The following is a 113,233-nucleotide window of genomic DNA, read 5'->3' as shown; positions in this document are numbered from 1 at the left end:
TGCAACGCTTCGCCGCCAGCCATTTTCGTCCCTGTCCCGAACAAATGCGATTAGAAGGCCGTACCGGTTTGAGACACTACATCTAGTGGCTGCTTGCCGGTGTTCGGCTAGATATATGGGTGCATATCCCTAACCGCAGGTAAAGCTCTTGACGGGAGCTTTTCTGACGAATCGGTGGGCGGCTGATCACACCCTGTGGAAATGACTCAGGAAATGCGGGATCACATTTTTCACCGAACCGTCGTCGATTTCTGCGAGGGCTGACAGGGAACACCGCAACAGCTTGGCCGTTAGCGCCCCATGGCCCCGCATCCCACCGCCTTCCTGACCCGCGCCCTGCGCGTCGCCCGCACGGAGATCGCCGCCGTGGCCGCCATGCTGGTGGTCGCCCTGGGGGTGTTGATCTTCATCGAGGTGGCCGACGACATTCAGGAAGCCGACGGCCAGGCCTTTGACCATGCGGTGTTGGCGGCGGTGCGGCCCTTCGCCGATGATCCGGGGCGCCCCTGGGGGCCGTGGTGGCTGCACGAGGCGGCGGCGGATCTGACCTCGCTCGGCGGCATATCGGTGCTGACCCTGTTCGCCGTCATCGCCATCGGCTTCCTGCTGATCATGGGCAAGCGGCTGTCGGCGCTGATGCTGGTCGTCGGCCTGGCGGGCGGGGTGGCCCTGAGCGAAGGCCTGAAAGCCCTGTTCGAGCGCGAACGGCCGCCCGAAATCTATCAGGCGGTGGAGACGCTGAACGCCAGCTTCCCCTCGGGCCACGCCCTGCTGTCGACCGTCTTCTATCTGACGCTGGGGGTCATGCTGACGCGCGCTTTTCCACGCAAGCGGCTGAAGGCCTATGTTCTGGGCTGCGCGGTGGCGATCGCCCTGCTGATCGGGCTGACGCGCATCTATCTGGGCGCGCACTGGGCGTCGGACGTGTTCGCGGGGTGGAGCGTGGGCGCCGCCTGGTCGATGGCCCTGTGGCTGATCGCCTACGCCGCCGAGCGGCGCCAGCGCCTGCACGACGCGCCCCTGCAGGACGCGCCCTAGGCGTATGGTTTTTTAGACCAAGGTCTAGCGCCGCGAAGGCGCGCGGCTGTCGGATAAAGGCGATCAGAAGCCGTCGCCACGCAAGCGACGGACGCCCTCAAGGACGACGCTTCAGGAGTTTCCCATGACCGATTTCGCCGCCCTCTACGCCGAACGCCTGACGACGCCTCAGGCGGCGGCCGCCCTGATCCCGTCGGGCGCCAAGGTCGCCATGGCCCTGGGCGTCGGCCAGCCGCCCGCCTTGCTGAAGGCCCTGGCCGATCGGGCCGAGGCGCGGCAGGTGTGGGACGTCAACCTCTACTACCTGCTGTCCACCGCCATCGCGGGCGAGACGGTGATGCGCTTCGAGCTGACTGACCGCATCCGCCCGCACAGCCTGTTCCACGGCGCTATCGAGCGGAAGCTGGAAGCGCGCGGGATCGAAGAGGGCCGCCGCGCCGTCTGGTTCGTGCCGACCGGCTTCCAGCAGACGCCGCGCGTGCTGACGCGCGAAATCGGCGTCGACACCCTGCTGGCGACGGTCTCGTCGATGGACGCCGAGGGCTATTTCAGCCTGGGGACCAACACCGACTACGCCCTGGCTGTCTCCAAGAGCGCCGAACGGGTGATCCTGGAGGTCAATCCGCACATGCCGCGCGTGTTCGGCGATTGCCGCGTCCATGTTTCGCAGGTTGCGGCCCTGGTCGAGCATTCGGCCCCCTTGCTGGAGGCGGGCAAGGCGCCGCAGCAGCCGCAGGATCTGGCCATCGGGGCCTTGATCGCCGGCATGGTCGAGGACGGCTCGACGCTGCAGATGGGCATCGGCGCCCTGCCGGACGCGGTGTGCGCGGCGCTTCACGACCATCGCGACCTCGGCATCCACACCGAGATGCTGACGCCCGGCCTGGTCGAACTGATGAAGGCGGGCGTCGTCACCAATGCGCGTAAGACTCTGCACCCCGGCAAGACGGTCTTCACCTTCTCGATGGGGAACCGCTCGACCTATGAGTTCCTGCACGAGAACCCGGCCTTCGAGGCCCGCCCTGTCGACTATGTGAACGACCCGGCGGTCATCGCCCGCAATGCGAAGATGATCTCGGTCAACGCGACCTTGCAGATCGACCTGTTCGGCGCCTGCTGCTCGGAATACCTGAACGGGCGGCAGTACACGGCGTCGGGCGGCCAGCTGGACTTCGTGCGCGGCGCGGCGGCGTCCGAGGGCGGAAAGTCGATCATCGCCTGCCACTCCACGGCGGCCAAAGGGACGGCCTCGCGCATCGTGGCGCGTCTGGACGGCCCGGCGACGACCCCGCGCAACGACATTCACTATGTCGTCACCGAGCATGGGGCGGTCAATCTGAAGGGGCTGACCGACGACGCCCGCGCCCGCGCCCTGATCAGCCTGGCCGCGCCCGAATTCCGCGAGGGGCTGGAGCGTGAGGCGAAGGCGATGGGCCTGCTCTGACGCGCCTCGGGGGAGATTTCCTTAACTTCTTCCGGGAGAAGCTGGCGACGAACCGGGGAGGGTGAAGACGGGAATGCAGGCGCACTGGCGGATGTTTCGTCATGCGGCCGGCCGCGAGGCCGGCCCTCCGGCGGCGGCCTATGTCATTCTATTCGTCCTGTGTCTGCTAATCGGACATTGGAACGCGTCGACCTATAACGCCGTGATCATCTGGCCCGCCAACGGCGTGCTTTTGGCGGCCTATCTGCTGCTTCCTCGGCGCAAGGCGGCGGCGACCTTGCTGGTCTGTTTCGGGTTGAATCTGGTCAGCACGGCATTGAGAGGCGACGCCCAGCCCTTCGTCTGGCTGAACCCCCTGCTGAACTTGGGTCAGGTTTTGATCGCGGGCGTTTTGGCGCGTCGATTTTGCGGTGCGGCGCTCGATCTGCGGCGCCCGCGACGGTTTCTTTGCTTCGCCTTGGGCGCCGTCGCGCCGGCGGTATTCCTGACCACCACCCTGTCCTGTCTGCTGGCGGCGTGGCTGCGCGACTATGCGCCGGAACTGACGGCTTTCCTCTGGACGCACCTGTTCATGATGGAGGCGCTGGGCCTGCTGATCGTCACGCCCAACCTGCTGTTCCTGGCGCGGGCCCCCAGGTTCCGCAATGAGGCGACCGCCCCCTGGCTTGTGCTGGGCATGGCGGGGCTGACGGCGGCGATGGTCTTCTGGGTCTTCAGCCAGCCGAGCTCGCTGCTGTTTCTCATCTTTCCGCCGCTGATGCTGGCGGCCTATCGCCTGTCGCCGCCGTGGATGGCCGCGACGATCCTGGTGTCTGTCGGGATCAGCTGCATTTTGACGCTGGAGGGGTACGGTCCCATCGCCGCCGCGCCGGTGGCGGACGTCGCGGCCTTGGCCCACCTGCCCCTGCGGCTGCGACAGATGCCGCTGTACCATGTCTTCCTGATGGTGTTGGTCTTGACCTCCTTGCCGCTCAGCGCCCTGATGGCGGAACGTCGCGCCAGCGTCGCGCGGTTGGCGCGACGCACCGCCCTGGCCTTGAAGCAGCGGCGCCGGGCAGAGGCCGCCGCCGCCGCCAAGGCGCGGTTCCTGGCCGTTATGAGCCATGAGATGCGCACCCCGCTGAACGGCGTCAGCGGCTACGCCGACCTGTTGTCTCAGCGCGACGACCTGCCGGAGGAGGCACAGACCTACATCGAGGCGGTTCGCCAGGCAGGGGAGGAGATGCTGCGACTGGTCGAGGATGTTCTGGACGCCTCGGCCGGGGATGATGCGGTGCAGGTCGAACCCTTCGATGCGACAGGCCTGATTCGCGACCTTTGCGCCTCGGCGGCGGTCGCCGCCCGCGCCAAGGGGGTGGCGTTCGAGCTGAAGCTGGACGCACCGGACACGGCCCTGCGCATGGGTGATCCGCGTCGGCTGGCTTCGGCCCTAAGGCATCTTCTGACCAATGCGGTCAAGTTCACCGAGAGAGGCCGGATCGAGCTGGAGGCTCGACTGGACGCCGAAAGCCTGACCCTGACGGTGCGGGACACGGGGCCGGGAATCGCACCGGACCTGGAGCCGGCGCTGTTCGACCTGTTCCAACTGGGCGACGATTCCCTGAACCGGCGGCACGGGGGGGCGGGGCTGGGCCTGCCCGCCGCGCGTCGACACGCCCGCGCCATGGGGGGCGACGTGATTCTGGGCGAAACGTCCGATCGGGGTTCGGTTTTCATCCTGACCGTGCGCCTGGGCGAGGGGGCGGTCGAGGGCGTCGGCGCGGCGGAGGTCGCGACGCCTGCGCCTGCGCGATCCGACGGGCAGGTCACTCGCGTTCTGGTGGTGGACGACCATCCGACCAACCGCCTGGTGTTGCGGATCATGATGGAGGCGGCCGGCTGTCGGGTGGTCGATGCGGCGGATGGCCTCCAGGCCGTCGAGCAGGCCTCGGCCGAGGCGTTCGACCTGATCCTCATGGATGTGCGCATGCCGCGCCTGAACGGGCTGGAGGCGACGCAGATCATTCGCAGCGGCGGCTCGGCCTCGTCCTCGGCGGCGGTTCTGGCGGTGACGGCTGACGCCATGCCTGAGGACGCCGTACGTTGCTTCGGGGCGGGCATGGACGGCCATCTGGCCAAGCCGATCACCCATGAACGGCTCTACGCCGCCGTGGACCAGGCGTTCCGTGCGGCGCACGCGCGTCTTGCGGCCTAACCCTCCCAGCCCTCGTCCAACGGGAACCGCTCGGCCCAGAAGGATTGAAGCTCAGGCAGGGCGTCCACGCGGCGAACGATCTCGGCCATGCCGGGCGCTTCGGCGTAAAAGCGGCGACGCCGAGGCGTCCAGCGGCTTGCGACGGCGACATAGAGGTCCAGCACCGTCATCTCTTCGCCGAGCAGGAAGCGGCCGGGCGTGATCTGGGCGTCCATCATCCGCCAGCAGTCGGCGATGCGTTCGATGGTGCGGCGCTGGATTTCAGCCTGGGCTTGCGGATCGTCTCCGGCCAGGCGAGACGGCTCGTCCCGCACCCAGAACATCGAATAGACGGCGGCGGGGATGAAGCTCATCCAGCGCAGGAACTGCGCCCGGCGCGGATCGTCCAGCGCGGGCGACAGCCGGGCCTGCGGGTGGGAATCGGCCAACCAGATCAGGATGGCGGCGCTTTCGGTGATGACCTCGCCGCCCGGCGTGACCAGGGCCGGAATCTGCCGCATCGGATTGACGGACGCCACCTTGCGCCGTTCGGCTTCTCCCTCCCACGTCGGGGCCTCGATGACGCGATAGTCCTGCCCGATCAGCCGCAGCGTCGCCTCGACCGGGACCGAGCCGGACCCGGCGGCGCCGTAGAGCGTGAAAACCATCCCCATCTTCCTCCCCAATTTCCTGTCACGGAAACACCATATCTAGCGGTCGGTTGAAAAGTGATCGCTAGATGTGCGCATCTTCCCTTGTCCCCGCGCGCCGGCGGACGCATGGTGAAACGCACTTCTTCCGGATTCGCCCCAGGTCTTCTTCGATGAACGCTCCCGCCACGATCATTCGTCCCGGCACGCCCGGTCTGCTGACCCCCTCGGCCGCCTACAAGCCCTTCCGCTATCCGTGGGCCTTCGACATGTGGAAGAAGCAGCAGCAGGTCCACTGGATGCCTGAAGAAGTCCCGATGGGCGAGGACGTCAAGGACTGGGCCGCCAATCTGAACGACGGCGAGCGTAACCTGCTGACCCAGATCTTCCGCTTCTTCACCCAGGCGGACATCGAGGTGCAGGACAACTACATGGAGCGCTACGGCCGGGTGTTCAAACCGACCGAAGTGAAGATGATGCTGGCCGCCTTCGCCAATATGGAGACCATCCATATCGCGGCCTACGCCCTGCTGCTCGAGACCATCGGCATGCCCGAGAGCGAGTTCGGCGCCTTCATGGAATACGAGGCCATGAAGGACAAGCACGACTACATGGGCCAGTTCGGGGTCGACAGCGACGCCGACATCTGCCGGACCCTGGCCATGTTCGGAGGCTTCTCGGAAGGGCTGCAGCTGTTCGCTAGCTTCGCCATGCTGATGAACTTCCCGCGCCAGTCCAAGATGAAGGGCATGGGACAGATCGTGTCCTGGTCGGTGCGCGACGAGAGCCTGCACTGCGAAGGCATCATCAAGCTGTACCACGCCTTCAACAAGGAGACGGGCGCCGTCACCAAGGCCGTGGCCGACGACATCGTCGACTGCTGCAAGACGGTGATCGAGATGGAGGACAAGTTCATCGACCTGGCCTTCGAAATGGGCCCGGTGAACGGCATGACGCCGGACGACATCAAGGCCTACATCCGCTTCATCGCCGACTGGCGCCTGCGTCAGCTGCATCTGCCGGAAGTCTACGGCGTGACCGAGAATCCGCTGCCGTGGCTGCAGGCCCTGCTGTCGGGCGTCGAGCACGCCAACTTCTTCGAGGCGCGCGCCACCGAATACTCCAAGGCGGCGACGCAAGGCGCCTGGCACGGCGCCGACGGCGTCTGGGACAGCTTCGACAACATGATGAAGCGCCGCACGGAATCCGTCGGGGCCTGATCCGGCCTGATCTCAAGCGAGAAAAGGGCGCCCCGACGCGAGGTCGGCGGCGCCCTTTCCTTGTCTGAAGCCTCAGTTCGGCGTCTTGCGGCCCGCGTTGCAGCGCGCCGTGTCGCCGCGCTGACAGGCGGCGGCGGTGGCCCGCCAGTCGGCCATGTCGCGCTCATAGCGGGCCTGGGCCTCGTCGGCGGCGCGCAGATCCGCCTCATGCCGTTCGCGATCGGCCCGCGCCTGCGCCTCCGTCTGCTCCACTTCGGCTTGCCAGCGCCGCTGGGCCTCGGCCTGAGCGGCCTGATTGGCGCGGTCTTCATTCTCGGCCAGGTCGTTCTGGGCCACGATCTCGGCGTTCAGGGCCTGGGTTTGGCGCAGCTCGTCGGGATCCTGGGCCGAATCCGGCGCGCGATGATAACGCTCGCCCTTGGACAGCAGCATTTCGGCCACGGGATCTTTCGGCGCCGGTTGCGGGCGGGTCTGGCTCTGGCCCTGAGCGTAGGCGGAGCCGGCCGCCAGCGAGAAGGCCAGGGTCGTGGTCAGCATCAGCGCCGCCAGGGGACGGGCGGGGCGGGTTTGCGAGGACGGGGGGCGGGTCATGGAGCGCTCCTGGCGGGAGGAATACGAAGGACCGCAAGCTTGGCGCTTTCGGCGTTCAAAGGAAACAACGTCCGGGACGGCGTAAGGCTGCCGTCCGGCGCCCTAGAGCGGCAACAGAAGCTCGAAACGCGTGCCCTGCGGTCCGGTGTCCAGCAGCGTCAGGGCGCCGCCGTGGTTGGCCGCCAGCTCGCGTGAAATGGTCAGGCCCAGGCCCGTGCCGTCGGCCCCGCCGCCGCTGACGAAGGGCTCGAACAGGCGATTGGCCAGGCGCGGCGGAATGCCGGGGCCGTCGTCGCGCACGGTGACGGCGGCCATGCCGCCGCGGGTCTCGGCGCTGACGGTGATGGCGCCCTTGCCGCTCTTGTCCTTGCTCTGGGGCGCGGTCTCGATGGCCTGGCGGGCGTTGCGCATCAGATTGACCAAGATGCGGTGAAGCTGGTCCGGGTCGGCGTTGACGGTGAAGCGGGCGGGCAGGTCGCGCACCAGCCGCACGCCATCCGGCTCCAGCCCCGCGTCCTCGGCGGCGGCGGCCACCGCGCGGGCCAGCAGCATCTTCTGAAGCTGGGGCGCCGGCTCCTCGGTCTTGCCGTAGGCCAGGACGTTGCGCGCCAGGGTCGAGGCTCGGTCCAGCGCCCGCTCCAGACGGGGCAGGGCGGTCGCCACCAGGGGGTCGGACGAGGTCGACAGCCGCTCGGACGCCATCTGGGCCGAGGTCAGCATGTTGCGTAGGTCGTGATTGATCTTGGCCACCGCCTCGCCCAGCGCCGCCAGGCGCGCGCGCGAGCGCAGGGACTGGCGCACCTCCTCCTGCATCCGGGCCAGTTCGCGTTCGACCCGGCCGATCTCGTCCTGACGGTCCGAGGGCGTTTCGGCCGGGCTTTCCGGATTGGCGGCGAAGCGTTCAATCGAGCGGGTGACGCGGCGCAGGGGCTGCAGCACCAGCATCGACAGGGAGGCGTAGAGCAGGCCGCCGGCCACCGGCCGCGATCAGCAGCGACATCATCAGGCTGTTGACCAGAAAGCCCTCCAGCTCCTTCTTCAGCGGCTGGGCCGGGGCCAGGATCTCGACCAGATCGCCCGAGCGATAGCGCGGCGCCGCCTGCACCCGCAGCGAACGGTCGGGGTGGCCGAACAGGGTCTTCCACGGGTCCAGCAGCCGCGCCCCTACGTTGCGCTGGCGCAGGTCGATCAGTTCGGGCGCGCGCGGCAGGTTGGGGGCTTGCAGCAGCAGTCGCCGCACCCCCTGTTCGCCGATGACGACCGACTGCACCCCGCCGATGCTCAGCAGCTGTTCGGCGGTGGAGTCCTCGACGGCGGAATAGGGCAGGGCCTCGACCCCGACCGAGGCCAGCTCAGCCGCCTGCAGCCGGTCCATCAGCCACCGCTCCTGGAAGGAGGCGGCGCTGGGCACGATGATCAGGGCGGCGACCGCCAGGGTGAAGGCGACGGTCAGCAGCAGCAAGCGGCTGGACAGGCCGTCGGGCGCGCGGGGCTGCAGCCGTTGGCGCAGGACGCGCCATGGGGCGGGTGATGTCGCAGGCGGTCTGGCCGTCGTCGCCGGGGCCAGGGGCGTTTGAAGCTCCGTCGGAAGGGCCTCGCGTTCCGTCATGACGCCTCCATGCGGGGGCGCGCACGCAGCTTCTGGGCCAGCTTGAGCAGCAGGGGCAGCAGCATGGACAGGAAGGCGACTCCCATCAGAGGCCAGAAGAATTCCGCGAACAGGCTCCGAATGTCAGGATTCGGGTCCGTGATCAGAACGTCGTGCAGGCTGTCGCCGATCCAGCAATAGATGGTGTGGGCGGGCAAAAGGCCGATGAAGGTGGCGATGACATAGGGGCGCAGCGGCGCCGCCATCACGCCCGCCGCCACATTGATCATGTGGAAGGGCACGGTGACCACCAGCCGCGCGACCAGCACATACCAGAAGGTGTTCTTGTCCACCCCGGCGCAGACCTTGTTCAACAGGCCCGTATCGGCGGCGGCGCGGCGGCGCAGGGAATCGCCCAGGGCGGTGCGCCCCACATAATAGACGGCCAGGGCGCCGACGGTGGCGGCGAAGGCGGTGGCGACGCCGCCGACCCACGGCCCGAACAGATAGCCCGCCGTCACGGTGATGAAGACCACGCCGGGCACCACGCTGGCCGTCAGCAGGCTGAAGATCAGCATCAGGGCGCCCAGCATCAGCAGGTAGCGCTGGGCGGTCAGGGCCTCCAGCGCCGTTCCGTGCTCACGCAGGGTGTCCAGCGACAGATAGCGATTCCAGCCCATGCCGAAGATCAGGGCGACAGCGGCCAGCAACACGGCCAGGGGCAGAAATCTTTTGACCCGGTCCAAGCCGCGCTCCGTCTTCTTCGTTCCGGCATCCTTAGCGGATTTCCTTGCGCTGCGCGCCCCTGCCGGAATTGCGGGAAAGCGGCTTCGGCGTTGACTCTCGTCCTGTCGCCGCTTATACGCCCGCCTCTCTCGCGGCTGACGCTTGTGTCTGTCGCCAACCCCAGTAACCCGGAGCCGACCGTGAAGCGGACCTATCAGCCGTCGCGACTCGTGCGCAAGCGCCGTCACGGCTTCCGTTCTCGGATGGCCACCAAGAACGGTCAAAAGATTGTCGCGCGTCGCCGCGCCAAGGGCCGCAAGCGCCTGACGGCCTGACGTCACGCGCCCATTACCCTTCAGGGCGGGCGCATGACCGATCTGATGAAAATCGATCGCCTGTTGAGGCGGCCCCAGTTTCTGGCGGCCGCCAAAGGCGTTTCTCAGGCTCGCGGCGCCGTGGTGGTCCAGCAACTGGATCGCGCCGACGGCGACCCGACGGTGCGCCTGGGATTCACCGCCACCCGCAAGATCGGCGGCGCCGTCGTGCGCAACCGCGCCAAGCGCCGTCTACGCGAAGCTGCGCGCCTGCTGACGCCCCTGCACGGGCGGGCGGGATGTGACTATGTGTTCATCGCCCGCATGGGCACGGCGGACCGCGACTGGGACCGCTTGCTTGACGATGTGAAATCGGCCCTTACAAGGCTCGCAACCCCGCGCACGGCTTCCGATATGGGAGACCGGGCCGTTTCGACCGCCCGCGCCGCCCCCGACCCGCGCCCCGCCGACCAGGACCGCTGATCCCGATGCAGAACGAGAACTCGCGCAACACCATCATCTTCTTCGTGTGCGCGGCCCTGATCATGGGCGTCTACTACTTCATGGTGATGCGCCCGCAGGCCGAGAGCCGCCGCCAGGCGCAGATCGTCGCCGCCGAGCAGCAGAAGGCGCGCGAGGCTTCGGCCGACGCCGGCCTGACGCCGTCGGGCGCCGCGCCGGGCGTCTTCATCAAGGATCGCGCCCAGGCCCTGGGCACGGTCGCGCGCGTGCCGATCCAGACCCCGACCCTGAAGGGTTCGCTGTCGCTGCAGGGCGCGCGCATCGACGACCTGTACCTGACGAACTACAAGGAAACGCTGGACAAGAATTCGCCGCCGGTCGAGCTGTTCCGCCCGCAGGGCATGGAGCACGCCTATTTCGCCCAGTTCGGCTGGAGCGGCCCGAACGTCGCCGGCGGCGTGCCCGGCCCCAACACCGTCTGGCGCCTGACCAAGGGTTCGACCCTGACGCCGACCACTCCGGTCGAACTGACCTGGGACAACGGTTCGGGCCTGCGCTTCACGCGCGTCGTCTCGATCGACGACCAGTACATGTTCACGGTCAAGGATACGGTCGCCAACCTGGGAACCCAGGCCATCGCCATCGCACCCTACGGCCGCGTCGAGCGCCAGGGCGTTCCGGTCGATCTGGGCAAGCAGATGATCCTGCACGAAGGCGCCATCGGCACCTTCGGCGACGGGGACGGCTATTCGACCGAACAGGTCAAGTACAAGGACTGGGCCAAGAAGCCGCGTATCGAGAACCAATCGACCGGCGGCTGGCTGGGCATCACCGACAAATACTGGCTGGCGGCCCTGATCCCCACCCAGGACGAGACCATCGAGGGCCGCTTCTCGGTGCGCGACGCCCAGGGGATGAACATCCACGAAGCCGCCATGCTGGGCGCCACCCACACCATCCAGCCGGGCCGCCAGATCGAGGAGACCCAGCGTCTGTTCGCCGGGGCCAAGCGCGCCGAGGTGCTGAAGGCCTATGAGCAGTCGCTGAACCTGCCGCGTTTCGTCTACGCCATCGACTGGGGCATGTTCTGGTTCCTGACGCGCCCGATTTTCACGGTGGTGGAGTTCTTCTACGGCGTCCTGGGCAACTTCGGCCTGGCCATCCTGGCCCTGACGGTGGTGGTCAAGCTGATCCTCTTCCCGCTGGCCAACAAGTCCTACGAGAGCCTCTCGAAGATGCGGAACCTCCAGCCCAAGATGGAGGAGATCAAGAAGAAGCACGGCTCCGAACCGCAGAAGCAGCAGCAGGAGATGATGGCCCTGTATCAGCGGGAGAAGATCAATCCGCTGGCGGGCTGTCTGCCGATGGTGGTGCAGATCCCGGTCTTCTACGCCCTGTACAAGGTGCTGTTCGTGACCATCGAAATGCGTCACGCGCCCTTCTTCGGCTGGATCCGCGACCTGTCGGCGCGCGACCCTTCGACGATCTGGAACCTGTTCGGCGCCATTCCATGGGATCCGGCGACCCTGCCCATCCTGGGCGGCATCCTGAACGGCCCGCTGCACCTGGGCGTGCTGCCCCTGGTCTATGGCTTCACCATGTGGCTGCAGATGGCGATGAACCCGCCGGCGCAGGATCCGATGCAGCGTCAGATCTTCGCCCTGATGCCGATCGTCTTCACCTTCATCATGGCGCCGTTCGCAGCCGGCCTGCTGATCTACTGGGCGTGGAACAACGTGCTGTCGATCATCCAGCAGTATGTGATCATGCATCGCTTCAAGGCCGAGAACCCGATCGACGCCTTCCTCGCCCGCTTCAAGAAGGCCTGATCGGTTGGACGCGTCTGACGAGCCCAAGGTCGGGGAATATTCCGACGCCGAGATCGAGGCGGCGCGCGTCCTGTTCGCGCGCCAGGCCAGCTTCGTCCTGGGCTGCGCCAAGATCGAGCAGCTGCCGACCCCCGACCTGCCCGAGATCGCCTTCGCCGGCCGCTCCAATGTGGGCAAGTCCAGTCTGATCAACGGCCTGGTCGGCATGCACAAGCTGGCCAGGGCCTCGAACGAGCCGGGCCGCACGCGCGAGGTCAACTTCTTCGATCTGGACGGGCGGATGCGTCTGGTCGATCTGCCCGGCTACGGCTGGGCCAAGGCGTCCAAGACCACGGTCAAGAAGTTCCAGGATCTGGGCCGCGACTATCTGCGCGGCCGGGTGACGCTGAAGCGCGTCTATCTGCTGATCGACAGCCGCCACGGCCTGAAGAAGGTCGACGACGAGGCGTTGGACGCACTGGACCTGTCGGCCGTCTCCTATCAGATCGTCCTGACCAAGGCCGACAAGCTGAAGAAGGGCGAGGCCGAAAAGGTCCAGGCGGCGACGCTGAAGGCCATCTCCAAGCGCCCGGCCGCCTATCCCCACGTCGCCGTCACCTCGTCGGAAAAGGGCTTCGGCCTGCCCGAGCTGCGCGCCGAGATCATGCGCACCACGGGCGTCGTCCTCGACTGAATCTCACATCCGCGTGAACCGTTAAGCCAGACCGGCGTTGTCCCCCTCGGTTCTTAACGAGAGGGGAGCGCTCCATGCGTTCAGCGATCATCGGCGGCGTCGCCGTCGCCTGCCTGCTGGGTCTGTCGGCCTGCGGAAACAACAAGGCCGAAACCCCGGCCGCCGACGGGGCTGAGACCGCTTCGACGGCCGCCGCGCCGGCGATGCTCGATGCGCCCAAGCCGGGCCTGTGGCGCGTGTCCACCGCCATGGAAGGCATGCCGGGCGGCGCCGCCGTCCCGCCGCAGGAAGTCTGCATCAAGGAAGCCAAGCTTGAGGCCCCGGCCAGCGCCCAGCAGCCGGGCGCCGACTGTACGACCAAGCCGTTCGCGCGTGAGGGCGACGCCATGGTCGCCACCTCGTCCTGCACCTTGCCGGGCAATATGAAGGCCGACTCCACCATCCGCGTGACCGGCGACTTCAACAGCCGCTACGTCACCGAGGTCACGACCAAGATGGACCCGGCGCCGACGCCGCAGATGGCCCAGACCAAGGTCACCATGACCGCCGAGCGCATCGGCGACTGCCCCGCCGGTCAGTAAGCGCCCGCCCATAGACGATTGATCGTCACGGCCGGTATGGCGTCGCTGAAAAGCGGCCCCCATATCGGTCGGATGATCCCTCTGTCCATTCTCGACCTCGCCCCCGTGCCGGAAGGCTCCGACGTGGGGCAGGCGCTCGCCAACACCATCGATCTGGCACGCCACGCCGAACGGCTGGGCTACAGCCGTTACTGGCTAGCCGAGCATCACAACATGCCGGGCATCGCCAGCGCCGCGACCTCGGTCGTCATCGGCGCGGTGGCGGCGGCGACGAAGACCATCCGCGTCGGCGCCGGCGGGGTCATGCTGCCCAACCACGCCCCCCTGGTCATCGCCGAGCAGTTCGGCACCCTGAACGCGCTTCACCCCGGTCGGATCGACCTGGGTCTGGGCCGCGCGCCTGGCTCGGATCAGGCGACGGCGCGAGCTTTGCGCCGCACGCTTCAGGGCGACCACGACGCCTTCCCTCAGGACGTGATGGAGCTGATGCAGTGGTTCGCGCCCGCGACGCCGGATCAGCGCATCATCGCCAATCCGGGCGAGGGCCAGGCCGTGCCGATCTGGATCCTCGGCTCCTCGACCTACGGCGCCCAGCTGGCGGCGCACCTGGGGCTGCCCTACGCCTTCGCCAGCCATTTCGCGCCGGGCGAGATGATGCGAGCCCTCGACATCTATCGCCAGACCTTCCGTCCGTCGCCGCATCTGGAAAAGCCGTATGTCATGCTGGGCTACAACGCCTTTGTGGCCGAGACGGACGAGGCGGCGCGCCTGTTGTTCACTTCGGTCCAGCAGGCCTTCGTCAACCTGAGAACCGGCCGCCCCGGCAAGCTGCCGCCGCCGGTCGAGGGCTACTACGAACGGCTGGACGGCGCGGCGCGCGGCATGATCGACGCCGCCCTGGCCTGTTCGGCGGTGGGCGCGCCCGCGACGGCCAAGGCCGCCCTCGACGCCTTCATCGCCCAGACCGACGCGGACGAGCTGATGCTGACCAGCCAGATCTGGGATCCGGCCGCCCGCGTGCGCTCTTTCGAGCTGCTCGCCGCGGCGACCGGAGTAAAGCGCTCAGATTGACGAATAAGGCGCCTGGAAGCGGGCGATCAGGTTGGCTTCCTCGCCGAAGTGCGGATTGGACAGCAGGGCAGGCGGCTGCTGGTGTCCGCCATCTTGCCGACCAAATAGAGTCAGGCAGTCCAGCAGGTGGGCGTCGATCCAAGTGATGACTTCCTGAACGATCACGCCGCCGCCGCTGGCGGTGATGATGTCCGCGACGGCGGCGCCGGAGACGGAGGCCCCGCGGCTGTGATCATGATGCCCTTCGGGGAGCTGGCCTGCGGCGTAGTTGGAGTGGTGAATGAAGGCCGCCCCGCCCGGCTTCAGCTTCCTGAGAAGCTCAGGGATGTAAGAGTGGAAGACGTCGATCTCGGCATGAACCAGGGAATCGAACGAGAAAATGAAGTTATAGGCGCCGTCTTCCGCCGCAGCCAGCGTCATGCCGTCGTTGCTTTCGAAGCGCGCGTGCTGCGTTTTTTCGAACCTGGCTCGGCAGGCGTCGACGCAGGACTGGTTCAGATCGATGCCGAGGTAGTTCTCACACTGCGGAAGCAGGAAGCGCGTCCAGCGACCATGACCCGGGGCGATTTCCAGATTGTTCGCAGCTGGCAGCCGTCGATGCAGTCGGGGATAGAAGCTTCCGAACCATTGCGGCTCGCTGCCGCCCCAAGGAGCGCTCCATTCATCCCCAGCGCCAGGCCAATCATAGTCGGCACCCTACAGTGTAGCGTTCCAGTTCAAGTCGGGCATCAATCGCTCCGGGTTGAGAAAGGCCGTGAATGCAAGCTCTTGGAAGTCTAGGCGGATGAGGCAGTAGCGCCTGCTGCGCTCGCGTGAGTCAAGCTGGCTTGGATTGTCTCGAAGCGGTTGGAAGCGTCTGAGGGGAAGGCGAGGAGATTGGAGCGTCAAGAGCCGCAGGCGCGGTTTCAAACGCCTGCCAGGCGGCGCCGAGGCGGATGGAATCCGCCAGATCCTGGGCGATGGAAGGGTGGCTGCTCATGCGTTGCCGCAACCCGGAGCAGGCGCACAGGATCGCGGAGGCCTGGCGCACCTCCGCGTGTTCGGAGCGTGCTCCGATAGCCTCCAGGGTGGCGTAGCGCCACTCGCCGTCGGCGCTTTCATGGATCATGGCCCAACGTTCAGCGGCGCTGAGCTGCGCACCCAGCGCGACCCATGCATCGTCATGGCCGCGCGAACGATAGTGGCCTGAAACGGTGGGCAGGTCATGCCGCGCGTAAAGCCGCAGGGCGCTCTCTTCGATCGCCTGGAGCAGGGTTTCAAGATCTTCGCCGCCCGCCGCCTGCTCCATCCGCTGCATGTCGTCGCTATGCGAAGGGAGAGGCGAGGCGCGGGGCCGGAACATGACCTAGTTGACGTTCAGGGTGCTGGTGACCGAGACGTCGTAGACCACGCGGGTGATGCTCTGTACGAACTCGAAGAATTTGCGCATTTCAGCTGCGCCCGCACGAGGGGCGTAGATGATGTCGTCCGGCTCGATCTGGAAGTTGCTGGCGATGAAGAAGCCTTCGCCTTCGTTCAGGTTCAGGCGATAGACCACCGGCACGCCGCGTGACGTCGCCGGCTGCTGGATGCCCAGGGCCTGGGCGGTTTCCGGACGCTCAAAGCGGAAGATCAGCACCGACTTGGCGTCGGCCAGGTTGGAATCCAGGCCGCCGACGCCGCTGAGAGCCTCGGCCAGAGTCAGCGGGCCGGGCGGCAGTTCGCTACGCGCCACGGCGTTGAAGGCGCCGAAGGAGCTGAAGCGGCGGGGCTTGTAAACCAGATTCACCTGATCGCCGCGCTGCAGGCGGACGTTCTCATTGAACTCGGTCGTGACGATCGACATGGGGGCCGTATAGGTGCGGCCCTGGCGTTGAATCTGCACATTGACGTCGTAGATCGAACGCGCCGAACCGCCGGCGGCGGCGATGACGTCCAGGATGCGGTCGTGATTGGCCGACAGGGGCTGGCGCCCGGGAGTCCGCACTTCGCCCAGCACAGTCACGGCGTTGGAGGCGTTGCCCGCGACGGTGACGATCACCTGGGGGTTGGCCACCTTGCCGATCAGGGCGCGACGCACGGCGGTCGAGGCCTGGGCCGGGGTCAGACCCTCAACCCGCACGTCGCCAGCGAAGGGCACGGGCACCGCGCCGTTGCGGTTCACCACGAGCGGAGGGAGAGTCTGGTTGCCCGCGGGGGTCGTCGCGTTGGCGCTGATGCTGCCGAACAAACCGCCGCCCGGCTCAAAGATGCTGACGGCCAGGGTGTCGCCCACGCCGATCACATCGGACGGGGCGTCGCTGGAGGCCAGAGCCAGGCTGCTGAACGATGGCGGCGGCGCGGCCTTCATGCGCTCGCTCAGTTCGAAGTCCAGGTTGATCAGGGCGTAGTCGCCCGCCCGCTCAGGCGAGGCGGCGCCTTCCACCACATTGCGGCCAGACGGCCCATCGCGCGGCAAGGTGGAGCAGCCCGCGAGCAGGGCGACGATGATCAGGCTGGCGGCGGTTCTGGTCATGGTGACTCTGTGCAGTTTGGTCAGATGCTTACCCGCACGGCGTCGACACCGCCAGAGGGCGGCAGCACCTGTTGTTCAATCACCTGGAAATGTCGGTCCCAGGTGGGGGCGGAATAGGGGGGGGCGATCGGGGGCGTGCGCGTCCAGTCTTCGAGCGCGGCCAGCCAGCCCAGCCCGTCCAGCGGGTCGATCAGCCGCGCGTGCGGCACCAGTTCGCGGTGCGCGGCGATGTCCGAGGCGATCAGAGGCACGCCCATGGAGCTGGCTTCGACCGCAGGCAGGTCGAAGCCCTCGACGGAAGAGGGGGCGACCACGGCGCGGGCGCCGCGCATCAGGGCGGACAGGGCGCAGTCCGGCAGGTTCTCGGCTTGGTGGACCAGACCCTGCAGGTTGGGCGAACGCTGCAGCAGGTCGAGCACCGCTTCATTCTCCCAACCGTAGCGGCCAACCAGGACCAGGCGGGGGGCTTCGGCGCCCATCCTTTCCTGCAGGCGGCGCCAGACGGTCAGCAGGAAGGCGAGGTTTTTGCGCGCTTCAATGGTGCCGACATGGATGAAATAGGGGTGGGCGGCGCCGACCACGACGCTGCCGTTCAGGGTCCGCTCCAAGCCCAGGTGGGCGACGTCCACCGGCGGCGTCGCCAGGCCCGAACGACCGGCGAAGGCGTGCAGTTCATCGGCGGTGTGCTGCGAGTTGACGATGATGCGCGAGGCGTGGCGCAGTACATTGACCACCCGGCGCTCATGCTTGGCGCGGTCGCCGGGGCGACAGAATTCGGGATGGGTGATGGGGATCAGGTCGTGCACCATGAGCACGCGCTCAATGCCCCCTGCGTTTAGGGAGGTCAGGATGTCTGGCGTGTTCAGGCTGGTGTGGCCGACATTCAGATAGGCGCGTGCGGCTGGCGGCGCCTTGACGCTGCGGGTACGGAAATACTGCTTCCAGGCCCGGTGCTTGATGCGTTTGGGCGGCGTTTCCGTATCGGGAACGTGGCCGATGACGGAGGCGCCGTTGTCACGCGAGCGCAGGGCGGCGAACAGGCGCTGGGCGTCGGGGCTTAGGTCGTGGACGGCGCCGGGCCCGCTCCAGCGCGCCCGCAGTTCGGCGAGCCGGTCGCGGAACCACTCATTGTCGACGCGCGCCAGCTGATCGTGGCGCGCCCGGACGGGCACCATCCGATAGACAGGGTGTTCGATCAGCCATTCGGCGTAGGCCAGGCAAACGCGGTCCACGCCAGTCGGAGCGCTGCGTTCGGTACGGCTGAGCAGCCGGCTGGCGTCGAACAGAATGTCCTCAGGCATCAGGACACATAGCCCGCCTGCATCAGTTCGGCGATATGGATGATGGCGACGGGGCGGCGGTCATCGACCACGAACAGATTGCTGATCTTGTTGGCGCTCAGCAGGTCGACCACGTCGCTCATGCGGGAGTCCGGATCGACCGTGATGGGGCTGCGGCTCATGATGTCTTCCGCCCGGACGGCGCTGACGTCGCGGGTGAGGGCGCGGCGCAGGTCGCCGTCGGTGATCATGCCGGCCAGGGCCCCGTCGGCGGCCAGGACGGCGACCGCCCCCTTGCGCCCTTCGGTGATCGCCGAGACGACGGCGCCGAAGTCGGCGTCCAGGGGCACGCTGGCCGGAGCGGCGGCGTTGTCGCCCATCCACTCGCGTACGGTCTGCAGGCTCATGCCCAGGGCGCCGCCGGGATGGTGCAGGCCGAAATCTTCCCGCGTGAAGCCGCGTCGGTCCATCAGCACCATGGCCAGGGCGTCGCCCATGGCCAGGGACATCAGCGTCGAGGTCGTCGGCGCCAGGCCGTTGGGGCAGGCCTCGGCCACCTTGGGCATGGTCAGGCATACGGCGGAATGACGGCCCAGGAAGCTCTGGGGCCGCTGGGTGACGCCGATCACCGGAATGTCGTTGCGCGCGCAGAAGATCAGCGGATCGCGCAGTTCGCGGCTCTCGCCCGAGTTGGACAGCGCCAGCAGGGTGGTGTCGGGGCGCAGCATGCCCAGGTCGCCATGGCTCATCTCGGCCGGGTGGACGAAGAAGGAGTTGGTGCCCGTCGAGGCCAGGGTGGCGGCGATCTTGCCGCCGATGTGGCCCGACTTGCCCATGCCCGTCACCACGACATAGCCGGGGCGCGACAGGATGATGTCGGCCGCGCGCGCGATCGAGGAATCCAGCGAACGTTCCAGCGCCTCCAGCGCTTCTATGTTCAGGCGCACGACTTCGCGCGCCCGGTCGGACATGGCGGCGAGTTGTTCAGGAGAGGAAGGAACGGAGAAAGCAGTCATGACGGCTCCAGGCGCCGGGGCCGCTTCTGCGGCTCTATCGTAGCGCAGTGGCAAATGCCTCATTCGAGAGTTCGGCACAATGGCGCCGTCGCGGGTGAACGAACGATGAATAGCGACAACCATTCCAGGCGTCATGCGTTGCCGTAGGGTCCACGCATAGAAAGCACTCTGAAACGCATGTCTTCTGCACAGGGGTTTGCGCGCCCCCCACTGCCTGCGCCGCCGAAACGTCTGAGCGGAGCGGCGCTCTTCCTTGATCTGGACGGGGTTCTGGCCCCGCTGGCGCCGACGCCGGACGCCGTGGGACCGGAACCGCGTCGCACCCGGACGGTCGAACAATTGACCCACGCTCTGGGCGGCCGGGTCGCGGTGGTCAGCGGCCGCACCCTGGCCGAGATCGACCGGATCGTCGACGGGGCGGCGCGTGCGGCCTCGGGCGTGCACGGGCTGGAACGTCGCCGGGCAGACGGCGTGCTGAGCGCCCGCGACCCTGCGCCCTCGGTAAAGACGGCGCTGGCCGCCTTTCGCGACTTCGCCGAGGCTCGCCCCGGCGTCCTGGTCGAGGACAAGGGTCTGTCTGCCGGGCTGCATTTCCGTCAGGTGCCGAGCCAGGCCGATGCGGCCCTGACCTTGGCGACCGCCCTGGCCGGCGAAACGGGTCTGGCGCTTCAGCCGGGATCGATGGTGCTGGAGCTCAAGACGCCCGGCTCGGACAAGGGCACGGCCGTCGCGGCCTTCATGGCCGAGGCGCCTTTCGTGGGCGCCACCCCCGTCATGGTCGGCGACGACCTGACCGACGAGGCGGGCTTCCGGGCGGCGGAAGCTCTGGGCGGTTTCGGCGTTCTGGTCGGGCCGGATCGGCCGACGGCGGCCCGCTATCGGCTCGAAAACGTGGAGGCGGTGCTCGACTGGCTCGGCGCCCTGGCCTCGGCCGCCGTAGAGGAGAAGGAGGCGCGCGCATGACCCCCAACCTGGATCTGGCCCCCATCGGCAATTGTTCGGTCAGCGCCCTGGTCGATCGGCAGGGGCGGTTCGTCTGGGCCTGCGCGCCGCGCATCGACGGCGATCCCGTCTTTTCCGCCCTGATGGACGGGGCCTCGCCCGAGCACGGCTTCTGGGCTGTGGAGTTGGAGGGGCAGGTCGCGGTCGAACAGGCCTATGTCCGCAACACCGCCGTCCTGCGCACCGTGCTGACGGCGGCGGACGGCGGGGCGGTCGAGATACTGGATTTCTGTCCGCGGCATCTGAAGCACTCGCGCATCTATCGGCCGATCGCCTTTGCGCGCGTGATCCGGCCTCTGTCGGGCGCGCCGCGCGTCACCATGCGTCTGCGCCCGTCGACCGACTGGGGCGCGCGGGCGGCTGAGCGCACCTCGGGCTCCAACCACATCCGCTATCTGTGCAGGGATGTGACTTTACGCCTGACCACCAACTGCCCGGTCAGCCACGTGTTGAACGAACGCGCCTTCCGCCTGGAGGAGGAGATGGCCTTCTTCCTCGGCCCGGACGAGGGCTATGATCAGTCGGTGCTGGCGGGCGTCACCGCCGCCCTGGACCTGACCATCGCTCACTGGAAGCACTGGACCCGCACCCTCTATCTGCCGCTGGATTGGCAGGAGGCGGTGATCCGCGCCGCCATCACGCTGAAGCTTTGCGTCTATGAAGAGACTGGCGCCATCGTCGCCGCCATGACGACCTCCGTGCCGGAGTTTCCGGAGAGCGGACGCAACTGGGACTATCGCTACTGCTGGATCCGCGACGCCTACTATACGGTGCGGGCGCTGAACCGTCTGGGCGCGGTGGACATCCTCGAGAGCTATCTCGGCTATCTGCGCAACCTGGTCGACGCCTCGGCGGGCGGTCATGTTCAGCCGGTCTATGGCGTGGGTCTGGAGCCCGCCATCGTCGAGCGCATCGTTGACAGCGTCGAAGGCTATCGCGGCATGAAGCCGGTGCGTGTCGGCAATCAGGCGCACGAGCACCTTCAGCATGACGTCTACGGCCAGATCGTCCTGCCGCTGGTGCAGGCCTTCTTCGATCACCGGCTGTTGCGTCCCGGCACGATTGAGGATTTTCGCGCGTTGGAGAAGGTCGGCGATCGCGCCTTCGCCATGCACGACCAGGTTGACGCAGGTCTGTGGGAGTTCCGCACCATCGCGCGGGTGCACACCTATTCCTCGGTCATGTGCTGGGCGGCCTGCGATCGTCTGGCCAAGGCGGCGCATCATCTGGGTCTGGACGATCGCTGCGAGTTGTGGTGCGAGCGTGCGCGCATCATCCGCGAGCGCATCGAGGCCGAGGCCTATCTGCCGGACGAGGGCCGCTTCGCCGCCAGCTTCGGCGGGACGGAGCTGGACGCCTCCCTGCTGCAGATGACGGACCTGGGCTTTCTCGACGCCCATGACCCGCGTCAGGTGAAGACCTTTGAGGCGGTCGAACGCGATCTGAAGCGCGGTCCCTATCTGTTCCGCTACATCCACCCCGACGACTTCGGCGAGCCGGAGACCGCCTTCAACTTCTGCACCTTCTGGTACATTGAGGCGCTGGCCCTGAACGGTCGGGTCGAAGAGGCGCGCGTCATCTTCGAGGAGATGCTCAGCCGCCGCACCCATGCGGGCCTGCTCAGCGAGGACATCGCGATCCAGGACGGCGAACTGTGGGGCAACTACCCCCAGACCTATTCCCTGGTGGGCATCATCAACTGCGCGGTCCTGCTCAGTCGTTCGTGGACGGATGCGCGATGAGCCGCCTGATCGTCGTCTCCAACCGCGTTTCAGCGCCCAAGGATCCGGCGGCGGGCTCGGCCGGCGGTCTGGCCATGGCTCTGTCGGCGGCGCTGCGCAAATATGAAGGTCTATGGTTCGGCTGGTCCGGCGAGACGGTCGAGCATTTCACCGGCGAGTTGAATATCGAGGACCGTGCGGGCGTCGCCGTCGCTACCGTCGATCTGGAGCCGCAGGATGTGGACGAATACTACAACGGCTACGCCAACAAGACGCTGTGGCCGCTGTTCCATCATCGTATCGACCTGACCGCCTATGAGCGGTCCTACGGTGAAGGCTATGAACGCACCAACCGCCGTTTCGCCGAAGTGCTTCAGCCGCTGCTCCAGCCTGACGACGTCATCTGGATCCACGACTACCACATGATTCCCATGGCGCGGGATCTGCGACGGCTGGGGGTGAAGAACCGCATCGGCTTCTTCCTGCACACGCCCTGGCCGGCGCGTCAGCTGCTGGTGACGTTGCCGCATCACCGGCGGCTGGTGGAATCCATGTTCGACTTCGACCTGCTGGGCTTCCAGACGCGCGAGTGGCTGGGCCTGTTCCAGCGTTATGTCGAGGTCGAGGCGGGAGGCAAGGTGCGGGCCGACGGCCGGGTCGAGGCCTTCGGCCGCAGCGTTCAGACGGGGGCTTTCCCCATCGGCATCGATGTGGACGGCTTCCTGGCGGCGCGCGACTCGCCGCTGGGGCGACGGACCTATGATCGGATGTCGGCTTCGGCCGCCTTCCGTTCTATGATCGTCGGCGTAGACCGGCTGGATTACTCCAAGGGGCTGGAGCAGCGCCTGCTCGGCTATGAACAGTTCCTGGAGGACAATCCCCAACTGCGCAGCGAGGTCTTCCTGCTGCAGGTCACGCCGATTTCGCGGGACGAGGTGGATACGTATCAGGATATGCGCGTGCGCCTGGAAGCTCTGGCTGGGCGGGTCAACGGCGCCTACGCCGACATGGACTGGCAGCCGATCCGCTATCTGAACCGCACCTTCCGCCGCGACCAGCTGGCGGGGATCTATCGCGCGGCCAAGGCGGGGCTGGTGACGCCCCTGCGCGACGGCATGAATCTGGTGGCCAAGGAGTATGTGGCGGCGCAGGATCCTGAAGACCCCGGCGTCCTCATCCTGTCGCGCTTCGCAGGCGCCGCCGAACAGATGGGGGAGGCGCTTCTAGTCAATCCCTTCAGCCGCGAGGAGCTGTCCGAGGCGATCCAGAAGGCCCTGACCATGCCGCGGGAGGAACGGATACGGAAATGGAAGGCCCTGATGAAGGTCGTGCGCGACACTGACGTCGCCCGCTGGCGCGACGACTATGTTCAGGCGCTGATGGCTGCGTCGCAGTCGAAAGAAGGGTCGCATTAGGCTCTCTTGCTAGCGGTCGTCGCCATGATCGTCGCTTGGATGAAAGGGCCGGTTCATCGACCATTCATCCTTGCTGACACAGTGAAGCCGTATTGCCCCGGTGCGGGGCGGCAACCCGATTTATGTTGAAATGGCGCCACAGTGGACACATTCAACGCTCAAATGGGGAACCGCTGCACTGCAATATCGTTCGGCTTTCGAGCGCCTTCGCGGTATCGCATGGGCTTTCGGATCAACTAAGAGTGTGAGGACACCATGAAGCTGAAACTTCTGGCCAGTGTCGCTGCTGCGGGGCTGTTCGCAGCCGGCGCTGCATCGGCTGAGCCCGATGGCTGGTACGGCGCGATCGACGCCGGCTACCACATCATCGACGACATCAACACGGAAGCGTCGACGACCGGCCACAACTGGAACTGGGAAGTCAACGACGGCTGGGCGGCTTTCGCTCGCCTTGGCTACCGTTTCAACCCGAACTGGCGTGTTGAGCTCGAAGGCGGCTACCGCTCGGGCGACATCGGCAAGGTGCGCGCTGTCTCGGGCCCGAACGGCCTGTGCAACCTGACCCCGGCCACCGGCCCGTGCCATTCGCCGGAAGGCGACATCGAGTCGACGACTCTGATGGCCAACGTCCTGTACGATTTCGGTTCGCCGGACTGGACCATCCGTCCGTTCGTCGGCCTGGGCGTCGGCGTGAACCGCGTCAACGTCGACACCATTGGCCGTCTGCGTCAGAACCCGGGCGTCACCTTCACGGCTGACGACAGCTCGACCAAGTTCGCCGCTCAGGCGATCGCCGGTCTGGCCTGGGCCGTGGGCGACCGCGCCAACATCGACCTGACGTACCGCTACCTGACGGGCGACATGGAGTTCGACACCACGCAGTCGGCCGCTCCGGCCTTCGGCACCCTGTCGGGCGACTACGACCAGTCGCACACCGTGACGCTGGGCCTGCGCTATGCGTTCGGCGCCGAGCCGGCGGCTCCCCCGCCGCCGCCGCCTCCGCCGCCGCCCCCGCCGCCGCCTCCCCCGCCGCCCCCGCCGCCGCCTCCGCCGCCTCCGGCCAAGCCGGCTGCGCGTCAGTTCGTGGTCTACTTCGACTTCGACCGTTCGGACCTGACGGCGGAAGCCCGCTCGGTGGTGACGCAAGCCGCCAACTACGCCAAGTCGGGCGCTCCGACCCGCGTGCTGGTCGTCGGCCACACCGACACCCAGGGCGCTGCGGCCTACAACCAAGGCCTGTCGAACCGCCGTGCGCGCACCGTGGCTGACGCCCTGGTCGCTCAAGGCGTCAACGGCGGCGTGATCTCCCTGGACGGCAAGGGCGAGACCCAGCCGGCCAAGGCCACCGGCGACGGCGTGCGTGAGCCGCTGAACCGCCGCGCCACCGTCGACATCAACTTCTAAGGCTCAAGGGGGCCGGTCGTGATCGGCCCCCGAAACCTTGGTCGATTGATTGATCAGGCCGCCGAACTCGACCTGAGTTCGGCGGCTTTGATTCAAGAGCTTATGTTACAGACCGGCTCTCGTTTCGCCTTGCCAAGAATCCGGCTCGGCTATTAATAGGGTCTGCTTTCGAAAGATATCAGCGTTTGCTCGCGCCCTTTGATCCTGACCAGACAGACGCAGGTCTTCACACTGCAGTTGATCTGACCGGCCGTCGCTTCCTTATCGTGTCCGCGCCTTTCGGCCGTTTCGGGCGCGTGTTGGCGCATGCCATTGAGGCGCGTGGCGGCGAGGTGCAGCGCATGTTGTTCAACGCCGGAGATGTCTCGAACTGGGGCCGTTCGGGCGGTCTGCCTTTCCGCGAGGGAGCGGAGCTGTGGCCAGAAAGATTGGCGGTTCTCGAGGCCGAGTTCACTGATATCATCGTGTTCGGGGAGGGCGGTCCCTATAATCAGGGCGTCCTGAATCAGGCGAGCCGGTTGAAGGCGCGCGTCTGGGTTCTCGAGAACGGTTACTTCCGCCCTGACTGGATCACTCTGGAGCGCAATGGGGTGAACGGCTCCAGCGCCTTGCCGCGTTCGGCGTCAGGTTATCCGCCGCCGCCGCCGGAACTGCCGGTCTCGCGCCCTGTCGGCAAAATTCTGCCGCACCACGTCATCAACATCAGTCTCTACCATGCGGTGCAGCCGCTGGGGTGGTTGCTGTTTCCGCGCTACCGCCATCATTACTCTGCCTCGCCATGGCGGCAATGCCTGGGTCACGTTCGCCGCTATCTGGGGCTAGGCGTTGGGCGGCAAGGCGCCAGCAACGCTGACCGCCTTCGGAGCAAGGGGCCTTTCTTTATCGCCTGCTTGCAGCGTGACGGCGACGCCCAGTTGCTGCGCTATTCCGACATCCACGACAATCTGTCCTTCCTGGCGCGGGTCATGGACAGTTTCGCCGCCGGCGCGCCGGCGCACAGCCGCTTGGTCGTCAAGAACCATCCTCTTGACCCGGGCATCGTCAATCTCGCTCGTGAGACCCGCCGGATGGCCGAGGCGCGCGGGCTGAGGGGGCGCGTCGACTTCATCGACGGCGGCAATCTGGCCCAGCTGTGTCGAGCGTCGGAAGGCATGGTGGTCAACAACTCCAGCGCCGCCTTGTCGGCTCTGGGGTTCGGTACGCCGGTCAAGGTGTTGGGTCAGGCCTTCTTCGACTTCGAGGGACTGACGGATCAGCAGCCCTTGGATGCCTTCTGGCAGGCGCCGCGTCCCGCGGAACGCCAGCTGTTCGCCGCCTTCCGCGCCTATGTGATCAATCGCACCCAGATCAACGGCAATTATCATGAGCCGCGCGTCATGGCGGCGACGGCCGGGCGGGTGGCGGACGCTCTGGCGACCCGGCTTATTTAGGTCGCTGAAGAGCCCTTTTTTCGGTGTGGCGCCCAAGCCACCCCGAAGCGCTGTCATCATTCTGTCATCTAGCTGTCGCCCGAGCGTCGGACGGGGGGCCTAAAGCCGCCTCATCAATGACCGCGCGGATCGTCGTTCTGGCATCTGGCGTCGTAAAGGGATCACAGCACCAATGTTGAACCGCAACCTCGCCTATGGGGTTTCCGCCGCAGCCATCCTGTTGGCGACCTCCAGCGCCGCCTTCGCCCAGGAAACCACGGGCGGTATCCGGGGCGTGATTACGGATGCTTCGGGCGCCCCGGTCGCCAACACGGCCATCGTCGTCACGCACGTGCCGTCGGGCACCAGCACCACGACCGTGACCAATGAAGAGGGCCTGTACACGGCGCGCAACCTGCGCGTTGGCGGTCCTTACACTGTGGCTGTGGTCATCGACGGCCAGACCGAGACGGCGACGCTGGGTAGCGTCGGCATCGGCGCCCCGACGGTGTTCGACGTTACGGTGTCGGCTGAAGTCGATGCCGGGGCTACGGAAGTCGCCGAAGTGGTCGTGCGCGGCGTGCGCGCCGTCCGCACGTCGCCGACGGCTCGTCTGAACCTAGAAGACATCGAGACGCTGCCGTCCATCAGCCGCGACATTAAGGACATCGTGCGCACGACCCCGTTCGCCACGGTGGACCCGACGAACAACGACGCCCTGTCGATCGGCGGTCAGAACACCCGCTACAACGCCATGCTGATCGACGGCATCAAGCAGAGCGATGACTTCGGCCTGAACGGCAACGGCTATCCGACCCTGCGTTCGCCGATCTCGCGTTCGGTGCTGCAAGCGGTCAGCGTCGACGTGGCTCCCTACGGCGTGCAATACGGCAGCTTCACCGGCGGCGTGATCAACTCGGTCACCAAGTCGGGTGGCAATGAGTTCCACGGTGAAGCCTTCTGGGAAGTCACCAACGACGATCTGCGCGGCGACAGCTTCAGCTACAAGGACTTCATCTCGGGCGAGCGCCAGAACCGCACCCTGACCGGCGCCTTCGAAGAGAAGACGTGGGGCGCCACCCTGAGCGGCCCGATCATCAAGGATCGCCTGTTCTTCCTGGTGAACTACGAGAAGTATGAATCGACCCAGCCGGTTCTGTCGGGTCCGGAAGGCTCCAGCGCTGTCAACCAGGCTCCGGGCATCACCCAGGCTCACGTCGATCAGGTTCGTGATATCGCCAAGCGTGTCTATGGCTATGACCCGCTCGACTGGTCGGCCGACGCCCTGACGGTTCAGGACGAGAAGTATTTCGCCAAGCTGGACTGGAACATCAATGACCAGCACCGCGCGGTGTTCTCGTACCAGCAGACCGAAGGCAGCGATCTGCGCCTGAACAACACGACGACCAGCGGTCCCTACGTCAGCGTCGGTCTGCTGTCGTCGGCCTATCAGATCGACCAGAACTTGAAGGCCTATAAGGCCCAACTATTCTCGGACTGGACCGATACCTTCTCGACCGAGTTCTCGGTCAGCCGCAAGGAAGTCGAGAACCTGTCGACGGGCCTCGCCGGAAACGACTTCGCCGCCATGCAGGTCTATCTGGACGCACCTTACGGTACGAATACTGGTGTCCGCCGTTCGGTCCGCTTCGGCCCCGAGCGCTCGCGCCACGCTAACATGCTGACGGTCGACACCACCCAGTATCGCCTCGTCGGGAACTGGGAAGCTGGTTTCGGTCACCGCATCACGGCCGGCTATGAGCGTGAAGAACAGGATATCTTCAACCTGTTCGTCCAAGTGGCCAATGCTGAGTATGAGTTCGCGTCGCTGGCTGACTTCGAGGCGCGTAAGGCTGCTTCGGTCGGCTACACCAACGCCGCCAGCAACAACAAGAACGATGGCGGCGCCAGCTTCGGCTACGCGCTGAACACCCTGTTCTTCCAGGACGAATGGTCGGTCAGCCCCGAGCTGACCCTGACGGCTGGTCTGCGCTACGATTGGTACACCTCGGATGACAAGCCGCAGTTCAACCAAGCCTTCTACGACCGCTTTGGCTTCCGCAACGACACCAACCTGGACGGCATCAGCATCCTACAGCCGCGCTTCGGCTTCAACTGGCGTCCGGACCCGACCCTGACCGTTTACGGCGGCTTCGGCCGCTTCCAGGGCGGTTCGCCGAACGTTTGGATCTCGAACTCCTATTCGAACCCGGGCAACTTGACCGGCTCCTACCAGTGCAAGCGCGATCGTAACTATCAGTCGCAGTTCGCTGGCAGCTTCGGCCTGTGCGAGAGCGGCGTCTATCTCGACAACATCGACGGCCTGAATCCGAATAACCAGTTCAAGGACAAGGTCACTGAGAGCGCCGAGAAGGGCACCGGCAACATCAACCTGATCAGCCCGTCCTTTAAGACGCCGTCGATCTGGAAGACTTCGCTGGGCGTCAACAAGATCTTCGACCTGAGCCGCTTCCATATGGGCGCCGGCTGGAGCGTGACGGCTGAGTACGTCCACTCGGAGCTGGAAAACGCCATCGGTTGGGTCGACCTGAGCATGGCTGACACCCAGAACGGCACGGCGCCGGACGGTCGTCCGATCTTCGGGCCGAACCCGGTGCGTCGCGGCCAGCAGGTGCTGATGCTGACCAACCTGAACGGCGGCAAGACCGACCAGTTCGCCATCGGCCTGGACAAGGCCTGGTATGAAGGCTGGCTGAACGGCGCGGGCTTCAACCTGTCCTACACCTATCTCGACAGCACGGATCGCTCGCCGGCTACGTCGTCGACGGCCAGCTCCAACTTCGGCAATATCGCCCTCTCGGATCCGAATGACCCGGAGCTGGCGACCTCGAACTATGAGATCGAGCATGCGCTGAAGCTGAACCTGACCTACTCGCGCGCCTTCTTCGGCGACTACCGCACGCGCTTCAACCTGTACGCCCAGCGTCGTTCGGGCCTGCCGTTCAGCTATACCTTCGGCACCAGCCCGGCGAATCTGTACGGCGAGTATGTCACGACCCAGCGCCAGCTGCTGTACGTGCCGACGGCTGACTCGGCGGGCAATGTCACGGCCACTAGCGACCCGCGGGTCACCTATGGCCCGAACTTCAACGTTGGTGCCTTCAACGATTTCCTGCACCAGTCGGGCTTGATCAAGTACGCCGGTGAAATCTCGCCGCGTAACGCCTTCAACTCGCCGTATGTCACGACGGTCGACCTGCACATCTCGCAAGAGCTGCCGGCCTTCTTCCCGGGCGGCGCCAAGCTGGAAGGCTACCTCGACGTCAAGAACCTGGGCAACCTGATCAACGACGAGTGGGGCACGATCCAACAGATCGGTTTCCCTTACACCTCGAACAACGTCGCGGCGTCGATTGTTGACGGCAAGTATAACTTCACGGGCTTCACGCCTCGCAGCCCGGCCACCTTCGGCACCGAGTCGGTGTGGCAAGTGAAGGTCGGCGTCCGCTACCGCTTCTAAGAAGCAGCGCTGATTGAACGAGACGGAAAGGGCGGTCCGGCGACGGGCCGCCCTTTCTCTTTGTTCGCTCTACAGGGCCGTCGCGCTGCCTGAGGCGTCAGGCGCTTCCCGTCGCCATTGAACCGCGCGCCGTCAGGGCCTATCTCGCCCCCTTCGTGCTTCATCCTTTTGTGTGGACGTTTTCGCCCCATGACCCTGCCTGTTCCCGCTGAATGGACTCCGCATCGCGCGATGTGGGTCGGCTGGCCCAGCCACGCCGATCTGTGGGAGGAGAACCTCGAGCCGGCTCAGGCCGAGGTCGAGGCCCTGGTGCGCGCCCTGGCCGGGCCGGGCCGCGAGCAGGTCAAGCTCATGGTCGGCCATGACGAGGCCCTGGCCGACGCCCGGGCGCGCTTCGCCGATGTGGCGGGCGTGACGGTTGTGGCCGGGCGGTTCGGCGACATCTGGCTGCGCGACACCGGGCCGATCTTCGGCGCCGGCTCGGCCTCGGCTCAGGCCTTCGTCTTCAACGGCTGGGGCGGCAAGTACGACCTGCCCCACGATGACGAGGTCGCTGATCAGATCGGCGAACAGACGGGCGTCGCCCTGACCCGCCATGACTTTATCCTGGAAGGCGGCGCTGTCGATCACGACGGCGAGGGCACGGTGCTGACCACGCGCCAGTGCGTCCTGAACCGTAACCGCAACACCGGCTGGACGCAGGAGACGGCCGAAGCCGCCTTCGCGCAGGCCCTGGGCGCCAAGAAGGTGCTGTGGCTGGGCGACGGCCTGCTGAACGACCACACCGACGGCCACGTCGACAATCTGGCCCGCTTCGTCGCGCCGGGCGTGGCGGCCTGCCCGGTCGGCTTCGGCCCCAAGGATCCCAACGCCGAGGTCTATGACCAGACGGCCCAGGCTCTGGCCGCCATGACCGACGCCGCCGGTCGTTCGATCAAGGTGCTGCGCATCCCTTCGCCCGGTCTGATCCTGGACGAGGACGAGCGCCCGGTCCCGGCCAGCCACATGAACTTCCTGATCGCCGACGGCGCCGTCGTTGTGCCGACCTATGGCAATGACATGGCCGCGCGCTTGGCCTGCGAAGCCCTGGCGACCGTCTTCCCCGATCGCGAGATCATCCCCCTGCCGTCGACCGCCATCCTGTCGGGCGGCGGTTCGTTCCACTGCATCAGCCAGCAGGAGCCCGCCTGATGACCCGTCAGATCACCGTCGCCGCCATCCAGACCGCCTACGGCGAGGATATGCAGGCGAACATCGACAAGACCATCGGCTTCATCCGCGAGGCGGCGGGCAAGGGCGCTCAGGTCATCTTGGCGCCGGAGCTGTTCCAAGGGCCGTACTTCTGCGTCTCGCAGGAAGAGAAGTGGTTCGGCGCCGCCTATCCGTGGCGCGAACACCCGGCCGTGACCCAGCTTCAGCCGGTGGCCAGGGAACTGGGCGTGGTCCTGCCGGTCTCGATCTTCGAGCGCGAAGGGCCGCACTACTTCAACAGCCTGGTGATGATCGACGCCGACGGCGAGCTGATGGGCGTCTATCGCAAGAGCCACATCCCCGACGGCCCCGGTTATCAGGAGAAGTATTACTTCCGCCCCGGCGATACCGGCTTCAAGGTCTGGGATACGCGCTTCGGCCGTATCGGCGTCGGCATCTGCTGGGACCAGTGGTACCCGGAAACGGCGCGCGCCATGATGCTGCAGGGCGCCGAGGTGCTGCTGTATCCGACGGCTATCGGCACCGAACCGCATGACGACACCCTGGACACCGCCGCCCCGTGGCGCCGGGCCATGCAGGGGCACGCCGTGTCCAACGTCGTGCCGGTCGTCGGCGCCAACCGTATCGGCCATGAGCAGGTGACGGAAGCGGGCCAGACCTACTACGGCCACTCCTTCATCGCGGATCATCGCGGCGATCTGGTCGAGAGCCTGGACCGGGAGGAGGGCGTCCTCGTCCACACCTTCGACCTGGACTTCCTAGATCGCCACCGCGCGGCCTGGGGCTTCTTCCGCGATCGTCGCACCGACCTCTACGGCGCCTTGGCGACAGGGCGCCCGGCCTGATCCGGCTCTAGCGGAATACCTGATCCAAACGAAAAAAGAGGCGGAAGACCGGGGTCTTCCGCCTCTCTCATTTTACGCGTTGAACGCTATCAGAACCTCAGCGTGGCGCCGAAGGTGAAGTAGCGGCCGATCGCGTCGTAGGTCTGCGGGAAGGTGTTCCCGTTGTTCGCGGCCGTGGTGCCGATCTGCGAACCGACGATCGGCGGCGACTTGTCGAACAGGTTGTTGATCGTCGCCGTCAGACGCACCGACTCGGTGATGTCCCAGCGGCCGCTCAGGTCGAAGTAGTCGTAGCTGTCGATCTGGGCGTAGTCCGGGAACCACTTGGTGTTGCTCGGCTCGACTTCGACGTCGGACAGGTGACGCCAGCTCAGCGAGGCCGAGTAGTCGCCCAGCGTCCAGGTGGCGCGGCTGTTCCAGCGTTGCTTGACCTTGGGTTCGCCGCACGACACCGAGTAGTAGCCGACGCAGTCACGCAGCACGGAGGCCGGGGTGGACTGGGTTTCGTGCTTGGTGAGGATGCTGCCGTTGACGCTCAGATCGACGCGACCGATGTCGCCCCAGCCGAAGTCGGCCAGTTCGACGCGGTAGTTGGCCGCCAGGTCGAAGCCCGAAACGCGCTCGTTGCCGGCGTTGGTCGACGGGCGGATCACGCCCTTGGCGTCGACGCCGTTCAGCGAACCGTTGGCGGCGCTGCGCTGGATCGCCTTACAGCTGTCGTTGAACGCCAGCGTCGGGTTCAGAGCCTTGTCGTAGCAACCGTTCATGACATCAGCCAGGCTGGGGCTGTTGATCGTCTTGTCGATCTTGATGTCATAATAGTCGAGGCTCAGGCGCAGGCTCGGCACGAAGGCCGGTTGCCAGACGGCGCCGATGGTCCAGGTGTCAGCCTCTTCCGGACCCAGGTTCGGGTTGCCGCCGGTCTGCTGGTTGACCTGACCCGAGTTGGGCTTGGCGACGTAGCCGATCGCGCCTTCCGGCACGCCAGTCAGACGGCACAGGTTGCTCAGCGTGCCGGCGGTGTTGGCGTCGGCGCTGTTGATCAGGTTCAACTGGCACGGATCGATCGCCATGTTGCCCAGGCCGGTGACCTGCGGGTTGAACAGTTCGCCGATGTTTGGGGCGCGGGTGGCGCGCTGATACATGGCGCGGACGCGGACGTCCTCGATCGGCGACCAGTCGCCGCCGAACTTGTAGCTGCCGTAGTTGGTCTTCGAACCGCCGGCCTTGAACTCGGTCTGGCGGTAGCCGGCTTCCAGGTTCAGGCTGTGGATGAACGGCATGTTCTCGATCAGCGGCACCGCCAGTTCGGCGAAGGCTTCACGCAGTTCGAACTGACCGTTGCGATCCGGAACCGGCGCGCCGGTGCCCAGGATTTCGCCGTTGGCTTGCGAGGCCGCATCGCCGCGGGTCTCGGCGCTGGACCGGCGCCATTCCGCGCCGAAGGCGACGGCGATCTGACGCTCGCTCCAGGGGCTGCTGAACTGCTCCGGCAGGATGCCCGAGATCGAGCCCGAGGCCACGTCCTGCTTGATCGTGGTTTTGCTCATCGACGACAGGTTGATGTAGTCGATCATTTCCTTGGTGATCGTGCCTTCAGGACCGAAGACGTTGATCGGCACGCAGCCCGCGACCGGGGTCGAGGCGCCGGGAACCAGGCACTGGGTCGACGAGACGGTGTTCAGGGCGTTGCGCAGCTTGGACAGCGAACCCCAGTTGCGGCGCGTCAGCAGCTGCTGGGTTTCACCGTGCGAGATGTAGGCGTCGTAGTTCCAGTCGGCGTTGATGTCGCCACGCACGCCGGCCAGCAGCTGGACAGTCTTGTTCTCGATGTCGACGGGACGGGTGCCCATTTCGGTGAAGCGACGGTTGATGGTCAGATCCATCATGGTGTCGCCCGCCGCGCCGGCGACGCACTTGGCCGGATCGATCAGCAGGGCGCCGCAGAATTGCTGGCGCATGGCGTCCGGAATGAACGGATTGCCGATAGGCACCTTGTAGGTGTTGCCGAAGGTGCCGCTGGAGGCGTTGTCCAGCGAGACGTCGCTCTGGACATAGGTCAGGTGGCTGTAGACTTCGGCGGCCGAGTTGATCTTGAAGCTGCCCAGACCGTTGATCTGGTAACGGCTCAGCGGCGTCTGGTACAGGTTGTACGGATTGTAGTTATAGCCGGCCGAGTTGTAGTTCGGGTGGTCCGAGCCGATCAGGGCGCCCGTGGTGGGGTCCAGTTCAGCGCCCGACGGCAGGGCGACGCCGCCCTTGACCGGGGTCAGGTCGAAACGGCCGGGGACCGAGGTGCCCGAACCCAGCGGCTTGCCGGAGGTCGAAGACAGCGCGACTTCGCCCCAGGGGCGACGCACCTGATACAGCGGATCGGTCTTGGTGTAGCCGAAGCTGACGACGGCGTTGCCGCGGTCTTCGGCGAAGTTGCCGCCGATGGTGACGTCGAACTTGCGACGAACGGCGTCGTCCTCGCCCGAGAAGCCGTAGGAGGAGTTGACCTCAACGCCTTCGAAATTGTTCTTCAGGATGAAGTTGACCACGCCGGCGACGGCGTCGGCGCCGTACACGGCCGAAGCGCCGCCCGTGACGGTGTCGACGCGCTCGACCAGGGCCAGCGGGATGGTGTTGGTGTCGACCACGCCTTCCAGGTTGAACGGCACGACGCGGCGGCCGTTGATCAGGACCAGGGTGCGGTTGGTGCCCAGGCCGCGCAGGTTGATGGTCGCGCCGCCGCCCGAGCCGTTGTTGGTGGCCGAACCGACGGCCGGCACGGCGGCCGGCAGATCCTTGACCAGTTCTTCAACCGCGACGGGCTGCGACATGGCGATGGATTCGGAGCTCAGCGACGTGATGGGGCTGGACGCCTCATAGCCCGGCTGGCGGATGCGCGAGCCGGTGACGACGATGGCGCTGACTTCGGAAACTTCTTCTTCGGCCGTTTGGGCGAAAGCCGGCGTGGCGGCCATGAAGCTGAGGGCGGCGCCCCCGATGATGGTCGAGGCGAGCAAGGACTCGCGGACAATTCTCTTTCTCAAAAGAGACCCTCTCCTGAACAAAACAAGCCGTCGCCCGCCCCCTACGATGGGGCTGAACCGACGGCTCGCGGTACGTGCAGGACCGAACGGCCTGCGCCGACAACATTACGGCGAGGCTTGCCTCAAGCAAGTCAGAATTGCGTCAATAATGGCACATAATGGAAGAAATTGCCCTATAATGAAGTATATTCGGAACATGAGGCAAAAATTGCGCTCATTTTCGAAAATTGTCATAAACGGCGTTCTGCGATGCGCCGTCGCGGTCATCGGCGCTGCTGCCCCAGGGGTAACCCTTGTCGGCGCCGCAGTAGGCGCGGCCGCCTTGCCGGGCGTTTTCGACCACCAGGCGCGGACGCCAGCGGGCGACGCCGGTGAAGGCGTTGTCGGTGATGATGTTGTATGACGGCGTCTGGTGACGAATGACGCCGCGCTCGCCGCAGTTGCGATAGAGGAAGACGCCGGGCCGCCCGCCCAATTCGAAGCGATTGCCGGTGATGCGGTTTCGCGCGGATCCGTCGACCGCGATCATCTCGCGCTCGGTGCGGGTGCGGAACAGATTGCCTTCGATCCGATTGTCCGCGCTTTCGGCGTCCAGGTAGAGGGCGGTGGAGACGCTGCGGCCCTCGAGCGTGGATCGGGTCAGGGCGAGACGGGTGACGCCGGGACCGACGTAGAGCGGGATTGATCCTGTTCCCCGGATGATCACCTCATCGAGCGCAATATGGCTGGGCGCGGCCGCCTGGGCGGCGGCGGTGTGGTCGGCGGTGCGGGAGGAGGCGCGCAGGTCGTCATAGCTCCCGTCCGCTCCCATGCCCCACACCCGCACCGAGCCGTGGATCAGGCAGCGCGAGATGCGCACGTCCGTCGGACGGCTCCAGCGGTCGACGGCGATCCGGCGCGACCAGACGGCGATGGAGGGCGAGCGGGTGCTGACGGCGGCGCCGGGGCGGCCGACGGCGCCGCCAGCGCAGTCCAGGCCCGCGCCGGAGGCCTCGGCGCCTTCGATCAGGAGGGGACGCACGATCGCCTGTCCGGGCGTCAGGACCGCGCGGCAGGTCAGGCGGTAGGGCGTCGTCGTTTCGGCGGTCAGTTCGGCCAGTTGCGAAGCGTCGCACGGGCGGGCGGCGGGCAGGGACCAGGTCTGGGCGCCGGCCAGGATCAGTCCCGCCAGCAGCGCCGCCATCAGGGCAGGGGCGTGGCCAGCGCCAGCGCCTCGGAGGCGCAGCCGGGCGCCGTCGCGCCGCGCGCGCGCAGGGCCGCCATCCCCGCGCGGGCGGCGGCCAGGTCGGCGGCGAAGGCGGGTTGAGCGGCGGCGGCGGCGAAGACGGCGCGGCCCAGATCTTCGCCCGCGGCGACATCGCTGGGATAGTGCATGCCGCAGACCAGGCGGCTCTGACCGATCGCATGGGCCATGCGGCGGGCCTCGTCGGCGTGCGCGGGGTCCAGGGCGGCGAAGGCCTCGCCATAGACGACGGCGACGGTCGAGCTGCCGGAAGGATAGGAGGCGCTGTGGCGTCCGGCCTCGGTCAGGCGTTGGCAGGCCTGACGGGTCGGGTCGTCGCCGACGGGACGGGCGCGAAAGGCGCGCGACTTGACGGATTCAGCGGCCGTGTCGGCATCGTGGAACAGGCGCTGCATCAGCCGCGTCAGCTCCGGCGCGTCTTCGGGCGTCAGCTGAACGCCCAGGGCGCAGTTGAAATGCTGCAGCGCCAGCGGCGGGCGCAATTCGGCATGGGCGGTGGCCAGCAGCCAGCGGTCGGTGTCTTCCAGCGCCGCCATGCGCGTCGAGCGCGCCTTGTCCGTCTGGTCGACGATCGAGCCGGGCGCGGGCGGGCCAGGCAGGGCGGCGGCCAGCGTTTCCAGCGCGGAGGCGTCCAGATAGCCGGATGGGGCGGCGGCGGCGCGAGCCGCTTCGGGGCGCAGGGCCGCCGGGGTGCCGGCGCAGGCGCCCAGCAGCAGAGTCGCGGCGGCGGCGGTCGCGACGAGCGCCGGGCGGGTGATCACGCCCCGTCGCTCCAGCTCAGCTGAACCGAGGTCAGGCCGTCTTCGTCGGGCGCGGCCACGACCTGAAGGCTGGCGCCTTTTTCCGTACGGGCGGAGGCGCCGTAGGCGCGCGCTTCGCCCTGGTTCATCGCCATGATGGGGAACAGGCCCGCCTTTTCGGCGCGCTGGCGATAGAAGTCGATTACGGCGTCGGGCGTGGCGTCGGTCGTGAAGGTGACGATGCCGCCCGGGCCGTCGGGGCCGGACGCCGTGACGGGCGCCGCATCGGTCTGAGCGCCGGGATAGAGGGCGGCGAAAGCCGGAGCGCCCTTGATGGCTGTGGCGGGCGCGGCGGGCGTCGCCGCGGCGGGCGGAGCCGCCGCAGGCGCGGCCTCCCTCGCCGGTTCGGCGGCGGGAACCGAGGGCGATTCGACTTCGGGCGCGGCCTGACTGCGGTCATCGCACGCCGCCAAGCCGACGCTCAGCGCCAAGACGACGGTTGCCACGCTACGCTTCATTCAGCCTACGTCCTTAATCCCTATGCGACTGTCTGCACCGTGGCCTATCCGTGCGGCGGCAGCAAGGCGGTTCAACCCGTAGGAGCGTCCACGTCGTCGCCGGGCTGGCCCGTCGACTTGCGGGCCTGTTCCGGGCCTCCCGCCGGACGCGAGCGGGTTTCGGCCATTTCGCGGCCCTGGCGAGCGATATCGGCGTTGATGGCGTCCTGGTCCGGATCGATCTCCGAGCCGGAAGCCGAGCCTCCCCGCAGCGAGCCGGCGCGAGTGTCGGAACCGGAATCGCTGCCTTGCAGGGCCTTCTTCAAGGCGTCCTCGACGTGGCCCAGATCGGGTTTCTCGCCCATGGCGGCGGCCTCGCGGGCGTCTTCGTTCTCGGCGGCGGGATCGGTCATGGAAGGTCTCCTTGCTCGTGCAAGACAAGCGGACCGGTCGCGCGGAGGTTCCCGCATTCACGCGAGGCAATGTTGCGCGTGCAAAGAAAAAGGGCCGGCGGAGCGATCCGCCGGCCCTCGTCTTTGTCGCGGGATCGAGAAGGCGCCGCCTTCCGTTCCGCGCGGGTCTTACTTGCCGAACAGCTTGTTCCAGCGGCGCGGCTGACGCTTCTTCCACGTTTCGCGGTGATAGGCGTCCGAACCGATCAGCGGCACGACGGTCGTGGCTTCGGCGAAGACCATCTGTTCGTAGGTGGTCTGGACCTTGCCCCACGAGGCGGCTTCCTGCAGCGTCGAGGACGAGCAGGCGCCGTCGCGCACGTCGGCGACCGTGATCTGGACCGCGTACTTGTGCATGTCGGCCTCGACGCCGAGGATCTCGGCGCAGACGACGGTGTCCTGGGCGAAGTTCTTCGGCACGCCGCCGCCGACCATGAACAGACCCGTGACGCCCGCCGCGATCTTGATGTCGGTCAGTTCGCGGAAGTCGGCGATCGCGTCCAGCATCATGTAGGGCTTGCCCTCGGCCATGCGCTCCTTCTGGTGCTTGACCAGGCCGAAACCGGCCGAGGAGTCGACGAAGGCCGGGCAGAAGATCGGCGCGCCTTCTTCATAGGCGGTCTGGATCAGCGAGCCGGGCTTCTTGGCGTTGCCTTCCGACAGCCACTTGCCCATTTCCCAGATGAACTCGCGCGAGGAATAGCCGCGCGGCTCCAGGCGGCTGGCGATCTCATAGATGGCGTGGTCGCAGGCCTGCAGTTCTTCTTCGTCGATGTAGGTGTCGTAGATGCGGTCGATGTAGTGCGAGCGCAGGACGTTGTCGTCCACCTGGCCGGCGGCCTGATAGTGCTTGAAGCCCAGGGCTTCGAAGAAGTCCATGTCGACGATCGAGGCGCCGGTGGCGACCACGGCGTCGACCATGCCGAACTTCACCATGTCGCGGTAGACGTCCATGCAGCCGCCGGCCGAGGTCGAACCGGCCAGGATCAGCCACGGCGAGCAGGCCTCGTCTTCCAGGGCCATGTTGAAGATGTCGGCCGCGCGGGCGGTGTCGCGCGAGGAGAACGACATCTTGCGCATGGAATCGATGATCGGGCGCGCGTCGAAGCTGGTGATGTCGATGTGCTCGACGGTCGTGGCCAGGAGCTCCGCCTTGGCGTTGGAACGAACCGGTGCGTTCATCTCTCGGGTTTCCCTTTGGTTTGAGCGCCCGTCGTCAATAAGGAACAGCGGCCCGGACGGAGCGACGGGCCGCTGCTTGTACCAAAGCCTTGAGACATTTTTCAGTTCAAGGCGTGATGCGATGGATCAGCGCTTGCGCTTGCGCTGGCCCGCCTTGCCCTTGGGACGCGACAGGCGGACGACCTTGCGGGCGTTCTCCTCGGCCGTGGTGCGCACGGTCGGGATGGAGCGCGGCGCCAGGCCGTACATCGAGCCCATGGGGGCGTCCTCGACGGCGGCGATCTCGTGTTCGCCATAGCCGTTGAAGCCGGTCGACATGGCGACGCCATAGGCGCCCATCATGCCGATCTCGATGAAGTCGCCTTCCTGGACGTCGGCCGGCAGCCAGAACGGGCCCGGCATGTGGTCGATGCTGTCGCAGGTCGGACCATAGAAGCGATAGGGCTTTAGCTCCGACGACGACTCCCCGTCCCGGACCAGCTTGGTCGGGAAGGGCCAGCGCGAGTGGGTGGCGTCGAACAGCGAGCCGTACGACCCGTCGTTCAGATACAGGGCGTCGCCCTTGCGCAGGTCCACGCGGCACAGCACCGACGAGGCCTCGGCCACCAGCGCGCGGCCGGGTTCGCACCACAGCTCGGTCGTTTCCGACACCGGCATCTCGTTGAAGCCGCGATGGATGGCGTCGGCGTATTCGCTCAGGTCCGGCGGGACCATACCCGGATAGACCGAAGGGAAGCCGCCGCCGACATCGACGATATCGACGAAGACGCCCGCCTTCTTGATGGCGCGGCCGACCTGAGTCATCGCCGCCTCATAGGCCGAGGGGCGCATGCACTGCGAACCGACGTGGAAGCTGACGCCCATCTGACCGTCCTTGACCGCGTGGCGCGTGGCCTGCAGCAGGGCGGGGGCCTGGTCCGGCGAGACGCCGAACTTGCCCGACAGGGAATAGGCGGCGCCGTCCGCCGACACGCCCATGCGGACGATCAGGTTCAGGTCGTCGGCGTGGCCGGTCGACTCGAGAATCTTGTCCAGCTCGTCATGGCTGTCGAGCACGAAGGTGCGCACGCCGTGGTCGGCGTAGGCGGCCTTGATCGCGCCGCGGCTCTTGACCGGGTGCATGAAGGCCAGGCGCGCGTTCGGGCTGACCGAACGAACCAGTTCGATCTCGGCCAGGGAGGCGACGTCGAAGGCGTTGACGCCGTTCTCGACCAGAACCTCGATGATCCAGCGCGAAGGGTTCGCCTTCACCGCATAGAAGACGTCGGCTTTTAGATTATCCTGGAACCACTGCGCCGCTACGGCAACGGAGCGGGGACGCACGAGTGCGACCGGACGCTCCGGGGACCGCTGACGGACCAGGTCCAGGGGAAGCTGGTACGTGTGCAATTCACGTAACCCCCTGATGATTGTTAAACCCAGACCCGGCGTTAGCGGCGCAAGATAGGACCTACGGGGTCCGCCGGAACGCGCGATATGGGGGCATTGGCCTGTCATGTAAAGTGGAAATTTCATGGCGGGGTTGCATGGCGCGCGCGCCGCAGCGCTCGGCTGAATCGGCGCCGCACTGGACGAAATCGACGCAGACATGCCATTAAGACTTGCCCTTGCGCCCGTCTCGCGTCATGCGGCGCCCCCTTTGTCGCAACCTCATCCATGGGTTCATGAGTTCTTCAACAGCCGCCGTCGCGTCCGTTCGCGACGTCTCGAAGACCTACGGGGCCAGAAAGGCGCTCGACGGCGTGTCCGTCGAGGTCGGCGCCGGTGAAATGGTCGCCCTGATCGGTCCCTCTGGTTCGGGCAAGTCCACCCTGCTGCGTTCGATCACGGGTCTGCACCCCATCGATCCCGGCGGAACCATCACGGTCTTCGGCGAGGTCGTTCAGCAGAACGGCCGCGTCACGGGCGCCGTGCGCCGCGCGCGCAGCCGCCTGGGCATGATCTTCCAGCAGTTCAATCTGGTGGGGCGGCTGAGCCTCTTCTCCAACGTCATGCTGGGCGCCCTGGGGCGCCTGCCGTCGTGGCGCGGCCTGTTCGGCGTCTGGCCGGGAGCGGACAAGGACAAGGCCATGGCGGCCCTGCACCGCGTCGGCGTGTCCGACTACGCCGCCCAGCGCGCTAACACCCTGTCGGGCGGCCAGCAGCAGCGCGGCGCCATCGCCCGCGCCATCGTCCAGGGCGCCAAGGCCATCCTGGCCGACGAGCCGGTCGCCTCGCTCGATCCCGTGTCGGCCCGCAAGGTCATGGAGCTGCTGGTCGAGCTGAACAAGCGCGACGGCATGGGCGTGATCGTCACCCTGCACCAGGTCGACTACGCCATTCGCTACTGCAACCGCGTCATCGCGCTGCAGAAGGGCAAGGTGGTCTATGACGGTCCGTCCACGGGCCTGGACACCCAGCGCCTGATCGAAATCTACGGTCCCGAGTACGAGGACGCGTTCTGGGAAGCCAAGGCATGACCCGCATCGCCATCAATCGCCGCCTGCTGGGCGCCGCCGCCATCGCCGCCATGACCCTGGGCCTCGCCGCCTGCGGCAAGGGCGAAGAGACCAAGTCGGGCGCCGCGCCCAGCGAAATCACCTTCTCCATCCTGTCGGCGGAAGGCCAGGCCTCGGCCGGACCGCTGTGGCAGCCGCTGCTGGACGACATGTCCAAGGCGATCGGCGTGCCGGTGAAGCCCTATTTCGGCTCGAACTACACGGTTCTGGTCGAGGCCATGCGCGGCAACCACACCCAGGTCGGCTGGTTCTCGGCCAAGCCTGAGGTCGAGGCCATCGACCGCGCCAACGCCGAGGTCATCGCCCGCACCGTCAACCGCGAAGGGCTGGACTCCTATCAGTCGACCCTGATCGTCAAGAAGGGCTCGGGCATCACGCTGGACAAGGTGCTGGCCTGCGGCAAGCAGTACAATTTCGGCATCGGCGACGCCCAGTCGACTTCGGGCACGCTGGCGCCCATGACCTTCCTGTTCAACGCGCGCGGCGTCGTGCCGTCGCAGTGCTTCAAGACCGTGCGCTCGGCCAACCACCAGGCCAACGCCTTCGGCGTGGCCACCGGCGTGATCGACGTGGCGACCTCCAACAGCGTCAACCTGGTCTTCATGCGCCGCGAGAACGCCCAGCTGGCCGATCAGATCGAGGAGATCTGGACCTCGCCGCCGGTGCCCGAGAGCGGCATCGTCGTGCGTGAAGACCTGGACCCGGCCCTGAAGGAAAAGATCCGCGGCTTCTTCCTGACCTACGGCCAGGGCGAAGGCCCCGAGGCCGAGCGCCAGCGCAAGGTGCTGGCGGGTCTGGAGTATTCGCGCTTCGCCCCGGCCGATGATTCCTATCTCAACCCGATCCGCGAGATGATCGCCGACCAGAAGCGCGGCGAAGCCGAAGCCAAGGGCGACAAGGCCGGCGTCGCCGCCGCCGAAGCCGAGCTTCAGCGCCTGCGCAGCCTGCGTGAGGTCCAACCTTGACCGCAGCTCCGCTTCCGACGTCGCCGGTTCCGGCCGCGCCGCAAAAGTCCGCCGTCTCCTGGGCGATGGACGTCCTGGTCTGGGGCGGCGTGATCGCCGTCCTGCTGTACAGCGTCGACGCCGTCGACCTGGGCAACATCTCGCGCCTGTTCTCGGGCAACGACAGCATGAAGATGTTCGTCCACGACCTGCTGCGGCCGGACTTCTCCGACTGGAAGATGTTCGTCGCCAAGATGTGGGAGACGATCCAGATCGCCCTGTGGGGCACCTTCCTGGCCGTGCTTTTCGGCATTCCGCTGGGTCTGGCCGCCGCCCGCAACATGGCCCCGGCCTGGGTGGTGACGCCGGTGCGCTGGCTGATGAACCTGCTGCGTTCGGTGCCGGATCTGGTGATCGGCCTGCTGTTCGTCACCGCCGTGGGCCTGGGCCCGCTGGCCGGCGTCCTGGCCATCACCCTGAACACGGCCGGCGTCCTGGCCAAGCTGTTCTCCGAAGCGGTCGAGTCGATCGACAAGGGTCCGGTCGAAGGCGTGCGCGCCACCGGCGCCTCCAAGCTGCACGAGATCGTCTGGGGCGTGATTCCCCAGGTGGCGCCGCTGTGGACCTCCTTCGCCCTCTACCGTTTCGAATCGAACAGCCGCTCGGCCACCGTGCTGGGCCTGATCGGGGCGGGCGGCATCGGCCAGGTGCTGTTCGACAGCATGAACGCCTTCAACTTCAAGGCCGTGTCCGCCATCGTCATCATCGTGGTCATCGCCGTGACCCTGATCGACACCCTGTCCCAGATCATGCGCAAGCGCCTGCTCTGACGACGTATCGGGCAGGTTTGCCCTGACTGTCACAAAGGTCTGGCCGGACCGTCACATTTTCCTGCTTTAAGCGTCGTGCACTGACGACTGGAGAAGGTCCGGCCATGATCCGCACACTGAAGTTCACGGCCTGCGCGGCCGCCCTGCTGGCCCTGGCGGCCTGCGGAAACAACGAGGGGGGCGGCGCCCCCGGCTCGCAGAAGGCTCGGACGGGCATCTGGGCCGCCGGTTCCTCGACCGTCTTCCCCTTCGCCACCCGCGTGGCTGAGACCTTCGCTCGCAACGGCGGCGGCGGCTCGGCCCCCCGCGTCGAATCCCTGGGCACCGGCGGCGGCATTCAGGCCTTCTGCTCGGGCGTCGGCCCTTCGACCCCGGACATCGCCAACGCCTCGCGTCCGATGAAGCAGAGCGAGTTCGACCGTTGCGTCGAGAACGGCGTCACCGACATCGTCGAGATCAAGATCGGCTACGACGGCATCGTCGTCGCCACCGCCCGCACGGGCCAGAGCTTCAACCTCGAGCTGAACGACCTTTACGAGGCCCTGGCCAAGGAAACGCCGGGCGCCGACGGCCAGCTGGGCCCGAACGCCGCCAAGACCTGGAACGAGGTCAACAAGGCACTGCCGGCCACCCGCATCCAGGTCTACGGCCCGCCGCCGACCTCAGGCACGCGCGACGCCTTCCTGGAGCTGGGCATGGCTCCGGGCGCCAAGCTGATCCCGGCCGTCGCCGCCATCGAGAAGCAGGACAAGACCCGCTTCGAGACCGTGGCTCACACCCTGCGTGAAGACGGCGCCTGGATCGACTCGGGCGAGAACGACAACGCCATCGTCCAGACCCTGAACCGCACGCCGGGCTCGCTGGGCGTGTTCGGCTTCTCCTTCCTCGAGCAGAACATGGACACGGTGAAGGCCGAGACCATCGACGGCGTGGCCCCCTCGGTCGCCACCATCGCCGACGGCTCCTATCCGCTGGCCCGCAGCCTCTACATCTACGTCAAGAAGGCCCACATCGGCGTGACGCCGGGCCTCGAACAGTTCGTTCAGGAGTTCATGTCTGACGGTTCGGCGGGGCGCGGCGGCTATCTGCAGGACCGCGGCCTGGTGCCGCTGGTCGCCGACGAACTGGCCGCCGAACGCGCCAAGGCCTCGGCCATGACCTCGATGGCCCGCCCGAACTAAGCGGCGAGCAGACTCGAAGAAAGACAGGCCGCCCTTTCGCCGGGGCGGCCTGTTTTCTTATGCGCCGGCGTCCGGCCGGATCGCGCAGGCCTCGGCCAGGATGGCGAAGGGCAGCAGCACCGCCCCGTGCCGCGCCCGGAAGGATCGGGCGGCGTCGAATATCTCGGGCGTCTCCAGGCGTTCGACCGCCGCATCCTCGCCCTCAAGGCGGCGCTGCATGGCGTCATGCCATCCGGCGGCGGCGTGCAGCCTGAGGCCCTGGGCGCTGCGCACGACCAGAGCCGTCGCCGCCGCGCCCAGGGTGCAGGCGCGGACGCGCCAGCCGAAGGCCTTGATCCGCAGCGCTGCGTCGAGGGCGATATCCAGCGTCACCCGGCTGCCGCACAGGGGGCTGACCTGGGTCAGAGACAGGTCGGCTCCCTCCAGGCGGCGATCGTTGCGGACTGCCGCCGCCAGCGTCCTGATCCGATCGTGATAGAGGCTCGCGAGCGGATCGTCGGGGGTCATGCGGCGCCGTCGTCCTTCATATGACGGCCCAGCACGCCCAGGAAGCGTATGGCGAAATGCAGGCCGCGGCGGACGTCTTCGTCACCCGCCGCCCGCACCAGGCCCAGCAGCGACGGCGGCGGCGTGTGGGCGGCCTGGGCTCCGGCGTAGCGCGCGGCGTTGCCCAGGGTCCAGGCGGCGCCGACGCCCTCCTCATAGACCTTCATCAGTTTCTGGATCATGGCGTCGTCCGACATGTCGACCGCGTCGGACAGCAGGGACAGAAGGTCGATGACGTTGTCGAAACGCTGTCCCTGAAGCAGGGGGGCGGCCTTGTCGATCAGATGCTGGACGCCGCGCTCGGTGGCTTCGTCGATGACGATGGCCGGTGCGGGGGCGGTGGTTTTGGCGGTGCTCATGGTGTCTTTCCCCTTGGTTTCAGTGTCTGCGGCCATGGATCAGACGATCCCGCGGGCGACGGACCAGTAGATGCCGCGGTTGAAGGCCTTGCGCAGAAGGCCCCCGACCTTGGTCGGCGGGGTGGGGTGGACGTCCTCGTCATAGTCGTACCAGAGCGGCATTCCGACCTCGAGGCCCATCTGGGCGACGGCCTGGACCTTGCCGTCATAGGCGTCGACGGTGCGGCCGATGCGGATGTCGCCGGCGATGTTGTTGACGATCACCGGGCACTGGTTGTGGCAGGAGCCGCCCGCCTTGCTGACTGGCAGGTCGACCGTGTCGCCCATGACATAGGCGTTCGGATAGCCTTCCATCTGCAGCGTCTGGCGGTCGGTGGGCAGCCAGCCTTCGTTGTTCGCCGCCTGGGACACGCCGCTTTCGAGCACAGCGTCCACCGCCCGGATCGGCGGGGTGCACATCAGCAGGTCGAAGCCCTCTTCCTTGCCTTCGGCCGAGGTGGCGATCCTCTTGTCGGGATCGACCGAGTTCAGGGTGAAGCCGCGCTGGTATTTGATGCCCTTGCTCTCGAAGATGGAGGGCAGGATCTCGCAGGTCTCCTGCTGCAGGAACAGGCAGTTGCGCAGCAGCTGGGCCACGCTGGGATAGGTGTAGACGATCTCGACCTGATCGCGGATGCCGCGACGGCGCAGGTACTCGTCCAGCATCAGGGTGGTTTCGATCGGGGCGATGCCGCACTGGTGCGGCACGTTCGGGGTCTCGGGGAAGTTCACCGTGATGAAGATGCGGCCCTTCTCGAAGCGGCGCAGCTTGTCGGCCAACTGGCGGGCCGGGTCGTGCTGATAGAAGTAGTCGCCCGCTTCCTTCAGTCCGGGAATGCGTTCCGGCGCCGGCAGGCAGCCGGTCGAGACGACGATGTAGTCATAGCCGATGACCTGACCGCTCTGGGTCTTCACGCGTGAACCGGCGAAGTCGAACTGCACCACCTTGTCGACCGTGAAGTCGATCTCGGGGCGCAGCAGGCTGCGTTGCTTGCGGCGCAGTTCTTCGTTGAAGAACATGTCGAAGGCCACATACATGAACGCGGGCTTGTAATAGTGCCACGGAGAATCGCTCAGCATGGTGACCTTCACCTTGCCGCTGGCGATTTCAGGATACAGCTTCGCGACCAGACTGTTGGCGGTCATGGTCCCGCCGATGCCCCCGCCGACCACCAAGATGTGCTTGGTCAAATTCTCGCCCTCCTCAAGACGTCGCGGACGGCTCGCCCTTCCGCCTGACTGAGGACGATAGCCGAAGGATTTGTGCGCCGGAGATCGGAGCTTTCCATTTTGCAAAGGTCGCCGCCGAGCCTAGGCTGCGACGGTGCAGGCGGTGAGGATGGGGTGTGATGGAACCGGATGCGGAGGAACGCATCAAGGCGGCCGCTCAGGCTCAGGTGATCGAGTGCCTGAACCGGTTCTATGCGATGGAAACAGGGCTGTGGGGCGGTCCCCTGGACGCCTTGATCGTGCGGACCATCATCGTCGGCGACATTCAGGGACGGCCCTATGACCTGTCGGCGCTGGCCGGCGTCCTCGACATTCCGGTGTCGACGATCCACCGCAGGGTCAACGATCTGGTCGAGCGCAACCTGCTGGAGCGGAGCGCCGTCGGTCGGTCGGTCTATCTGAAGCCCACGGTTCAGACGCGCCAGGCGTTGGACATGACATTCGACGACATGCTGGCCACGTTGACCCGCCTTTACCGAGGCGACGTGGGGCCGCGCTGCGGCGTACCTGAATGATCAGGCGGCGACGCGCCGCCGCAGCCGCGCCACCCGGCGCAGGCGACGCCAGAAGCGGCCGCGCGCGGGCTCGGGATAGGGCTGCAGGTTTTCGACGAACTGCTCGGCCGAGGCGCGCCAGCTGAACTTCTCCGCATAGGCGCGGACGTCCTTGCGATCGAGCTCCAGGCACTTCAGGCAGGCGGTCTTCAGGTCGTCGTCGATGAAGCCCGCGCCCGAGCCGGGGATGATGTCGATGGGGCCGTGCGCCGGATAGGCGGCGACAGGCGTGCCCGTGCCCATGGCCTCCAGGATCACCAGGCCGAAGGTGTCGGTCCAACTGGGGAAGACGAAGACGTCGGCGTCGGCGAAGCAGCGCGCCAGATCCTCGCCGAACTTGGCGCCGAGGAATTTCGCGTCAGGATACTTCTCTTCGAGCTCGGCGCGGGCCGGGCCGTCGCCGACGATGATTTTGGTGCCGGGCAGGTCCAGCCCCAGGAAGGTCTCGATGTTCTTCTCGACCGCCACCCGACCGACATTCAGGAAGAAAGGGCGCGGCCAGTTCTCGCCGCCCATCTCCTGGTAGATCGGCTCCAGGTCGGGGCGGAACAGCTCGGTGTCCACGCCGCGCGTCCAGGGCGAGACGTTCTTGAAGCCGTGCTCGACCAGTTCGTCGCGCAGGGTCGGCGTGGCGACCATCAGCCGGCCCGACGGCTTGTGGAACCACTTCATATAGGCGTAGCCGACCTGCACCGGGATCGGGAAACGGGCCGAGACGTATTCCGGGAATTTGGTGTGATAGCTGGTTGTGAACGGCAGCTTCCACTCCACGCAGATGCGCCGCGTGGCGATGCCCAGGGGGCCTTCGGTGGCGATGTGGACGGCTTCGGGCTCGAAGGCGCGCAGACGTTCGCGAATCTCTTCCTCGGCGCCCAGGGCCAGGCGGATCTCGGGATAGGTCGGGCAGGGAATGGTCTTGAACTGGCTCGGCTCGATGACCTCGACCTCATGGCCCATGGCGCGGCATTCGGCCACGGTGCGGGTCAGGGTGCGGACGACGCCGTTGACCTGAGGCTCCCAGGCGTCGGTGACCAGAACAATGCGCATGAAGTCGATAGGGCCTTGAGCCGTTTCGCGGAGGCGAAACTTCTAGACGCTCCGCATGACGAAGGCGAGACGGCATGATAGAGCAGGGTGTGAACAGGCTTCACCTCTTCGCGAACGGCCATGTTGAGCCGCACCTCATTTCTGGTTGAGGGTTTTTCCAGAAGATTCTACGCGTCGCCGAATTCTGTGCGGCGTATGTCGCAATCATGCGATGCACATTCGGTCTCAGTCGCCATATATGCGGAAATTCACAGGATGGATTTCATGACGCCGACCGATCTTCGCCATTGGGATGAGCTGGACCGGAACAAGTACCGGGACGAACGTGAGGTGGTGGCCGAACTGCTAGCCGCCGAACCCTTGACGCCTGACGGTCGCGCGGCGGTCCTGAACGATGCTGTCGGCTTGGTCGAAAGCGCCCGCAAGAGCCAGAAGCGCCAGGGCGTGGTCGAAAGCTTCCTGCAGGAATTCAGCCTGGGCACCCGCGAAGGTCTGGCCCTGATGTGCCTGGCTGAGGCCCTGCTGCGAACGCCTGACGCCGACACCCGCGACCGCCTGATCGCCGAGAAGATCGGCTCCGCCGACTGGGCCAGCCACATGGGCCAGTCCGACAGCCTGTTCGTCAACGCCTCGACCTGGGGCCTGATGCTGACCGGCAAGCTGGTGGACGTCGACGATGAAGCCCGCAGCGACCTGCCGAACTTCCTCAAGCGTCTGGTCGGGCGTCTGGGCGAGCCGGTCATCCGCCAGGCCGTCGCCACCGCCGTCAAGATCATGGGCGAGCAGTTCGTTGTCGGCCGCACCATCGAGGCGGCCCTGAAGCGTTCGGATCGCGAGAACTGGCTGTGCAGCTTCGACATGCTGGGCGAGGGCGCCCGCACCGCCGCCGACGCCGAGCGCTATGAAAAGATCTACGCCGACGCCATCGAGGCCGTGGGCAAGACCGCCAAGGGCGAAGGCCCCGAGCGCGGCCACGGCGTCTCGGTCAAGCTGTCGGCCCTGTCGCCGCGCTATCAGGCGGTGCAGGAAGACCGGGTGTGGGAAGAGCTGTATCCCCGCATCCTGCGCCTGGCGCTGATCGCCGCCAAATACGACATCAACTACACCATCGACGCAGAAGAGGCCGACCGTCTGGCCCTGTCGCTGAAGCTGCTGGAGCGGCTGGCGCGCGAACCGGCGCTGGGCGACTGGCAGGGGCTCGGCCTGGCGGTTCAGGCCTATCAGAAGCGCACGACCGAGACGGTGGCCAAGCTGGCCGAACTGGCCAAGTCCTCGGGCCGTCGCCTGATGGTGCGCTTGGTCAAGGGCGCCTATTGGGACACTGAGATCAAGCTGGCCCAGGTCAACGGCCGCACCGACTATCCGGTCTTCACGACCAAGCCGGCGACCGACCTGAACTATCTGGTCTGCGCCAAGGCGCTGATCGAGGCCTCGCCCTACATCTTCTCGCAGTTCGCCACACACAACGCCCACACCCTGGCTGCCGTGCACCGCATGGCCGCCGATCGCGGCGTGACCATCGAGTTCCAGCGTCTGCACGGCATGGGCGAGGCCCTCTATGACGGCGCCAAGGCCGAGTGGGGCGACGTGGTCGTGCGCGCCTACGCCCCCGTCGGCGGCCACGAAGAACTGCTGCCCTACCTGGTGCGCCGCCTGCTGGAGAACGGCGCCAACTCCTCCTTCGTCCACGCCCTGCTGGACGAGCGCGTGCCTGCGGCCGACGTGGCCGCCGATCCCATCACCTCGGTCGAGGCCCAGCCTGACCGCCATCCGAAGATCCCTGTACCCATGAACATCTACGGTGACCGCCAGAACTCCCTCGGCCGCGACTATTCGCAGGCTTCCGACCGCGAGCGTCATGCGGCGGCTCTGGAGCGCGTCGACAGCGAGAAGCTGACCGCCGGCCCGATCATCGGCGGCAAGCTGCGCGCCGGGGTGAACGCCCAGGACGTCACCAACCCCTATGACCGCTCGCGCGTGCTGGGCCATGTGTCGGAAGCCTCGGTCGAAGACGTCGATCTGGCCGTCAACACCGCCGCCAATGCTCAGCTCGCCTGGGATCGTCTGGGCGGCGCGGGCCGCGCACCCGTCCTGCGCGCCATGGCCGACGCCCTGGAAGCCGATCTGGACCGTCTGGTCGCCCTGCTGTCGCGTGAAGCGGGCAAGACGCTGAACGACGGCGTGGCCGAGGTGCGCGAAGCCGCAGACTTCTGCCGCTACTACGCCTTGCTGGCCGAGCGCGACTTCGGCGGGCGCCAGACCCTGAAGGGCCCGACCGGCGAGACCAACGAACTGGTCCTTCACGGCCGCGGCGTCTTCGCCTGCATCAGCCCGTGGAACTTCCCGCTGGCCATCTTCACCGGCCAGATCGCCGCTGCGCTCGCCGCCGGCAACGCCGTCGTGGCCAAGCCCGCCGAGCAGACGCCGCTGATCGCCGCCGAAGCGGTGCGCCTCTACTACAAGGCCGGTCTGAACCCCGACCTGCTGGCCCTGGTCCCCGGCCGCGGCGAGACCGTCGGCGCCGCCCTGACCAACCATCCGGGCGTCGACGGCGTGGCCTTCACCGGCGGCACCGACACCGCCTCGGCGATCAACCGCGGCCTGGCCGCCCGTCCGGGCGCCATCATCCCCTTCATCGCTGAGACGGGCGGCCTGAACGGCATGTTCGTCGACACCACGGCGCTGAAGGAACAGATCATCGACGACGTCATCCTGTCGGCCTTCGGCTCGGCCGGTCAGCGTTGCTCGGCCCTGCGCGTCCTCTATGCGCCCAAGGATTCGGCCGACGCCCTGATCGAGGGCCTGAAGGGCGCCCTGGCCGCCCAGGTGCTGGGCGACCCGACCGACGCCAAGACCGACATCGGCCCGGTGATCGACGCCGAAAGCCGCGCCAACCTGGAAGCCCACGTCGAGCGCCTGTCCAAGGAAGCCAAGATCATCGCCCGCGCGGAACTGCCGGCCGGCGCCGACAAGGGCGACCTGTTCGCCCCGACCATCGCCGAGATCCCGACCCCGGACTTCCTGGAGCGCGAAGTCTTCGGCCCGATCCTGCACGTCTACCGCTATGAGCCGAAGGACCTGGAAAAGGTCGCTGGCAAGCTGGCGGCGCGCGGCTTCGGTCTGACGCTGGGCGTCCACAGCCGCATCGACGCCTTCGCGAAGGAAGTGATGGAACTGGTCCCGGCAGGCAACGTCTACGTCAACCGCTCGATCATCGGCGCGGTGGTCGGCGTGCAACCGTTCGGCGGCGAAGGCCTCAGCGGCACCGGCCCCAAGGCCGGCGGCCCCAACAGCCTGATCCGCTACGCCGCTGAAAAGGCCATCAGTATCAACATCGCCGCCCAGGGCGGCGATCCGGCGCTGCTGAACCTGTAAAGATGATCGCTGCAGCGTGCTCTCGTCAGTGCGCTGCAGCGGTTTCACGCCCCGGCGCGGGGGCTGGAGTTTTCATTCAGAACAACGCTTCACAAGCGTAGGTCTATGCTTTCCTCTGCGTGCTGTTTGCCATGCGTTCGTTGAACGCGGTGTGAAGTAACGAGGGGAAGCCGGAATGAGTGATTTTGTGAAGCGGGCGGGTCACTTCTTCCGACAGATCAATCGGCTTCCGGGGCGGACGACGCAGCTGGAGCGAAAGGTGGACCGTCTGCTGAAGCAGGTCGTGGAGATGCGGCGGGAAAACCTTCTGTTGCTCGACACACTGTCGTTTCCTACACGGGAGCAATGGCTTGGCCAGCCGCCGCTCATCGCTGGCGAGCCCGGGCAGATGGTCTTCGCCTCGGCCGCCATGTGTCGGCAGGACAGCTTTCGCCAGCCCTATTTTTCCTACTGGACGACGCGGCTCGGGGATTCCCTGAGGTATCACCGCAAACTCTGGGAGTTCGTCTTCATCGCCCAGGCCTTGTGGGAACGCGGCGTCGTCATCTCTGGGCGTCGAGGGCTGGGCTTCGGCGTCGGTATTGAACCCCTGTCGGCCTTTTTTGCGTCTCAGGATGTGAGGGTCACGGCGACGGACCTGATGTTCGAAGGCGCGGCGAGTCTGGGGTGGACCGATACGAACCAGCATGCCGCTGGCAAGGAGGCGCTTCGTAAGCCGGCGATCTGTCCCGACGACCTGTTCGATCGCAATGTCGAGTTCCGCGAGTGCGACATGAACGCCGTGCCGGACGATTTGACGGGGTACGATTTCTGCTGGTCAGCCTGTGCTCTCGAGCATCTGGGCTCCATCGAGAAGGGCCTGGCTTTCATCGAGCGCTCGGTTCAGTGCCTGAAACCTGGCGGCTGGGCGATTCATACGACCGAGTTCAACGTCACGTCGAACTTCGAGACGGTGGATCACATGGAAACCGTGCTGTTCCGTCGCCGTGACCTGGAAGCGTTGGCGGAGCGCTTGCGGGCGCAGGGCCATTTCGTCGCCCCGATAGACTGGAGTCCGGGAGCGGAGCCTCTGGACCGCTACTACGATATCGCGCCTTACAAGGAGCAACCGCACCTCAAGATGGCGCTGAGCGGTTTCGGCGCCACCTCCATAGGCTTCATCGTTCAGCGCGGTCGCTAGCCCTGTTGTGAAACTGCTGCTGTTTTCTTAGGACGGGACGGGGCTGTCGCCAGGCGCCGATCGTTGTGCGCGGCAATCTTCGCGACCGCCCAAATTCGGTCTAAGGAGTCCGGTCAAGGAGACCGAATGCTTGACCTCTTCCGCAGCGACAACGTCGTTGTCCGCAGCATACCCGCCTCGGACGTCAGCCGTTGGGTTGTGACCTTTGATAACTACGGTATCGGTCACGGGTTCGACCGTCCGGGGTTCGGCCAAGAGTTCTTGCACAGCGCGGGAATCTCGGCCGTTCATGTGCTAGGCGCACGTGAGGACTGGTATCAGTACCCAGAGATGGCGGCTGCGATGGCGAGCGTGCGTCAATCAGTGGCGGGCGCTGATCGGGTCATGACCTATGGCTCCAGCATGGGCGGTTACGCCGCCTTGCGTTTTGCTGACGCTGCGGGCGCCAACGCTGCTCTGGCGCTGTCGCCCCAGTATTCGATCGATCCCAGGAAGGCGCCCTTCGAGAAGCGCTGGATTCAAGACAGCCGACGCATCCGCTGGCTGCCCGAGATCGACGGTCAGCTGACCTGTGCGGCGCGCCCCGTCGTGGTGTTCGATCCTACCGCGGAGGATGGGCGACATGTCGCCCTCATTCAGAAGCATATCGCGATCACGGCGATCAGCCTGCCCTACGTCTCGCATCCGGCGACGACCTATCTGGGGGAGGTCGGGCTGCTTAAGCCGCTGGTCTTGCAAACCTTGTCGGGCGAGTTGGACGGGCCGGCCTTTAATCGTGAAGGGCGTTTGGCGCGGCGTCGAAGCAGCCTGTATATTTCCAACCTCGCCCAATCACAGCCCAGCCATCGACAAGGGCTGGCGCTGTCCCTGGCGCGCTTGTCGGTCGAGAAGGCGCCCAGCAATCCGCTGACGGGGGTGGCTCTCGCGCGTATCCTGTCGCGAGCCGGCGAACACGACCAGGCGGTCGCCGAGATGGAGCGCGTGACGGTCTTGACGAGGGGCGATCCGAACTATCTCGTTCATTTTGTGAATGCCTTGATGGCGGCGAACCGGCCGGCCGAGGCTCTGTCGACCGCACGAGAGGTGGTCAACGCCTGGCCGCATATGGCGCATCTGCATGCGTGGGAAAGTGCGGTGCTGTGGGCCGCCGGCGAGTATGACGCCGCTGTCGAGGCGACGACGCGGGCGATCACGCTCGATCCTCAGGACAAGAAATATCCTCGGCTGTTGAAGAACTATCGACAGAAGATGGCTGGAGCGCGGGTGCAGCCTTCGGGGCCTTGGCGTTGGATCAGGCGGTGGTCCGCAAGCCTGGCTCGCGCCCGACCACAGTCGGCGCCGTAGCGGTTCGGGATCAACCGGCTCCGCGCGGCCACCCGCCCGCGCGGCTGAGCGCGCTGGGGTTGGGTTTGCCGATCCGGCCGCCGATCCAGCGGGCCGCAGCGATCAGGGCGTCCAGGTCGTAGCCGGTCGAATAGCCCGCGCGCTCCAGCATGTAGACTAGATCCTCGGTGGCGATGTTGCCGGTCGCGCCGGGCGCGAAGGGGCAGCCGCCGATGCCGCCGACCGAGGCGTCCAGCACGTCCACGCCCGCCTCCACGCCCGCATAGGCGTTGGCGAGGCCCGTGTTGCGGGTGTCGTGGAAGTGAAGGCGCAGGGTGGCGTCGGGCGCGGCCTTGCGGGCGGCTTCGACCTTCTTCGTCACGCTCCACGGATCGCCGACGCCGATGGTGTCGGCCAAGGCGATCTCTTCGACGCCCAGGGCGGCGATGCGGGCGACCAACTCGCTGACCTGCTGCACCGAGACCTCGCCGTCGAACGGGCAGCCCCAGACGCAGGACAGGGTGGCCGACAGCTTGGGCGTCGCGCCTGGCGCGCCTTCAGCGTTGGCGCGGCCGGCGATGATGTCGGACAGCATCTGCACCTGCTGGTCGACGCTGAGGCCCTGGTTCTTCAGGCCGAAGCCGTCGGTGGCCGACATGGCGACGTTGACCTCGTCCACCGCCGTGCCCAGGGCGCGGTCATAGCCCTTGCCGTTCAAGACCAGGCCGATGCGGCTGCGGCCCTCGGTGCGGGGCAGGGCGGCCATGACCTCTTCGGCGCCCGCCATCTGGGGCACGTATTTGGGGTGGACGAAGCTGACAGCCTCGATACGCCGGGCCCCGGCCGCCTCCAGCCGCTGGACGAAGTCGGCGCGGACGGCCGGCTCCAGCACCGTCTTCTCGTTCTGCAGGCCGTCGCGCGGGCCGACCTCGACGATCTGGATGAAGCGGCTCATCGGCGGGGGCTCCCCTGGTTCGTGCTCCGCTGGCCCGATCCGGCGGGAGCGTAGACGGTCAGGCGCACGTCGTCGCCCGAGGAATAGTTGTGGCCGCTGACCACGCCGACGGCGCGCCCGGCGGCGCCCAGATCGGCCAGGGCGCGGCGGAAGGCTTCGTCGTCGCGGGCCTCGACGATGGCGGGGCGGCCCTCGGCCAGGGCGCGCGCGGCTCCGGCCCCGTCGGTCAGCTGGGTGTCCTTGCCGGTCAGGAAGACGAAGCTGGGCTCATGGAAGGTGGTGATGGCCACCGGCCCCGGATAACGGCCCTGGGCCGGGTTCAGCTCGGCCGAGTCCAGCGTCTGCACCAGGCGCGGCGCGATCGACAGCGGACGCAGCTGGCGGATGGTCCCGGCCAGGCCCGCGTGGGCCAGTATGCCGAAGACGAGGGCGATCAGCACCCCGGTGATGGCCGCGCGGTTGACCAGCAGGAAGCCGCCCACGGCGGCGGCCATGACGGCGAAGACGATGGTGACCGTGGCCCAGGTCTGGGCGGTCGAGCGGCCGAACTCAGTCAGGCCGTAGACGGTGATCAGGCAGATGACCACGGCGGCGAACAGGCCCAGCAAGGCGCCGGTCGCGCGCGAGACCTTGCCGATCGGCTGGGTCAGGGCGGCGGCGGCCAGCAGGGCGATCGCCCCGAAGGTCGGCAGGGTGTAGTGCCACAGCTTGGTCGGCGCCAGCTCGAACATCAGCCAGGCCGGGACCAGCCAGCAGACGGCGAAGCGGATCGCGGGTTCGGCCCGGCGATGCCAGCCTGTCGACAGGGCGGCGGGCAGCATCAGGGTGACGGGGAACAGCAGAAGCGGCGACAGCAGCACATACATGCCGGGGAAGCCGCCGTGGCTTTCGTGGGCGCCCGCGATCTTGGGCGCCAGGTCGCCGCCGATGGCCTCGCGCCAGAAGCCGCCGTCGGTGGCGATGGTGATGGCGATGGCCCAGGGGCCGACCAGCAGGGCCACCAGCGGCAGCCCCCAGCCCCAGCCCAGCTGGCCCAGCCATTTGATGTTCCGATCCCACAGCGACAGGGCGATGACGGTCAGGGCCACGACCAGCAGGCCGATCGGCCCCTTGATCAGGATGGACAGGCCGATGCCCGCCCAGAACAGCAGCTTGTGCAGCCGGTTCGCCTTCTCGCCCGCCCGCGTGGACATGTAGATGCGCGCCAGCGCCGCCATCGACAGGGTGGTCAGACCCGCCAGCATGGCGTCGGTCTTGGCGATGCCCGCCTCGGTCGACAGTAGGAAGGTCGCGCCCAGCATGGCGCCCGCCAGGAAGCCCGCCCTCTGGCCGAACAGGGCCGCGCCCGCCCAGGCCACGGCCCAGGCCGCCAGCATGGCCCCCAGCAGTGACGGCAGGCGATAGGGCTGGATGTTGCGGTCCTCGACGTCCGAGGTCGCGGCCACGGCCGCCGCCTGCATCCAGTAGATGCCGATGGGCTTCTTCCAGCGCGGATCGTCCTGGAAGCGGATGTCGACATAGTCGCCGCCTTCCAGCATCTGGGCCGTCGCCTGGGCGAAGCGGCTCTCGTCCCGGTCCAGCGGCGGCAGCAGCATCAGGCTGGGCAGGCCGGCGATCAGGGCCAGCAGGGCCGCAAGGACAGGGCCGCGCCAGCCGGCGATGTAATGATCCAGGTTCGGGCGGTTCATGCCGCTGTCGTATCACGCCGGATGCGGCGCCCGGAAGCTTCAGCTTCTTCATCGGCTGTGGACGCGCCGTTTCGCCGAAGGCCGGCCTGCGCTAAAGAGCGTCGATGATCGACCGCTCCGCTTCTTCGCCCGACATTTCCGTCGTCGTGCCCGTGCATGATGAATCCGGCGCCGCCGTGCCCTTGGCGCGCGAAATCGCCGAGGCTTTCGCCGGGCGGTCCTATGAGATGATCTTCGTCAACGACGCCAGCCGGGACACGACCCTGGCCGAGCTTCAGGCGGCGATGGCCGAACTGCCCGCCCTGCGGGTGCTGTCGCACGGGACCAATGCGGGGCAGAGCCGGGCGGTGCGCACCGGAGTGCTAGCCGCGCGGGCGCCGATCGTGGTGACGCTGGACGGCGACGGCCAGAACCCGCCCGCCGATGCGCCGCGTCTGGCCGACGCCTTGCTGGCCGCGCCGCCCAACGTCGCCCTGGTCGGCGGGGTGCGCGCCAAGCGTCAGGACACCAACGCCAAGCGCCAGGCGTCGCTATGGGCCAACCGCATCCGCAAGAAGCTGCTGGGCGACGACGCCGACGACACCGGCTGCGGGCTGAAGGCGTTTCGCCGCGACGTCTTCCTGCGGCTGCCCTACTTCGATCACATCCACCGCTATCTGCCCGCCTTGATGATCCGCGAGGGGTATGAGAACCGCTACCTCGACGTCGACCACCGCCACCGCGAGACGGGCCGGTCGAAATACACCAACTGGGGGCGGCTGCGGGCGTCCTTCTCGGACCTGCTGGGCGTGATGTGGTTGAAGTCCCGCTCGCGCCGTCCGGGCGACATCAGCGAGTTCTGAGGCCGAAGGCCTAGCTGAACGCCAGAAAAATCACCGCCACCACGGTGACGTCGAGCAGGCGGGCGGCGAGGCTGAAAACGGCGGGCATGGCGCGATCCGAAGGCGGTTGAGCCTTGGCATACGCAAGTCGGGCGCCAGTCGGCGTCAGATCTCGGTCTTGCGTGATCGTCCCGGCGAGGGGCGCCGGTCGTGCCGCCCTGAATACTCCCGGCCCAGATAGGTGGTGCGTGCGGCGTCCAGCACCGGCGCGCCGCCCTTCAGCCCGCGCTTCTGCCCCGATTGACCCAGCACCTGGGCGGCGAAGGCCGCGGGCGGCGGAGGCGGGGTGACGGCAGGCTTTGCCGGGGAGGCGGCAGGATCGGCCACCTCGTCCGACGACGAGGCTTCGGTCGGAACCAGGGCGCGCGCGCGCCGCCGCTCGCGATGGCGGCGGTCGCCTTCGCGACGATCGTCCACGACAGGGTCGTTCAGCGGCCCCGACGCGCCGATAGGACGGATTTCATCCGTCACCTCGGCCTCAGCTCTTGGATTGGGCGAGGCGGTCGATCTGAGCCCGCATCTCGTCCATCTGGCGGCGCATCTCGTCCAGGGCCGCGCCTTCCTTGGCCGGTTCAGCCTTGGGTTCGGCGGCGGGCGCTTCGGCCGCCTCGCCTTCCGGGCGACCATAGGCGAAGCCGGGGAACATCCGCATGGCGCGCTCGAACATGGCCATGTTCTGGCGCACGGCCTCTTCCATCAGATTGCCGCCGGGCGCGGCGGCGAAGGCGCGCGTGAACTGGCCGCGCAGTTGTTCCTGCTGGCGCGTGAACGTATCCAGCGACATCTCCAGATACGACGGCAGCACCCCCTGCATGGAGTTGCCGTAGAAGCCGATCAGCTGACGCAGGAACTGCACCGGCAGCAGGGCCTCGCCGCGGCTTTCTTCCTCGAAGATGATCTGGGTCAGGATCTGGCGCGTCAGATCGTCGTTGGTCTTGGCGTCATAGACGACGAATTCCACGCCTTCGCGCACCATGCGGGCCAGATCGTCCAGCGTCACATAGGCGCTGGTGGCGGTGTTGTAGAGCCGCCGGTTCGCATACTTCTTGATGACGACCATGCCGTCACGGGTTTTTCCGCCCTCGGATTTCTTGTCGGTCACGCTTGTTCTCGCGATGTTGCAACGCCCAAGCATCCCGCATTGCGCGCGCGAAGGCGAGTCCCGTCTTTGACGCGTGGAGTCAGGCCTGGACCAGCACCACGCCGATCAGCACGGCGGCCCAGTGCACGCCCGCGCCGGTGACGACGAAGCCGTGCCAGATGGCGCGCCGGAACTTCACCTTCTGGCTGATGAAGACGAAGACGCCCGTCGTATAGATCAGTCCGCCCGCGACCAGCAGGCCCAGCGCCAGCGGGTGCACGGTCTCGATCATCGGTTTCAGCGCGAACACCGCCACCCAGCCGAACAGGACGTAGATCACGCTCCAGAAGGCGTCGGACAGGCGCGGCGCCAGCATCTTCACCCCCGCGCCGACGATGGCCATGGTCCACACCGCCAGGGTGAAGCCCACGGACCAGGCGCCCTCGAACCTGACGGCGGTGAAGGGGGTGTAGCTGCCCGCGATCATCAGGAAGATGGCCGCCTCGTCCAGCCGCCGCAGCACCGGCCGCGCCGCGCACGGATGGGTCAGGTTGTAGACGGTCGAGGCCGCCAGCATGGCCACCAGACACAGGGCGTAGATCGCCGTCGACCACCGCTGCGCCCACGCCCGCATAGACGCTGGCCAGAACGGCCAGAACCACGCCGCCCGCCGCCGCCAGCGCCAGGCCCACGACATGCACCCACAGATCGGCCAGGCGCTCGGCCCGCGTCTGGTAGTGTTCGATCATGTCCAGATCGTCGGGGGTGCAGATACGGCGGGCGAGGGCTTTCAGCATGGTGAGGCTTTCGGCAAGATCACGTCTCCTTCCCTTTCTGAAAGCGCGGCACGGGGCATCGTTCCCGGCCGATGGTGCGGCGCGGTGATGACGTTTTGCTGATTGCTGCATCGCAACAGGTGACGTGCGCCTGCGAATGCGGCACAACCTCGCGCAAAGAATTTCTCCAGGGAGTGAATAAAATGACCGACGTCGTCATCGTCTCCGCCGCCCGCACGCCGGTCGGCTCCTTCCTCGGCGCCCTGTCGACCCTTCCGGCCTCCAAGCTGGGCGGGGTCGCCATCAAGGCGGCGCTGGAGCGCGCTGGCGTGGCCGCTTCCGATGTGGATGAAGTGATCCTGGGCCAGGTGCTGCAGGCGGGCGCGGGCCAGGGCCCGGCGCGTCAGGCCGCCATCGGCGCGGGCCTGGCCAATGAAACCCCGGCCTGGAGCCTCAATCAGCTGTGCGGCTCGGGCCTGCGCGCCGTGGCCCTGGCCTATCAGCAGATCGTGCAGGGCGACGCCAGGATCGTCGTCGCGGGCGGTCAGGAGAGCATGAGCCAGTCGCCGCACACGGCCCAGCTTCGTAACGGCCAGAAGATGGGCGAGCTGGCCTTCAAGGACAGCATGCTTCAGGACGGCCTGATCGACGCCTTCCACGGCTATCACATGGGCCAGACGGCCGAGAACATCGCCGCCAAATGGTCGATCGACCGCGCGTCTCAGGACGCCTTCGCCGTCGCCTCCCAGAACAAGGCCGAGGCCGCCCAGAAGGCGGGCAAGTTCGCCGACGAAATTGTCCCCGGTCGTCATCTCGACCCGCAAGGGCGATGTGGTCGTGGATCAGGACGAATACATCCGTCACGGCGCCACCCTCGAGGCGATGGAGAAGCTGAAGCCCGCCTTCGTCAAGGACGGCACCGGTGACGGCGGCCAACGCCTCGGGCATCAACGACGGCGCGGCGGCGCTGGTGCTGATGAGCGCCGATGAAGCCAAGGCGCGCGGCCTGGAGCCGCTGGCCCGCATCGCGTCGTGGGCCACGGCGGGCGTCGATCCCGCCATCATGGCACCGGCCCGATCCCGGCGTCGAAGAAGGCGTTGGAGAAGGCGGGCTGGACCGTCGCCGATCTGGACCTGATCGAATCCAACGAGGCCTTCGCCGCCCAGTCGCTGTGCGTGGTCAAGGAGCTGGGTCTCGACCCGGCCAAGGTGAACGTCAACGGCGGCGCCATCGCCATCGGCCACCCGGTCGGCGCTTCGGGCGCGCGCGTCCTGACGACGCTGCTGCACGAGATGAAGCGCTCGGGCGCGAAGAAGGGCCTGGCGACCCTGTGCATCGGCGGCGGCATGGGCGTGGCGATGTGCGTCGAGCGCTAAGCGTCACGATGCCAAGCTGAAACGACAAAGGCCGGCGAGCGATCGCCGGCCTTTTTTCCTGCGCCCCTAATCCCCGCTCATCCCGGCGGACGCCGGGACGAGCGGGAGGTGAGTGTTCAAAACCCCCGCCGCCAGCTGCCCAGCAGGGCGTAGCCGGTCGGGGCGCCCGCGCGGTGCTGCTCCTCGCGGCTGGCGACGGCCTCGAGCTGCAGCCAGGACCCGCCGGGCAGGGCGTGCAGGCTGCGCACGCTGAAGTCGATCTGCCGCCCCGACGGCGCGGCCGAAAAGCGTCGCTCCGAGAAGGTCACCGGGTCGAAATAGTCCAGCGGCGCGTCGGCCAGATAGGCGCTGAACGTCCCATCCTCGATCCGCAGCGGTTGGGAGATCTCCCACGTCAGGCTGCGGCAGCCCAGGGCCTTGGCGAAGGACCACGTCGGACAGGCCGACTGCAACGACGCCCGCCAGGTCGAGCTGAGCGCCGGGGCCGACAGGTGCAGGAACCGCCCCTTCCAGTTCGGTGCGGCCGAAGCCCGCCTCGCCCGACAGGGTGAGGCCGCGTCCCAGGTCCACATCCGCCCCGACCGCCGCAAAGCGGGTGCGCGACGGCAGGGCGAAGTCCGACTGCGTCGGCAGATAGGCCCCCAGCGGCCCCATCCGCTCGTCCAGAGCCCCGAGACTGAACGACCAGTCCCCCTCGGTCTTGGCCGCCGCTCTCGGCGCGCCAGTCCAGTCCGGCGCGGGCGTAGGTCGAGGCGTCGCGCTCGACCGGACGCAGGGGGGCGCGCCGGTCGCCCGATCCGCTCTCGGCGCTGAAGGTCAGGGCGCCGAAACTAAAGGCGCCGCGCAGGGCGTGGTCGGCCTGGCTCAGCGCCACGAAGCCGTCGCCGGAGCCGCTGCGGAAGGGCGAGCGCGCCCCGCCCTGACCCTGCCACGCCGCGAAGGACAGCCGTCCCGCCTGAACGTCGAACAGGGCCTCGCTGCGTGGCTCGTCCCCCAGCCAGGGCGCGTCATAGGGGCCGTAACGCGCCACGACCGGCTCGGGCAGTTCGACCGGCACGGCGGCGGCCAGGGACAGTCGCGTCCCGCCCGGCGCATCCAGCGACACTTGCGACTGGCGCATGGGCGTCGGCGTCTCGGGCTGCCAGCTGCGGCGCGGCGCGGGGGCGATAGGCGTCGCCCAGGTCGACCCGGAACAGGCGCTCATATTCGTCATAGGCGATGGTGCTCAGCGCCCCGGTCCGACCCATCGCGTCCCCGAACGGACCCCCAACATGGGCGCCGGGCGCCACGGCGATGTTCACTGATGCGCCGGCCGCCATGGGCGAGGCGGTTGCGCCGACGGGCTGGAACGCGCGGGCGATATCCAGGGCTCCGCGCCCGAAGGTGACGTCGGTCCCCGCGTCGCCGAGATCCGCCCCGGTGCGCAGCAGAATGTCCACCGCCTCCCGTCCAGTCAGATTGGGGAAGGCCTCCAGCAGCAGGGCCAGGGCGCCCGCCACGGCGGGCGAGGCGAAGGAGGTGCCGTTGACCCGCCAGCAGCCGTCGCCTTCGCAGCCTACGATCACATCGACGCCCGGCGCCGTCAGATAGACGCCCTGCGAAACGCCCGCCTTATTGGAGAAATCGCCCAGTTGGCGCGCGCGATCATGGGCGCCGACGACGATGATGGAGCCGGCGAAGCGCGGGTCGCTGGCGTATCGGCCAGGCCATTCGGGATTGGCGCCCGCCTCGTTGCCGGCGGCGATGGCGAAGATGACCCCGGCGTTCACCGCGCGCTGCAGGGCCGCTTCGAATTGGGAGCCTAGAGGCGTCTCGCCGCCCAGGGACAGATTGATGATCTTGGCCCCGTTCTGAACCGCGTAGTCCAAAGAGCGCACCAGGTCGGATGATCGGAAACAGACCTTGTCGTCGGGGTCCGTGCAGTCGCTGACATCGGCGCGAATCGACAAGATGGTCGAGTTGAAGGCGACGCCGACGGTGCCGAAGCCGTTGAAAGGCGCAGCGATGATGCTGGAGACATTGGTCCCGTGGTCGTCCGCACCTTGCGGCTGGTTGCGGCCGGGCACCACATCGGTCGACAGGGGAGAGACGTTCCCCCCCAGATCCTGATGGTTCAGCTTGATGCCGCTGTCCACCACGGCGACGGTCACGCCGCGCCCGGTGGCGCCTCTCTGCCAGGCGCTCATGGCGCCGACGTCTCCGACGCCCCAGTTGCGCAGATATTCGGCGGACGTCGCGCTGGGGATGGCCGGAGGAGGAGGGGGCGGCGGAGGAGGAGGAGGAGGAGGAGGAGGCGGCGGAGGTGGAGGCGGCGGCGTGACGATGCCGCCGCCCGTTCCGCCGCCCCCGCCGCCGCAGGCTGCCAAGGGCAGGGCCAGCAGGCCCAGAACGCTGATAGAGACGGCGTATCGCCGCAGACGCTGAACGGACATGGTTCCCTCTCCCGAAACCTATCCAGCCATTAGGCTGGTTTCAGAGAGATTGACGAGTCCGTCCGATCCGGTGACGGACGATCAGTCGCGCAGCAGTTCGTTGACGCCGGTCTTGGCGCGGGTCTGGGCGTCGACGCGCTTGACGATGACGGCGCAATAGAGGCTCGGGCCGCCGTTCGGGTCAGGCAGGGCGCCCGGCACCACGACGGAATAGGCCGGCACCTCGCCGCGGAAGATCTCGCCCGTGGCCCGGTCGACGATCTTGGTCGAGGCCGACAGATAGACGCCCATGGCCAGGACCGCGCCCTCGCGCACGATGACGCCTTCGGCCACCTCGGCGCGGGCGCCGATGAAGCAGCCGTCCTCGATGATGGTCGGATTGGCCTGCAGCGGCTCCAGCACGCCGCCGATGCCGGCCCCGCCCGACAGGTGGACGTTCTTGCCGATCTGGGCGCACGAACCGACGGTGGCCCAGGCGTCGACCATCGAGCCTTCATCGACATAGGCGCCGATGTTCACGAAGGACGGCATCAGCACCACGTTCTTGCCGACATAGGCGCCGCGACGAACGACCGCGCCCGGCACCGAGCGGAAGCCCGCGGCCTGATAGTCGGCGGCGCTCCAATCGCCGAACTTGTTGGGCACCTTGTCCCAGAAGGGGCCGACGGCGACCGGATGATCGGCCGACAGCGGCAGGGTCGGGGCGTGGCCCGCGCGCATGATGACGTTGTCGTTCAGACGGAAGGACAACAGCACCGCCTTCTTCAGCCACTGGTGCGTGCTCCACACGCCGTCGGCGCCGCGCGAGGCGACGCGCGCCTGGCCGGAGTCCAGCAGGGCCAGGGCGGTGTCGACGGCGTCGCGCACTTCGCCGCGCGTGGCGGCCGAGACCTCGGCGCGGGCTTCCCAGGCGGCCTCGATGACGGATTCCAGGTGGGTCAGGTCGGTCATTGCGGATCTCCGTCCAGCATGGCGGTGGTCAGGAAGGGGCCGAGGGAGGCGGCCCGGTGTTGGATGTGGTCGCCCTCGGCGGTGAAGGCCTTGGTTCCGACCAGCACGGTGGTCATGCCCAGGTCGCGCGCCGGCTCCAGGTTCTTGGGCGTGTCCTCGAAGAAGCAGGCGGTCGCCGGATCGACGCCGAAACGCGCCAGCATCTTGTGGAAGGTGCGCGGGTCCGGCTTGGGGATCAGGTCGGCGTCCTCAAGCGCGAACACTCCGTCGAAGAAGGGCGTCAGCTCCAGCTTCTCCATCACCCGCTGGGCGTGACCGGCCGAGCCGTTGGTGAAGATCAGGCGCGGACCCTGCAGCCGCTCCAGCGCCGCATGCAGGCCGGGATCGGGCGCCAGCGCGTCCAGCGGCACGTCATGCACTTCGGCCAGGAAGTGATGCGGGTCGATCTCATAGTGCATCATCAGCCCGGCCAGGGAGGTGCCGTAGTCGTGCAGATAGCCGCGCTGCACCGACAGGGCCTCGGCCGATTCCAGGCCCGAGGTCCGCACGACGTATTGGTTGATGCGCTGCTCCACCTGACGCAGGAACTGCGTCTCCGGCGGGTACAGGGTGTTGTCCAGATCGAAGACCCAGGACCGCACATGGCGCAGGTCCGCGCCGATCTCGGTAGGCGCGGTTTCAGGCGCCGTCTTCGACGCCGAACCCGTCACTTCCGTCGGACCAGGGTGCCGGCGCCGTGCTCGGTGAACAGCTCGACCAGCATGGCGTGCGGGCGGCGCCCGTCCAGGATGACCACGGCCTCGACGCCCGCGCGGATGGCGGCCATGGCCGTCTCCAGCTTGGGGATCATGCCGCCGGTGGCGACGCCGTCGTCGATCAGGCCCTGCGCCTCGTCCAGCGTCATCTGGCGAATGATCTCGCCGTCGGCGCCCTTGACCCCCGGCACGTCGGTCAGCAGCAGCATCCGCTTGGCGTGCAGGGCGCCCGCGACGGCCCCGGCGACGGTGTCGGCGTTGACGTTGTAGGTCTGGCCGTCCTCGGCCACGCCGATGGGGGCGATGACCGGCACCCAGTCCTCGGTCTCCGAGGCGATCAGGCCCTTGATCAGCTTGGGATCGACCTTGGTCGGCTCCCCGACGAAGCCCAGGTCGACTTCGTGCTCGATCATGCTGTCGGGATCGCGCTTGGTGCGCTTGGTCTTCTCGACCGTCAGCAAGCCGGCGTCCTTGCCCGACAGGCCGACGCCGCGCACGTCGGCTTCCTTGCCGGCGACGGTGATCCAGTGGGCGATCTCTTTGTTGACCGCGCCGGACAGGACCATCTCGGCCACCGACATGGTGTCCTTGTCCGTCACGCGCAGGCCGTCGACGAAGGCCGACTTGACCCCCGCCTTGTCCAGCATGGCGCTGATCTGCGGCCCGCCGCCGTGGACCACCACGGGGTTCACGCCCATCAGCTTCAGCAGCACCACGTCCGCGGCGAATTGCTTCGCCACGGCGCTCTCGCCCATGGCGTGGCCGCCGTATTTGATGACCACGGTCTCGCGGTCATAGACTTGGATATAAGGCAGGGCCTCGGCGAGCGTCTTCGCCGTTTCCCAGCCGCGTTCCTCGGATTGCCGATCAGTCTCTATCATCGTGCGCCGCTCGATAGCCCCAAGGGCGGCGGGAGTCACGCATGAAGGCGTCTGAATCAAAGACGCATCAGGGTTCAGCGCGGGGCGTCCTCGAACACGGCGCAGGCCTGGTCGAAGTCGAAGCGAAGCTCGTCCAGCGCGCGGTGCAGATCGGGGTGCTCGCCATGACGGGACAACTGCAACAGGCCGTCATGCGCTCGGGCGATGCTGGCCGGGACCGGCGAGGTGTCCGACTGCCGCCGGAGGTCGCTGGACAGGAAGGCGTCGATCTCGGCCGAGACGGCGTCATCGAGATTGAGCGGCGTCGAGGACATCTGGCTGAGTTCGGCGAAATTCGCCCGCCATCTCGTCAGGAAGTCCGGCCACATGACGAATCGTCGGGGCAGGCCGCGCGAAGCGTGCTCGGCGTCCAGAACATGGCGCATCCACAGACGCAGGGCATGGCTGCGTCCCATGGTGTTGCGCGACACCAGGGAAGCCGCGACCTCTGACGGCGCGCGGAAGGGGCTGACGATCAGGAGATCATACCCGGCTTCGGTGAGCGCCTGGCGCCAGAAGGGAAAGAGCCGGCAGATGCGAGGGTCTTTGAGCACGATGGTCTCAGCAGCGCCGAACTCGTCGTGGATCAGGGCGGCGGCGTCTTTGCGCAGGGCGGCGTCGACCAGGATCGAACCCCCCGGGAGCGTCCGCCAGTCATGCCAGTTCGACCCTTCCTGAGCGAGCACTCGGTCATTGAAGTCGGCGACGGCGCTGCTTTCCCAGAAGCCTCTGGGGTTGTCTTCGGCGGCCGGCATCAGGTGTTTCGGCGCCGCCGCCCCCGCCAGCGCCAAGGCGCCCGCGACGGACGAGGTGCCGCTGCGATGCATCCCCAAGACGATCAGGGCCGTTTTCTTCGTCATCTTCGCCAACGCCGTTTGTCTAAAGACTGTCACTAGCGGTTCACGACAGCCTGTCCTAGCCTTCGCATTGGGGGCGCCACGGTCTAATAGGACGCGATGAATCTCTATCCAGTGATCATGTGCGGCGGCTCGGGCACCCGGTTGTGGCCCGCCTCTCGCCCCTCTCGACCCAAGCAGTTCATTCCCCTGGCGGGCAATCGATCGCTGTTTCAGGAAACCGCCATGCGCGTAGCGCCGCTCGTCGGCGACGGCGTCATGGTCGTGGTCGCGGGTACGCGTCACCGGGAATGGGTCATAGAGCAGCTGGAGCAGCTGGGTCTGCAGGACCGCACCCATATTCTGCTGGAGCCCGAAGCGCGCGATTCGGCCGCCGCCATGGCCGCCGCCGCCGCCTGGACCTTGGCGCGCGATCCCGAGGCGGTGAACGTCTTCGTCGCCTCCGACCACCATGTGCCGGACCACGAGGCTTTCCGTCAGGCGGTGCGCAAGGGCGCCGCGGCTGCGGGCGCGGGACGAATCGTCACCCTGGGGGTGAAGCCGACCTCGCCTTCGACCGCCTATGGCTACATCAATCCGGAAGGGCCGGGCCTGGCGCCGGTCAAGGCCTTCCGCGAAAAGCCGGATCGCGACAGCGCGGCCGAGTTCATTCGCGACGGCTATCTGTGGAACAGCGGCAACTTCATCGTTTCGGCCGCCACCCTGGTCGAGGAGCTTGAGGCGCGCGCCCCTGGCGTGGCCGATGCGGCCAAGCGCTCCTTGGGCGACCTGGCGCCGGGGCATGTCCAGGTGCTGGGCGACGCCTTCCGGGATGCGCCCAAGATCTCCATCGACTACGCCGTGATGGAGAAGACGTTGCGCGCCTCGGTCCTGGCGGTCGATTTCGCCTGGTCGGACCTGGGCGCCTGGGACGCCATCGCCGAGACCGGAGAGGGCGAGTTCGGCTCGCACATCTTCGAGGATTCCGAAGGCTGCCTGGTTCGTGCGCCGGAAGGCGTGCTGGTCGGCGTCCTGGGGGTCAGCAACCTGGCCATCGTCGCCGAGGATGACGCCATTCTGGTCTGTGATCTGGACCGGGCTCAGGACGTGAAGAGCGTGGTCGAGCGCGTGCGCACGGCGTTCCCTCAACATCTCGATTTCCGCAAGGCCGAGCCTGAGAGCCTGGAAGTCGGCGGTCGTCGCTTCGGCGATTGGCTGAGGCAGTCCGCCCTGCCCTTGTGGGCGACGTTGGGACAGGACGAAGACGGCCGGTTCGCCGAGGCCATCAGCCTGGACGGTCATGTGATGAAGGTCGCGCGTCGTGCGCGGGTTCAGGCGCGGCAGATATGGACCTACGCCGAGGCGGGCCGCCTCGGGTGGAGCGGGCCCTGGCGGCGCGCCGTCCGTCTGGGCGCCGAACGGTTGGCGACCGAGTATCTGCGTGCGGACGGCCTGTGCCGGACATTGCTGACGGCGGACGGCGCGTCGCTGGACGATACCGCCATGCTGTACGATCAGGCGTTCGTGCTTCTGGCGCTGCAATCGGCGCGTGCGCAGGCGACGGATCCGGCGGACATCGAACAGCGCGCCCTTCAGATCCGCGACATTCTGCAATCCCAGCGCTTGTCGGACGGCGGATGGCAGGAGCAGGGAGAGCATCCCTATCAGGCGAACGCCCATATGCACCTGTTGGAAGCCTGCCTGGCCTGGGAAGAGGGCGGCGGCGACGCCGGCTGGGCTGAAATGGCGGATGAGGTGGTGCGCCTGGCGCTCACGCGCTTCATTGATCCGACCGGGGGCTTCCTGCGGGAGTTCTTTGATGCGGCCTGGCGTCCGGCGACCGGCGAAGAGGGCCGTCTCGTCGAGCCGGGGCATCAGTTCGAATGGGCCTGGCTGCTGACGCGGTACGCCCGTTTGCGCGGCGATGCGGCTCTGTTGGGCCATGCGCGACGGCTGTATGATTTCGGCGTCAAGGGCGTCAGCGACAGCCGCGTCGCGCTGGACGCCATCAACGCCGATGGACGTCCACGGGGCGAACGCGCTCGCCTCTGGCCGCAAACCGAATGGCTGAAGGCCGCGCTGATCCTGGCGGAGACCGCCGAGGACGGCGAACGTCGCCGCTATCTGGCCGATGCGTCCGACGCGCTGCGGGCCTTGTGGCTCTATCTGACGCCGAACGGGGCCTGGCGCGACAAGCGGCTGGGTCGCAAGGGCTTCATGAACGAGGCGGCGCCGGCCAGCTCCTTCTATCACATCATGGGGGCGTTCGGGCAGCTGAGCGCCAGCGCCCGCCGTCTTGGCCTGACGGTCGGCGACACGAGCAAGCCCCTGAGCTGAGCCGAACTGAGCCGTGCTGAGCGGCCGGTCGGCTATTGGAGAGAGCCATGACGATGAACAATGTCCTGGTCACGGGCGGCGCCGGCTATATCGGCAGCCATACCTGCATGCGCCTCGCTGAAGCCGGCTTTCAGCCGGTAGTCTTCGACAATCTGTCGAACGGGCACAGGGAGGCCGTGCAATGGGGACCGCTGGAGGAAGGCGATGTCCGTTCGCCCTCGGACGTTCAGCGTGCCTTGGAGCGGTGGCGGCCGGTCGGCGTGATCCACTTCGCGGCCTTGATCGAGGTCGGACTGTCGTTTGATCAGGTCAGCGATTTCTACGCCGTGAACGTGGGCGGCGCGCTCAATGTCCTGGCCGCCATGAGCGCGGCGGGCGTGGCGCCTTTCGTCTTCTCCTCGACCTGCGCCACCTATGGCGAGCCGCAGTATCTGCCATTGGACGAGGCTCATCCGCAGCAGCCGATCAATCCCTATGGCCGCACCAAGCTGGCGGTCGAACAGGCGCTGGCGGACCTGGCGCGTTTCGGGACGATCCGCCCGATCATCCTGCGCTACTTCAACGCCGCGGGCGCCGATCCCGAGGGCCGTATCGGCGAGCGGCATGAACCCGAGACCCACGCCCTTCCCCTGGCCATCCAGACGGTGCTGGGGCAGAGGGCGACCTTCTCAATCTTCGGCCAGGACTATGATACGCGTGATGGCACGGCCTTGCGCGACTATGTCCATGTTCTCGATCTGGCGGATGCTCACGTGCTGGCGCTGCAACGTCTGCTGGACGGCGCGCCGGGCGGGGACGCCTTCAATCTGGGCACGGGCGCCGGAACGACGGTGAAGGAGTTGATCGCGGCGGTGGAGCAGGCCAGCGGCCGTCCGTTGCCGACCGTGCCGCAGCCGCGTCGCCAGGGGGATGCGCCCAGCCTCGTGGCCGACAATGCGGCCGCCGCCCAGACGCTGGGCTGGCGACCGCAATGGGGCCTGGCCGATATGGCTCGGCACGCCTGGAACTGGCACGCGAAAGGCTGAACGCGCGCCGCCCAGAGGTCAGACCAGGGCGGCGGCCAGGGCCTGGCGCTCTTCGTCCGTGAGGATGCGCTTCAGAAGAACCGGCAGGCGGTCCTTGAACTCGGGGCTTTCCATGCAGCTGCGCAGGTCGTCGCGATAGGTGCGGTCCCCATTGCGCAAGGCGGCGAGCGAGGACACGCGGCCGCCAGGGTCCGGGTTGCGCCCGAACATCACCTGATAGACGGCTTCGACAAACTCTTCGTTCGCCTCTTCGCGCTCGCCGTGGTGCTCGCGTCGGGGGAGAGCCGACGTATCCAGGCCCGCCGCGGCCAGGCTCTGGTTTACGGCTTCTTCGATCCGCTTGATCCGCAGCCACATCGGGGCGGCGTCGCGCACGACTTGGCGAATGAAGCGAGAATCCCAGTTGAAGACCGGGTGCGCCCCTTCGTCACGCAGAAGCGCCGCTTCGAAACCGTCGATGGCGTTCAGCGAGTCGTGAAGGATCGCCTGATCGTCGATCACATCGCCCCAAACCTGCTCGGCGGACAGCACGTCCAGGGGCGGGGCCATGAATTTTTCGAACCACAGATCGACGAGTTCGCGGCCCTTGGCGTGGCCCAGATTGATGGCGAACACGCCGGCGTTGATGTCCCACCAGCGCGGCGGCGTCAGGCCGCTGGGAGCGGCGATCAGGGCGTATTCGTTTCGTTCGGCGAGATAGGCGCCGATGTCGAACGACAGGTCGGCGATATAGGCGTCCGCATCGACATAGATGATCCAGCCGTCATAGCCGCTCTCGACGTAGGACTTCAGAATCGGGATTCGATTCAGGGAAGCGTGCCAGGGCTGGGCGCCGCGCTTGATGCCGTAGAAGCATTCGTAGGCGTGGCCGAATTTTTCGCAGTAGGCCTTAGGCTCAGGACCCATTGAATTGCGGCGTGCGATCTGATTCAGGCTCCTGAGGAGTCTGGATTATGAGCGATCTTTATTGGCTGACGGACGAGCAGATGGCTCGGCTGGAGCCCTATTTCCCTAAGAGCCACGGCAAACCTCGGGTGGATGATAGACGGGTGTTGAGCGGGATCATCTTCGTCAACCGCAACGGCCTGCGCTGGCGCGATGCGCCGCCAGCCTACGGGCCTCACAAGACGCTCTACAATCGCTGGAAGCGGTGGAGCGAGGCTGGCGTCTTCGTTCGGATGATGGAGGGCCTGTCTGGCGCACAGGCCGAGCGCCGGACCGTCATGATCGATGCCACCTATCTAAAGGCGCACCGTACGGCTTCGAGCCTGCGGGTAAAAAAGGGGGCCTCGGGCGACTGATCGGACGGACCAAAGGCGGGATGAATACCAAGCTGCACGCCGTCACCGATGCGAATGGACGCCCCATTAGCCTGTTTGTGACGGCTGGTCAGGTCAGCGACTACACCGGCGCGGCGGCTCTTCTGGATAGTCTACCCCGAGCCCAGTGGCTGCTGGGCGATAGGGGCTATGACGCGGATTGGTTCAGGGACGCCTTGGAAGCCAAGGGGATCACACCTTGCATCCCCGGACGTAAAACCCGCACCGAGCCCATCCGGTATGACAAGCGCAGATACAAACGACGCAACCGCATCGAAATCATGTTCGGTCGTCTGAAAGACTGGCGACGCGTTGCCACGCGTTATGATCGGTGCCCGAACGTCTTCCTCTCCGCCATAGCCCTCGCCGCTACAGTGCTCTTTTGGCTATGAGTCCTGAGCCTAAGCGACAGCGAGGATCGGTCGATCAGCGGGCGATATTTCGAGACGTCGGACGTCTGGATGAACGTAATCATGTCGTGGCTTGCGACCCTTTGCTTGGCGAGCGCAGTTCGGCGGGGGAGGGTGGAAACGGCTTCGCCTGATGGCGATAAAGAAGAAGGTTTGGCGGGCTTATGCCGGTGGAGCTGCTGGGCTCTACAGCAAGCCGGTGGTGTCGAACCGGAAGTCCGGATGATAGGGGCCGGGCAGCTGGCCGGCCCATTTCGAACCGAATTCGTCGCTCCACACCAAATCGTCCAGATAGGCGGAGATCCGCTTTTCGTCCTCGACGATCTCGCCGTCAGGGTGGGCGGCCGCCTCGTCAGGCCAGCGGCCGAACAGGGTCAGATAGGCCATGTCCCGGAACGACTGGGCGCCGTGGCGGCGATAGTGATTCATGGCAAAGGGCAGCAACTGCTCCAGACCGGGGCAGCTGCGCGGTGCGCGGACTTCGCTCAGCAGCTCCTCCACGCTCAGCGAGCGGGTGACGCTGGGGGGCGGGGGCATGTCCTCGGCGTCGAGCGACAGCGATTTCAGGATGCGGCCCGAGACGGCGCAGGCGACTTCGACCCGTTCGCCCAGGGCGATGGCCGCGCGCAGGCCCTGCAGTTCGAACCCGCACCAGCCGCTGCGCAGGCCTTCCTTGGCTGCAGCCGCAGAGAAGCCGCCGGCGACGGCGAAGCTGATGGGGGTGTCGTTTGCGGACAGGCGCAGCAGGCAGGGGCCGCCCGACTGGGGCGCAGCGTAGCCGAAGACGCGCGCGCCTTCGATCAGCACTTCGGACACAGCCACGGGGGCGTTGGAATAATGGGGGCTGGTCATCACTGTTCCTTCACCCAGCGCGCGATTTCCGCATAGCAACGCTCCCAGCCGTGGGGGGCTGTGCGCTGCAGGAGGTCGGGGATCGACTGCCCGGCCGAGCGCGTCTGAACGGCGCGAAGTTCGGCGGTTCGCAGCGCCTGGGCGAACTCGAACTGTTCGGTCGGATCGAAGAAGACGCACTGCTCGGGGAAGACTTCCGGCATGCTCGAGCTGTTGGAGCAGACCGTCACCTTGCCCAGGGCGCCGGCTTCCAGAACCGGCAGGCCGAAGCCCTCGAAGAAGGAGGGATAGATGCAGAAGGCGCTGTTCAGCATTAGCGCCGTGCGCTCTTCATTCGAGATAAAGCCGGTGAACAGGATGCGGTCGGCGGCGACGCCCGCGCCATCCAGACGCTTCATCAGCCGGGTCTTCTCGTCCAGCCAGCCGTCACGGCCGACGAAGACGACCTTGTACCGCGAGGCGAAGCCCGGATCGGTCATCAGATAGTCGAAGATCAGGCTGCCGTTCTTGCGCGGTTCCAGGGTGCCGATGACCACGACATAGGGTTCGACCGACAGTTCGGGGCGCAGTTGCAGGGCTCCGGCGCTGAGCTCGTTCGGTTCGAACTCGCAGCCCAGGCGGATGACGGACATCTCCGAGCGCGGCTTGCCGAAATAGGCCTCGACGTCGGTCAGGGTCGCACGCGATACGCAGAACAGGTGGTCGGATGTCTCCACATCCGACCGGATCCGGTTGGCGAAGTGGAAGATGTTTTCGGCGTTGTGGAACTGCGGCGTCACGACCGGGCTGAGGTCGTGGATGATGGCGGCTTCCTTGCCGAAGTAGCGGCGCACCGGCTTGATGTTCGGGAAGACGGCGACCATTTCGGCCGCCTCGGCCTGCGGGATCGGCGCCACGTCCCAGACCAGCTGCGACAGGGCGTCCAGCCCTCCCGCGCCGGAGCGCTGACGCAGGAATTTCACCACCAGCTCGCGCGGCAGGGGCACGGTCTCGTGGGTGAAGATCCAGTCGATGCTCTGATCTTCCAGGGCGTGGCGGACCAGGGCGGCCACGACGTTAGGAATGCCGGTCCAGTGTTCTTCGAACAGGGCGCCGACATCGAGGACTGCCTTACGCGTCATGCCTGGCCTCCCTGGGCCTTGAGCTGTTCAACCGTGCTCCAGAAGCGCTCGGCGAAGGGGGCCAGGCCGAACTGGTTGCGAACCTCCTCGAAGGCCGCCGAAGACCTGTGGGCGTAATCAGCGTCTTCCAGCGTCACGGCTCGCTCCAGCGAGACGCGGACGTCTTCTGCGGCGACGTAGTTGGTGTCCGTTCCGAACATCCGGTAGCGAGCGGCCAGACGGATATCCAGCGGGCGCGGCTCGGATGGAATGACGACGGCGTCGTTCTCTGAGATGTAGTCGCTCATGGCGGTGTGATTGACCGTCACCGGCACCACGCCCCGGCCCATGGCCTCGATCAGCGGCAGGTTCTGTCCTTCGGCGTAGGAGGTGCAGACATAGTAGGTCGCCGCGTCATAGAGACGGTTCAGCTCATTGCGCGTCAGCACCGAGTCGGTCAGCCAGATACGGTCGCTGACCATGGGCGGGATCAAGCGGCCCGCGTCCGAAACCTGTTCTTCCATCAGGATGCGGTTGGCCAGGCGCTTGGCCCGATGCGGCGTGGTCATCTTCAGCAGCAGAAGCGCGTTCGGGCGCTGCTCCAGGAAGCGCATGAACCCGGTCAGCATGGGCTCGATCTGCTTGCGGTAGTCGTGGACGTTGAAGACGCTGAGGAAGATCTCTGGCCGTTCTTCTCCGTCCAGGGAGGACAGGATGGCAGGCAGGGAGATAGCCTTGTTCCGCGCAGCGTGGTCGAGCATGGGCTGAAGGCGCGGCAGGATGCTCAGCGGTTCCCAGTTGATCCCGGCCAGGTCGCGGCCGATGCGTTCTAGTTCGCGCAGGTCCGGGCGGTGCGAACGCGGGCGACGGGCCAGGTTCGACAGGACCGGCGAGGGCACGCGCGTGGCCGGCTTGGTGATCTGGGCGGCGACGGCGGCCGTCGCGTGATGCGACGTGACCCACAGCTCGTCCGCGACATCCAGCATCTGGGCCTGGTCGGCGAAAGCGTGATGGCTGAAGGCTTCGGTCGGCAGGCGCAGCCGATCGAACTCCCAGGCGAAGCAGTTGATGTTGTAGGCGCCCTTCAGCACCCGCATCCGCTCGGGCGGATAGAAGCCCAGGTGGATGTTGACCTCGGCGCCCGATCGGTCGCGAATGTCGGAGATGTATTCCGGCTTGTCGATTACCGTGTAGTCGACCTCCATCTCCTCGAAGGCCTGGATAAAGCCGCGCATGGCGAAGGAGTAGGAATAGTCGGCGGCGCCCAGTCCGGCCGAGGCTGCCTCCTTGTCGCCCTCGTGAACCTGGCCGCCGGGCACCGAGAGGAAGACCCGCAGGGGCGCCTTGGGCGCGCTGGGGTTGGCGCCGCGGAAAACGGCGGTGTTGTCGATCCGCCGGAACAGTTTCAGCTGCAGCGCGATCTCGTCGGCGGCGGGATGGCCAAGGGCGGCGGCCGTCTCGAACTCGCGCGCGGCGGTGTCGAAATCGCCGCGGATCTTGGCCAGGTGGCCGAGCTGCAGGGCAGCCTCGGCGCTGTCGCCGTCCAGTTCCCGAGCCTTGGCGTAGGCTTCCGCCGCGCGGGCGTGGAAGCCGGCTTCCTTCAGCGCATGGCCGTACTGGATCCAGACGCCGGGCTTGGCGGGCTCCATCGCGCAGATCTGGCGCCGGTAGAGCACGTCCAGCGCCCAGTCCCGTTGAGTGCGGGCCTTTTCGGCCTGACGTTTCAAGTCCTGTGTTGAGCGGCGACGGCCGGTCAGGGGAGCGCTCAGCTCCGCGAGACTCCGGGCGATGCCCTGAGGCATCGGTATCTTGTCACTCATCAACGGCTCCCGAAGCGTCTGGAAATGCGGCCGGCCGACCCTGCACGCGGCAGACCAAGTCCTGTCCGTATCGTCAAGCCCTGCAGTAGCGAATATATCGACGGTTTATGTGGAGGCGAACCGGGATCGTCGATCTATCTGCAAGGCGCAACGCCATGAGCCTGCATCGACGAAGAGGCAGGAGCGGTCTAGAGACAGGCAGTCTTACGGGGGTGATGTTTTTATGACGGCAGGGAAAGAGGCGGACGTGCACGCTTGGGACGAAGAGGATGTCCTCAGCCTGTACCGGTTCGCCCTGCGACGCGAGGCCGAGTCTGAAGAGACCGTCCGCGACATGCGGACCTGGTCGCCGGACAGGCTGGTGCGCACCTTCTTCACCTCGCCGGAATTTTTAGGGCCGCTTGTTCGGCGTCAGCGCCTTTGGCACAGATCTGGGGTTGCGGATAATGGAGGGATTGGGTCTCGTCGCAGTGACGTAAGGAACGCAGATGAGACCCAATCCCTCCAGCCCAAAATTGGCTGCCAAGCCCACCAAGAAGCCCGCCGAGGTGGTGGTGAAAGATATTCGCCGTGCCACACGCCGGCATTTCTCGGCCGAGGATAAAATCCGCATCGTGCTCGAAGGCCTGCGCGGCGAGGAGAGCATCGCTGAACTGTGCCGCCGCGAAGGCATCGCCCAGAGCGTGTATTATTCCTGGTCAAAAGAATTCCTTGAGGCTGGCAAACGCCGTCTGGCCGGGGACACGGCCCGTGCCGCCACCAGTGACGAGGTCAAGGATCTGCGCCGTGAAGCACTGGCTCTCAAGGAATGCGTGGCCGACCTGACGCTCGAGAACCGCCTGCTTAAAAAAAGCATGATCGCGGATGGGGGCGACCAAGAATGAGGTATCCCGCCGCAGAAAAGCTCGAGATCATCCGCCTCGTCGAGCAATCCCATCTGCCCACCCGACAGACGCTGGAGAAACTGGGCATCCCACGCCGCACCTTTGCCCGCTGGTATGCCCGCTACCTTGATGGTGGGCCTGAGGCGCTGGAAGACCGCCCCTCGGCGCCAAGCCGGGTATGGAACCGGCTGCCCGAGAATGTGCGCAAACAGATCATCGACATGGCGCTGGAGGAAAGCGAACTCTCGCCCCGCGAGTTGGCCACCAAATTTACCGATGAGAAGCAGTACTTTGTCTGCGAGGCCACGGTTTATCGCCTGCTCAAGGCACAGGATCTGATCGCCAGCCCAGCCTATATCGTCATCAAGGCCCGCGACGAGTTCCACACCAAGACGATGCGACCAAACGAGATGTGGCAGACCGACTTCACCTATTTCAAGCTGATCGGTTGGGGCTGGGTTTACCTCTCAACCGTGCTCGACGACTATTCCCGCTACATCATCTCGTGGAAGCTGTGCACCACCATGACGGCGGGCGATGTCACCGACACGCTGGACTTGGCGCTGGCCGCATCAGGTTGTGACAGCGCCACCGTGCTGCACATGCCGCGCCTGCTCTCGGACAATGGCCCGAGCTATGTCGCGGGCGAACTGGCCGCCTATATCGAGGCCCAGTCCATGAGCCACGTGCGCGGCGCCCCTTTCACCCCCAGACACAGGGCAAGATCGAGCGCTGGCACCAGACCTTGAAAAACCGCATCCTACTGGAGAATTATTACCTGCCCGGCGATCTCGAAGCCCAGATCGAAGCCTTCATCGAGCACTACAACCACCAGCGCTATCACGAAAGCCTGGGCAATGTGACGCCCGCAGATGCCTACTTTGGCCGCGATCGGCAGATCCACGCCCAGCGCGCCGCCATCAAGAAACAGACCATCGAACATCGCCGCTTGCAGCACCGCAAGCTCGCCGCCTAAAAGCCAACCCCTGACGAGGCCCGCTCTCCGTTAACGCCACGCCAAACCTGCGCCAAATGTTTCGACGACGGACAGCTCAAGACCGGTCGGAGTCAGCGTCAGGCGTGCGCGATAGGTCCAGGCGGATCGGGTGTCGTGCAGGATCAGGATCGTGACGCCCGAGGGGTAGGTGTAGACCTGCTCATAGTCGCCGTCGAAGGCGGCGCCTGTGACATTGCCGATGTCGGTCAGGGAGGTCAGCGGGCGGTCTGCGCGGGCGCGGATCAGCGCCTCGGCCTGGCTTTCGTTCAGCCCGAACAAGAGGGCCAGGACCGGCGCGCCAGCGGTGTTCACATTGATAGACGACGCTGTGGGGTCGGCGGCCAGGTGCGGGCGCATCCGTCGCCACGCCTTCGCATCCACGGCTTGACGCGCGCCCAGGATCGACAGCCATTCGGTCGGCCGGATCGGGCGGCGATTGGCCGGTCCGCCATTGGCGTAATCGGCGCGTTCGGCGCCGTTGGGCTGTCTCAGGTCGTCGTAGTCGATGTAGTCCTGAAAGCGGGCGATCATGGGCTGACGCTCGCTGGCCTCGACGCCGACAGCTTCGAGGTAACGCTCATGGACCTGGCCGAACAACATGGCGGTGTTGAGCATGCCCGCCTGATCCTGGAGCCGCAGCACCAGAGGGCCGTCCACATCCATCAGATAGCGGCGGCCGTCGGCGAAAACCTGTTCAACCGGCACGCCAGACGCATTGGACGGCTCTGCGTTGAAGTCGGCGTCGAACGGGTTGCGGATGTCATTGACGCCGAAGCCATAGGCGCGCGTCGGTTCGGTGGCGGCCATATAGGCGAGGGCGGCTTCGGCCGTCATGGCGCGCTGCAGGAAGCGCACGCGCGCGCGCGCCGCCGCCGCTTCGGCCGTAAGGCTGGCCAGGGCGGTGATGGCCACCAGGAAGATCAGCGTCACCACCCCCGTCACCGCCAGCACCGCCGGCAGGGCGAAGCCGCGACGCGGCTGCGTCGCGGACAAGCGAGCGTCGGGGCTAGATTCGAGGCTAGAAGTCGACATCGGACCTCACCCATCGTCCGGGCAGACCGCTCGAAGCCGTCTCGATGACATCCACCGGCCCGGCCTTCAGGCGGACGAACAGCTGGCGGCTGCGCATGCCCTCCATGCTCAGGGACTGGCCCTTCGGGGTCTCGAATGTCGGGCTCCAGGCCTGGCCGTCTTCGGAATAGGACAATGCGGCCTCCACGCCCTGGGGCAGGGGCATCAAGGTGATCGTCCGGTCGCCGGCCTGGCACAGCACGGCGGGTTCGCCCTCGGTGCGAAGGCTCAGGGTCATGCGGCCGGCCCAACCCTGGGGGGCGCAACCCGTGGCCCGCTCCATTACCACATCGACCTCCAGCCGATCGGGCGCCGCCAGGATAGGCTGGTCGACGCCTTCCAACATGGAGGCGGGCGGGCGGACGCTGACGCTGCGGATGATGCTGCGCAGGTCGCTGACGGCGACATCGGCGTCGGCGACCGACATGGCGCGTCGGCCCAACGAAAAGCCGCTATCGCCGGCCTTGATTCCGATCGAGAAGATGACGGCCAGCGCCATGCCGCCGATCGCCAGGACGACCAGGGCTTCGATGAGGGAAAAGCCGGAGCGGCGCGCGGTCTGCATGACAAGGCCTTACTAGAGCCTCGCGCCGCGCCTGCCAATCTCGTCGACCGGCGCTTCTGCTTGGCGCTGATCGTGACGGCTGGTATTCAGAGCGGATAGTTTGCGGGGGGGAATGATGCGCGGCGTCGCTTCGGTGCTGATCGCGGGAGGATTGGGCGTCGCCGGTTGGGCGGGGCTGACCAATAATGTCCCCTTCGCCCAGGCGGAGCCCGGCGCGATCAAGCCGATCCCCGCCTATGCCCCGGCGTCGCCGACCCTCACGACGGACACCGATGCGGATCGCCGGGCCCGCCTGAACGCCCGTCTGCAGACCATGGTCAAGGAAGGCGCGGGCGCACGCTTGACGGACGCCCCGCCGCGGCCTGTTCGCCCTCGCACCGAAGCTCGCCGAGCTGAAACTCGTCGCGCCCCCGGCGCTGCGCGCGCCGCGTCCGAGGTCCGGAGCGAGCCCGCCGCCTCCTTCGCGCCCCCGCCCGTCAACCTGTCTGCGGCGAGCTCGGCCCGCCGCAACAGCCGCGGCTATGTCGAGCCGACGCTGGACTTGAGAACGCCGCCGCGCATTCCGGACAATGATCTCGAGTGCCTGACCCAGGCGGTCTATTATGAGGCTCGGAACGAGAGCGAATCCGGTCAGGCCGCGGTCGCCGAGGTCGTGCTGAATCGTTCGCGGCATCGCGCCTATCCCAAGGACGTCTGCGAGGTCGTTTATCAGCGCAACAGCCGCACCTGTCAGTTCACCTTCACCTGTGACGGCTCGATCGGCCGTCGGCCCGTCAGCGCAGTCGCCTGGGCGCGCGCCGAGCGCATTGCGCGCGAGGTCTATGAAGGCCGCTCGGCCAGCCAACTGCCCAAGAATTCGGTGAACTATCACGCCAACTATGTCCGCCCGTCCTGGGGGCGGAGGCTGGAGCGCGTGCGTCAGATCGGCGCTCATATCTTCTACGGTTCGCCGCTGAACGGCGGCTCCACGCCGGGCGCCTGGGAGCGGGAGGCGGCGCCTGCGCCGCGCCTGCTGTTCGTCCGCAACGAGGCGCTGGACCGCGCCTACGCCCTCATGGCCTCCAGGCCCGAAGCCTCGGCCGAAACGGCGTCCGGCTCGGCCGGCTCGTGAACGGAGAGGTCATCCTGTTGCGGACCCCGCGCTACGGCGATGCGCGCGGCTGGTTCTCGGAAACCTGGTCCAGGGCGCGTTTTGCGGCCGCGGGCATCGACTGCGATTTCGTGCAGGACAACCAGTCCTGGTCCGAGGCCCAGGGCGTCGTGCGCGGCTTGCACTTCCAACGCCCGCCCTACGCCCAGGCGAAGCTGGTGCGCTGTCTGCGCGGCGCCATTCTGGACGTGGTGGTCGACCTGCGCGCCGGGGCGCCCAGTTTCGGCCGCGCCCATGCGGTCGAGCTGACGGCGGAGAGCGGCGATCAGCTCTTCGTTCCGCCGTCCTTCGCCCACGGCTTCGTCACCCTGCGGCCAGGCACGGAGGTGGCCTATAAGGTCTCGGCGCCTTACGCGCCCGAGCATGAGGCGGGGCTGGCGTGGGACGATCCCGACCTCGAGATTTCCTGGCCGGTCACGGCGGACCAGGTTGTTCTGGCGGACCGCGACCGCGCTTGGCCGCGCCTGCGGGATCTGGACACGCCTTTCCGAGGCGATCAGGCCTCCACCCTGTCGATTGTGGACCTGGGCGCGGTTAGCCGTTAGCCGGGGCGTCTGCGACGAAGGAGACGCTTGTGCGGACATTGCTCACCGGCGGCGCCGGCTTCATCGGCTCGGCTCTGGTTCGCGAACTTCTGGCGCGTGGCGATGAGGTGCTGGTTGTCGACAAGCTGACCTACGCCGGGGTCGAGGCTTCGCTGGACGAAGTCGCGGCCCATCCCGGTTTCCGTTTCCTCAAGGCCGACATCTGTGATGCGCCGGCCATGGCCGGCGCCTTCAGCGATTTCCAGCCGGATCGCGTCGCCCATCTGGCGGCAGAGACCCACGTCGATCGCTCGATCGACGGCCCGGCCGTCTTCATCCAGACCAATGTGGTCGGGACGCAGGTTCTGCTCGACCAGGCGCTGGTCCATTGGCGTGGACTGAGCGGAGCGGCGCGCGACGGCTTCCGCTTCCTCCATGTCTCGACGGACGAGGTGTTCGGCTCCCTCGACGCCGAGGGGCGGTTCGATGAGACGACGCCCTATGACCCGCGCTCGCCCTATTCCGCCTCCAAGGCGGCGTCGGACCATCTGGTGCGCGCCTGGGGCCAGACCTATGGCCTGCCCGTTCTCATCAGCAACTGCTCCAACAACTACGGCCCTCGGCAGTTTCCGGAAAAGCTGATTCCGACCTTGATCCTGCGCGCCCTGTCGGGGCGGAGCCTGCCGATCTACGGCGACGGCCTCAACGTCCGCGACTGGCTGTTCGTCGAGGATCACGCCCGCGCCCTGGCGCTGATGCTGCAAGAGGCCGAGCCGGGCCGCACCTATTGCGTCGGCGGCGATGCGGAACGCACCAATCTTCAGATCGCCGAGCTGGTTTGCGGGGCGCTTGACCGCCTTCGCCCTCGCGAAGACGCAGAGCCGCATCGTTCGGCGATCCGTCTGGTGGAGGACCGACCGGGGCATGATCGGCGCTATGCCGTCGATGCTAGCGCCATCCGTCGCGACCTGGCTTGGAGCCCGCAAGGCGCGATGGAGGACGGCGTGGCCCAGACCGTGGCCTGGTATCTTCAGAACGAGGAATGGTGGACCCCGCTGGCGGGGAGCAGTCTGGAGAGGCGCGGCTTGTCCGGGCCCTAGTCGACGCGAGAGACGACCAGGTCCGATAGGCTGATCTGGCCGTGGAAGACGCCTTCCATCACCAGCAGGCGGAACTCGCAGATGCCCGGCGTCGTCCAGTCGTAGATCATTTCTATTTCGAAGACGCCGGAACGTTGCAGCCGGAACTCCTGACTGGCGAAGTCCTCCGTGCCGCCCCAATCGGCCCGGAACAGATATCGGCTGGCGTAGTCGTCGACCGACAGGGTGAAGACCGCTTTCCAGCGTCCCTGGGGCATGTCGAAATAGGGGCCGTAGACGATGATGCGCGGTCGACCGGTCAGGTCGAGAGAGGCGAATCCGTCCGCATGGGTCGGCGGCTTGTGCCAGGTCAGAACGGCGCCGGGCCAAACCGCCCGGCCTTGCGTGTAGAATTGCAGCGCCGCAGCCATCGGCCCTTGTAGGGGCGGCCGGGCGTGCGGGCGTGTCACCTCCAGATCGGAGAAGAGACGGATAGGCCCCTTCGCAAGATCCTCAGGGCCGAACACGCGCTGAGGGGGCAGGGTCGTCGCCTGAGCGAAGCCCTGGCTGGCGGCGTGCACGACCCGATGGCGTTCCGTCTGCTCCATCTCATCAGGGATGATGATGTCCAGGGCGTCCAGGACGACAGCGATGTGGTTGACGTCGGGTTGGCGGCTGCGCGCTTCGTCGGCCGATGCGGTCAGCAACAGGACAGGGGCGGCGGCGTCGAACGCCTGGCTTTCATCCCAGTCATGCAGGACGTAGCCCGCCGCCGTGGCGGCCTCGCCCAAGCGCCCGATCCAGTCCTGCCGGTTCGGCAACTGGGGCAGGACGATCCAGTTGCGGACGTTCATATCGGCGCTCATGCAGCCCGCAGCCAAGTGTAGACCTCGACCGCTTCCTGGATGTCATGGAACATCTTGGCTCGGCCGCTTTCGATAATGAGGGCGCGATCGCAGTAGTTGGCGATCAGCTGTACGTCGTGAGAGGCCATGAGGAAGGCGCGGTGCGCCCGTTCCTCGAATAGGCCTTCCTGGCACTTCCGTTGGAAGCGGGCGTCGCCGACCGCCACCAGTTCGTCGATCAGATAGCAGTCGAACTCGATGGCTAGCGACAGGCCGAAGGCCAAGCGCGCGCGCATCCCCGACGAATAGTGCTTCACCGGGTCGCGCAGGGCCTTTCCCAGCTCCGCGAAGTCGTCCACGCGCTCGAGCGTCTCATGGTAGTCCCTCTCATAGAGGCGCGCCAGGAACCGCACATTGTCTAGGCCGGACAGGCTGCCTTGAAAGCCGCCGCCGAAGCCGATCGGCCAGGACGAGGACATCCGCCACGAGATGGAGCCCTCGCTGGCGGGCATGACGCCGCCTAGCATCTTAATCAGGGTCGACTTGCCCTGGCCGTTGCGACCGAGAATCGCCAGTCGTCCCGACCGTCCCAGGTCGAAATTCAACCCGGTGAACAGGGGCTTGTGCGCTCCGTGATAGGTCTTCCCGACGTTTTGGACGCGAAGGCCGGGGTCCGTATCGGCGTCCGACGTCATCAGTCCTGCCTATGTTCCCGGATGCCGGCCCAGATCAGCCAGCCCACGCCGTAAAGCAGCAAGGCCGAGGCCAGGACAGTGAGAATCGACCGCCAGCGGCGCGGCTCGGACGCCTTGTCCGGCAGGCTAGGCTCGACGATGCGCTCAAGATAGAGCTTCTGGCGGCGGGCTTCTTGTTCGGCGGACAGCAGGGCGGCCGTGGCCTGGGCCAGTTGCTTGTCGGCTATCTCGCGACGCAGCGTCAACTCTTCGAACGGGCCGATCTTGGTCGCCAGCGAGCTCGCGTCGCCGGCCATCTTGGCGCGGGCCTCGGCGACCTGGCGCTCATAGGCGGCGATGCGGTTGTTGAGGATCGGCAGTTGGGGGCTGGACGGCGCCTCGGCCGCGATCTGGGTGCGCTCGGCGCGCAGCTGGGCGATCGTCACCAACAGGCCGTTGATGACGCCCGAGCTTTCGGCCGCAGCCAGTCGGGGATCGATGAACTGGGCGTTGTTGCGCAGGGCCGTCAGCGCCTGCTGAGAGGCGGCGACCTCGGTTTGGGCGCGCTCGAGCGCGGCCTTGGCGTCGCGCACGGCGTTGGCCGACGCCCGCTCGTTCAGGCGGTTGATCAGGGTTTCGCCGCTGGCCAGGAGGGCCTTGTTGACGTTCTGGGCGTCCTTGGGGTCGAACGCTTCGACCCGCAGGGTGCTGATGCCCGTGCCGGCGTCATAGCCGACCGTCATGAAGCGCTTGAACGCCTTGTAGAGGCTCTCTTCGCTACGAGTCTCCCAAGGGCGCGGGTAGCGGGCGATGAAGTCGGAGCCCGGGCGGGCGAAGACCTTGTTGACGTCGAACTGCTTTTGCAATTCCTCCAGGCCGTCCCGCGACGACATGTACTCGTGCACCGCAAAGGCGTCATTCATGCCCGTCGAGAAGCCGACCCCTTGCAGGGCCAAACCCACGGCCGAGGGCTGGCCGACATTGGCCGAACGCACGACGAAGCGCGCTTCGGACACATAGAGCGGGGCGGCGATCAGCAGGTAGTAGACCGCTGCGATCAGGGTCGGCAGGGCGACGACCAGCACGAAGCCCAGAGGAATCCGTTTCCAGATGTCCTTTGGCTTCTTCTTTGGGCCCTCGATAGCGTTCAGAGGGCCGACGTAACTGATCTTTTGCTCAGCCATAGAGAGGTTTCGCCTTGGAAATCGTTGGCTCTTTACTCGACCGCGATGCGATCGCGCGCACCCGCGATCATGGCCAAGCCTAGCAGATTGAACACCGCGCCACATAGCAGGGCGTAGCCGACGTCGAAATACGTCGGCGTGAATTCATCGAAAACGCCCGCCCGCACCATCTCAACCCCGTGGACGAAGGGGATCAGGAGGATGAACTTCTGGAAGTCGGGGGGCAGCCACGCCACCATGCTGAAGGCGCCCGAAAGGGGAATGAGCAGATAGCTGATCAAACCGATCAGTCGTTCGAACACATCGTACCGCATCGCCAGTCCGGTCAGCACTAGGGCGAAGCCCACGCTGACCCAGCACAGAAGCGTCCATCCGATGTAAAGCGTCAGATAATCGTGCGGCAGCTGCACTTCACCCATTGCAAGCAGCACCAGGTAGACGAATACGAAGGCCGCGGTGGTGCCGCCGATCTCGATCATGGCCCGCGAGGTGAAGATATGCATCGGGCTCACCTTGCGGTGATACAGCAGCCCCAGATTGGATTGCAGAGCCGACGCCAGGGCCCCGATCAGATGTCGGATCAGGATCAGCGACATATAGCCCGTCATGACGAACGGGATGAGGCGCACGCCGTGTTCATATTCGGGCTTGGTGGCGGCCCACAGGAACATGACGCCGAAGCAGAACAGCAAGGGTTCGCCGACGATCCACGCAAAACCGAGGCCCTCGCGACCGAACCGCGTGGCCATCTCGCGCATCATCAATGCGCCGACGATTTTCAGGTGGCGGGCTGCTTTTGCGAACATCGAACGAGTGTTGACGCAGCGACGCTGCAAGGAGCTGAGCGCGTCGAGGAGGAGGCCCGCCTCGACGTTTCTGGACCATAGCCGACCCTTGCCGGGGTGCAAAGTTTCATTCGCCTTCTGGACTGAAATCGCGAAGGGTTTCTTGACGGAAACGCCGAGATTTCAAGGTGCGGTCTTTAGAACTTCAACGTCGGCGCGCCCAAGACGCTGAGCCAGGCGACCTGTTCCGCGACCAGGTCGATCTCGAAATGCACGCCTTCGGCTAGATCCGTAGAGGCGATGCGGATCTGGACTTCAGCGCTTTCGCCGGGCTCGAGCGGCGGCACGGCGAAGATGCGCGAGGGCTCCGAGTTGAGAGCGGCGCCTGCGGCGTCGAACGCCTTGACGCCGATGTTCACACAGCCGGGCTCGACGCCCGAGGCCCGCCAACTGCCCTGACCTGTGTTGGTGATGGCGATGCGGACAGAGTCCGTCTTGTTCTCAGCGACCGAGACCATCTCGATGGTCCCGAAGAAGCCTTCGCGGGTGCGGCTGTCCAGGCGCTCCGCCCCAGGCTTGCGGAAGGTGAAGACGCGCCGGTTCTTGTTGTTCTCGATGACGTAGGAGCCGATATCCACGACGGCGCGATTGGGACGGCTTTGCATGTCCCGGTATTCGTCGAGCGACAGCGTCAGAGGGATGTCGGTGAAGAGCGCCATGCGGAAGTCTTCGAAGCCGGTTTCCGCCGCGATGGCGGCGATGTCCTCGACGACGATGTCGTTCTCGATCACCGCGAATTGCCGCATCTCATATTGCGACATGGGCGTGGACGAGTGATTGGGGCCGGGTTCGTGCAGACCGGCGATGCCGCCAGGCTTCAGGATGCGGTGGAACTCGCGAATGTACATCGCCTGGTCAGCCACGTGGTGGAAGCTGTCGAAGCAGATCACCCGATCGACGGATGCGTCGGGCAGGGGGATGCCGCCTTCCGTTATGGCTTCGAAACGAATGTCGCGTTGCGACAAATAAGGGTGCTCGGCGACGGCTGCGCGGGCGATCGAAAGGGCTTCCTTAGAGATATCGACGCCGATGGGCCGGCATCCCAGCAGGCCCAGAGCCTGGGAAAGCCATCCGGTTCCACAGCCGAAATCGACCACGACATCGCCCGGCTTGGGTTGAAGCATCTGCAGCAGAGCCGAGATCCCCGACAGGGTTGGCGGGGTCTCGTGAAGATTGGAGAACGGCTTCCTCAGCACATGGGTCCAAGGGTTGTCGATGCCGCGGAAATAGTTGTCAGCGCGGGCGGCGTGTTCATCGTGACCATAGGCCGCGATCAGGCGTCGAACATCGACAAACCCATTCTCGTCAACATATTGATCTGATCGATCAACGAGCTCCATGGTGTTCTCCGGTTCGTTTCACGCGACCACGATTGCATAGGCAGATCAAGGACGGCTTGTCGATGCGGCGCCTCGGTCGCCCAAGGCCTGCGCTTGCCGCTAAGGGGTTGTCTTGCGCAGGACGTTCAGAATGAGCTCGGCCGCTTCGGGCGCGGACCTTTTGCTGGTCTGGATGTGGGCGTCGGCACTTTCCGGCGCCTCATAGGGGCTGTCGATGCCGGTGAAGTTCGTCAGCTCGCCGCGACGGGCCTTGGCGTAAAGTCCTTTGACGTCGCGCGCTTCGGCCACCGCTAGGGGGGCGTCGACAAACACCTCCAGGAAGGCGATGTCGCCCATCATCTCGCGCGCCATCGCCCGCTCGGCGCGGAAGGGCGAGATCAGGCAGACTAGGACGATCAGGCCGGCGTCGGCCATCATCTTGGCGGCTTCGGCGGCGCGACGGATGTTCTCGACCCGGTCGGCGTCGGTGAAGCCCAGGTCGCGGCTCAACCCGTGGCGCAGGTTGTCGCCGTCGATCAGATAGGTGTGGCGTCCTTCGGCGGCCAACTGCTCTTCGACCAGGTTGGCGATGGTGGATTTGCCGGATCCCGACAGGCCGGTGAACCACAGCACGGCGGGCGTCTGTTGCTTCAGGGCGGCGCGGCGGGCGCGGTCGACCTTGATCGACTGGCGATGGATGTTGTGAGCGCGGCGTAGGGCGAAACGGATCATGCCCGCCCCGACTGTGGCCTGGCTGATCCGATCGATGAGGATGAAGCCGCCCAGCTGGCGATCGACCTCATAGGGGGCGAAGGCGATGTCGGCGCCCAGCGACAGGCGGCAGACGCCGATGTCGTTCAGCTCCAGCGTCCGCGCCGCCAAAGCCTCCAGGGTGTTGACGTTCACCTTGTGGCGGATGTCGGTGACGGAGGCGGATACCGTGCGGGTTCCCAGCTTGAGGTCATATTGACGGCCGGGCAGCAGGGCCGCCTCGTCCATCCAGATGACGGTCGCTTCGAACTGATCGGCGGCTTCCAGCGGATCCGACGCGGCGCACAGGACATCGCCGCGCGACAGGTCGATCTCGTCGGTCAGCGTCAGCATGACCGCTTGACCCGCGATGGCGGCCTCACGGTCGCCTTTGGGCGCCAGAAGGCGCGCCACCTGCGACACGACCCCCGACGGCACGACCCTGACCGCGTCGCCCGGACGCACGGCGCCTGAGGCGATCAGCCCCGTATAGGCGCGCAGATCCTGGTTGGGGCGCACGACCCCCTGCACCGGAAGGCGGAGGGCCCGGTCGGGCGCCGCCGTGGCGACAGGCAGGGCCTCCAGCGCCTCGATCAGGGTGGGGCCGTCGAACCAGCCGCCGCCGCGCCCGACCACATTGTCGCCGGTCGCGCCTGACAGGGGAATGGCCTGCGCCTCCAGACCGATCTGGCGGGCATAGGTGTCGAACTCCGTCGCGATCCGCGCGAAGACTTCGGCGGACCAGTCGGCCAGATCCATCTTGGTCACGGCCAGGATGACGCGTTTCACCGCCATCAGAGCGAGGATGTGGGCGTGACGGCGCGTCTGGGTCAGCACGCCCTTGCGCGCATCCACCAGGATGACGGCCGCATCGGCGGTCGAGGCGCCGGTCGCCATGTTGCGCGTATACTGCTCGTGTCCCGGCGTATCGGCGACGATGAAGCTGCGTTTCGCGGTCGAGAAATAGCGGTAGGCGACATCGATGGTGATGCCCTGCTCGCGCTCGGCCAGCAGGCCGTCGACCAGGCGCGAGAAGTCGGGTCGGCCGTCGGCGTCCAGAATGGTCGCCAATTGGTCCTCGGGCACGACGCCCAGGTCGTGCAGCAGGCGGCCGATAAGGGTCGATTTTCCGTCATCGACCGAGCCACAGGTGATGAAGCGCAGCAGGTCGCGCTGGGGGGAGGGGGCGCTCAAAAATAACCCTCCTGCTTCTTGCGTTCCATCGACCCGGCCTGGTCGCGGTCGATCAGCCGGCCCTGACGTTCGGACGTGCGAGAGGCGCGCATCTCGGCGATGATCGCCTCCAGGTCGGCCGCCTGGCTTTCGATGGCGCCGGACAGGGGGTAGCAGCCCAGGGTGCGGAAGCGCACGGTGCGGATTTCCGGGGCCTCGCCCGGCAGCAGGCGCATCCGTTCGTCATCGACCACGATCAGCGAGCCTTCACGTCGGACCACGGGGCGCGGGGCGGCGAAATAGAGGTCTACGACAGGGATGTTCTCGGCGGCGATGTAGTCCCAGACGTCGAACTCGGTCCAGTTCGACAGGGGGAAGACTCGCATGCTCTCTCCGGCCGAGACGCGCGCATTGTACAGGTTCCACAGCTCGGGGCGTTGGCGACGCGGATCCCAGCGGTGGCCGGGGCCGCGGAACGAGAAGACCCGCTCCTTGGCGCGGCTGGCCTCTTCGTCGCGCCGCGCCCCGCCGATGGCGGCGTCGAAGCCGTGCAGGTCCAGCGCCTGTTTCAGCCCCTGGGTCTTCCACAGGTCCGTATGGACGGCCGAGCCGTGGTCGAACGGATTGATCCCCCGGCTCTCGGCTTCGGGGTTGCGATAGACGATCAGGCGCGCCCCGCTTTCGGCCGCCATGCGGTCGCGCAGGGCGTACATGGCGCGGAACTTCCACGTCGTGTCGACATGCAGCAGGGGGAAGGGCGGCGGGGCCGGATAGAAGGCCTTGCGCGCCAGGTGCAGCAGCGCCGCTGAATCCTTGCCGATCGAATAGAGCAGCACGGGGCGGGCGCATTCGGCCGCCACCTCGCGCAGGATGTGGATGCTTTCTGCCTCCAGCCGTTCAAGATGGCTCAGGCGTTGCGGCGAGGGGGGGACGGGCATGGCTCAGGTCGTCGCCAGGCCGACCTTGGCGTACAGCTCCCGCAGCCGCGCCTGATAGGCTTCGGGCGTGAACTTTCCGGCCTGAGCCAGGCCGCGGGTCGCCAGATCGGCGCGCAGGGCCTCGTCGGCGTCCAGGGCCTGGATGCCGCGCGTGATGGCCTGGACGTCATAGGGATCGACGACCACGGCCGCGTCGCCGGCCACCTCGGGCAGGGAGCCGCCGGTCGAGGTCAGCACCGCCGTCGACAGGGCCATGGATTCCAGCACTGGCAGGCCGAAGCCCTCATACAGGGACGGGAACAGCGTGGCCTTCGCACCCCGGATCAGGCTGATCAGCATGGAGAAGGGCATGTATTCATACTGGCGAATACGGTCGGCGCTGGGGCCCCCGTCGCGCTTGACCTGGTTCAACAGGGCTGTCTCGCCCTCGTCCAGCCAGGCGCGACCGCCGATGATGACCAGAGGGGTCTTGCTGCCCGAGGCGAGATAGGCTTCGACGATCCGGCCCAGGTTCTTCTTTGGCTCGATGGCGCCGAAATGCAGGAAGTAGTCTTTCCATCCCAGGTTGAAGACGCCTTCCAACTCCAGCTCCACCTCGGCCTGGCTGCGTTCCGTCAGCGTCGTCGGCAGGTGGACGGCCTGATAGGTGTTGGTGACGCGGTCCTCGGACACGCCCAGCAGGCGGATGACGTCCTGGCGGGTGGTTTCAGAGACGACGGCGATGTGATCGGCGCGGGCGGCCACGGCCTGGCACAGCTTCATGTACACCGCCTTGTCGTCCATCGTGGTGTGCGGCAGACGCAGCGGGATCAGATCGTGGATGGTGTAGATGTTCGGCGCGCCCTTGGCGTAGAGCGGCAGGGTCGCCGTCCAATGCATCACATCGGGCGCTGGCGCGTCATGCGTCGCTTCAAAGCGGACCGGCGTTTCCTTGCCGTATGCGGCGAAACAGCGGTTGGCGTTTTGGAACAGGTTCTGCGCCGCCCAGAAACGGTCGACGGCCGGGCGACCCCCGCCGCGACTGGGCCATATCACCTCGCCTGAGGGCAGGATGGCGTGGGCCTCGCGGCCAAAGCGCGACATGTAGGTGTCGCGGAAGCGCTGCATCTTCTTCTTGCGGTTCAGCTTTTCGGGCGGACGTTCGGCGTCGGTCAGGGCGGTTTCATTGACGACGTTGCTGGCGCGGCGCGGGGCGGGCGGGCCATACAGGGCCTGGGTTCCCAGGCCGATTTCACGCGCGTTGATCAGCAGGTTCCGGCCATAGGTGGCGATGCCCGATCCCTTCGCCAGCGCCAAGTTGAAGCCGTCAATGCAGATGGAAGCCATGGTGTCCAATACGTCGTCGCGATTGGGCGGATGTGGACGACAGGGCGGGCGGCAGGTCAAGGGGGCAGGCGCGCTTGGCGTTTACCCTCTGTTTATTTCTGTAGCGTGTGGGCCACTGTTCTCAAATTACCTGTGACTTTGATGTGTTTATGCTCGACCAGAAATGGCAACGCTGGTAGGGACGCGGCAGGTGACTTTCTGGTCGCCCACCCGTCAATAGACCTCGGAGGGCCGCATCCTATGCGTGTCAAGAGTTTGATCCTGGCGTCGAGCGCAGCGGCCGCCCTGGCCCTGTCGGCCGGCGCTGCATCGGCTGAGCCCGATGGCTGGTACGGCGCGATCGACGCCGGCTACCACATCATCGACGACATCAACACGGAAGCGTCGACGACCGGCCACAACTGGAACTGGGAAGTCAACGACGGCTGGGCGGCTTTCGCTCGCCTCGGCTACCGTTTCAACCCGAACTGGCGTGTTGAGCTCGAAGGCGGCTACCGCTCGGGCGACATCGGCAAGGTGCGCGCTGTCTCGGGCCCGAACGGCCTGTGCAACCTGACCCCGGCCACCGGCCCGTGCCATTCGCCGGAAGGCGACATCGAGTCGACGACTCTGATGGCCAACGTCCTGTACGATTTCGGTTCGCCGGACTGGACCATCCGTCCGTTCGTCGGCCTGGGCGTCGGCGTGAACCGCGTCAACGTCGACACCATTGGCCGTCTGCGTCAGAACCCGGGCGTCACCTTCACGGCTGACGACAGCTCGACCAAGTTCGCCGCTCAGGCGATCGCCGGTCTGGCCTGGGCCGTGGGCGACCGCGCCAACATCGACCTGACGTACCGCTACCTGACGGGCGACATGGAGTTCGACACCACGCAGTCGGCCGCTCCGGCCTTCGGCACCCTGTCGGGCGACTACGACCAGTCGCACACCGTGACGCTGGGCCTGCGCTATGCGTTCGGCGCCGAGCCGGCTGCTCCCCCGCCGCCGCCGCCCCCGCCGCCGCCCCCGCCGCCGCCTCCCCCGCCGCCGCCTCCGCCGCCTCCGCCGCCTCCGGCCAAGCCGGCTGCGCGTCAGTTCGTGGTCTACTTCGACTTCGACCGTTCGGACCTGACGGCGGAAGCCCGCTCGGTGGTGACGCAAGCCGCCAACTACGCCAAGTCGGGCGCTCCGACCCGCGTGCTGGTCGTCGGCCACACCGACACCCAGGGCGCTGCGGCCTACAACCAAGGCCTGTCGAACCGCCGTGCGCGCACCGTGGCTGACGCCCTGGTCGCTCAAGGCGTCAACGGCGGCGTGATCTCCCTGGACGGCAAGGGCGAGACCCAGCCGGCCAAGGCCACCGGCGACGGCGTGCGTGAGCCGCTGAACCGCCGCGCCACCGTCGACATCAACTTCTAAGGCTCAAGGGGGCCGGTCGTGATCGGCCCCCGAAACCTTAAGGTTGCAAGACATGAAGGACGGTCGATCCCACTGGGCGGCCGTCCTTTTTCTTTGGCTTTTTCTTGAACCTGCGGCCGGGCGTCGCTGGCGATCCGCCGCGACCGGGGCTATTGCGGCAAGGACGGTTGATAAGAGGAGCAGTCCATGCGCGTCGCCATGATCGGAACGGGCTATGTCGGCCTGGTGTCAGGCGCCTGTTTCGCCGATTTCGGCCACACGGTGACCTGCGTCGACAAGGACGCCTCGAAGATCGAGCGCCTGCACCAGAACATCATGCCCATCTATGAGCCGGGGCTGGATGATCTGGTGGCCAACAACGTCCGCGACGGGCGTCTGGCCTTCGCCGTCGACGGCGCCGAGGCGATCCGCACGGCGGACGCCGTCTTCATCGCCGTGGGCACGCCGTCGCGGCGCGGCGACGGCCATGCCGACCTGTCTTACGTCTATGCGGCGGCCGAGGAGATCGCCGACCTGATGCAGGGCTTCACCGTCGTGGTGACCAAGTCGACCGTCCCCGTCGGCACCGGCGACGAGATCGAGCGCATCATCCGCGAGCGCCGTCCCGACGCCGAGTTCGCGGTCGTCTCCAACCCTGAGTTCCTGCGCGAGGGCGCCGCCATCGGCGATTTCAAGCGCCCCGACCGCGTCGTGGTCGGCACGACGGACGAGCGCGCCCGTGCGGTCATGGCCGAGCTTTATCGCCCGCTGAACCTGAACGAGACGCCGATCATGTTCACCGGGCGTCGCACGTCCGAACTGATCAAATATGCGGCCAACGCCTTCCTGGCCATGAAGATCACCTTCATCAACGAGGTCGCCGACCTGTGCGAGGCGGTCGGCGCCGACGTGCAGCAGGTCGCGCGCGGCATCGGCCTGGACAACCGCATCGGCTCGAAATTCCTGCACGCCGGGCCGGGCTACGGCGGATCGTGCTTCCCCAAGGACACCTTGGCCCTGGTCCGCACGGCGACCGACGCCGGATCGCCGCTGAAGCTGATCGAGACCACGGTCGCCATCAACGACGCGCGCAAGAAGGCCATGGCCGACCGCGTCGCCGAGGCGCTGGGCGGCGATCTGAAGGGCAAGACGGTCGCCCTGCTGGGCCTGACCTTCAAGCCGAACACCGACGACATGCGCGACGCGCCCTCGCTGGACGTGGCCCCGGCGCTGATCGAGCGCGGCGCCGTTGTCCAGGCCTTCGATCCCGAAGGCATGGAGGAGGCGGCCAAGCTGCTGGACGGCGTGGTGTTCAAGGACGGCCCCTATGACGCCCTGGCGGGCGCTGACGCCGCCGTCATCATGACGGAGTGGAACCAGTTCCGCGCCCTGGATCTGGACCGGATCAAGCTGCTGCTGAAGCAGCCGGTCATGGTCGACCTGCGCAACGTCTATCGTCCGGAAGATATGCGGGCGCGTGGTTTCCGCTACTTCTCCATCGGCCGCCCGCTGGACGCGGCCTGACTAGAGCAGCAGCAGGCGACCGGCCGTGATGACCACGGCGGCGACCACGACGGCCGACGCCGCCGCGATCCCGACCAGTTTCATCGCCCGGCCCAGGCCGTCGTCTTCCATCCGAATCTCCTGCCTGGACAGGAAGCCGACAGTCGGCCTCGCAAGGCAAGAGGGCAGGGCGTGAAGCTGTGCCGTTTTCGGCTTGAACCGTGGAACACGAGAAAGGGGGCGGCGCATAACGCGCCGCCCCCTTCTTCACATCCAGTTGTCGCCGATCAGCCCGTGAAGGGGCGGATCAGGATTTCGACGCGGCGGTTCTGGGCCTTGCCTTCCGGGGTGGCGTTGGAGCCGATCGGCGCGCGGGCGCTCATGCCGGCGACATAGATGCGCTCGCGCATCACGCCGCGGTTGATCAGGTGCGAGGCGACCGAGGCGGCGCGGCGCTCCGACAGCGGCTGGTTGATGGCGTCGCCGCCCGAGGAGTCGGTGTGGCCGACCACGTCGACCATCGAGCGGTCGTACTGGTTGAGCACGCGGGCCACGTCGTCCAGCACCGGCAGGAAGCGCGGGTCCAGGTCCGACTGGTTGGTGGCGAAGGTCACGTCCGACGGCATCCGCAGGACCAGGTTGTCGCCCTGACGCGCCACGCCGACGCCGGTGCCCGACAGTTCGGCTTCCAGGGCCCGCTGCTGGCCGTCCATGTACTGGCCGACCCCGGCGCCGGCCAGGGCGCCGATGCCTGCGCCGATCAGGGCGTTCTTGCGGCCCTGCTCGCCGCTGGAGGTGTTGGTCAGATAGCCCAGCAGCGCGCCGCCCAGGGCGCCCGCGACGGCGCCGGTGCCGGTGTTGTTGCGGCGCGGCGTGGAGCTGTAGGGGTCGGTCGTGGTGCAGGCGGCGGCGCCCAGCAGGGCGGCGATGCTCAGACCGGCGACGGCGATCTTGGCGCGCATGGGAAATCCTTTCGATGGCGACTTCTGGTCGCGTGAACGCTTGCCCCACAGTTAAGGTTTCAATGTGTATGGACCATGAACGCGGACCGGCGTCGCCTGCCGTTGACCTCCGCAGCCTGTCCCCCCATCTGTAACAGCGGCCGGGCGCTTCGCCGATCACGGGGGGCGCCGGACGGCCGAGGTCGCTTCATTGCGAGGGCCCCATGACTGCACGCACCCTGCTGTTCGACAGCCCCTTCCTGTTGGGCTTCGACCATACGCGCGCCCTGATCGATCGGGCGGCCAAGGCGGCGGCCGAGTCCTATCCGCCCTACAACGTCGAGCAACTCGGCGAGGCGGCGGTGCGCATCACCCTGGCGGTGGCGGGCTTCACCCCCGAAGAGCTGTCGGTCACGGTGGAAGGGCGTCAGCTGACCATCACCGGCAAGCGCGACGACGCCGGGCGCGACCCGCAGGCCTTCCTGCACCGGGGCATCGCAGCGCGGGGTTTCGTCCGCAGCTTCGTCCTGGCCGACGGGCTGGAGATCGCGGGCGCCCGCCTGGAGCACGGCCTGCTGCACGTCGAACTGGTCCGTCCGGAACAGGAACGCAGCGTGCGGCGCATCCCCATCACGACGGGCTGAACGGCCGTCGAACCGCCTGGCTTTCCAGGCGTTTAGTCAAGCGTAAGGAGGCGGTCTTATGACGCCCAACATGAATACGAAGGACTTCGCCGATTTTGGCGCCCCGGACCTGGTCTATGTCCGTGCGATCCGCGCCTCCGACGTTCTGGAGGACGTCAGGGTCGAGACGGCGGCCGACATCGAAATCGATCCGGATCAGATCCTCTATGCGGTGCACGGCGCCGACGGCGAGCGTCTGGCCGTCATGCTGGACCGCGAGACCGCCTTCGCGGCCGCCGTGGCGCACGACCTCGAGCCGATGTCGGTCCACTAGCGTCCTGCATTTTTGAAAACTGCGCTGTCCGTGAGAACGGGCGGAGATGCGAGGAAGACCGCTCAGGCGGCGGTCTTCGACACATCCTTGACGAACAGGGCGCGGATGGCGTCCACGGTCCGCGCCTGGCGCAGTTGCTCGCGCAGTTCCGGCGAGCGCAGGGCGCGCGACACCGCCGCCAGCGCCCGCAGATGCTCGGCCCCGGCGTCCAGGGGCGCGAACAGGGCGAACAGCAGATCCACCGGACGATCGTCCAGCGATTCATAGGCGACCGGCGTGTCCAGGCGCACGAAGACGGCGCAGACCCGATCCAGCCCCTTGATGCGCGCGTGCGGCACAGCGACGCCCGAGCCCAGACCCGTCGAGCCTAGGGCCTCGCGCTCCTGGAGAGCCTCGAACGCCTTGTCGGCGTCCAGGTCGAAAGCGGCGCCGAAAGCTTCGGCTACGGCGTGCAAGGCCTGACGTTTGGATGACGCCCCGCCCCGCAGGACGATCCCGTCCGACGACAGCAAATCAGCGATGTCCATGCTTACCCCGAAAATCGAACCCGACATTGGCGGAAGGGCGGGTGCTCTTTAGCGCCTTCGCCCTTCCTGAGGAAGCCTCAGCCGACAGCTTGCGCCGCCGCGCCCTTGGTCGTGCGTTGCGGATCGATCCAGCCGACGTTGCCGTCGGGCCGGCGATAGACCACGGCCAGCCCGCCGTGGGCGGCGTTGCGGAACATCACCAGCGGATAGCCGGTCATGTCCAGTTCGGCCACGGCGCGCCCCACGGTCAGGGTGCGGATTTCGGCCTCGGTCTCGGCGATGACCATGCCCACGGGGGGCGGTTCGCCCGGCAGGCCCGCTTCGCCGAACTCCTCGTCCTCGACGGTGTCGGGGTCGCGGAAGATGGTCAGGGCGGCGACTTCGCGCGCGGCGTTCTCAGTCTTCTCGGGCGACAGGCCCTTGGGTCCGATGTGGTGGTCCTTGAGGCGGCGCTTGTAGCGACGCACGCGCTTCTCGAGCTTGGACAGGCTGTCGGCGAAGGCCGCCTGGGCGTCGCCGCCGAAACCGGTCGTCACCAGCGACTGGCCCGAAGCCAGACGCACCCAGCAATCGACCCGGAAGCCGTGTCGATCCTTGGACACCACGACCTCGGCGTCCTGGGCGCCGCGGGCGAAATACTTGCCGATGCCCTCTTCGAGTTCCTGGGAGATGCGCGAGCTTAGCGCTTCGCCGACATCCACTTGCTTGCCGCTGACTTGGATCTTCATGTCCCTAGAACGCGACTGACTGGCTTTGGTGTCAATGCCGATCACCGATTTGTGGTGACGCTTGAGAAGGGGTCAGCCGGCCTTCATCAGGCGGCGGCGCTGGATCGACGAGGGAATGCGCAGGGCCTCGCGATATTTCGCCACAGTGCGCCGCGCGATGTCGATTCCCGCCTCGTTCAGAATCTCCACGATGCGGTCGTCGCTCAGCACGTCGCCGTCGCCGGATTCGCCGTCGATCATGGTCTTGATTCGCTGGCGCACGGCCTCGGCCGAGTGGGCCGCGCCGCCGTCGCTGGACTGGATGGCGGCGGTGAAGAAGAACTTCAGCTCGAACACCCCGCGCGGGGTGGCCACGTATTTGTTCGAGGTGACGCGGCTGACTGTCGATTCGTGCATCTCGATAGCCTCGGCCACCGTCTTCAGCGTCAGGGGCCGCAGGAACTCGACGCCGAAGGCCAGGAAGGCGTCCTGCTGGCGCACGATCTCGGACGCCACCTTCATGATGGTGCGGGCGCGCTGATCCAGCGACTTGACCAGCCAGCTGGCCTGGGCCGCGCAGTCGGCGACGAAGGTCTTCTCCATGTCCGAACGCGCGCCGGCCGCCACCACGGCGTGATAGCGCTTGTCGACCAGCAGGCGGGGCAGGGTGTCGGTGTTCAGTTCGATCCGCCAGCCGCCGGCCGGGTCGGGGCGCACATGGACGTCGGGCACGACCGTCTGGGCCGGTTCGCCGCCGAAACCGGCGCCGGGACGCGGCGTCAGGGCCTTCAGCTCGGCGATCATCTCGACCAGATCCTCGGCGTCGACGCCGCAGACTTTGCGCAGGGCCGCCAGGTCGCGCCGCGCCAGCAGGTCCAGATGGTCCAGCAGGGCGCCCATGGCCGGGTCGAAGCGGTTGCGCTCGACCAGTTGCAGCTTCAGGCACTCGGGGATGGAGCGGGCCATGACGCCGGTCGGCTCGAAGCCGTGGCAGACGGCCAGGACGGCCTCGATGCGGGCTTCGTCCACGCCCAGCCGTTCTGCGATCTCGCCCAGGTCGGCGCGCAGATAGCCGCCTTCGTCCGTGGCGTCGATCAGGGTCAGGGCGATGGCGTGGTCGGCGGGGCTGAAGCCGGCGGCCGAGGCCTGGGCCTGCAGATGCTCCCACAGGGTCTCGTCGCGCTGGTCGGGGCGTTCGCGCTCCTCGCCGTCGGCCAGGCCGCCGCCCGAGCCGGCGCGAGACCAGTCGGCCAGGCCGGGCTGGTCGGTGGCCGGATCATCCTGGCGGTCGCTGACGCGCTCGCCGGGGGCGGCGTCGCCGTACAGATCGTCGGCGCCGGCGTCCAGGCTCTGAGCGTGGGCGTCCGAGCCTTCGACGAAGCGCATCTCGCCGTCGTCGCCGCCGTCGCCCGCAGACGCGTCATTGGCGGCCTCGGGCGCGCTCTCGGAGCCGGGCTCGCCCTCATCCCGCTGCAGCAGGGGATTGCGCTCCAGCTCGCCCTCGACGAAGGCCTCCAGCTCAAGGTTCGACAGTTGCAGCAGCTTGATCGCCTGCTGCAGCTGGGGCGTGATGACCAGCCCCTGCCCCTGCCTGACCTCCAGCCTCTGACCGATCACGTCGTTTCCACCCCGCACGCAGGCGCTGTTGGCCCGCTTCTTGCTGGGATCATGGATCGGAAGCCGTTAACGCGAGGCGAACAGCCGCCGCGTGAGGCCTTCTGGGCGTCAGGCGTACATTTCGCCCAGGTAGACGCGGCGCACCTCGGCGTCGGCGACGGCCTCGTCGGCCGTGCCTTCAAACAGGACGGATCCGGACGAGATGATCGAGACGCGATCGATGATGTCCAGCGTCTCGCGCACATTGTGGTCGGTGATCAGCACGCCGATGCCCTGGCTGGACAGATAGCGGATCACCTGGCGGATGTCGGCGATGGCCAGGGGGTCGATGCCCGCGAACGGCTCGTCCAGCAGCATGAAGCTGGGGCGCGCGGCCAGGGCGCGGGCGATCTCGACGCGGCGCCGCTCGCCGCCCGACAGGCCGGTGGCCGGGGCGTGCCGCAGATGGTCGATGCGCAGCTCTTCCAGCAGGCGGGTGGTTTCGTCCCGCACGCCGGCGGCGGTCTTCTCGCGCAGTTCGACCACGGCCTTGACGTTCTGCTCGACCGTCATGCCGCGGAAGATGGAGGCTTCCTGCGCCAGATAGCCCAGGCCCATGCGCGCGCGCTGGTACATGGGCTGCTGGGTGATGTCCTCATTATCCAGCCAGATCGAGCCGCTGTCGGCGGGGATCAGGCCGGTGATCATGTAGAAGCAGGTCGTCTTGCCCGCCCCGTTGGGGCCCAGCAGGCCGCAGACCTCGCCGCGCTGGACGTTCAGGGAGACGTCGCGCACGACCTGGCGCTGGCCGAAGCTGCGGGCGATGTGCTCGACGCGAAGGCCGGTCGGACGCGCATCGTCGGCCGAGGTCGCCGCCGTCTCGGCGGCGGGCGCGTCCCGGTTCAGGGCTGAGAGTTCCTTGCGCGCCACGCGGGGTCAGTTCCCTTGCGGATAGAAGACGCCCTGGACGCGGCCGTTGGCGCCGCCGCCCTCGATGCGCGCCATCTCGGTGCGGACGTTGTAGACGAGGCGGTTGCCGGTCAGCACGCTCTTGCCCTGGGTCAGGATGACGTCGCCGGTCACGACGACGTTGCCGTCGTTCAGCGTGTAGACGGCGCGGTCGCCCTTCATGCTCTGGTCCGGGGTGACGAAGTAGACGCCGCCGTTGGCCTCGATGCGGTTCAGCTCGCCGTTGGCCGTGAAGCCGCGGATGGCGTCGGCGCGCAGACGGTTGCCGCCCTGCGTCACCTCGGCTCGTCCGCGCAGGGAAAAGCCGTCGGGCGTATATTCGCCGCTGTCGGCGCCGTACTGGACCGGCTGGCGGCTGGCGTCGGCGCGGTTTTGGGCGCCCGAAACGGCGGGCAGGGCCAGGGCGGTCATCAGGACGGCGCCCGCGATCGTCAGCTTGGACTTGGACATGTTCATCGGTCGGCTCCGGCGGGATTGATCGTCCCGCTTACCTTGGTTTCGCCCTGGCCGTTGAAAACGACCCGCTGGCCTTGATCATAAATCGCATAAGACGAAGCATTGATGCTTCCAAGGGGGCCGCGACCCTGCACCCCCTTGTCGCCGGTCACCACCCCGGTCTCGGTGTCGACCACGGCCTCGGGCGTGACCAGGGTCCAGCCCGTGCCGCCGTCGGAAATCTTCACGTTCGGGCCGATGACGACCTTGCGCTGGGTTTCCAGATAGGTGCCGCCGTCGGCGGTCAGCTCGGTCGTCTTGCGCGCGCCGAGGTTGAGCCGCAGCAGCGGGCCGACCAGGCGGAAATGGCCGGTCGCCGGATCGCGCACCGCGCCCTGGGCGCCGATGACGAAGGAGCGGCCCTGCGCGTCCTGGCCGTGGAACATGGGGTTGTCCAGGCGGATCTCGCGGCTCTCGCTGGCCTTGCGCTCCACTCCCGACATGACGGTGCGGAACACGGTCCAGGTCAGGGCGCCGCCCGCCAGCATCAGGATGACGATGGGCAGGACGCGGCGATACAGCTTCACCCGGCGCGAGCGCGTGCGCCAGCGTTTGCCGGCGAGGGCGACGCGCGCCTCGTCGGCGCGCTTCTGCTCGTCCTGGGCGGGCTGTTCGCTCATCGGCGTCTCGGGTCCGATTCTCAGGCGTGTGCGAAGATGTCGATCTCGTCCCAACCGGCCAGGTCGAGGCGCGAACGCACGGGCAGGAAGTCGAAGCAGGCCTGGGCCAGCTCCATGCGGCCTTCACGCACCAGCATCTCGTTCAGCCGGTTCATGATGGCGTGCAGATACAAAACGTCCGAGGCGGCGTAGTCGAGTTGCGCCTGGCTCAGTTCCGCCGCGCCCCAGTCCGAGCTCTGCTGCGCCTTGGACATGTCGACCCCGGCCAGCTCCTTGGCCACGTCCTTCAGGCCGTGGCGGTCGGTGTAGGTGCGCGCCAGCTTCGACGCGATCTTGGTGCAGTAGACCGGGCGCGTCTCGACGCCCAGGTGCAGGTCGAACATGCCGATGTCGAAGCGGCCGAAGTGGAAGATCTTCAGCACCTTCGGATCGGTCAGCAGCCGCTTCAGATTGGGGCAGTCGTAGGCCGGACGGTTCAGGCGTACGACGTGGGCGTTCCCGTCGCCCGACGACAACTGCACCACGCACAGCGGATCGCGACGGAAGCGCAGGCCCATCGTCTCGGAATCGATCGCCACCTGCAGCCCCAGGTCGAGGCCGTCGGGCAGGTCGCCTTCGTGGAAATAAACCGTCATGCGCAGAAACTCGTTCGTCGTTCAGGCCGTAACATAGACGAACCGCGCGCTATCGCTAGGACGCAGGCTCGAGCTTTGCTGTCGCGGCCGTCGGGAATGGGAAGCAAGGGCCGAAATGACAAACGGCGCCGCATCCGATCGGATACAGCGCCGCTTGAGAAATGGTGCCCAGGAGAGGACTCGAACCTCCACGGCCGTTAAGCCACTGGCACCTGAAGCCAGCGCGTCTACCAATTCCGCCACCTGGGCCCGGTGGGTCGCCCCGCCGAGGGCCGGACTAATAGGGGGGAGCCTCGGGGCGGTCAACAGGCTTTTTTCCGATTCCTGAAAAAACTGCACCGTTGACCAAAAGCTCCGAGAAATCCGCGCTCTATCAGGCCAGCCAGACCATCATCCGCGTATCGGCGCTTTCGCCCCGCGCGCGGCTGAAGGCCGGGCGGGTCTCGCCGGTGTACAGGAAACCCGCCTTCTCCAGCACCCGGCCAGAGGCGGGGTTGTCGGCGAAGTGGCCGGCCATCAGGGCGCGGCGCTTCCACCGCGTCGAGGCCCAGACCAGGGCGCCTTCCAGCGCCTCGGTCGCATAGCCGCGGCCCCAGAACTCGCGCCCGATCCAATAGCCGGCCTCGGGCACGGCGTCGGTGTTCTGGAACATGCCGATGACGCCCACGGGACCGTGGTCCTCGTGCTCGATCAGGAAGGTGTTGGCCCGCTTCGGATCCTGGGACGCCACCTGCAGGACGAAGTCCTCGGCGTCGTCGACGCGAAAGGGGTGGGGCATGCGCTGGGTCATGCGGGCGATGTCGTGGTCATTGGCCAGGACCGCGATCCGCGTCACGTCCTGGGCGCCGGGCGCGCGCAGCAGCAGACGCCGCGTCTCGACGACGGGGGAGGTTTCGATCACGCACATGGTTCGGCCTCGATGTCTTCGGCGCCGCCTCCTTGGAGGGCTCGGGCGGCTTGCGAGGCGGGGAAACGCAAACGGGGAGCCTGGTGATCCAGACTCCCCGCGGAAAATTTTCCCTTGGTCCGGATCGGCTGCTGTCGAGAGCAACGCGATCCGGGGAAATACTGTCCTGGCTTCGCGTTACTCGGCGGCCATCGCCTGGGCGTCGTCGTTGGCCGGGAGAATCGACACGTAACAACGGCCGCCACGTTTGGTGGTGAACTGCACCGCGCCGGTCGCCGTGGCGAACAGGGTGTGGTCGCGGCCCAGGCCCACGTTGGCGCCCGGGTGGAACTTGGTGCCGCGCTGACGCACGAGGATGTTGCCGGCCAGCACGCGCTCGCCGCCGAACTTCTTCACGCCAAGGCGCTTCGACTCTGAGTCGCGACCGTTACGCGACGAACCGCCAGATTTCTTGTGAGCCATCTTGCTGCTCCTCTTCCTTGGTGCGCTACCGCCCGTTCGGGCTGCTTGAGCGCGCCATCTGTCCTGCTAGGCGCTGATCCAGCGCCGGTGAAAATCTTAGGCTTCGGCGCCTTCGGCCTTGGCGGCCTTCTTGGCGGGAGCCTTCTTGGCCTTCGGAGCCTCGGCTTCGACAGCCTCGACGCGCGGGGCCAGGCCACGAGCGCGGGCGTTGATTTCCGCCTTGGTGATCAGCTCGACCTTGCCGTCCCACTTGGCCTTTTCGCCGGCGCCTTCGATGCCGGTGATGCGCAGGACCGATTCCATCTGGCGATGGCCGTTCGTGCGGCGATAGCCCTGACGACGGATCTTCTTGAAGATCTTGATCTTCTCGCCCTTGCGGGTCTCGATCAGCGTGGCTGCGACAGCGGCGCCGTCGATCAGCGGAGCGCCGACCGTAACACCCTTGTCGCCGCCCAGCATGAGGACTTCACCGAAATTGACGGCAGCGCCAGCGTCGCCGTCGATCTTCTCGACAACAATCACATCGCCCGGTTGGACCCGGTACTGCTTTCCGCCGGTCTTGATCACCGCGTACATTAGGAAGCCTCAGCGTGAACGCAAAAATGGATGCGCCCGCCAGGAGACCCTGCGGGCGAAGAGCGGCGACATATACGGATGGTCACGGAAGAGTCAACGTTCACGGCGCGAAAACCCCGATCCTGTCGTGAATCCTCGAGTTTTCGTTGTCCGGCCGTTGGCATTCGTGCGATTGCCGGGCCCCTGTTCAGGGAAGGGGAACGCCAATGAACATGAATACGGATCGACAGGTCGTCGCGGCCCGTCGCATCGTCCGCCATGTCGCCGACCATCTTAAGGCCGACCTGTCGGTACGTCTGTGGAACGGGGAGGTGTTGCCTCTAGGTGCGGGCGCGCGCGACGACATTCAGATCGTGATCGCACGGCCAGGCGCCGTGCGCAGACTGATGTTGAAGCCGTCGCTGATGACCTTATTCGAACTGTTCGCCACAGGTGACCTGAAGGTCGAAGGGGGCAGCCCGCTGGAGGCGGCCGATCGTTGGGACCATGGACGGGCGGTGCACCTGAAGCGGTCCATGGATCGCGGCCTGATTCTGCGTGAGGCGCTGCCCTTCTTGCTCGGCGGGGGCGGAGATGGCGCTGTGCGACTTCCGGCCTGGGATGCGACGGGCGACGACGGCGTCGGCCGGGATCGCAACGGACGGCGCGACCAGGATTTCATCCAGTTCCATTATGATGTCGGCAATGATTTCTACGCTCTCTTCCTTGATCCGGAGATGGTTTACTCCAGCGCCTATTTCACCGGCCATGACGCAACGCTTGAGGACGCCCAGCAGGAAAAGCTGGATCGTATCTGCCGCAAGCTGAGGCTCAAGCCGGGTCAACGGATGCTGGATGTCGGCTGCGGCTGGGGCGGCCTGGCCTGCTGGGCGGCAGGCAAATATGGCGTCCACGTGCACGGCGTCACCCTCAGCCAAGCGCAACTGGATCATGCGCGAGCCAAGGTCGAACGCCTGGGACTGTCGGACAAGGTGACGCTGGAGCTCAAGGATTATCGCGAGGTTGACGGCGTCGGCGCCTATGACGCCATCGCCCAGGTCGAGATGTTCGAGCACGCCGGCTTCGCCAATCACGAAAAGCACTTCAGGCAGATGCATCGCCTGCTGAAGCCGGGTGGTCTCTATTTCCACCAGGCGTCCGTGCGGCGCGGCGGCAAGGGCGAATTGAAGCCCACGCCGACCACCCGTGTCATCACCCGCTTCATCTTCCCCGGCGGCGAGTTGGACACCATCGGCATGACGGTCGGGAATCTCGGCCGCCTGGGGTTCGAGACCCTGGACGTCGAAGACATGCGCGAGCATTTCGAGCTGACGCTGCGTGAATGGACGCGACGCCTTTATGATCGTCGTGCAGACGCCTATCGACTGGCGGGCGAGGCGCGCACGCGGCTATGGCTGATCTACTTCGCCTTGTTCGCCAAGGGGTTCGAGCGAGGGTCGGTTCTGGTCTATCAGACAGTGGCTCAGCGTCGCCGCCCGGGGCCGTCTGGCTTGTCGCTGGATAGGGCTGATCTTTATCGATAAGGCAAGAGGCGGCTCGACCGTTACATAATAACAGCCTATAGGCGTCCCCAATGACGCCGCCCGACCTGCAGCAACCGGTTCTGATTTCGCTTCTGGGCGGCGGCTTCGTCGCGGCCTTTCTGCATGCGGCCCTGCCGACCCACTGGCTGCCTTTCGTCCTGGTCGGCCGCGCCCAGCGCTGGAGCGTGGCGCGGGTCATGACGGCCGTGGTCACGGCGGGGCTGGCGCATATTCTGTCGACGGCCGTGGTCGGTTCGCTGATCGTGGCGGCGGGGCTGGCGCTGAACCGTTGGGTCGAGGGGCTGCTGCCGCACCTGTCGGCGGCCCTGCTGTTCCTGTTCGGCGCCTTCTACCTGGCCAGGGCCTCGCTGAAGCGTCCCGTCACGGCGGGCGGGCCGGCGACGGAACTGGCTGAACCCGCCGTGTCCGACAAGGCGGCCTTCTGGGGCCTGGTGCTGATGATGGCGGTGACGCCGGGCGAGGTGCTGCTGCCGATCTATCTGTCCTCGGCGACCGAGGGGGTGGGGGCCCTGGCCCTGCTGACCCTGACCTTCGCGGCGGGGACGGTGCTGGGCATGACCCTGCTGGCGGCCCTGGCCACGGCGGGCTACTCCATCCTGCGGCTGGAGCGATGGGCGCGCTATGAAGGGGCCATCCTGGGCGGGGCGCTGATCCTGATCGGCTTCCTGGTGCTGACGCACCAACACTGAGTTTCGATAGGTTATATATTTACATTCAAAGACTTATCTTCTGCGGGACTTGACCTTTTCGCGCGGGAAGACCTAGCTGAGCGGACATGGCGCACGATCACGCACACGGCCATGACGGCCACGACCACTCCCACGACCACGGTCATTCGCATGGCCATGGCCACTCGCACGGCTTCGGCGGGCATCATCATCATGGCCCGACCGACACGGGCGACTGGCGCTACGCCGTCGGCCTGATCGTCAACCTAGCCTTCGTCGCCGCCGAGTTCACGGCCGGCTTCATCGCCGATTCCACCGCCCTGATGGCGGATGCGGGCCACAATCTGTCGGACGTGCTGGGCCTGGCCATGGCGGGCGGGGCGGCCTGGCTGGCGCGGCGCGCGGCGGGGCCGAAGCGCACCTACGGTTATGGCAAGGCGACGGTCCTGGCGGCCCTGGGCAACGCCCTTCTGCTGATCTTCGCCTGTGGCGCCATCGCCTTCGAGGCGGTGCGCCGCCTGGCCGAGCCCGCGCCGGTGGCTTCGGGCGTCATCATCGCCGTAGCGGGGATCGGCTTCGTCATCAACCTGGGCACCGCCCTGCTGTTCATGAAGGACCAGCACAAGGACCTGAACGTGCGCGGGGCCTATCTGCACATGATGGCCGACGCCGCCGTGTCGCTGGGCGTGGTCGTCGCGGGCGTCGTTATCCTGTTCACCGGCTGGTCGCTGATCGACGGGATCGTCAGCCTGATCATCGTCGCCGTCATCATGATCGGCACCTGGGGCCTGCTGAAGGATTCGGTGAACCTGGCCCTGGACGCCGCGCCCAACGGTCTGGACGTGGGCGAGATCCGCGCCGCCTTCCTGGCCCTGCCGGGGGTGACGGCGGTGCACGACCTGCACGTCTGGGGTCTGTCGACGACCGATGCGGCCCTGACCGCCCACATCGTCCATGAACGCCCCGACGGCGACGCCCTGCTGGCCGAGGCGCAAGGCCTGGCGCGCGGCCGATTCGACATCAGCCACACGACCCTTCAGCTGGAAACGGCGGTCCTGCCGGATTGTCCGACCTGCTGAGCGGTTTCGCCTCTTCCCAAGGCGGCCATCAGCCGCCATCTAGCGAGCCATGACCCAGAAGACTCCCGTGACCGTCCTCACCGGCTACCTCGGCGCCGGCAAGACCACCCTGCTGAACCGCATCCTCACCGAGGACCACGGCAAGCGCTACGCCGTCATCGTCAATGAGTTCGGCGAGATCGGCATCGACAACGACCTGGTGGTCGGCGCCGACGAGGACGTGTTCGAGATGAACAACGGCTGCGTCTGCTGCACGGTGCGCGGCGACCTGATCCGCGTGGTCAACGGCCTGATGAAGCGCCAGCGCCCGGGCAAGCCCGCCTTCGACGCCATCATCGTCGAGACCACGGGTCTGGCCGACCCCGGCCCGGTGGCCCAGACCTTCTTCGTCGACGACGAGGTCAAGGCCAAGACCCAGCTGGACAGCGTCACCGCCCTGGTCGACGCCAAGCACGTCATGGCGCGTCTGGACGACTCCAAGGAAGCCCGCGAGCAGGTGGCCTTCGCCGATCGCATCATCCTGAACAAGATCGACCTGGTGGACGAGGCCGCTCTGGCCGCCGTCGAGGCCCGCCTGCGGGCGCTGAACCCCCTGGCCCCCATCGTCCGCGCCGAGCGCTCCAACGTGCCGCTGGATCAGGTGCTGGGCCTGCACGCCTTCGACCTGGACCGCATCCTCGAGGTCAAGCCGGACTTCGTGAACCCGCCCCACGGCGCCGAGGGCCACGTCCACGACGAGCACTGCGGCCACGGGCATGACCATGCCGAGGATCACGTTCACGACGAACACTGCGGCCATGAGCATCACGATCACGACCACGATCATGCACACGGCCCGCGCGGCCACGCCCATGAGGACGACATCAAGGGGATTTCCCTGACGCTGGACCGTCCGCTGAACGGCGCCAAATTCACCGCCTGGCTGGACAAGCTGCTGGGCGAGCAGGGTCAGAACATCCTGCGCGCCAAGGGCATCATCGACGTTCAGGGCGAGGACCGCCGCCTGGTCTTCCAGGCCGTGCACATGATCCTCGAAGGCGACCTTCAGAAGCCGTGGGGCGACAAGGAGCGCCGCTGGAGCCGCGCTGTCTTCATCGGCCGCGACCTGGACGAAGCCGCCCTGAAGGCCGGGTTCGAGGCCTGCGCCGCATGAACCCGCCGCCCCGCCCGCGCACCGAAGCCAAGCTGATCTACGGCACGCCCGAGTTCGAGATCGTGCAGCACGGCGACCACGTCCGCTGCGCCGTCTCGGGCGCGCCGATCCCGCTGGAGGCGCTCAACTATTGGAGCGTCGAGCTTCAGGAGGCCTACGCCTCGGGCGAACTGATGACCCAACGCTGGGTCGAGACGCACAAATAGGTTGCTGACCCTCTCCTATCAGGAGAGGGTTTTCAGCCACGATGTCATCACTCGCGCCAGCGCCTTCGGCTGTTCCAGCGGGATCATGTGGCCGCTGTGCTCCACCGTCTTCAGCGTCGAGCCGGAAATCCCGCGGTGGAGCTCCTCCGCCTCCTCGCGCATCCGCAGGCGATCGGCGCCCGCCGCCACGATCAGCGTCGGCTGAACGATCTCTCCCAGCCGGTCCAGATCGCCCGCACGCGCCATCGCCGACTGGCGGTGAAACACCTCGCCGCCCAGCCTCAGCCCCATGTCCCGCACCTGCGCGATCATCGTCTCGTCGTCCGCCAGATCAGGATGCAGGGACGAGACGATGGCCGGACGGCTCAACCCCTTGAAGGCCCTCGGCGGCGCCTTCAACGACGAGCGCCGCTGGCGGATCAGCTCCTCGGTATCCCCGCGCGCCGAGGTGGCGATCAGGATCAGGGCCTCCACCCGCTCCGGCGCGATCCGCGCCAGCTCCCGCGCCACATAGCTGCCCATGGAAAAGCCCACGGCGACGAACCGCTCCGGCGCATCGCTCAGGACGGCCGCCGCCATGCGCTCGATATCCTCGCCCCGGCTGAGGTCGGTGGCGACCAGCGGCCCGAACGGGGCCAGATCGTCGGTCATGGCGTCCCACAGGGTCGCATCGGCCATGAAGCCGGGAATGAGCAGCAGGGTCATGGCTCCCTCATAGACCCGCCACGCGACAGACGCGACGGGGGAGGTTATGAGGCGCATCCGACTTCTCCTTCGCCCTGCGTGAGCCGACATGACGACCTTCTCTTTCGACGCCCAGGTCACCGCCGCCCTGTTCGACAAGACGGGCGCGATCTTCGCCCTGGGCGACGGCTCGGTGCGGTTCGAGAGCGGCGCCCGCAGCGAGGTCCATGACGGCGCCGTGCTATGCGCCTGCGTCCACCCCTCGGGCGAGGGGATCGTCACCGGCGGCGACGACGGCAAACTGGTCTGGAGCCGCGAGGGCGAGGCCGTCCTGCTGGCCCAGACCAAGGGCCAATGGATCGACGCCGTGGCCGCCTCGGCCGAGTCCGGGCTGATCGCCTTCTCCTCGGGCCGCGCGCTGAGCGTGCTGGACGTCAAAGACCCGCACTTCCGCCGCGACTTCCAGCACGAGCGCACCGTCTCGGGCGTGGCCTTCGACCCCAAGGGTCGCCGCATCGCCGCCTCGACCTATGGCGGCGCCTGGCTGTGGTACGCCCGCATCGAGCAGCAGCAGCCGACGAAGCTGGCCTGGGCCGGGTCGCATCTGGCGGTCGGCTTCTCGACCGACGGCGCCTATGTCGTCACCTCCATGCAGGACAACCAGCTGCATGGCTGGCGCCTGAAGGATCAGAAGAACATGCGGATGGGGGGCTATCCGTCCAAGATCAAGAGCTTCGCCTTCATGGCCAAGGGGCAGCTTCTGGCCACCTCGGGCGCGCAGGGCGTGGTGCTGTGGCCCTTCGTCGGCTCCAACGGGCCGATGGGCCGCGAGGCGACCGAGATCGGCTATGACGAGACGACCCTGATCGCCCAGGTCGCCGCCGCCCCCGCCCACGGTCGTCTGGCGGCCGGGCTGGAGGACGGGCGCGTCTGGTGGGCCGACCCGGCCGGGCGCGGCCTGCAGTTCGTCAAGCAGGACAAGGGCGCGCCCATCACCGCCCTGGCCATGAGTTCCGGCGCCGCTCGCATCGCCTGGGCCGACGAGGACGGGCAGGCGGGCGTGGTGTCGCTGTAGTTCTCGAACCCTCCCCCTCGATGGGGGAAGGGAGACGAAGCGGATGTTAAGCGTCGCCGTGATTTCTCAACCGTCCTGCGCCACAATGGTCTCATGACCCGCACGAAACACCGGAAGCGCCGCCCGCTTCTGACCCTGCTTGTGATCCTGGCCCTGTTCCCGCTGGCCGGGGTGGCGGTGCATCGCTTCCTGCCGCCGCTGGCGACGATCCTGATGGTCAAGCAGGCGGCGGCCGGGCACGGCATGGACTATCGCTGGCGCTCGCTGGACCGCATCTCGCCGCGTCTGGTCGAGGCGGTGATCGCCGCCGAGGACGCCCGCTTCTGCCAGCACCACGGTTTCGACGTCGAGGCGATCCAGAAGGCGCTGGAGGCCAATGAACGCGCCGAACAACGCGGCTCGGGCAAGGTCCGCGGCGGCTCCACCATCAGCCAGCAGACCGCCAAGAACGTCTTCCTGTGGCCGGGCCGCGACTGGGTCCGCAAGGGTCTGGAGGCGGGCTACACCGGCCTGATCGAGATCGGCTGGGGCAAGCGGCGGATCATGGAGATGTATCTGAACGTCGCCGAATGGGCGCCGGGCGTCTATGGCGCCGAGGCCGCCTCGCGCCACTGGTTCGACAAGAGCGCGGACAAGCTGACGGCGCGCGAGGCCGCTCGCCTGGCCGCCATTCTGCCCAGCCCGCGCCGCTACAACGCGGGATCGCCCGGTCCCTATGTCCGTCGACGCGCCGCCCGCATTCAGGCGGCCATGGGCACGGTGCGCGAACAGGGGCTGGACGCCTGCGTCGACCGCCGCTGAAGCCGGCCGTTTCGCAACCTGTCGTTAACCGTGAGCGTGGGGCCAAGCCTTAACGGAACCGTGTCAGCCTGGGATCGACTGCGGACCCGTGCGTCCGCGCCGAGGCAGCCGGGGTTTGGCAAGACGATGGACCGACTGAAACGCGCCCGCGCGGCCGCCGGGCTGAAGAGCCTGGCCTCGCGCTTCCTGCGCCAGACCCAGGGCAATGTGGCGATGATGTTCGCCATGGCCCTGCCGGTGCTGCTGATGATCACCCTGGGCGCCATCGACATCCACCAGGCCTCCAAGGTGAAGGCCCAACTTCAGGACGCGCTGGACGCCGCCGCCCTGGCCGCCGCCCGCTCGACCTTCACCGACGACGTCAACATCAACAAGGTCGGCCTGGCGGCGCTCAAGGCCAATATGCCGAGCTATTTCGGCGAGGCCTCGAGCGACACGGCCAACTTCGTCCTGCTCAACAACCGCGTCACCGGCGAGGCGACGGTGAACGTCAAGGTCCTGGTCGCCAACGTCGTCCTGCCGCCCTACGGCAAGCTGCTGGATGACTTCTTGCCGGTCAGCAGCCGCTCCGAAGTCCTGCGCGCCTCGCGCAACGTCGAGGTGGCGATGGCGCTGGACATTACCGGATCGATGGACAACTGCAGCCGCAACTGTCCACCGACCTCCAAGCTTGAAGATTTGCAGGCTGCGGCCAAGGAATTGGTCGACATCGTGGTGCAGGATCAGCAGACGCCTTTTTATTCAAAGGTCGCTCTGATTCCCTATGCTGCAGGCGTCAACGTCGGTTCTTCAGCGATTAGTGCGCGCGGTCCGTTGGACACGACCACCCACAACATTTCGGGGGCCACATGGTTGACGGGCTCTGTGAAGACGATCTCGAGCATTTCCGGGGGCTCGCCCTTGACCGTCAACGCCAGCAGCCACGGCTTTTCTAACGGTGATCGCGTTGTGCTTTGGAACGTCGCTAGGATAACGGGTCTGAATGGCGTGCCCTATGAGGTCGTGCGCGTTTCCAGCAGCCAGTTCCGACTGCGTTCACTGGACAGGTGGGGCAATGCGTCCAGCTATGTCAGTTCCTCCAGCAGTATGTCGAACACGGCTTATGTCGCCAAATGCGCGCGTTCGGATTGCGGTCTGGTGTTGACGGCGTCTGGTCACGGCCTTGCGGCAGATGATTATGTGCGCCTGACGAACATGGGCGGGCTCGCGCAGTTGAACGACGGTGGTTATCGCGTCGCCAGCGTCAGCGGTTCCCAGGTTGTTCTGGACACGACACGCAGCCTGGGCTTGGCTGGCGCGTCCAAGGGCGGCGTGACCTATAGCAGCGGCGGCAAGCTCATGAACGGTCGCGACGGCAGCGAATGGCGGGTTTTCCCTACGGCGGATGGGTACGTCAACGTCCACGCTTCCAGCACCTGTGTCAGCGAACGGGTCGGTGTGGAGCGGTATACGGATGCTCGTCCGTCGACAGCCTATGTGGGGCGCAGTTACCTATCGTCTTCGAACTCTTGTCCTTCGGCGGAATTGTCCGCCCTTTCCACCAGCGCCAGTTCGCTCAAGAGCAAGATTGATCAGATGAGCGCCGGCGGTTCGACGGCGGGCCAGATCGGCATCGCCTGGGCTTGGTATGCGCTCTCGCCTGACTTCGCTTCCCTGTTCAGTGGTGAAGGCCAGCCAGGCGCTTACGCTCCCAGCGATACACTGAAGGTCGCCATTCTGATGACTGACGGCGAGTTCAACACGCCCTTCAGGGATGGGGTCATCGCTCTTGACGCCGGAACCGGCAGCGGCGGGTTGGACAGTCATATTGACCTGAACTCGTCCAACGGAGACCCCTTCGCCCAGTCCGTCGCCCTATGCCAGGCCATGCAGGCCAAGGGAGTGGTCGTCTATACTGTCGGCTTTGACCTGGGCAGCGCCACGGGACGTGAGGGCGTCGTGGATACCGCCTTGGACGTGATGCGCGAGTGCGCGACCAATGAACAGACGCACTTTTTCCAGGCGGATGACGGCACCGACCTGAAGGAAGCTTTCCGCGCCATCGGCCGCGACATCACCCGCCTGCGCATCGCCCGCTGACGAAGACGCGGGGCAAGCAAAAGGGCCGGCGGATCGCTCCGTCGGCCCTTCGTGCTTTTCAGCCGCACCGCCCGGTCAGATCAGGCGGATCTCCTTCAGGCGCTGGGTCAGGAAGTCCTCGGCCAGGATGGTCTCGCCCGCATAGCGGTCCGGGTTCTCCGCCGTGATCGTCGACGGCAGGGTCTCGATCGGGAAGTCCGGGTTGAAGTGCAGGAAGAAGGGCGTCGAATAGCGGGCGAAGCCGCGACGCTCGGGCGCCGGATTGACCACGCGGTGCGTCGTCGACGGCAGGACGTGGTTGACCAGCCGCTGCAGCATGTCGCCGATGTTGACCACCAGGGCGCCCGGCGGCGGGGCGATGTCCAGCCACTCGCCGTCGGAGTCCTTCAGCTGCAGCCCGGCCTCTTCGGCGCCCAGCAGCAGGGTGATGACGTTGATGTCCTCATGGGCGCCCGCGCGCACGCCCTCGGCGTCGGCCGGGATCGGCGGATAGTGCAGCAGGCGCAGCACGCTGTTGCCCAGTTGGACCTTGTCCTCGAAATAGTCGTCGTCCAGCTTCAGATAGCGGGCGATGGCCTTGAGGATGCGGCGGCCCAGTTCATCCAGGCCGTCGAACAGGCCGTAGACGTGCTCGCGGAAGCCCGCCACCTCGGTCGGCCAGACGTTGTCGCGCATGTATTGGCGATAGGGATGGCCTTCCGGCAGCTCGCGGCCCGTGTGCCAGAACTCCTTCAGGTCCACGGCCTTGGCGCCCTTGGCCGCCTCGACGCCGAAGGGGGTCAGGCCGCGCGCGCCGCCCGTGCCGGCCTGGTGATACTGGCGCTTCACGTCTTCAGGCAGGGCGAAGAAGGCCTTGGCGTCGGCCACGGCGGCGTCGATCAGACCCTGGTCCAGACCGTGGTCGGCGATGACGGCGAAGCCGTAACGGGCGAAGGA

106 protein-coding genes, 1 tRNA gene and 2 pseudogenes (2 of these 109 running past the window's edge) are annotated in these 113,233 nt (G+C 66.8%); 48 read left to right on the top strand and 61 right to left on the bottom strand.

Annotation, left to right across the window (positions count from 1 at the left end; all coding sequences use genetic code 11):
• Positions 1-23, bottom strand: the beginning of a protein-coding gene (locus FGL25_RS13845; RefSeq protein WP_138142021.1) for a ribonucleoside-diphosphate reductase subunit alpha. It extends 1,861 nt beyond the left edge of the window; only the first 23 of its 1,884 coding nucleotides appear in the window; it begins with the start codon at positions 21-23; its stop codon lies off the left edge, out of view.
• A 277-nt stretch (positions 24-300) separates the two neighbouring features.
• On the opposite strand from FGL25_RS13845, the gene FGL25_RS13840 reads away from it, so the two are divergent.
• From FGL25_RS13840 to FGL25_RS13830, 3 genes are all read left to right on the top strand, one after another.
• Positions 301-1,038: a phosphatase PAP2 family protein gene (locus FGL25_RS13840; protein WP_003164007.1), complete on the top strand. Its 738-nt coding sequence runs from the start codon at positions 301-303 to the stop codon at positions 1,036-1,038.
• Between the two features lie 124 nt (positions 1,039-1,162).
• Positions 1,163-2,482: an acetyl-CoA hydrolase/transferase family protein gene (locus FGL25_RS13835; RefSeq protein WP_138142020.1), complete on the top strand. Its 1,320-nt coding sequence runs from the start codon at positions 1,163-1,165 to the stop codon at positions 2,480-2,482.
• Between the two features lie 73 nt (positions 2,483-2,555).
• Positions 2,556-4,676 carry a hybrid sensor histidine kinase/response regulator gene (locus FGL25_RS13830; RefSeq protein ID WP_138142019.1) on the top strand — a complete coding sequence of 707 codons (2,121 nt, stop codon included), beginning with the start codon at positions 2,556-2,558 and terminating at the stop codon, positions 4,674-4,676.
• Here the strand turns inward: FGL25_RS13830 and FGL25_RS13825 are convergent.
• Positions 4,673-5,329: a glutathione S-transferase family protein gene (locus tag FGL25_RS13825; RefSeq protein ID WP_138142018.1), complete on the bottom strand. Its 657-nt coding sequence runs from the start codon at positions 5,327-5,329 to the stop codon at positions 4,673-4,675. The genes FGL25_RS13830 and FGL25_RS13825 overlap by 4 nt on opposite strands.
• Positions 5,330-5,478: 149 nt before the next feature.
• Between FGL25_RS13825 and FGL25_RS13820 the strand changes: the two genes are divergently transcribed.
• The gene (locus tag FGL25_RS13820; RefSeq protein ID WP_003164004.1) at positions 5,479-6,525 is read left to right on the top strand and encodes a ribonucleotide-diphosphate reductase subunit beta; all 1,047 of its coding nucleotides are present in this window, start codon (positions 5,479-5,481) and stop codon (positions 6,523-6,525) included.
• Between the two features lie 72 nt (positions 6,526-6,597).
• On the opposite strand, the gene FGL25_RS13815 is transcribed toward FGL25_RS13820, so the two are convergent.
• From FGL25_RS13815 to FGL25_RS13805, 4 genes are all read right to left on the bottom strand, one after another.
• Entirely contained in the window at positions 6,598-7,116 is a 519-nt protein-coding gene (locus FGL25_RS13815) for a cell wall hydrolase (protein ID WP_174924796.1), read from the bottom strand.
• Between the two features lie 102 nt (positions 7,117-7,218).
• Positions 7,219-8,094: a sensor histidine kinase gene (locus FGL25_RS17700; protein ID WP_252970195.1), complete on the bottom strand. Its 876-nt coding sequence runs from the start codon at positions 8,092-8,094 to the stop codon at positions 7,219-7,221.
• Entirely contained in the window at positions 8,018-8,725 is a 708-nt protein-coding gene (locus tag FGL25_RS17695) for a hypothetical protein (protein WP_252970194.1), read from the bottom strand. The genes FGL25_RS17700 and FGL25_RS17695 overlap by 77 nt, the downstream gene beginning before the upstream one ends.
• Entirely contained in the window at positions 8,722-9,450 is a 729-nt protein-coding gene (locus FGL25_RS13805) for a TVP38/TMEM64 family protein (RefSeq protein WP_128719426.1), read from the bottom strand. Before FGL25_RS13805 ends, FGL25_RS17695 begins: the two co-directional genes overlap by 4 nt.
• A 180-nt stretch (positions 9,451-9,630) precedes the next feature.
• On the opposite strand from FGL25_RS13805, the gene rpmH reads away from it, so the two are divergent.
• The 6 genes from rpmH (at position 9,631) to FGL25_RS13775 (ending at position 14,360) form a co-directional block, all read left to right on the top strand.
• Positions 9,631-9,765, top strand: coding sequence for a 50S ribosomal protein L34 (rpmH, locus tag FGL25_RS13800; protein ID WP_003164000.1), 135 nt, complete (start codon positions 9,631-9,633; stop codon positions 9,763-9,765).
• A 33-nt stretch (positions 9,766-9,798) separates the two neighbouring features.
• Complete coding sequence (gene rnpA, locus FGL25_RS13795) at positions 9,799-10,227, top strand: ribonuclease P protein component (protein WP_040344591.1); 429 nt, start codon at positions 9,799-9,801, stop codon at positions 10,225-10,227.
• Between the two features lie 5 nt (positions 10,228-10,232).
• Positions 10,233-12,035 carry a membrane protein insertase YidC gene (gene yidC, locus FGL25_RS13790; RefSeq protein ID WP_138142017.1) on the top strand — a complete coding sequence of 601 codons (1,803 nt, stop codon included), beginning with the start codon at positions 10,233-10,235 and terminating at the stop codon, positions 12,033-12,035.
• A 4-nt stretch (positions 12,036-12,039) separates the two neighbouring features.
• Positions 12,040-12,708, top strand: a complete 669-nt coding sequence (gene yihA, locus FGL25_RS13785; RefSeq protein WP_003163997.1) for a ribosome biogenesis GTP-binding protein YihA/YsxC — start codon at positions 12,040-12,042, stop codon at positions 12,706-12,708.
• Positions 12,709-12,782: 74 nt separating this feature from the next.
• On the top strand, positions 12,783-13,289 hold the full coding sequence (locus FGL25_RS13780) for a DUF3617 domain-containing protein (RefSeq protein ID WP_138142016.1): 507 nt from the start codon (positions 12,783-12,785) through the stop codon (positions 13,287-13,289).
• Between the two features lie 72 nt (positions 13,290-13,361).
• On the top strand, positions 13,362-14,360 hold the full coding sequence (locus FGL25_RS13775) for an LLM class flavin-dependent oxidoreductase (RefSeq protein WP_138142015.1): 999 nt from the start codon (positions 13,362-13,364) through the stop codon (positions 14,358-14,360).
• Here FGL25_RS13775 and FGL25_RS13770 read toward each other — a convergent pair.
• From FGL25_RS13770 to FGL25_RS13750, 5 genes are all read right to left on the bottom strand, one after another.
• A complete protein-coding gene (locus FGL25_RS13770; protein WP_354702824.1) occupies positions 14,352-14,951 on the bottom strand; it encodes a class I SAM-dependent methyltransferase in 600 nt (199 codons plus the stop codon). The genes FGL25_RS13775 and FGL25_RS13770 overlap by 9 nt on opposite strands.
• Before the next feature lie 226 nt (positions 14,952-15,177).
• Positions 15,178-15,657: a hypothetical protein gene (locus FGL25_RS13765; RefSeq protein ID WP_138142013.1), complete on the bottom strand. Its 480-nt coding sequence runs from the start codon at positions 15,655-15,657 to the stop codon at positions 15,178-15,180.
• A 48-nt stretch (positions 15,658-15,705) separates the two neighbouring features.
• Complete coding sequence (locus FGL25_RS13760; RefSeq protein ID WP_138142012.1) at positions 15,706-16,854, bottom strand: polysaccharide biosynthesis/export family protein; 1,149 nt, start codon at positions 16,852-16,854, stop codon at positions 15,706-15,708.
• 20 nt (positions 16,855-16,874) lie between these two features.
• Complete coding sequence (locus tag FGL25_RS13755; RefSeq protein ID WP_138142011.1) at positions 16,875-18,155, bottom strand: glycosyltransferase family 4 protein; 1,281 nt, start codon at positions 18,153-18,155, stop codon at positions 16,875-16,877.
• Complete coding sequence (locus tag FGL25_RS13750) at positions 18,155-19,150, bottom strand: KpsF/GutQ family sugar-phosphate isomerase (protein WP_040344590.1); 996 nt, start codon at positions 19,148-19,150, stop codon at positions 18,155-18,157. The genes FGL25_RS13755 and FGL25_RS13750 overlap by 1 nt, the downstream gene beginning before the upstream one ends.
• A 177-nt stretch (positions 19,151-19,327) precedes the next feature.
• On the opposite strand from FGL25_RS13750, the gene otsB reads away from it, so the two are divergent.
• The 8 genes from otsB (at position 19,328) to aguB (ending at position 31,639) form a co-directional block, all read left to right on the top strand.
• On the top strand, positions 19,328-20,113 hold the full coding sequence (otsB, locus tag FGL25_RS13745; RefSeq protein WP_138142010.1) for a trehalose-phosphatase: 786 nt from the start codon (positions 19,328-19,330) through the stop codon (positions 20,111-20,113).
• On the top strand, positions 20,110-21,894 hold the full coding sequence (locus tag FGL25_RS13740) for a glycoside hydrolase family 15 protein (protein WP_138142009.1): 1,785 nt from the start codon (positions 20,110-20,112) through the stop codon (positions 21,892-21,894). The genes otsB and FGL25_RS13740 overlap by 4 nt, the downstream gene beginning before the upstream one ends.
• Positions 21,891-23,288: an alpha,alpha-trehalose-phosphate synthase (UDP-forming) gene (locus tag FGL25_RS13735; protein WP_138142008.1), complete on the top strand. Its 1,398-nt coding sequence runs from the start codon at positions 21,891-21,893 to the stop codon at positions 23,286-23,288. The genes FGL25_RS13740 and FGL25_RS13735 overlap by 4 nt, the downstream gene beginning before the upstream one ends.
• A gap of 255 nt (positions 23,289-23,543) precedes the next feature.
• A complete protein-coding gene (locus tag FGL25_RS13730) occupies positions 23,544-24,692 on the top strand; it encodes an outer membrane beta-barrel protein (RefSeq protein WP_138142007.1) in 1,149 nt (382 codons plus the stop codon).
• Positions 24,693-24,988: 296 nt separating this feature from the next.
• Positions 24,989-26,122, top strand: coding sequence for a capsular biosynthesis protein (locus FGL25_RS13725; RefSeq protein WP_252970193.1), 1,134 nt, complete (start codon positions 24,989-24,991; stop codon positions 26,120-26,122).
• Positions 26,123-26,294: 172 nt separating this feature from the next.
• Positions 26,295-29,582, top strand: a complete 3,288-nt coding sequence (locus tag FGL25_RS13720) for a TonB-dependent receptor (RefSeq protein ID WP_138142005.1) — start codon at positions 26,295-26,297, stop codon at positions 29,580-29,582.
• Between the two features lie 189 nt (positions 29,583-29,771).
• Positions 29,772-30,773: an agmatine deiminase family protein gene (locus tag FGL25_RS13715; protein WP_138142004.1), complete on the top strand. Its 1,002-nt coding sequence runs from the start codon at positions 29,772-29,774 to the stop codon at positions 30,771-30,773.
• A complete protein-coding gene (gene aguB / locus FGL25_RS13710) occupies positions 30,773-31,639 on the top strand; it encodes an N-carbamoylputrescine amidase (RefSeq protein ID WP_138142003.1) in 867 nt (288 codons plus the stop codon). Before FGL25_RS13715 ends, aguB begins: the two co-directional genes overlap by 1 nt.
• 89 nt (positions 31,640-31,728) lie before the next feature.
• Here aguB and FGL25_RS13705 read toward each other — a convergent pair whose 3' ends face one another.
• From FGL25_RS13705 to FGL25_RS13675, 7 genes are all read right to left on the bottom strand, one after another.
• The gene (locus tag FGL25_RS13705) at positions 31,729-34,677 is read right to left on the bottom strand and encodes a TonB-dependent receptor domain-containing protein (RefSeq protein WP_252970192.1); all 2,949 of its coding nucleotides are present in this window, start codon (positions 34,675-34,677) and stop codon (positions 31,729-31,731) included.
• Positions 34,678-34,891: 214 nt separating this feature from the next.
• Complete coding sequence (locus FGL25_RS13700) at positions 34,892-35,860, bottom strand: right-handed parallel beta-helix repeat-containing protein (protein ID WP_138142002.1); 969 nt, start codon at positions 35,858-35,860, stop codon at positions 34,892-34,894.
• Entirely contained in the window at positions 35,860-36,681 is an 822-nt protein-coding gene (locus tag FGL25_RS13695; RefSeq protein WP_138142001.1) for a phosphatase PAP2 family protein, read from the bottom strand. Before FGL25_RS13695 ends, FGL25_RS13700 begins: the two co-directional genes overlap by 1 nt.
• On the bottom strand, positions 36,678-37,178 hold the full coding sequence (locus FGL25_RS13690; RefSeq protein WP_088491740.1) for a hypothetical protein: 501 nt from the start codon (positions 37,176-37,178) through the stop codon (positions 36,678-36,680). The genes FGL25_RS13695 and FGL25_RS13690 overlap by 4 nt, the downstream gene beginning before the upstream one ends.
• A gap of 71 nt (positions 37,179-37,249) precedes the next feature.
• Entirely contained in the window at positions 37,250-37,570 is a 321-nt protein-coding gene (locus FGL25_RS13685) for a ribonuclease (RefSeq protein WP_088411030.1), read from the bottom strand.
• Positions 37,571-37,738: 168 nt separating this feature from the next.
• On the bottom strand, positions 37,739-38,791 hold the full coding sequence (locus FGL25_RS13680; protein ID WP_138142000.1) for a 1,9-bis(guanidino)-5-aza-nonane synthase: 1,053 nt from the start codon (positions 38,789-38,791) through the stop codon (positions 37,739-37,741).
• 126 nt (positions 38,792-38,917) lie between these two features.
• Positions 38,918-40,180 carry a type III PLP-dependent enzyme gene (locus FGL25_RS13675; RefSeq protein ID WP_040344588.1) on the bottom strand — a complete coding sequence of 421 codons (1,263 nt, stop codon included), beginning with the start codon at positions 40,178-40,180 and terminating at the stop codon, positions 38,918-38,920.
• Between the two features lie 275 nt (positions 40,181-40,455).
• Here FGL25_RS13675 and phnC point away from each other — a divergent pair, with 275 nt between their 5' ends.
• The 4 genes from phnC to FGL25_RS13655 all read left to right on the top strand — a co-directional run bounded on the left by phnC (position 40,456) and on the right by FGL25_RS13655 (position 44,244).
• On the top strand, positions 40,456-41,250 hold the full coding sequence (gene phnC, locus FGL25_RS13670) for a phosphonate ABC transporter ATP-binding protein (RefSeq protein ID WP_003163979.1): 795 nt from the start codon (positions 40,456-40,458) through the stop codon (positions 41,248-41,250).
• Positions 41,247-42,254 carry a phosphate/phosphite/phosphonate ABC transporter substrate-binding protein gene (phnD, locus tag FGL25_RS13665; protein ID WP_003163978.1) on the top strand — a complete coding sequence of 336 codons (1,008 nt, stop codon included), beginning with the start codon at positions 41,247-41,249 and terminating at the stop codon, positions 42,252-42,254. Before phnC ends, phnD begins: the two co-directional genes overlap by 4 nt.
• 65 nt (positions 42,255-42,319) lie before the next feature.
• Entirely contained in the window at positions 42,320-43,063 is a 744-nt protein-coding gene (gene phnE / locus FGL25_RS13660) for a phosphonate ABC transporter, permease protein PhnE (RefSeq protein WP_003163977.1), read from the top strand.
• A 104-nt stretch (positions 43,064-43,167) separates the two neighbouring features.
• Complete coding sequence (locus FGL25_RS13655) at positions 43,168-44,244, top strand: substrate-binding domain-containing protein (protein WP_003163976.1); 1,077 nt, start codon at positions 43,168-43,170, stop codon at positions 44,242-44,244.
• 57 nt (positions 44,245-44,301) lie between these two features.
• Here FGL25_RS13655 and FGL25_RS13650 read toward each other — a convergent pair whose 3' ends face one another.
• Genes FGL25_RS13650 through FGL25_RS13640 form a run of 3 tightly spaced genes read right to left on the bottom strand, consistent with a single transcriptional unit; the run spans position 44,302 to position 46,379 of the window.
• Positions 44,302-44,751 carry an iron-sulfur cluster assembly scaffold protein gene (locus tag FGL25_RS13650; RefSeq protein WP_138141999.1) on the bottom strand — a complete coding sequence of 150 codons (450 nt, stop codon included), beginning with the start codon at positions 44,749-44,751 and terminating at the stop codon, positions 44,302-44,304.
• Entirely contained in the window at positions 44,748-45,149 is a 402-nt protein-coding gene (locus FGL25_RS13645; protein ID WP_138141998.1) for a DUF1641 domain-containing protein, read from the bottom strand. The genes FGL25_RS13650 and FGL25_RS13645 overlap by 4 nt, the downstream gene beginning before the upstream one ends.
• Before the next feature lie 39 nt (positions 45,150-45,188).
• Positions 45,189-46,379: an NAD(P)/FAD-dependent oxidoreductase gene (locus FGL25_RS13640; RefSeq protein WP_138141997.1), complete on the bottom strand. Its 1,191-nt coding sequence runs from the start codon at positions 46,377-46,379 to the stop codon at positions 45,189-45,191.
• Between the two features lie 158 nt (positions 46,380-46,537).
• Between FGL25_RS13640 and FGL25_RS13635 the strand changes: the two genes are divergently transcribed.
• On the top strand, positions 46,538-46,933 hold the full coding sequence (locus tag FGL25_RS13635; RefSeq protein ID WP_128719446.1) for an ArsR family transcriptional regulator: 396 nt from the start codon (positions 46,538-46,540) through the stop codon (positions 46,931-46,933).
• Here the strand turns inward: FGL25_RS13635 and FGL25_RS13630 are convergent, their stop codons facing one another.
• Complete coding sequence (locus FGL25_RS13630; RefSeq protein ID WP_003163972.1) at positions 46,934-48,019, bottom strand: glycosyltransferase family 4 protein; 1,086 nt, start codon at positions 48,017-48,019, stop codon at positions 46,934-46,936. It abuts the gene before it with no gap.
• A 264-nt stretch (positions 48,020-48,283) separates the two neighbouring features.
• Here FGL25_RS13630 and putA point away from each other — a divergent pair, with 264 nt between their 5' ends.
• The 3 genes from putA to FGL25_RS13615 all read left to right on the top strand — a co-directional run bounded on the left by putA (position 48,284) and on the right by FGL25_RS13615 (position 53,918).
• Positions 48,284-51,394: a bifunctional proline dehydrogenase/L-glutamate gamma-semialdehyde dehydrogenase PutA gene (gene putA / locus FGL25_RS13625; protein ID WP_252970191.1), complete on the top strand. Its 3,111-nt coding sequence runs from the start codon at positions 48,284-48,286 to the stop codon at positions 51,392-51,394.
• Positions 51,395-51,569: 175 nt separating this feature from the next.
• A complete protein-coding gene (locus tag FGL25_RS13620) occupies positions 51,570-52,574 on the top strand; it encodes a class I SAM-dependent methyltransferase (protein WP_138141995.1) in 1,005 nt (334 codons plus the stop codon).
• A 126-nt stretch (positions 52,575-52,700) separates the two neighbouring features.
• The gene (locus FGL25_RS13615) at positions 52,701-53,918 is read left to right on the top strand and encodes a tetratricopeptide repeat protein (RefSeq protein WP_138141994.1); all 1,218 of its coding nucleotides are present in this window, start codon (positions 52,701-52,703) and stop codon (positions 53,916-53,918) included.
• Between the two features lie 10 nt (positions 53,919-53,928).
• Here FGL25_RS13615 and FGL25_RS13610 read toward each other — a convergent pair whose 3' ends face one another.
• Both FGL25_RS13610 and FGL25_RS13605 read right to left on the bottom strand, forming a co-directional pair.
• Complete coding sequence (locus tag FGL25_RS13610; RefSeq protein WP_138141993.1) at positions 53,929-54,852, bottom strand: hydroxymethylglutaryl-CoA lyase; 924 nt, start codon at positions 54,850-54,852, stop codon at positions 53,929-53,931.
• Positions 54,849-56,540: an ArnT family glycosyltransferase gene (locus FGL25_RS13605; RefSeq protein WP_138141992.1), complete on the bottom strand. Its 1,692-nt coding sequence runs from the start codon at positions 56,538-56,540 to the stop codon at positions 54,849-54,851. The genes FGL25_RS13610 and FGL25_RS13605 overlap by 4 nt, the downstream gene beginning before the upstream one ends.
• Before the next feature lie 104 nt (positions 56,541-56,644).
• Between FGL25_RS13605 and FGL25_RS13600 the strand changes: the two genes are divergently transcribed.
• Positions 56,645-57,382, top strand: coding sequence for a glycosyltransferase family 2 protein (locus FGL25_RS13600; RefSeq protein WP_003163952.1), 738 nt, complete (start codon positions 56,645-56,647; stop codon positions 57,380-57,382).
• 144 nt (positions 57,383-57,526) lie between these two features.
• Here FGL25_RS13600 and FGL25_RS13595 read toward each other — a convergent pair whose 3' ends face one another.
• From FGL25_RS13595 to trhA, 3 genes are all read right to left on the bottom strand, one after another.
• On the bottom strand, positions 57,527-57,892 hold the full coding sequence (locus FGL25_RS13595; RefSeq protein ID WP_138141991.1) for a hypothetical protein: 366 nt from the start codon (positions 57,890-57,892) through the stop codon (positions 57,527-57,529).
• A gap of 7 nt (positions 57,893-57,899) precedes the next feature.
• Positions 57,900-58,481, bottom strand: coding sequence for a polyhydroxyalkanoate synthesis repressor PhaR (gene phaR, locus FGL25_RS13590; RefSeq protein WP_138142456.1), 582 nt, complete (start codon positions 58,479-58,481; stop codon positions 57,900-57,902).
• A 121-nt stretch (positions 58,482-58,602) separates the two neighbouring features.
• A complete protein-coding gene (trhA, locus tag FGL25_RS13585) occupies positions 58,603-59,136 on the bottom strand; it encodes a PAQR family membrane homeostasis protein TrhA (protein ID WP_252970190.1) in 534 nt (177 codons plus the stop codon).
• A 61-nt stretch (positions 59,137-59,197) separates the two neighbouring features.
• On the opposite strand from trhA, the gene FGL25_RS16900 reads away from it, so the two are divergent.
• Both FGL25_RS16900 and FGL25_RS18015 read left to right on the top strand, forming a co-directional pair.
• Complete coding sequence (locus FGL25_RS16900) at positions 59,198-59,401, top strand: hypothetical protein (protein ID WP_167493256.1); 204 nt, start codon at positions 59,198-59,200, stop codon at positions 59,399-59,401.
• A gap of 80 nt (positions 59,402-59,481) precedes the next feature.
• Positions 59,482-60,655: pseudogene (locus FGL25_RS18015) on the top strand (acetyl-CoA C-acetyltransferase).
• Positions 60,656-60,771: 116 nt separating this feature from the next.
• Here FGL25_RS18015 and FGL25_RS17025 read toward each other — a convergent pair.
• From FGL25_RS17025 to FGL25_RS13550, 6 genes are all read right to left on the bottom strand, one after another.
• Positions 60,772-61,227, bottom strand: coding sequence for a hypothetical protein (locus FGL25_RS17025; protein WP_197733851.1), 456 nt, complete (start codon positions 61,225-61,227; stop codon positions 60,772-60,774).
• Between the two features lie 435 nt (positions 61,228-61,662).
• On the bottom strand, positions 61,663-63,087 hold the full coding sequence (locus FGL25_RS17020; protein ID WP_197733850.1) for a S8 family peptidase: 1,425 nt from the start codon (positions 63,085-63,087) through the stop codon (positions 61,663-61,665).
• An 81-nt stretch (positions 63,088-63,168) separates the two neighbouring features.
• Entirely contained in the window at positions 63,169-64,038 is an 870-nt protein-coding gene (gene dapD, locus FGL25_RS13565; protein ID WP_138141989.1) for a 2,3,4,5-tetrahydropyridine-2,6-dicarboxylate N-succinyltransferase, read from the bottom strand.
• The gene (locus tag FGL25_RS13560) at positions 64,035-64,748 is read right to left on the bottom strand and encodes a pyrimidine 5'-nucleotidase (protein WP_138141988.1); all 714 of its coding nucleotides are present in this window, start codon (positions 64,746-64,748) and stop codon (positions 64,035-64,037) included. The genes dapD and FGL25_RS13560 overlap by 4 nt, the downstream gene beginning before the upstream one ends.
• Positions 64,745-65,674 carry an acetylglutamate kinase gene (argB, locus tag FGL25_RS13555; RefSeq protein WP_128720705.1) on the bottom strand — a complete coding sequence of 310 codons (930 nt, stop codon included), beginning with the start codon at positions 65,672-65,674 and terminating at the stop codon, positions 64,745-64,747. The genes FGL25_RS13560 and argB overlap by 4 nt, the downstream gene beginning before the upstream one ends.
• 74 nt (positions 65,675-65,748) lie before the next feature.
• Positions 65,749-66,573 (bottom strand): sulfotransferase family protein, encoded by an 825-nt coding sequence (locus FGL25_RS13550; protein ID WP_138141987.1) that lies wholly within the window; start codon positions 66,571-66,573, stop codon positions 65,749-65,751.
• Positions 66,574-66,669: 96 nt separating this feature from the next.
• Here FGL25_RS13550 and FGL25_RS13545 point away from each other — a divergent pair, with 96 nt between their 5' ends.
• Positions 66,670-68,886 (top strand): AGE family epimerase/isomerase, encoded by a 2,217-nt coding sequence (locus FGL25_RS13545; protein ID WP_138141986.1) that lies wholly within the window; start codon positions 66,670-66,672, stop codon positions 68,884-68,886.
• Between the two features lie 53 nt (positions 68,887-68,939).
• The gene (gene galE / locus FGL25_RS13540) at positions 68,940-69,911 is read left to right on the top strand and encodes a UDP-glucose 4-epimerase GalE (RefSeq protein WP_138142455.1); all 972 of its coding nucleotides are present in this window, start codon (positions 68,940-68,942) and stop codon (positions 69,909-69,911) included.
• Between the two features lie 18 nt (positions 69,912-69,929).
• On the opposite strand, the gene FGL25_RS13535 is transcribed toward galE, so the two are convergent.
• Positions 69,930-70,817, bottom strand: a complete 888-nt coding sequence (locus FGL25_RS13535; RefSeq protein ID WP_138141985.1) for a DUF4214 domain-containing protein — start codon at positions 70,815-70,817, stop codon at positions 69,930-69,932.
• A 47-nt stretch (positions 70,818-70,864) separates the two neighbouring features.
• Here FGL25_RS13535 and FGL25_RS13530 point away from each other — a divergent pair.
• Positions 70,865-71,622 (top strand): IS5 family transposase gene (locus FGL25_RS13530; RefSeq protein WP_099547418.1). Its coding sequence is split into 2 segments (ribosomal slippage): positions 70,865-71,186 and positions 71,186-71,622, totalling 759 coding nucleotides; the frame shifts between segments, so codons are not numbered across the junction.
• 204 nt (positions 71,623-71,826) lie between these two features.
• Here the strand turns inward: FGL25_RS13530 and FGL25_RS13525 are convergent.
• The 3 genes from FGL25_RS13525 to FGL25_RS13515 are packed head-to-tail and all read right to left on the bottom strand — an operon-like array spanning position 71,827 to position 75,412.
• The gene (locus FGL25_RS13525; protein ID WP_138141984.1) at positions 71,827-72,492 is read right to left on the bottom strand and encodes a hypothetical protein; all 666 of its coding nucleotides are present in this window, start codon (positions 72,490-72,492) and stop codon (positions 71,827-71,829) included.
• Entirely contained in the window at positions 72,492-73,613 is a 1,122-nt protein-coding gene (locus tag FGL25_RS17820) for a glycosyltransferase family 4 protein (protein ID WP_138141983.1), read from the bottom strand. The genes FGL25_RS13525 and FGL25_RS17820 overlap by 1 nt, the downstream gene beginning before the upstream one ends.
• Positions 73,610-75,412, bottom strand: a complete 1,803-nt coding sequence (locus tag FGL25_RS13515) for a glycosyltransferase (protein ID WP_138141982.1) — start codon at positions 75,410-75,412, stop codon at positions 73,610-73,612. The genes FGL25_RS17820 and FGL25_RS13515 overlap by 4 nt, the downstream gene beginning before the upstream one ends.
• Before the next feature lie 488 nt (positions 75,413-75,900).
• Here FGL25_RS13515 and FGL25_RS13510 point away from each other — a divergent pair.
• Positions 75,901-77,272 (top strand): annotated as a pseudogene (locus FGL25_RS13510) (IS3 family transposase).
• Positions 77,273-77,302: 30 nt separating this feature from the next.
• Here FGL25_RS13510 and FGL25_RS13505 read toward each other — a convergent pair.
• Together FGL25_RS13505 and FGL25_RS13500 are read right to left on the bottom strand one after the other, a co-directional pair.
• A complete protein-coding gene (locus FGL25_RS13505; protein WP_167493355.1) occupies positions 77,303-78,286 on the bottom strand; it encodes a general secretion pathway protein GspK in 984 nt (327 codons plus the stop codon).
• Positions 78,287-78,311: 25 nt separating this feature from the next.
• Complete coding sequence (locus tag FGL25_RS13500; protein WP_138141980.1) at positions 78,312-78,929, bottom strand: type II secretion system protein; 618 nt, start codon at positions 78,927-78,929, stop codon at positions 78,312-78,314.
• A gap of 112 nt (positions 78,930-79,041) precedes the next feature.
• Between FGL25_RS13500 and FGL25_RS13495 the strand changes: the two genes are divergently transcribed.
• Genes FGL25_RS13495 through rfbB form a run of 3 tightly spaced genes read left to right on the top strand, consistent with a single transcriptional unit; the run spans position 79,042 to position 81,703 of the window.
• Positions 79,042-80,040, top strand: coding sequence for a cell wall hydrolase (locus tag FGL25_RS13495; protein WP_252970186.1), 999 nt, complete (start codon positions 79,042-79,044; stop codon positions 80,038-80,040).
• Positions 80,037-80,624: a dTDP-4-dehydrorhamnose 3,5-epimerase gene (gene rfbC / locus FGL25_RS13490; RefSeq protein ID WP_138141979.1), complete on the top strand. Its 588-nt coding sequence runs from the start codon at positions 80,037-80,039 to the stop codon at positions 80,622-80,624. The genes FGL25_RS13495 and rfbC overlap by 4 nt, the downstream gene beginning before the upstream one ends.
• A 29-nt stretch (positions 80,625-80,653) precedes the next feature.
• On the top strand, positions 80,654-81,703 hold the full coding sequence (gene rfbB, locus FGL25_RS13485) for a dTDP-glucose 4,6-dehydratase (protein WP_138141978.1): 1,050 nt from the start codon (positions 80,654-80,656) through the stop codon (positions 81,701-81,703).
• Here rfbB and FGL25_RS13480 read toward each other — a convergent pair.
• The 8 genes from FGL25_RS13480 to FGL25_RS13445 all read right to left on the bottom strand — a co-directional run bounded on the left by FGL25_RS13480 (position 81,700) and on the right by FGL25_RS13445 (position 90,736).
• Entirely contained in the window at positions 81,700-82,548 is an 849-nt protein-coding gene (locus tag FGL25_RS13480; RefSeq protein ID WP_138141977.1) for a hypothetical protein, read from the bottom strand. The genes rfbB and FGL25_RS13480 overlap by 4 nt on opposite strands.
• Complete coding sequence (locus tag FGL25_RS13475; protein ID WP_138141976.1) at positions 82,545-83,222, bottom strand: ABC transporter ATP-binding protein; 678 nt, start codon at positions 83,220-83,222, stop codon at positions 82,545-82,547. The genes FGL25_RS13480 and FGL25_RS13475 overlap by 4 nt, the downstream gene beginning before the upstream one ends.
• Complete coding sequence (locus tag FGL25_RS13470; protein ID WP_138141975.1) at positions 83,222-84,385, bottom strand: chain-length determining protein; 1,164 nt, start codon at positions 84,383-84,385, stop codon at positions 83,222-83,224. The genes FGL25_RS13475 and FGL25_RS13470 overlap by 1 nt, the downstream gene beginning before the upstream one ends.
• A 32-nt stretch (positions 84,386-84,417) precedes the next feature.
• The gene (locus tag FGL25_RS13465; protein ID WP_252970185.1) at positions 84,418-85,293 is read right to left on the bottom strand and encodes an ABC transporter permease; all 876 of its coding nucleotides are present in this window, start codon (positions 85,291-85,293) and stop codon (positions 84,418-84,420) included.
• 74 nt (positions 85,294-85,367) lie between these two features.
• Complete coding sequence (locus FGL25_RS13460) at positions 85,368-86,570, bottom strand: class I SAM-dependent methyltransferase (protein ID WP_138141974.1); 1,203 nt, start codon at positions 86,568-86,570, stop codon at positions 85,368-85,370.
• A gap of 99 nt (positions 86,571-86,669) precedes the next feature.
• Entirely contained in the window at positions 86,670-88,493 is a 1,824-nt protein-coding gene (cysC, locus tag FGL25_RS13455; RefSeq protein WP_138141973.1) for an adenylyl-sulfate kinase, read from the bottom strand.
• Complete coding sequence (gene cysD / locus FGL25_RS13450) at positions 88,490-89,410, bottom strand: sulfate adenylyltransferase subunit CysD (protein WP_138141972.1); 921 nt, start codon at positions 89,408-89,410, stop codon at positions 88,490-88,492. The genes cysC and cysD overlap by 4 nt, the downstream gene beginning before the upstream one ends.
• Before the next feature lie 3 nt (positions 89,411-89,413).
• Positions 89,414-90,736, bottom strand: coding sequence for a glycosyltransferase family 4 protein (locus FGL25_RS13445; protein ID WP_138141971.1), 1,323 nt, complete (start codon positions 90,734-90,736; stop codon positions 89,414-89,416).
• A gap of 240 nt (positions 90,737-90,976) precedes the next feature.
• On the opposite strand from FGL25_RS13445, the gene FGL25_RS13440 reads away from it, so the two are divergent.
• Together FGL25_RS13440 and FGL25_RS13435 are read left to right on the top strand one after the other, a co-directional pair.
• Positions 90,977-92,134, top strand: a complete 1,158-nt coding sequence (locus tag FGL25_RS13440) for an outer membrane beta-barrel protein (RefSeq protein ID WP_138141970.1) — start codon at positions 90,977-90,979, stop codon at positions 92,132-92,134.
• A 186-nt stretch (positions 92,135-92,320) separates the two neighbouring features.
• The gene (locus FGL25_RS13435) at positions 92,321-93,637 is read left to right on the top strand and encodes a UDP-glucose dehydrogenase family protein (RefSeq protein WP_003163942.1); all 1,317 of its coding nucleotides are present in this window, start codon (positions 92,321-92,323) and stop codon (positions 93,635-93,637) included.
• Between the two features lie 266 nt (positions 93,638-93,903).
• On the opposite strand, the gene FGL25_RS13430 is transcribed toward FGL25_RS13435, so the two are convergent.
• The gene (locus FGL25_RS13430) at positions 93,904-94,578 is read right to left on the bottom strand and encodes an OmpA family protein (protein WP_128116211.1); all 675 of its coding nucleotides are present in this window, start codon (positions 94,576-94,578) and stop codon (positions 93,904-93,906) included.
• Positions 94,579-94,781: 203 nt separating this feature from the next.
• Between FGL25_RS13430 and FGL25_RS13425 the strand changes: the two genes are divergently transcribed.
• Both FGL25_RS13425 and FGL25_RS13420 read left to right on the top strand, forming a co-directional pair.
• Entirely contained in the window at positions 94,782-95,201 is a 420-nt protein-coding gene (locus tag FGL25_RS13425; RefSeq protein ID WP_138141969.1) for an Hsp20 family protein, read from the top strand.
• Positions 95,202-95,259: 58 nt separating this feature from the next.
• A complete protein-coding gene (locus FGL25_RS13420) occupies positions 95,260-95,514 on the top strand; it encodes a DUF1150 family protein (RefSeq protein ID WP_003163939.1) in 255 nt (84 codons plus the stop codon).
• Between the two features lie 62 nt (positions 95,515-95,576).
• Here FGL25_RS13420 and FGL25_RS13415 read toward each other — a convergent pair whose 3' ends face one another.
• The 11 genes from FGL25_RS13415 to rplU form a co-directional block, all read right to left on the bottom strand.
• On the bottom strand, positions 95,577-96,041 hold the full coding sequence (locus tag FGL25_RS13415) for a PTS sugar transporter subunit IIA (protein WP_003163938.1): 465 nt from the start codon (positions 96,039-96,041) through the stop codon (positions 95,577-95,579).
• A gap of 77 nt (positions 96,042-96,118) precedes the next feature.
• Entirely contained in the window at positions 96,119-96,769 is a 651-nt protein-coding gene (gene hpf, locus FGL25_RS13410; RefSeq protein WP_040344572.1) for a ribosome hibernation-promoting factor, HPF/YfiA family, read from the bottom strand.
• Positions 96,770-96,841: 72 nt separating this feature from the next.
• Complete coding sequence (gene rpoN / locus FGL25_RS13405) at positions 96,842-98,365, bottom strand: RNA polymerase factor sigma-54 (protein WP_138141968.1); 1,524 nt, start codon at positions 98,363-98,365, stop codon at positions 96,842-96,844.
• 108 nt (positions 98,366-98,473) lie between these two features.
• Positions 98,474-99,274: an LPS export ABC transporter ATP-binding protein gene (gene lptB, locus FGL25_RS13400; RefSeq protein ID WP_076224610.1), complete on the bottom strand. Its 801-nt coding sequence runs from the start codon at positions 99,272-99,274 to the stop codon at positions 98,474-98,476.
• A gap of 6 nt (positions 99,275-99,280) precedes the next feature.
• The gene (locus FGL25_RS13395) at positions 99,281-99,769 is read right to left on the bottom strand and encodes an LptA/OstA family protein (RefSeq protein WP_138141967.1); all 489 of its coding nucleotides are present in this window, start codon (positions 99,767-99,769) and stop codon (positions 99,281-99,283) included.
• Positions 99,766-100,428 (bottom strand): LPS export ABC transporter periplasmic protein LptC, encoded by a 663-nt coding sequence (lptC, locus tag FGL25_RS13390; RefSeq protein ID WP_138141966.1) that lies wholly within the window; start codon positions 100,426-100,428, stop codon positions 99,766-99,768. The genes FGL25_RS13395 and lptC overlap by 4 nt, the downstream gene beginning before the upstream one ends.
• 20 nt (positions 100,429-100,448) lie before the next feature.
• Positions 100,449-101,063 carry a ribonuclease D gene (locus tag FGL25_RS13385; protein WP_138141965.1) on the bottom strand — a complete coding sequence of 205 codons (615 nt, stop codon included), beginning with the start codon at positions 101,061-101,063 and terminating at the stop codon, positions 100,449-100,451.
• Between the two features lie 162 nt (positions 101,064-101,225).
• Positions 101,226-101,312 (bottom strand) — tRNA-Leu (locus FGL25_RS13380).
• Positions 101,313-101,436: 124 nt separating this feature from the next.
• Complete coding sequence (locus FGL25_RS13375; protein WP_138141964.1) at positions 101,437-101,970, bottom strand: GNAT family N-acetyltransferase; 534 nt, start codon at positions 101,968-101,970, stop codon at positions 101,437-101,439.
• Between the two features lie 177 nt (positions 101,971-102,147).
• Entirely contained in the window at positions 102,148-102,432 is a 285-nt protein-coding gene (rpmA, locus tag FGL25_RS13370) for a 50S ribosomal protein L27 (protein ID WP_040344569.1), read from the bottom strand.
• A gap of 96 nt (positions 102,433-102,528) precedes the next feature.
• Positions 102,529-103,008 (bottom strand): 50S ribosomal protein L21, encoded by a 480-nt coding sequence (rplU, locus tag FGL25_RS13365; RefSeq protein ID WP_003163928.1) that lies wholly within the window; start codon positions 103,006-103,008, stop codon positions 102,529-102,531.
• A gap of 206 nt (positions 103,009-103,214) precedes the next feature.
• Here rplU and FGL25_RS13360 point away from each other — a divergent pair, with 206 nt between their 5' ends.
• From FGL25_RS13360 to FGL25_RS13340, 5 genes are all read left to right on the top strand, one after another.
• Positions 103,215-104,531 carry an SAM-dependent methyltransferase gene (locus FGL25_RS13360; protein WP_138141963.1) on the top strand — a complete coding sequence of 439 codons (1,317 nt, stop codon included), beginning with the start codon at positions 103,215-103,217 and terminating at the stop codon, positions 104,529-104,531.
• Between the two features lie 50 nt (positions 104,532-104,581).
• The gene (locus FGL25_RS13355; protein ID WP_003163926.1) at positions 104,582-105,241 is read left to right on the top strand and encodes a hypothetical protein; all 660 of its coding nucleotides are present in this window, start codon (positions 104,582-104,584) and stop codon (positions 105,239-105,241) included.
• Positions 105,242-105,327: 86 nt separating this feature from the next.
• Positions 105,328-106,299: a cation diffusion facilitator family transporter gene (locus FGL25_RS13350; protein ID WP_138141962.1), complete on the top strand. Its 972-nt coding sequence runs from the start codon at positions 105,328-105,330 to the stop codon at positions 106,297-106,299.
• A 49-nt stretch (positions 106,300-106,348) separates the two neighbouring features.
• Positions 106,349-107,452, top strand: a complete 1,104-nt coding sequence (locus FGL25_RS13345; protein ID WP_128719474.1) for a CobW family GTP-binding protein — start codon at positions 106,349-106,351, stop codon at positions 107,450-107,452.
• Positions 107,449-107,658, top strand: coding sequence for a DUF2093 domain-containing protein (locus tag FGL25_RS13340; protein WP_003163923.1), 210 nt, complete (start codon positions 107,449-107,451; stop codon positions 107,656-107,658). Before FGL25_RS13345 ends, FGL25_RS13340 begins: the two co-directional genes overlap by 4 nt.
• Before the next feature lie 18 nt (positions 107,659-107,676).
• Here FGL25_RS13340 and FGL25_RS13335 read toward each other — a convergent pair whose 3' ends face one another.
• Positions 107,677-108,363, bottom strand: coding sequence for an alpha/beta fold hydrolase (locus FGL25_RS13335; RefSeq protein WP_138141961.1), 687 nt, complete (start codon positions 108,361-108,363; stop codon positions 107,677-107,679).
• 88 nt (positions 108,364-108,451) lie between these two features.
• Between FGL25_RS13335 and FGL25_RS13330 the strand changes: the two genes are divergently transcribed.
• From FGL25_RS13330 to FGL25_RS13320, 3 genes are all read left to right on the top strand, one after another.
• Positions 108,452-109,417 (top strand): WD40 repeat domain-containing protein, encoded by a 966-nt coding sequence (locus FGL25_RS13330; protein WP_128719476.1) that lies wholly within the window; start codon positions 108,452-108,454, stop codon positions 109,415-109,417.
• Positions 109,418-109,510: 93 nt separating this feature from the next.
• Complete coding sequence (mtgA, locus tag FGL25_RS13325; protein ID WP_138141960.1) at positions 109,511-110,218, top strand: monofunctional biosynthetic peptidoglycan transglycosylase; 708 nt, start codon at positions 109,511-109,513, stop codon at positions 110,216-110,218.
• Positions 110,219-110,344: 126 nt separating this feature from the next.
• A complete protein-coding gene (locus tag FGL25_RS13320; RefSeq protein WP_138141959.1) occupies positions 110,345-112,297 on the top strand; it encodes a TadE/TadG family type IV pilus assembly protein in 1,953 nt (650 codons plus the stop codon).
• 75 nt (positions 112,298-112,372) lie between these two features.
• On the opposite strand, the gene FGL25_RS13315 is transcribed toward FGL25_RS13320, so the two are convergent.
• Positions 112,373-113,233, bottom strand: partial view of an isopenicillin N synthase family dioxygenase gene (locus tag FGL25_RS13315; protein ID WP_138141958.1) — the 3' portion only. The gene runs 162 nt beyond the window's last position; the window shows 861 of its 1,023 coding nt (coding positions 163-1,023); its start codon lies off the right edge, out of view — the gene reads right to left on this strand; the stop codon is at positions 112,373-112,375.

The sequence above is a fragment of the Brevundimonas vancanneytii genome (assembly GCF_901421975.1).
GTDB classification, from domain to species: domain Bacteria; phylum Pseudomonadota; class Alphaproteobacteria; order Caulobacterales; family Caulobacteraceae; genus Brevundimonas; species Brevundimonas diminuta.
The sequence above is the reverse complement of the archived record's forward strand: the minus strand, read 5'-3'. Positions and strand labels throughout refer to the sequence as shown.

Coding starts and splice junctions, on each gene's coding strand:
- FGL25_RS17695 (WP_252970194.1), bottom strand. CDS start 8,725: ATGACGGAACGCGAGGCCCTTCCGACGGAGCTTCAAACGCCCCTGGCC.
- FGL25_RS13340 (WP_003163923.1), top strand. CDS start 107,449: ATGAACCCGCCGCCCCGCCCGCGCACCGAAGCCAAGCTGATCTACGGC.
- FGL25_RS13440 (WP_138141970.1), top strand. CDS start 90,977: ATGCGTGTCAAGAGTTTGATCCTGGCGTCGAGCGCAGCGGCCGCCCTG.
- phaR (WP_138142456.1), bottom strand. CDS start 58,481: ATGGTCGTCATCAAGAAGTATGCGAACCGGCGGCTCTACAACACCGCC.
- FGL25_RS13470 (WP_138141975.1), bottom strand. CDS start 84,385: ATGGCTGAGCAAAAGATCAGTTACGTCGGCCCTCTGAACGCTATCGAG.
- FGL25_RS13720 (WP_138142005.1), top strand. CDS start 26,295: ATGTTGAACCGCAACCTCGCCTATGGGGTTTCCGCCGCAGCCATCCTG.
- FGL25_RS13765 (WP_138142013.1), bottom strand. CDS start 15,657: ATGCAGCGGATGGAGCAGGCGGCGGGCGGCGAAGATCTTGAAACCCTG.
- dapD (WP_138141989.1), bottom strand. CDS start 64,038: ATGACCGACCTGACCCACCTGGAATCCGTCATCGAGGCCGCCTGGGAA.
- FGL25_RS13775 (WP_138142015.1), top strand. CDS start 13,362: ATGATCCCTCTGTCCATTCTCGACCTCGCCCCCGTGCCGGAAGGCTCC.
- rplU (WP_003163928.1), bottom strand. CDS start 103,008: ATGTACGCGGTGATCAAGACCGGCGGAAAGCAGTACCGGGTCCAACCG.
- rnpA (WP_040344591.1), top strand. CDS start 9,799: ATGACCGATCTGATGAAAATCGATCGCCTGTTGAGGCGGCCCCAGTTT.
- FGL25_RS13430 (WP_128116211.1), bottom strand. CDS start 94,578: ATGCGCGCCAAGATCGCCGTCGCCGGTCTGAGCATCGCCGCCCTGCTG.
- FGL25_RS13550 (WP_138141987.1), bottom strand. CDS start 66,573: ATGACGAAGAAAACGGCCCTGATCGTCTTGGGGATGCATCGCAGCGGC.
- FGL25_RS17820 (WP_138141983.1), bottom strand. CDS start 73,613: ATGACGCGTAAGGCAGTCCTCGATGTCGGCGCCCTGTTCGAAGAACAC.
- FGL25_RS13655 (WP_003163976.1), top strand. CDS start 43,168: ATGATCCGCACACTGAAGTTCACGGCCTGCGCGGCCGCCCTGCTGGCC.
- lptC (WP_138141966.1), bottom strand. CDS start 100,428: ATGAGCGAACAGCCCGCCCAGGACGAGCAGAAGCGCGCCGACGAGGCG.
- FGL25_RS13830 (WP_138142019.1), top strand. CDS start 2,556: ATGCAGGCGCACTGGCGGATGTTTCGTCATGCGGCCGGCCGCGAGGCC.
- FGL25_RS13360 (WP_138141963.1), top strand. CDS start 103,215: ATGAACATGAATACGGATCGACAGGTCGTCGCGGCCCGTCGCATCGTC.
- FGL25_RS13820 (WP_003164004.1), top strand. CDS start 5,479: ATGAACGCTCCCGCCACGATCATTCGTCCCGGCACGCCCGGTCTGCTG.
- FGL25_RS13350 (WP_138141962.1), top strand. CDS start 105,328: ATGGCGCACGATCACGCACACGGCCATGACGGCCACGACCACTCCCAC.
- argB (WP_128720705.1), bottom strand. CDS start 65,674: ATGATAGAGACTGATCGGCAATCCGAGGAACGCGGCTGGGAAACGGCG.
- FGL25_RS17020 (WP_197733850.1), bottom strand. CDS start 63,087: ATGTCCGTTCAGCGTCTGCGGCGATACGCCGTCTCTATCAGCGTTCTG.
- FGL25_RS13445 (WP_138141971.1), bottom strand. CDS start 90,736: ATGGCTTCCATCTGCATTGACGGCTTCAACTTGGCGCTGGCGAAGGGA.
- trhA (WP_252970190.1), bottom strand. CDS start 59,136: ATGCGGGCGTGGGCGCAGCGGTGGTCGACGGCGATCTACGCCCTGTGT.
- FGL25_RS13460 (WP_138141974.1), bottom strand. CDS start 86,570: ATGGAGCTCGTTGATCGATCAGATCAATATGTTGACGAGAATGGGTTT.
- FGL25_RS13475 (WP_138141976.1), bottom strand. CDS start 83,222: ATGACGTCGGACGCCGATACGGACCCCGGCCTTCGCGTCCAAAACGTC.
- FGL25_RS13375 (WP_138141964.1), bottom strand. CDS start 101,970: ATGTGCGTGATCGAAACCTCCCCCGTCGTCGAGACGCGGCGTCTGCTG.
- rpmA (WP_040344569.1), bottom strand. CDS start 102,432: ATGGCTCACAAGAAATCTGGCGGTTCGTCGCGTAACGGTCGCGACTCA.
- FGL25_RS13740 (WP_138142009.1), top strand. CDS start 20,110: ATGACCCCCAACCTGGATCTGGCCCCCATCGGCAATTGTTCGGTCAGC.
- FGL25_RS13480 (WP_138141977.1), bottom strand. CDS start 82,548: ATGAGCGCCGATATGAACGTCCGCAACTGGATCGTCCTGCCCCAGTTG.
- cysD (WP_138141972.1), bottom strand. CDS start 89,410: ATGCCCGTCCCCCCCTCGCCGCAACGCCTGAGCCATCTTGAACGGCTG.
- FGL25_RS13425 (WP_138141969.1), top strand. CDS start 94,782: ATGACTGCACGCACCCTGCTGTTCGACAGCCCCTTCCTGTTGGGCTTC.
- FGL25_RS13750 (WP_040344590.1), bottom strand. CDS start 19,150: ATGACTGCTTTCTCCGTTCCTTCCTCTCCTGAACAACTCGCCGCCATG.
- FGL25_RS13835 (WP_138142020.1), top strand. CDS start 1,163: ATGACCGATTTCGCCGCCCTCTACGCCGAACGCCTGACGACGCCTCAG.
- FGL25_RS13330 (WP_128719476.1), top strand. CDS start 108,452: ATGACGACCTTCTCTTTCGACGCCCAGGTCACCGCCGCCCTGTTCGAC.
- phnD (WP_003163978.1), top strand. CDS start 41,247: ATGACCCGCATCGCCATCAATCGCCGCCTGCTGGGCGCCGCCGCCATC.
- FGL25_RS13415 (WP_003163938.1), bottom strand. CDS start 96,041: ATGGACATCGCTGATTTGCTGTCGTCGGACGGGATCGTCCTGCGGGGC.
- FGL25_RS13420 (WP_003163939.1), top strand. CDS start 95,260: ATGACGCCCAACATGAATACGAAGGACTTCGCCGATTTTGGCGCCCCG.
- FGL25_RS13335 (WP_138141961.1), bottom strand. CDS start 108,363: ATGACCCTGCTGCTCATTCCCGGCTTCATGGCCGATGCGACCCTGTGG.
- FGL25_RS13495 (WP_252970186.1), top strand. CDS start 79,042: ATGATGCGCGGCGTCGCTTCGGTGCTGATCGCGGGAGGATTGGGCGTC.
- FGL25_RS13535 (WP_138141985.1), bottom strand. CDS start 70,817: ATGGGTCCTGAGCCTAAGGCCTACTGCGAAAAATTCGGCCACGCCTAC.
- aguB (WP_138142003.1), top strand. CDS start 30,773: ATGACCCGTCAGATCACCGTCGCCGCCATCCAGACCGCCTACGGCGAG.
- galE (WP_138142455.1), top strand. CDS start 68,940: ATGAACAATGTCCTGGTCACGGGCGGCGCCGGCTATATCGGCAGCCAT.
- FGL25_RS13700 (WP_138142002.1), bottom strand. CDS start 35,860: ATGGCGGCGCTGCTGGCGGGACTGATCCTGGCCGGCGCCCAGACCTGG.
- putA (WP_252970191.1), top strand. CDS start 48,284: ATGACGCCGACCGATCTTCGCCATTGGGATGAGCTGGACCGGAACAAG.
- FGL25_RS13320 (WP_138141959.1), top strand. CDS start 110,345: ATGGACCGACTGAAACGCGCCCGCGCGGCCGCCGGGCTGAAGAGCCTG.
- FGL25_RS13730 (WP_138142007.1), top strand. CDS start 23,544: ATGAAGCTGAAACTTCTGGCCAGTGTCGCTGCTGCGGGGCTGTTCGCA.
- FGL25_RS13645 (WP_138141998.1), bottom strand. CDS start 45,149: ATGAGCACCGCCAAAACCACCGCCCCCGCACCGGCCATCGTCATCGAC.
- phnE (WP_003163977.1), top strand. CDS start 42,320: ATGGACGTCCTGGTCTGGGGCGGCGTGATCGCCGTCCTGCTGTACAGC.
- FGL25_RS13680 (WP_138142000.1), bottom strand. CDS start 38,791: ATGAACGCACCGGTTCGTTCCAACGCCAAGGCGGAGCTCCTGGCCACG.
- FGL25_RS13780 (WP_138142016.1), top strand. CDS start 12,783: ATGCGTTCAGCGATCATCGGCGGCGTCGCCGTCGCCTGCCTGCTGGGT.
- yidC (WP_138142017.1), top strand. CDS start 10,233: ATGCAGAACGAGAACTCGCGCAACACCATCATCTTCTTCGTGTGCGCG.
- FGL25_RS13635 (WP_128719446.1), top strand. CDS start 46,538: ATGGAACCGGATGCGGAGGAACGCATCAAGGCGGCCGCTCAGGCTCAG.
- FGL25_RS13600 (WP_003163952.1), top strand. CDS start 56,645: ATGATCGACCGCTCCGCTTCTTCGCCCGACATTTCCGTCGTCGTGCCC.
- mtgA (WP_138141960.1), top strand. CDS start 109,511: ATGACCCGCACGAAACACCGGAAGCGCCGCCCGCTTCTGACCCTGCTT.
- FGL25_RS13735 (WP_138142008.1), top strand. CDS start 21,891: ATGAGCCGCCTGATCGTCGTCTCCAACCGCGTTTCAGCGCCCAAGGAT.
- FGL25_RS13605 (WP_138141992.1), bottom strand. CDS start 56,540: ATGAACCGCCCGAACCTGGATCATTACATCGCCGGCTGGCGCGGCCCT.
- FGL25_RS13825 (WP_138142018.1), bottom strand. CDS start 5,329: ATGGGGATGGTTTTCACGCTCTACGGCGCCGCCGGGTCCGGCTCGGTC.
- otsB (WP_138142010.1), top strand. CDS start 19,328: ATGTCTTCTGCACAGGGGTTTGCGCGCCCCCCACTGCCTGCGCCGCCG.
- FGL25_RS13630 (WP_003163972.1), bottom strand. CDS start 48,019: ATGCGCATTGTTCTGGTCACCGACGCCTGGGAGCCTCAGGTCAACGGC.
- FGL25_RS13715 (WP_138142004.1), top strand. CDS start 29,772: ATGACCCTGCCTGTTCCCGCTGAATGGACTCCGCATCGCGCGATGTGG.
- FGL25_RS13500 (WP_138141980.1), bottom strand. CDS start 78,929: ATGCAGACCGCGCGCCGCTCCGGCTTTTCCCTCATCGAAGCCCTGGTC.
- FGL25_RS13610 (WP_138141993.1), bottom strand. CDS start 54,852: ATGAGCCGCTTCATCCAGATCGTCGAGGTCGGCCCGCGCGACGGCCTG.
- FGL25_RS13345 (WP_128719474.1), top strand. CDS start 106,349: ATGACCCAGAAGACTCCCGTGACCGTCCTCACCGGCTACCTCGGCGCC.
- FGL25_RS16900 (WP_167493256.1), top strand. CDS start 59,198: ATGCACCCACAGATCGGCCAGGCGCTCGGCCCGCGTCTGGTAGTGTTC.
- FGL25_RS13615 (WP_138141994.1), top strand. CDS start 52,701: ATGCTTGACCTCTTCCGCAGCGACAACGTCGTTGTCCGCAGCATACCC.
- FGL25_RS13525 (WP_138141984.1), bottom strand. CDS start 72,492: ATGACCAGCCCCCATTATTCCAACGCCCCCGTGGCTGTGTCCGAAGTG.
- FGL25_RS13395 (WP_138141967.1), bottom strand. CDS start 99,769: ATGAACATGTCCAAGTCCAAGCTGACGATCGCGGGCGCCGTCCTGATG.
- FGL25_RS13435 (WP_003163942.1), top strand. CDS start 92,321: ATGCGCGTCGCCATGATCGGAACGGGCTATGTCGGCCTGGTGTCAGGC.
- FGL25_RS13815 (WP_174924796.1), bottom strand. CDS start 7,116: ATGACCCGCCCCCCGTCCTCGCAAACCCGCCCCGCCCGTCCCCTGGCG.
- FGL25_RS13760 (WP_138142012.1), bottom strand. CDS start 16,854: ATGACCAGAACCGCCGCCAGCCTGATCATCGTCGCCCTGCTCGCGGGC.
- FGL25_RS13515 (WP_138141982.1), bottom strand. CDS start 75,412: ATGAGTGACAAGATACCGATGCCTCAGGGCATCGCCCGGAGTCTCGCG.
- FGL25_RS13355 (WP_003163926.1), top strand. CDS start 104,582: ATGACGCCGCCCGACCTGCAGCAACCGGTTCTGATTTCGCTTCTGGGC.
- phnC (WP_003163979.1), top strand. CDS start 40,456: ATGAGTTCTTCAACAGCCGCCGTCGCGTCCGTTCGCGACGTCTCGAAG.
- FGL25_RS17025 (WP_197733851.1), bottom strand. CDS start 61,227: ATGTGGACCTGGGACGCGGCCTCACCCTGTCGGGCGAGGCGGGCTTCG.
- FGL25_RS13385 (WP_138141965.1), bottom strand. CDS start 101,063: ATGACGGTTTATTTCCACGAAGGCGACCTGCCCGACGGCCTCGACCTG.
- FGL25_RS13545 (WP_138141986.1), top strand. CDS start 66,670: ATGAATCTCTATCCAGTGATCATGTGCGGCGGCTCGGGCACCCGGTTG.
- FGL25_RS13690 (WP_088491740.1), bottom strand. CDS start 37,178: ATGAAGCGTAGCGTGGCAACCGTCGTCTTGGCGCTGAGCGTCGGCTTG.
- FGL25_RS13840 (WP_003164007.1), top strand. CDS start 301: ATGGCCCCGCATCCCACCGCCTTCCTGACCCGCGCCCTGCGCGTCGCC.
- hpf (WP_040344572.1), bottom strand. CDS start 96,769: ATGAAGATCCAAGTCAGCGGCAAGCAAGTGGATGTCGGCGAAGCGCTA.
- FGL25_RS13620 (WP_138141995.1), top strand. CDS start 51,570: ATGAGTGATTTTGTGAAGCGGGCGGGTCACTTCTTCCGACAGATCAAT.
- FGL25_RS13755 (WP_138142011.1), bottom strand. CDS start 18,155: ATGCCTGAGGACATTCTGTTCGACGCCAGCCGGCTGCTCAGCCGTACC.
- FGL25_RS13685 (WP_088411030.1), bottom strand. CDS start 37,570: ATGACCGATCCCGCCGCCGAGAACGAAGACGCCCGCGAGGCCGCCGCC.
- FGL25_RS13650 (WP_138141999.1), bottom strand. CDS start 44,751: ATGACCCCCGACGATCCGCTCGCGAGCCTCTATCACGATCGGATCAGG.